Genomic DNA, 115,343 nt, shown 5'->3' on the forward strand with positions numbered 1-115,343 from the left:
CCGGGTCAGGGCGTGCGTGATGTTGCCCCACTCGATGCGGGAGCCGAAGGGGTGCGCGGTGAACTGGCCCCGTCTCGATCGAGACGGGGCGCCGGTCGTAGGAGAAGGGGTGCCGGTGTCAGCCGGTGACGTCGAAGGTGGCGGCCTTGGACACGAACGTCGTGTCGCCGTCCTTGGCGGTCGCGAGCGCCGAGACGTACCAGGTGCCCTTGGCCGCGTCGGCCGCCTCCTTCTTGGTGACCTTGAACGTGTAGGTGCAGCGCGAGGTGTCGTCCGAGGTGCTCCTGCACGTGGCGGACTCGACGGACCGCAGGTCGGCCGCGGTCGGGTTCAGCTTCGAACTCGCGGGCCACGCAACGACCTTGAGGCCGCGGATGCCCGAGTTGTCACTGACGTCCACGGTGTAGGTGAAGGAGCCGGCACCGCTCGCGGACGGGGCGGTGTAGTGGGCCGAGCCCTTCTCCAGGGCCGGCTTCTCGGGGGCCGAGGCGGCCGATGCGGCGAGACCGCCGGCGACGACTCCGCCGACCGCGGCGACGCCGGCGAGGGAGAAGAGGAGAGCGCGCTTGGACATGGACATGGGAGATCCCCCTGGGTTGTGTGGGTGGTGTCGGGAGCGGCGGTCGACCGCTTCCCTCGATGTGATCGAGCCTATGAGCGGGGCCGGGCGCAGTCCTCGGGCTGAAGGACGGTCGCCGCGTCGAACCAGAGATAGAGAGGGCAGGACCGGGATCCCCCTTCAGCCTGAGTCGGTCCGTTCACCTGCGCCCATAGCCTTTGGATGTCATGAAACGAACCGACGACCGGCTGCTCCCGGTCCTGCTGATCTGCGCCCAGGCCCTGGTGTGGCCGGTGGCTCCACTGCTGCGCGGCACCGTGCCGACCGCGGCCGACCTGCTCGTGGCCGCCCTCGTCGGCGGATCGGTGACGGCCGCGCTCGCCCTGCGCCGCACCCGCCCGGTGATCACGCTCCTCGTGGTCGTCGTGGCCTGCGCGATGGGCGCGGGACCGCTGCCCGTCGGGGCGGTCGCGGTACTGGGGACCGCGGCCGTCGCGCTGGCCCTGTTCACTGTGGCGACCGAACGCGACACCTTCACCACCCTGCTCTGCGTGATCACGCTCGCCCTCTGGCAGCTGCTGCCGAGCGTCACCCTGAACGGCCTCAGTGACACCAACGGCCTCGACATCGTCCTGACCGCGCTGCTGTACGCCACCGCGTGCGGCGCGGGTCTGTTCGTACGCCGGACCCGTCGCGCCCGCCGAACCGCCGAACTCCTCCTGAACCGGGCCGAGACCGAGCGCCACCGGCTCCCGGCGACCGAACGGCGCCGCATGGAAAGGGAGTTGCACGACGTCAGCGCCCACCACCTCACCGCCGTGGTCGTCACCGCCGGCGCCGCGCTCGGCCTGCGCGAACGCCGTCCCGAACTCGCCGCCGAGGCACTGGAGTTCGCGACCGAGACCGGCCGCGAGGTCACCCGCGCACTCGGCGCGGTCCGCGCACCGGCACCCTCACGCGAGGAACTCCCCTCCCCCGAGGAGCGGTTGCACGCCCTGATCGCCGGCTTCCGCCGCCTCGACCAACCGGTCGACTTCGAGATCGACCCCCTCCCCGACGGCGCCGTCGCCGACGCGGCCTACGGCATCGTCCGCGAGGCCCTGACCAACGTGGCCCGCCACGCGCCGGGCGCGCGCACGACGGTGACCTGCCGCTACGGCGACACCCGCACCGACGTCGTGATCACCAGCGCGGCACCCCCGTCCGGTACGACGGCACACGGCGCGGGCCTGGGCGGCGGCCGCGGCCAGGGCTTCCTCCGCTCCCGGGCCCGGGAAGCGGGCGGCACCCTGACCACCGGCCCGACAGGGAACGGCGGTTGGGAGGTACGCGCGGTCCTGCCCGGCCGTACCGCGGCCCCGGTGGAACGATCCGTCCCGCCGAGCTACCGCGTCGCCCAGGTGGTCGCCGCGATCGGCCTGCTCGTACAGCCCCTGCTCCCGACACTGATCATCCGAACAGAGTCCGCACCGACCGGTTCCCACGTATCGGCAGGCGTCCTCTTCACCCTGCTGGCAGCGACCCAGGCGGTGGCCTTGCTGTGGCTGCGCAAGGCACCTACAGCTGTCCAACTGGCTTTGATCGGGCTGGCGTTGCTGTGGCCGATGGCGATGGAGGTGGGCGACTACACAGGCCCGGCACTGCTGCCACCAACACTGAGCATGGTCGCAACTTGCGTGGCGCTATGGGCTTTTAAGGGGCGCGGGGCTGTATCGATTTGCGGCTCCGCCGCGGGGCGCGACCAGCCCCCACCGGCTCGCACCTACCGACTACCTCAAGTCCCCATCTCTCTCTTTGCGTTCACAGCAACAGCCGCACACACCACCGCCCTGACCATCGCCGTCCTGCACCGAGGCACAACCCTCCCCACCTGGACCGTCGTCCTGCTCGCAACAGCCGGGGTGTCACTAACAATCACCGCCGCCCACCAGCTGGGAGCTCTCCGCAGCCGGCGCGACCAGGCAACCCACGGCGCCCATACAGAACAACTCGCCACCTGGACCGAGGAAGCCGTAAGAGACGCCTGGGCCGAACGCCGCCGTATCGCAGCAGGGCTCGAAACCACCGTGCTGGCCCGAACCGCCGACATGATCGCGGAAGCACAGGCAGGCAAGCTGGACGCGACAGCGACCCGCGCCCGTGAGGCCCTCGCCGCGATGCGCGCCCTGCTGGACGCGGTCCGCGACGGCGACACCGCACCCGACCTGCGCCCCCAGCCCACTCTCCAGGCCCTCGATCTGCTCGCCCACCAGTGCCGGGCCACGGGCCGTGACGTGGAGATACGGCTCACCGACCGGGTCCCGGAACGGCTGCCCACCGAAGTCGACCTGGCCGCCTACCACGTCGTAGAAACCCTGCTCGCGACCGGCGGCAACGAACCCGCCGTACTCGAACTCGACGCGGCCGACGGCACGTTGACGATCACGGCCACCGGCGTGCCACTCGCCACTGACACCACCGGCACCGCCCTACGGGACCGGCTGACGGCGCGGATCGCGCCGCTCGGCGGCACCCTGACGACCGGCCGCCCGCCGGGCACGGTCCACCTCCGGCTGCCTCTCACGGCGGTGCCGGACGACGAGGAGAGAGAACGATGAGCCTCAGGGTGCTGGTCGTCGACGACCAGGGCATCGTACGGGCGGGCTTCGCCGCCGTGATCGACGCCGAGGACGACATGACGGTCGTGGGGGAGGCCGCCGACGGGGTGACCGCGGTGGTTCTCGCGGCCGAACTGGCGCCCGACGTCGTCGTGATGGACGTACGGATGCCCGAACTGGACGGTATCGCCGCCACCCGGATCATCACCGGCAGGGAGAACGCGCCCCGGGTCCTGGTGCTGACCACCTTCGACCTCGACGCGTACGTCTTCGACGCGCTGCGCGCGGGAGCCTCCGGCTTCCTCCTCAAGGACGTGCACGCCTCCGAACTCCTGCACGGCATCCGGGTGGTGGCGAACGGCGAGAGCGTGCTCGCCCCGTCCGCGACCCGGCGGCTGATCGGCCACTACGCGTCCGGCGCGGGTACCGGTTTCCGGTCCGGTGCCGCGAACGGCCCGCGCGAGCTGGAGAGCCTCACCGGCAGCCAGCGCAACGTCCTCGCCCTGCTCGCCTCCGGCCTCAACAACGCGGAGATCGCTGCGGAGTTGGACATCACCGTCGGCACCGTCAAGTCCCATGTGAACGCCCTGCTCCGCAAACTCGGCCTGCGCGACCGCGTCCAGGCCACGATCCTCGCCTACGACCTCGGCATCACCCGCCCGAACCCGCCCGGCGCCGACCACCTCTGACCGTCCCACCCGAAGGAGCATCTCCCGTGACCGGTACCGACGCCCCCGCAGACCGTTCCCCTCTCCACCGACTGGGCCGGAACCTCCGTAGCCCCTTCGCCCTCGGCTACCTCCTGATCTGCGCGGCCCTGCTCGTCTGGGCGCTCGTCGTGACCGTCATGGACGACTCGGGCGAGTCCATGGCGGGCGTCGTCCCGCTGCTGGCCACCGCCCCGACCAGCCTCTTCTTCCTCGCCCTGCCGGGCGGCGCCCCGACGCTCGTCGTCTCCATGGTCCTCGGGGCACTCGTCAACGCCGCCGTCATCGGCTGGTGCGTCCGCGCACTGAGCCGCGGCAACCACCCGGATCCGACCCCCTGAGCCGGCCTCCAGAGCTCTGGGGAGGACTACGCTGTCCGTGAGGCCCTGGTCCCCGGTATCGATGCTGTGTCCAGCTCCCGGGGAGGTCCCTGCACATGCGCCGACTGGCCCAGCCGACCGCATCCCCCGAAGAGCAGCCGCTGTTGACGGGCGCACCCGTGGCGGGCGAGGCGGCCCTGCTGGCCGAGATCGCCGAACTCCGTGCGGAGAACGGGCAGTTGGCACTGGCCCTGGAGACCCGTGCGGTGATCGACCAGGCCCGCGGCATGGTGATGGCCCTGGCGCCGTGTTCCAGCGACCGGGCCTGGGACCTGCTGGTGGGGGTGTCGCAGCACTGCAACATCAAGCTCCGGGTCGTGGCGGCGGCACTGGTCGCCACGACGGAGGACAGGGCCCTCCCGGACCGGATCCAGCGGGAGTTGCGCCGTGCGCTGCGGCACCTGCACGCGGCGGGCCGAGCGTGAGCGGCACCTGCCGGACGGCACCGGGAGCTGTGGTTCCAACTCTCCGGTGCCTTCGTCCAGGACGGCCGTCGGACGCGTCTGCTGGGTAGCCCGGCCCGCGGAACCTAAACTATTCGGGTCGTTGGGTCCGGTCGTTGTGGGCCAGACCGTCCGGGTGGTCCTCCGTACGCTCACCGAGCGGAAGGACCAGTACACGTACGGTCGTTGCACCGGGCTCGCGCTCGATCCGCCCCACCTCCTGCCAGCCCCAGCCCTTGAGCGCGGCGCCGGTCCACCGGGCGGACTGGTCCACCAACGTGACGCCCAGGGAGGCCTGGTGGTCGGTGAGCAGGCGCTCCTGCATCCGGCGGGCGAGTCCGCGGGCGTGCTGGTGGGGATGGACGAGGGTCTCCAGGATCGCGAACACGTGCCCGGACGCGGTCAGTTGCTCCAGGTTCTGCGGCAACGGCCCGTCGAACCCCTGCCACCACGACCCGTCGCGCGGCACGGAGAAACCGCGGACGCACCCGGCCAGGGCCTCCGCCTCGGCGACGAGCATGTCGAATCCCGGCAGTTTCACGTCCTCCGCCAGCCGGGCCAGGAACTTCTGCCGGTCGTGGAACTCCTCGCCGGGCTCGGCGGCGGCGGTGGACTCCACGTACAGGTCCGCCAGATCCTCCCGCAGGCCCTCGGCCTGCCAGCGGTTCAGCCGGCGCAGCCGCACCGCGTCCGTGGCGTCCACGGCGCCCATGCCGGACGGCTCCGGGCCTTCGGGTTCGTGCGATTGCCGCGCGGTGCTCATGAGGCGCCTCGGTTCGGAAGACCAGGGAGGGAAAGATGGTCGGTGCGGCGCCGGGGACTGGGACGTCTCCACAGCAGCATAGCCTCGGATCGCCGTCGTGCCGGGGCCTGTTGGAGTCGCGGACACTCGCGGGAGTGCGCCGGTTTGAAAGCGGAGCGTCCGGGCACTCGTCCGGTGTGCTTCGGACCGGAGGCACCCCCGTGGGAGCGGTGTTCGCTGCTCCCCAGTGTGCTGCGGTCTGCCGACCCCCACGGCGAGTGACGCCCCGACGAGGGAAACACATGCCCACGCAGGTCGAACGTACCCGGAAGCCCCGCCCCGCCCTCCGCTCCTACGACGACACCCCGGACACCGCCGAGTCGTTCCGCCGTATCGCCGCCCTGCCGCCCGGTCCGGAGCGGTCGGCGTTGTGCCAGGAGGTGGTGGTGGCCTGGATGCCGATGGCCGTACGGCTGGCCCGGCGCTTCCGGCATCGCGGTGAGACCGCCGACGACCTCACCCAGGTCGCCCAACTCGGCCTGGTCAAGGCGGTGTCCCGGTTCGACCCGGGTCTCGGCAACGCCTTCCCCAGCTTCGCCATACCGACGATCCTCGGCGAGGTGAAGCGGCACTTCCGTGACGAACTCTGGGTCGTCCATGTCCCGCGCCGGGTACAGGAATTGCGCGGCCAGGTCCGTTCCGCCGACCACGAACTGAGTGCCACACGGGGCGGGACGCTCTCCGCCGTCCACGAGATCGCCACGCACACCGGACTGACCGAGGCCGAAGTAAGGCTGGGCCAGGGGGCGTTGGAGGCCTACACCGCCTGGTCCCTGGACGCCGCACCCGGCCATCCCACGGACAGCCACCCACTCACCGACACCCTCGGCGGCATCGAGCCCGCCTTCGACCTGATCGTCGACCGCGAGGCCCTGCGCCCCCTGTTGCGGGCACTGCCCGAACGCGAACGCGAGATCCTCTACATGCGGTTCTACTGCGAGATGACACAGGCCCGCATCGGTCTGCGGCTCGGCGTCTCCCAGATGCACGTCTCCCGCCTGATCAGCCGCACCTGTGCCCGCCTGAACGCCCAGGTGATGGCCGAACCGCGGGTCGTGAAGCGAACGGCGTGAGGGCTGCTGTCGAGGCTCTGCTACGACGGCTGGTGGCTCACTTCTCGGGTGTCCCGGCCCGGGCTCGTGGCGGGAGCGGTCCGCGTCCGCCGTCGCCGCCGGGGTCGCGCGGGTCGCCGGTGCCGGTCGTTCCGGCCCTGCTGCGCGCCTTGTTCGTGTCCGAGGGCGCCGGCTCTCGGACGGCCGGGCGGGGGTGGTCGTAGGGGAAGACGTCGATGCGCTCGTCGCGCTGGTTGCGGAGTCGGCGGATCAGGAACACGCCCGCGCCGACCACCGCCAGCAGCACCACCACGGTCACGAAGCTGCCCATGCCGCTCAACTCCCCTGTGCCGGAACCGTAGCCGGAGCCGGAAGGCGGGCCGCCTCGGCCATCAGGGCGGTCGCGGTCGAGGTGCGCGAGGGGTCGCTCGCGGCGGTCATCAGCCAGGCCGCCGTGGCGGGGTCCGTCTCCGGCGGGACGATCAGCAGGTCCCAGCGGGACGTGCGGTACGAGAGGAGGAGCAGCTGGTGCGGGTCCTGCTCGGCCAGGAACCAGCCCACCTTCACCACATGCCCGGCGACGGGCACCTTGCGCGGGAAGTCGGCCGGCCAGTGCGTGGGGTTCACCGTGACCCGCGTGATCCGCCCCCACAGCGGGTCGAGCGCGGCGACCAACGACGGCAGTTCCGCGGCCAGATCGCGGGAGCGGGGCCACCAGGCGCCGTCCAGCAGAGCCGGTGCCGAACCGAGGGGAGCCAGCGACATACGAAGAGGCGGGGCGGTGGACCGGTCCTCGGGTGTCGGGGCGTACGAAACGGGCGCAGTCATGACGCGAACCCTGCTCTGGGCCGGTCGCAACCGGCCCGGCGTATTCAATCGCCGAAAACGACACGGGCGTGGAGGCCGATGCGCGAAATACCCTCGGTAACTCCAGGGTACTCCTCAGGGCGTCGCCGCCCGCCTCCCCGGCGACGAGGGCAGCTCCTTCAGCAGCTCCCAGAGCGGCCGTGCGCCGCCCGCCCACTCCCCCAGCGTTCCGCGGTCGACGAGGTGCAGTTTCTGGGACTCGGCGAGCGGCGCGCACCCCGCCGTGAAGCGCCCGTTCGTCACCAGGACCACCACGTCCCCACCGTGCAGTTGCCGGCCGGTGCCGTTGAGCACATGCAGATCCGGGGTACCCACCGGCGCCCCCGCGGCCCCGTCCTGCCGGTGCTTGCACTGGATCACCCAGCGCCTGCCGAGGGGGTCGGTCGCCGTCACGTCCGCGCCGTTGTCCCCGGCCCCGCCCACCTGTACGGCGTCCGCACAGCCGTCACGCCGCAGCAGATCCCGTACGGCGAACTCGAAGTCCTCGTGGTGCAGTCCGTCCAGCCGGGGCAACGTGTAGCGCAGCCCCCGCACATGCACCCGCTCCCAGCGGGCACCCACCACCCACTGCGCGAGCCAGACACCACCGGCTCCACCCGCGACGGCGGCGAGCACGGCGAACAGCCACCAGTTCCCCAGCAGCCACTGCCCCACGGCGACACAGAGCGCGACGCCCGCGGCAGCCGCGACGGCGAGCAGCAACGGGCGGGGACTTTCGGGCCTGGTGAGGGTACGTACGCGTTTCGCGGACTTGGGACGCCGGGGAAGCCGTGGGGACGACATGGGCGACTTCGACAGCTTCGACGACTTCGTCGACTTCGGTCGTTTCGATGGCTTCGATGGCTTCGGAGACTGGGGGAACTTGGGGAACGTACGAATCCGCCGCACCGCCCGCGGCCGGACCGGCGCCCGGCGGCTCACCACCGCCCCCGGACTCGCGCACCGTAGTTCCTCATGTACGGATCGGTCCAAGGCACCGTAGCCCCCTAGGCGCTGCCGTCCGCGGCCGGTCCGACCGCTCAACAGGCTTCAGCGCAGGCACCTTTGACACTAAGTCAGGTCATCGTGCCCCCTGCGGGAGCGAGCCCTTTCCGGCCAGGCCGGGCATGGGCCCACGGGGCGGTACGACGTCAACGCGGCCCGTGGACAGTGCTTGCACCCCCTTGTCCACCCCGCACCCTCGCGGAACGACCCGAAGTCGGCCGAGAACGACCCGGCTGACGGCTCGGGCACCGCCCCAGCCGGTCGAGTGGTCGTCCGGGTCCTCGGTCGCGTACAGGGTGGGCCCGAGGCGCTCGGCCGTTATGCAGCGAGAAATCGGGAGATGTCGCGGAGCTCCGCGTCGAGGGCCACCGCGTCGACGCCCGGATCGCCGTCGAACGGTTCCAGGGCTACGGCACGTGTCCGGTCCCGGCGCCAGACTCCGCGGACCAGTCCGTCCACCACGATGGTGGGGCTGATCTGCCCGCCGCCCGGCCAGACCGCGTGCTCGTGCTCGGGCTCGACGGACAGCCGGCGATCCGTGAAACCCACCAGGTAGTTGTCGTAGGCCGGCAGCAGTCGGACGTCACCCGTCGGTTCCGGGCAAGGCGACGCGACGGCCGTCAGCGCGTAGTCGTCCAGGTCCCCGACGCGGCACGGTTCGATCAGACCTGCCCCGAGCAGTTCCCTCCACACGGAGCGGACGGCAGGCAGCCCGAGCCCCGACCAGGTGGCGAAGTCGGCCACCGTCGCCGGCCCGTGCGCCGCGAGGTACCTGGTCAGCAGCTCTCCGACCGCATCCGCACCGGACGGTCCGTCGGAGGCGGGCAGCCAGTCGTCCGCGAGCACATAGGTGGCGGAGCCGTCCTCCCGGATCGGACCGAAACAGACGGTACCGAGCAGAGCGGATCGGCGGACGAGATGGAACGGGACCTGCCCGGAGGCCTTGAGGCCCGCTTCGGTCATCCGCACCGCGAGTTCGTCCCGGGTCAGAGGACCGCCGGCGAGAGCCTCGGTGATCACCTGCTCCCCCAGCGCCAGTTCGCCCGGCCCGAGCCCCAGCTCCCGGTATCGGCGCTCGCTGCGCCGCAGCAGTTGCGGAGCGAGCAGTTCGCGCAGCCAGCCCGCGTCACCGGCCGGGACCAGATGCAGCGTGCCGCGCATGAACCAGCCCCGGACCACACTGCGCTCGACCCCGAGCGCCAGATACACATCAGCCTCGGTCAGCCCCGAGCCGCGCGCCCTGACCCCGAGCGCAGCCGCCCTGAGATCCTGCGCCTGTACCGCCAGGCACCGCTCCAGCACGGCGGACACGGACGCCGCGCGCCGACCGCCACCCACACCCTGCGACCACGCGCGAAGCAGTCTGGCCTGAGACGGGCTGAACTCCCGCATGATCTTCGCCCCCTCACGATCCCCATCACCGCGACAGTGTCTCGGCCGAGGCCGGGAACATCGACGTCGAGTTCACATGGGCCGGTCGGGACCCCCTTCACCGACGTGCACGGGCCGACTCCGGGACGTCCGGGGTGCGAGGGGCGCCAGGTCTTCTCGGTCGGCGCCGCCGTGCGCACCATGATCAGGAACGTCTTGAGGGTCGGGCCTCGTCCCGCACGGTTCCGGCTCGCGGACGGGTGATCGCAGGTTCCTCCGGGCAGCGCTCCGCCCGCGGGAACCCATGCGATCACCGTCGCCGTCACCTTGAGCCGACAGGCTGTGCCGCCCGCTCATCGTCGACGCCTGTGTTCTGCCGGCTACCTCACAGCCCGGCGCGACACAGCGTTCAGTACTGCTCGGTCAGTACTGCTCGGTCTCCACGAATCCCGAGTCCGTGTCGTGGGCGGCGAAGGCGTCGACCGCGGTGGTCGGGTCGAATCCGGGCGGGCTGTCCTTCAGGCCCAGGCCCAGACCGGCCAGCTTCGCCTTGACCTCGTCGATGGACTTCGCACCGAAGTTACGGATGTCCATCAAGTCGGCCTCGGAACGCGCCAGAAGCTCACCCACGGAGTGGACGCCCTCGCGCTTGAGGCAGTTGTACGACCGAACGGTGAGCTCCAGCTCCTCGATCGGCAACGCCAGGTCGGCGGCAAGGGCGGCGTCCGTCGGGGACGGGCCCATGTCGATGCCCTCGGCGTCGATGTTCAGCTCGCGGGCGAGACCGAACAGCTCCACCAGGGTCTTACCGGCCGACGCCATCGCGTCACGGGGACGCATGGCCTGCTTCGTCTCGACATCGACGATCAGCTTGTCGAAGTCGGTCCGCTGCTCGACACGCGTCGCCTCGACCTTGTACGTGACCTTCAGCACCGGCGAGTAGATCGAGTCGACCGGGATACGACCGATCTCCTGGCCCACCTGCTTGTTCTGCACGGCGGAGACGTAACCGCGACCGCGCTCGACGGTCAGCTCCATCTCCAGCTTGCCCTTGCCGTTCAGCGTGGCCAGGACCAGATCGGGGTTGTGCACCTCGACACCGGCCGGAGGCGCGATGTCAGCGGCGGTGACCAGACCCGGACCCTGCTTGCGCAGGTACATCACGACGGGCTCATCGTGCTCGCTGCTGACGACGAGCTGCTTGATGTTGAGGATCAGGTCGGTGACGTCCTCCTTGACGCCCGGCACGGTGGTGAACTCGTGCAGAACGCCGTCGATCCGGATGCTGGTCACAGCCGCACCGGGGATCGAGGAGAGGAGCGTACGACGCAGGGAATTGCCGAGGGTGTAGCCGAAACCCGGCTCCAGCGGCTCGATCACGAACCGGGAACGGAATTCGTCGACGACCTCTTCGGTCAGGGACGGACGCTGAGCAATCAGCATGCGGTGTTGCCTCCAGTGTTTGGCGCCCAGTATGTGACGCCGCAGACACCCCGAAGAGTACGGGCGATACGAGCGATACGGCTTCCGGAAAGGCCGAACCGCCCGACTCGGCCCGACTCCGCTCGTCTGCCTGCGCCGGACTCGTGGCGCGCCGAGGGCCGCAAGCCGATCAGGTTCACGTGCTGCTCGTGCGGCGCGGTCGGATCAGCCGCCCAGGGTATCCCGTCGACCGGTGAGGGTCGGAACCGGCCCTGGCATCGATCGACGCCTCACCTTCGAAACGGTCAACACCCCTTACGCAGCAGGCATGTTAACTCCGTGAAACCCGATGGAGTGAACTCTTATACGTCAGTTGACGGTGATAGCATTCCGCCGTCTGCGACCTTGATCCACTTTTGTTCAGGCCATCGAGTCTGAACGCGGTCATCTCTCCGCGTAGATCAGTCATGCAGTCCCCTGGACGGGTTGCGGATCCCTGCAAGGCGTACTCGACGACGCCTGCATGCCACGCGCCGGGAAAGGTTTCCATGACTCAAGACGTGCTTCTTTGGTGCCTGGTTGCGATAGCGGTGATAGCCGTAGCCGCAGTCGTCGCACTCGTACTCCGCAGCAGAGCCCTGGGGCGGAGGAAGAAGGAATCCGAGGCCGCGCTGGAAGCGCGGCTGCGGTACGCCCAGGGTGAACTCGACCGCGTTCAGGCCTCCTTGGTGAAGATGCGGGACGAGCAGGACGATGTCATCCGTGAGGCCGGGCAGGCCGCCGAGGAGAACACCAAGGCGGTCCTCAAGGGTGCCGCCCGCTTCCTGCAGAGCCTCGCGGCCGAGCAGACCACGCTGCTGGACGGGGTCCAGCGCGAGTACGGCGGCCACGCGGTCCTCTCCGACCTGATGGACATCACCCACGCCAACGCCCAGATGGCCCGCAAGGCGCAGGGCATCGCCGTCATGTGCGGCGCGCCGCTGGGCCGCCGTAACCAGCCCGCCAGCGTCTACGACGTCGTCCGCAGCGCCCAGAGCCAGATCCGCAACTTCCAGCGGGTCGAGATCATGCAGCCCAGCGGCATCGCGCTGAAGGCCTCCGCGGTCGCGCCGGTCGCCCTGGCCGTCGCCGAACTCCTCGACAACGCGGCCAGCTTCTCCCAGGCGGACGCACCGATCGAGGTCACGTTCCGCCAGGCCCAGAAGAACCTGTGCATCGTGATCGACGACGCAGGCGTCGGCATGGGCGACGAGGACCGGCAGCGGGCGAGCACGCAGTTGTCCGGAGAGGGCCTCCCCCGGCTGTCCCAGCTGGGCACCCAGCCGAAGTTCGGTTTCCCCGTCATCGGTCTGATCGCCCGTCAGCACGGCTTCACGGTGGATGTCACCGGTGTCTCCCGGTACGGCGGCGTGCGGGCCGTCGTACTCCTGCCCGAGGAGCTGTGGACCATGGAGGAGACCCTGCCGCCGGCCACCGAGGCGCCCGTGAGCAGCATCCGGCCGATGGACACCGGGAGGTCGGCGCGTACGGCGGGCGGCCTGCCGAAGCGTGGAGCCCGTATGTCACCCACCGGTGTCACCAACGGTGCGGAGCAGACGCCCCGGCGAAGTGCCCGGCGCGGTGCCGGCAGTCTGGCGGCCCTGCAGCGGGGTACGCAGTCCGCGCGTGACACGGCCTCCTTCGACACCCAGACGCCCGGAGGGTCCGAAAACGCATGACTACAGGAGACCTGTCCTGGATGGTCCAGGACATCGTGGACAACGTGCCGAGAGCACGGCACGCAGTGGTGCTGTCCGCGGACGGCATACCGCGCGGGTCCACCGACGACCTGACCGGCCAGGACGTGCGGACCATCTCCGCCGCCATGGCGGGAATGCAGTCGCTCAGCCGGGCCACCGCCCACTTCGCCGGACTGGCCCGGGACCGGCAGTGGATCCAGACGGTCATCGAGTTCCAGCACGGCTGGGTGTTCCTGATCGGGGCCGGGCAGGGCGCCTACCTGGCCGCCGCCGCGGAGCCCGACGTCGACATGGAGCAGCTCTCGTTCCGTATGAACCGGCTGGTCTCCCGGCTGGGCAACAACCTCACGGCGCCGCCGCGGGTGACCGCCGGTGACGCGGACCGGACCGGGGACGCCTCCTCGGCACTGCGGGACGCGGAGGGCGGCGGGGTCTTCCTGCTCGCGGAGCTGGACAAGGCGGTCGCGTCGGTGCCGGGCGCCCTGCACGCGCTGCTGCTCGGCGCGGACGGTCTGCCGCGCGGGGCCAGCTCGGGGATCGGCAGGAACCTCGCGGACACGATCTCGGCGGCCATGACGGGCATCCACGCCTACAGCCGGGCGACCGCGCCGTTCGCGGGCGGGCAGCAGGACGACGAATGGCTGCAGACGGTCATCGAGTTCGAGCACGGCTGGGTGTTCCTGATCGCGGCCGGCGAGGGCGCCTTCCTCGCGGCAGCCGCCGAACACACCTGTGACATCGAGGAGTTCACCGTACGGCTGGGCGACACGATGCCGGCGCTGACCGCCGGGTCGGCCCCGCGGGGAGGAAGGACGGGCGATGAGTGACGAACTGGACGGCGAGCTGGAGCTGACGGCTCCATTAGTCCCACTCTTCGTCATCGCGCAGGGCCGCGCGCTGCCACGGGAGAGCGAGTACGAGCACACCACGATCATCACCGCCCAGGACGGTGCCGTAGCGGCTGCTCGGACGCTGGCCCCGGAGGCCCGCACGGTCATGGACCTGATCGCGGACGGATTCCTCTCGGTCGCCGAGGTCGCCGCCCACACCCGGCTGCCCCTGGGCATCGTCCGCATCCTGCTGGCGCAGATGGCCGAGGACGGTCTGATCCATGTGCGCAATCCGGTGCCCCATGCCGAACGCCACGACCCCGTCCTGCTGACCGCCGTGCTCGACGGCCTGATGCGAATTCGAACCGGAGCGTAGTCCCGTGTATCTGGATCCCGACGTCTCCCGCTCCGTGAAGATCCTGGTCGTGGGCCACTTCGCGGTCGGGAAGACCACGTACATCGGAAGTGTCTCCGAGATAGAACCGCTCCAGACCGAGGAGGAGATCACCGAAGCCAGCGAGGGTCTCGACGACCTCTCCGAGACCCCGGACAAGACGACCACGACCGTGGCGATGGACTTCGGGCGGCTCACCCTGGGCGAGGACCTGGTCCTCTACATCTTCGGAACTCCCGGGCAGGAACGCTTCAAACAGATGTGGGAGGGGCTGTCCCGGGGAGCGCTGGGGGCGCTGGTCCTGGCGGACCCCGAGCGGCTGGAGGAGTCGTTCCCCGTCCTCGACCTGGTCGAGGCGTTCGGCCTGCCCTACGTCATCGGCGTCAACACGTTCGAGGGGAAGCACCAGTTCCCGCTGTCCGAAGTGTGCGAGGCGCTCAACATCTCCGACGAGACCCCGGTCATCCACTGCGACGTCCGTGACCAGGACTCCTCGATGCAGGCACTCATCACGCTCGTGAAGCACCTCTTGTCCTCACTCGCCTAGGAGCCAGCATGCAACAGCCCTTCGACACGGCCGGGGCACCGGCCGGTTGCCCCGCGCACGGCAACGTCCCGCTGTACGGGTCCAACTTCGGCTCCGACCCCGAGAGCATGTACGCCCAGCTGCGCACGCTGGGGCCCAGCGCCCCGGTCGACATCGCACCGGACGTCGAGGTCGAGCTGGTGACCAGTTACGACGCCAGTCTGTACATCCTGCAGAACCCGACCCTGTTCGTGCGGGACTCGCGCCGCTGGAACGCCCTGAACCAAGGGACCGTACCCGCGGACAGCCCGGCCCTGCCCATGATGGGCTACCGGCCCAACGCCCTGTTCAGCGACGGCGCGGCACACGCCCGGCTGCGGCAGGCGGTCACGGACAGTCTCGCGACCGTCGACCAGAGCCGGATCGTGCGGCTGACGCAGCAGTCGGCCGACTACCTGATCAGCCAGTTCAGCTCCGAGGCCATGGGGCAGGCGGAGTTGATGTCCGCCTACGCCCAGCCGCTGCCGCTGCTGGTCTTCGGTGAGCTGTTCGGCTGCCCGCCCGAGCTCGGCGACCGCGTGATCGCCGGGATCACCGGGATCTTCCAGGGCACCCCGGGTGCCGACGAGACCCTGGGGGGCGCGCTCGCCGAACTGATCGCCCTCAAGCGCCGGCAGCCCGGCGAGGACCTCACCACCCGGCTGATGGTGCACTCCTCCCGGCTGACCGACGAGGAGGTGCTGCACCAGCTGGTGACCCTGCTCTCCGGCGGGACCGCGCCCCTGGCGGCCTCGATCGGCACCAGCGCCGCGCTGTACCTCAGCGACGACTGGCCGAGCGGCCTGCCGGTCGAGGACGCGGTCGTGAAGACCCTGTGGAACTACGCGCCGATCGCCAACTACGCGGCCCACTACCCCACGCAGGACGTCGAGTTGGGCGACCGGACGCTCCACACGGGCGACCCGGTCCTGATCTCTTTCGCGGCCGCCAACACCGACCCCAAGCTGACCGCACACCGCGAACAGCTCAGCTCCAAGGCCCACTTGGCCTTCGGCGCCGGCCCGCACGCGTGCCCCGCCAAGGACCCGGCGTTCATGATCGCGGCCACGGCCGTCGAGTCCCTCCTCAACCGGCTGCCCGACGTCGAGATGCGCGTCCCCTTCAAGGAACTCGCCTGGGTGCCGGCGCCGTGGAGCCGCCAGCTGGTGACCGTGCCCATCCGGTACACCCCCCGCACCGTGCCGTCCGCGACCAGGGCCCGGCCGGCGCGGCCGGCGTCCGGCCAGCTCGCGCCGTCGCCCGCCGCCATGCCGCAGCAGGCCATGGGCGGTCGGCCGTCGCACGCCGCTCCGCGGCCCAAGGGCGGGATGTTCAGCCGCTTCCGGGCCTGGGTGAATGGCGAGTGACGTAAGTAACCCTACGAAAGCACTGTGTTATTGGATGGTTCAAGCACCCCACGGGTACGGATGGCGGCTGGCAGAGAGGAGCCACCATCGTGGGAAGCGTCACGACTCCGTCCACGGACCGTCGGGCCACCATCTCCCTGTTCTCCCGTCTTCGGACGGCCGACGGACAGGCCGATCCCTTCCCCATCTACGCAGAACTCAGGGCGCGCGGCGCAGTCAGCCCCGCGCCCTGGGGCGGTCACCTCGTGACCAGCTACGGCACCTGCGATCAGGTACTGCGCAACGGCGTGTGGCTCGAACCGGACACCGACTGGCGGGCACGACAAGGCGCCCGCACCCGCTGGAGCGCCCCCTCCGCACGGGAGATCAGCCGGACCATGCCGGCGCTCAACCCTCCGGAGCACACCAGGGTGCGCCGGTCGGCCGGTTCCTTCGACCGCTCCACCATCGAACAGATCGGCCGCCGGGTGAGCCAGGTCGTCGACCGGCTGCTCGACACTCTGCACGAGCGCCTGCACGCGGGAGAGGCCGACTTCTCGGCCCTGGTGAGCGAGGAACTCCCGGTCGCCACCATCGGCGACTGGCTCGGGCTGCCCAGCGCGGACTGGCCCCGGCTGCGTGAACTGACCCACGACCAGGTCTTCACCCAGGAGCTGCTCCCGAACGCCAGCCAACTGGCCCGTTCCGACGCCGCCATGGTGGAACTGCGCGCCTACTTCCTGGAGTTGATCCGCGACCGGCGCGGACACCCCGGGGACGATCCCGTCTCCCGGTGGATCCGCACCTGGGACGAGCTCGAACCGGACCGGGACAAGGCCGACGAGGCCGTCTACTTCCTCGCCCTGTTCGTTCTGCTGGCCGCCCTGGAGACGACCTCGACACTGCTGTCGACGATGACTCTCCTGCTGGTCGAGGACCCCGACCGCTGGAGTCTGCTCGCCGAACACCCGGACCTGGTACCCGAGTTCGTCGAAGAGACTCTTCGCTACGACCCTCCCACCCATGTCATCAGCCGGGTCGCCTCCCAGGACTGCCTCCTGGAGGGCACCGAGGTCCGGGCCGGGGAGATGGCCCACCTCATGGTGGGCGCCGCCCACCGCGACCCCGCCCGGTTCACCGGCCCGGACTCCTTTTCCCCCCAGCGCAAGCCGACCCACCTGGCCTTCAGTGGAGGCATCCACTACTGCCTGGGCGCCCCTCTGGCCCGGCTGGAGGCGCAGACCCTGCTCAGCCGCATGATCGCCCGCCTGCCGAGACTCACCCTGGTCCGCCGCCCCGTGCAGGCACCTCGGGTGGCGTTCAGGCGACTCCTCAACCTGGACGTTTCACTGACATGAACCCGCCAATAACCCCCAGTGCTGCGGCGCCCACCCCCGTCTGGGAGGCAGTGGACCCTGCGGAGACCGCACCTCCCGCTGCCGCCGCCGTGGGCCTCACCCGGACCGGGTCCGTCCTCCACGTACAGCTCAATCCCTCAGCTCAGGACGACGACGTCCTGAACTCCGCCGTCCTGGACGCGCTCATCGCCGTCCTCGACGGCCTCCACGAACAGCCGGACATCCAGATCCTGGTGCTCTCCTCCCTGGGCAAGGACTTCTGTCTGGGAGCGGACCGCCGGGAGTACCAGGACGCTCTGGCCGGCGATCCGACCGGGACCGCGCTGCGGCGCATCGCGGACAAGGCCCACCGCCTGTGCCAGGCACTGGAGAACACCCACGCCGTCACCATCGCCCGGCTCCACGGCAAGGTCATCGGAGCCGGCCTCGCGCTCGCCGTCCACTGCGATCTGCGCGCGGGGGCGGACACCTGCCGCTTCCGCATGCCGGAGATCGGCCTCGGACTCGCCCCCGCCTGGGGCGGCGCCATGGGACGTCTGATCACGGAGGCCGGTGCCGCCCGGATCCGCGAACTCATGCTCACCTGCGACGAGTTCGACGCCCCTACGGCCCACCGCCTCGGGCTCCTCCACAAGTTCGCGCCCCTCGACCAGTTGGACGCCACCATCACCGCTTGGACCAGACCCCTCGCCCGGCGTTCCCCACAGGCACTGGTCCTGACCAAACACATGCTCGCCGGCTACACGAAAGCCGCCCGCACAACCGATGCCACCCTGCTCGACTCCCACCTCCTAGCCGCCCAACTCGCCCAACCCCGCTGACCGGCACGGCGGGGAGACTCAGAACGGCCTGATGGAGGGTGTCGGTGACGGTCATTCCAACGGAATACGACAGTCACCGGCCCCCGGCGGGAGAGCCGGCCGAGGAAGGCACGGGTGCCGTCGGCGGAGTCGGCGCGGATGTTCCGGAGGCGAGAGCCACTCCGCCTGCCGCCTCAGTACTGTGACTTCGCATGACCGACGTCGAGATCGAGATCACCGCAGACCTGGTCCGCGACCTGCTGGCGGAGCAACATCCAGACCTTGCAGGGCTGGGCATCCGCGAGGTGGCGGGCGGCTGGGGCAACCAAATGTGGCGCCTCGGGGACGAGTTGGCCGTACGCATGCAGCGCATGGACCCCACCCCGGAACTCCAGCTCAAGGAGCGACGGTGGCTACCCGTGCTGGCCCCGCGCCTGCCGCTGCCGGTGCCGACCCCGGTGCGGTTCGGCGAACCGTCCGAGCGCTTCCCCAAGCACTGGACCGTGATGACGTGGGTTCCCGGCGAACCGCTGGACCACGGCTCGATCAGCCGCGGCGCCCACGCGGCCGACACGCTGGCGGGTTTCCTCCGGGCGCTCCATGTGGAGGCGCCCACCGACGCGCCGATCGCTACGGATCGCGGTGCCCATCCCAGGAACTGCACGGACGGCTTCGAGCACTTCTTCCAGGCCGTTGCCCTCGACGACATCACTGCCGACGTCCGGGCCGTCTGGGACGACGCGGTTGCGGCCCCCGAGTGGGAGGGCCCGCCGGTGTGGGTGCACGGCGACCTCCATCCCGCGAACGTCGTCGTCTCGGACGGCACGCTCTCGGGCATCGTCGACTTCGGTGACATGTTCGCCGGCGATCCGGCGTGGGACCTCGCCGCCGCCTGGGTGCTGCTGCCCGCGGGCACGGCCTCACGGTTCTTCGACAAGTACGCGCATGCGGACGACGCGACGATCCGGCGCGCCCGCGGACTTGCCGCCATGAAGAGCCTCTTCCTGATGCTCATGGGGCAGAACGGAGACCGCGGCCTTCCCGGCGGCAAGCCGAACTGGGGACCTGTGGGCCGGGCGGCACTCGACCGTGTTCTGAAGGGCGTTTGACGCACGCTTCTTCGAACCCGTTCTCGATCTTGAGTGAGGTCCGTATCGAGGTCCACGGCTGCTATGGGCAGCTTCCTCATGGTCCATGCCCACCCGCAGGCGACAAAAGCAAAAGCCCCAGGTCACGGCGGTCGCCGGGAAGCTCGTCAGACATGCTCCCCGGCGATCGCCGCTGTCCGGAAGGTCAGGAGGAGAGATCCCGCTGTTCCCTGATCCTGCCGCCGGCGTTCCGCGAGAGGCACCTGTCCCGGCGGCCTCAGGATGAGCTTGCGCGTGGGACACCCTGAGTGGTCATCGGGAACGTGTGGCGCAAGGTGCTTGAGGGTCCGTTGGTCATGATCCTTGTCACGCCGGCGTGCGTTGACCATGGCTCTGCTACGCGCGTAACTTGGCGCGCGAGCGCCCCGCCGAGCACCCACAGGCAGCCCTAGACCAGGCTTCCGTGCCGGTGGGGTGGCCGGTCGGGTCGTGAAACTCACCGGTCAGGGAAGACCAGTTCCCCGCTCGATGACGCCGCAGTGATCCTGCCCTGGCGTCATGAAGCAGGGGGATTGAAATGCACAGACCAATACAGGCCGATATGGATGGCGGCGGTGGGCGAGATGCTCCCTGTCGCGTTCGCCCCGGGTGCCCCGCAGGCTTCCGCCGCGCAGACCAGCGCCGCGCAGACCTTCGCCGCACCGCCCGAGGGTTTCACCCGAGAGGGCTTCTCCGGCCCCGCCGCCACCTGTGTCCAGGGGCGTGAACGGCACCGCGGAGGGAAGGCGGAATGCCTACCTCCGCCATCGGGAACTCCCTCTGACTCCTTTCGTTTACCTCTATGTGAAAAAGCAACGGGGGATTCTATGACCACGAATCTGACCATCGGCGAGCAGATCGTGCTGCTCGCGCTGGACGAAAAGACCGGCGAGCTGCGCGAGGCGCCGCTGCGGGTGTCCCTGGCGACTTCGGCCGCCGCCCTGCTGGAGCTGGAGCTTCCCGGAACACCGGTGAGCCCTGCGGCTGCGGCCATGGACGAGCACAAGCGGAACCACCCCGAGGAGACGCCTCGGGAGTGGCTGCTGGCAGTGCGGGAGGCGGCGCTCGACGCGGCGTACCAGGGGCTCCTGGAGAAGGGGCTCGTACGGGAGGAGGGGCGGCGGGTGCTCGGCGTGTTCGGATCGGTGAAACACCCGGTCACAGACCCCTCGGAGCCGGCAGCGCTGCGCGGACGGCTGACCTCCGTCCTCGCCGAGGGCCAGGACCCCGACGAGCGCACGGCCGCGCTGCTCACCGTCCTCCACCACTCGGGCCTGAAGGCCGTCCTGCCGCAGGGTCCCGCTCTCGATGATCGACTGACCGCGATCACCGAAGGACAGGGCCAGGCCGCGGCACTGGGGGACACCATCCGCACCACAGTCGCCGCTCTCACCGCGGTCATCGCTGCGTCCGCTTTTTAGGACATTCACGGGGGGAAACAGTCTTGAGTGTCTCCGTGCACCAAACGCTTTTGCCAGAACATTCGGAACAACCGGAAACCGGCGAGGACATCGAAAGCGTCGGACGACTGCTGGACCAGCGGCTCAGGAAACTGCATGCGGAACAGCAGGAAATCCTGTCGTTCGGCTATTCGTTGATCCGCCAGTCCCTCCTGCGGCATCCCACCGGACAGCCCCGGGAAGACGACCGGAGCATGTGCGACTGGGCCGTGGACCTCACGTCCCAGGCCCGGCGCGAAGTCCTGACGATGCAGCCGGAACGGACCCTGACACCGGAGGGAATTCTCACCGCGCGCCGCGTAGGCCTGACCTGCCTGCGGCGCGGGGTGGCGATGAAGGTCCTGCTCCAGAGACGGGCCCTGGAGAACGAGGCGACGTCCGCGCTCTTCGCCGAGCTGATCCGGCACGGCGCACAGGTCCGCCTCCTCGACGGCGAGTTCCAACGGGTGCTGATCGCCGACCGGGAGACCGCCCTCATCCAGACGGAGCGGGACACCGCACCGGGTGGGGCGCTCGTGGAGCAGGGGGCGCGGGCCGAGGTCCTGCTGTCGTTCTTCGACCTCTGCTGGTCGAAGGCGCTGGACGCCTCGACGCTGCTCGATCCCGTCCTGCTGGACGGCACGCATCTGAAAGTGCTCCAAGCCATGTCGCGCGCCGACAAGGACGAGGTCGGCGCGCGTGAACTCGGCATCTCCGTCCGCACCTACCGGGGGCGGGTCGCGGAGCTGCTGAGACGCCTCCAGGCCACCACCCGCTTTCAAGCGGCCCTAAGGGCGAAGGAGTTGGGCCTGATCTGAACTCGCAGCTCGCCCGCCGGGCCCGTCCTCGGCCAGGTCCCTCACCAGCCGCAGCACACGCGGCTGGACCGAGGGCACCAACCGAGCGGCCCGGTGGGCGTGTTCGGTGCGGGAGCAGAGGAGGTTGCGGGCGAGGGCGTACCGGCCCCGGTCCGGGACCAGCACGAGTTCCTCGAAGAGCTTCACGTCGCCGGAGACCACGCGCCGGATCTCGTCGTCGAGGTCCCCGTCCCAGTCGAGGGGGCGGACCAGCGCGCCGGAGTCGTCCATCCGCCGGTACCAGTCCCTCATGTCCGCCGACACGGCCGCGCGGAACGACTCGTCGTGCCGGCCGGACCGGAGTTCACACAGCAGCCCGTGGGCGGTTCGCGCGTCGTCGAGCACGACCAGGGGCAGACGGTGGGGGCGCGGCATCCGGTTCCTACGGGTGCCGACGTCCATCAGGAGGGCCGCGGTCGGTTCGACGACGGTCCGGAACGTGTACCCCGCGTCGGCCACCCGCAGCCACAGGTCCCAGTCCTCCAGGCCCGCACCGCCGCGCCAGCCCCCGACCCGCTCCACGACAGCGCGCCGGTGTGCCGCCCTCGACGGCTCGAACATCGGCCCCAGCAACTGGAGTTGGGGGTGCCAGAAGGCAGACAGCGGGGCGAACTCGGCGGCTTCCGCGCCGTCCGCGTCGTGGTAGGTGCAGCCCGTCACCGCGAAGTCCGCGCCCGCCCGCAACATGCCGAGCAGGGCCTTGAGGTGGCCGGGGCGCCAGAGGTCGTCGTGGTCGAGGTAGGCGATGAACTCACCTCGGGCCAGGGCGAGTCCGGCGTTGCGGGGGCCGCTGGGGTGGCCGCTGCGCTCGACGCGGTGGAGTCGGACGCGGGGGTCCTGGTGCGCGGCACGCAGTACCCAGTCGTCGGTGTCGTCGTCGGAGCCGTCGGAGAGGACGAGCAGTTCCCAGCCCTGGAGGGTCTGGGCGCGGACGGAGTCGATGGTTTCGGTGATCTTCGCCGATCGGTTGTAGGTCGGGCAGATCACCGAAAACAGCGGCGCCACAACGTCGTTCACAGGAACGCCAGCCGGTCCGCAGCAGCGTCTCGCGCCAGCAGCACGCCCGCCGCCCCCGTCGCCAGGTCCGTCGTCAGGCGGACGTTCTCCAGGCCCAGGTACGCGGGAGCACCCTCGTGGGGAACCTCGTACAGGCGGGCCGTGGCGGCGTAGCGCTCGACGGCGGCGGCCTGCGCCGGTCCGGCCAGCCGGGTGGCCGTCAGGAGGACGCCCGCGAAGCCATGGAAGAGGCCCACAGTGTGAGGGACGCAGTCCAGGGCCGACCGCAGGACGGTCTCGCAGGCCGACTCGTACTGCGGCTCGGGGCGCCGGCCGAGGTACTCCCGTAGGACCGTGGCGGTGCCGCCGCTGCCCGCCGCGAACGTGGGCCGCGTGCCGGCGGAGCCCGCCGTCCAGCCGTCGTCCGTCCAGCCGAGGGCGCGCAGATCGGCGTCCAGGAGGTCGTGGGCGGCGTCGAGGAGGCCGGCGTCGGGGGTGTGGGCGTGCAGGCGCAGCAGGAGCAGCGCGGTGCCGGCCCTGCCGCGCAGCAGACCGGCCTCGCCTCGCCGGGGCGGACGGGTCGCCGCGCTCTCGACGAGATGTTCCGCGAGGAGGGTGGCCTGCTTGAAAGCGTTGTCGTCGCCGGTGGCGCGCGCGAAGTACAGGTGGGCGAGGGCGAGTCCGGCACGGCCGTCGAGGAGGGTGTCGTTCGCGGGTTCCGCCGCGGAAGCCTCCTTCAGGAGGGCCGCCGCGGTGTCGGTGCGGCCGAGGTGGTGGAGGACGCAGGCGACACCGGACGTGCCGGTGTAGAGGCCGGGGGACGGGTCGGTGGTCCGGCGCGCGGACTCCGCCAGCCAATCGACGTGCTCGGCGGGAATCTCCGTCCCCGTCTCGGCGAGGGTCCAGAGGACTCCGGCAGCTCCGTATGCGAGGCAGGTGCCGCCCTCCCGGAGGATGAACTGGGCGGTGTCGCCGGGGTAGAGGCGTTCCTGGCGGGTGGGGGTGGCGGTGGAGAGGATGCCGGCGCCGACGGCCATGGCGGGTGTGCCGGTGTCGACGGCTGACGCGAGCGTGCCGGTGCCGACGGCCGTGGCGAGTGTGCCGGTGGCGACCGGGGCCGTGGCGAGCGTGCCGGTGCCGCCCGCCGTGGCGGGTGTGCCGGTGCCGGCCGGGGCCGTGGCGAGGGCGTCGGTGTCGACTGCTGACGCGAGAGCGCCGGTGCCGACGGCCGTGGCGAGCCTGCCGGTGCCGGCCGGGGCCGTGGGCCTCTCGCCGGGTGCCGGGTCCTGCGCGCCGGCGCCGAGGTCGACGCGGGCCTTCGCGCCGCCCCCCTCGGACACCGCGCCCACCACACCCGTCCCCAGATCCCCGCCGCCCCTCGCGGTCTCCCCCTCGGACACCGCGCCCACCACACCCGCGCCCAGATCCGCGCGCACCTTCTCCCCGAAGTCCCCCGGCACCGGATACCGCGACTCGATCAGCTCGATCAGCTGGTCCAGCTTCTCGGGACCCCACGCCAACAGACTGGTCAGCGGTGTGAACAGGGCGATCCGGAGGCACCCCAGTGCGTACCGGTCGATCGCCGTGCCCCGGTACGTCGGGGGCGCGGCAAATCCCGGCGCCGCGTGGATCTGGCGGGCCGTGAAGTCCGTCGACGCCGTCTCCAGGTCGATGAACGCGACGGAGTCGTCAGGGCGGACCATGACGTTGCCGGGATGGAGGTCGCCGAAGACCACACCCCGTTCGTGCATGGCCCGCACGCCCTGGTCGATCTGGTCGAGGACGTCGACAGCCCACCGCGTGTACGCCGCCGTCCGCTCCACATCGACCTCCGGAGACGCCGGGTTGTCCCGAGTCGTCCGCACCGCGAGCGTCTCCCCCTCCACGAACTCCCGGACGAGGAAGTGGTGTTCGTGCCCCACACGAGCCTCGATCAGGCGAGGTACCCAGGGAAGTCCGGCGAGCCGCTCCAGGCAGTCCCGCTCGCGCCGGAGCCGGGCGACGGCGTCCTCGCCCTGCGTGTCGATGCCGGCGAGCGGTCGCGCCTCCCGCAGCAGGACGGGCGCACCGGTACGCGTGTCGGTCCCCCGGTACACGCCCCCACCGTTGGAGAAGTGCAGGGCACGCTCGGCGCGGTAGGGGAAGTCGTGCAGCGTCCCCGCGTTGCGCGCCTCCAGCGCCTCCGTCAGGCAGTCGGGAATCGTCACCCACTCCGGGGGCCTGAAGGAAGGCCCGCGCACGTCCGGTACCGGCCGACCCTCCGGGTCCTCGATACAGGGAACGCTCTCCCCGTTCGCCGTCTTCATCATGCGCGCGACGAACCCGCCGTACCGCACGTAGAGCGGACCGGAACGCCACCGCAGGTCGCTGAGGATGTAGGGCCCGCGCTCGCCGTCGAGGATCCCGCCCAGTTCATCCAGAACGAGAGCCAGGCGCGTCTCGTCCTCGGGATAGACGGTGATGAACTTACCGCTGGCCCCCCGGTCCCCGTACTTGCCGTTGCGGCGCAACAGCACCTGCCTGCTGCGGATGAACTTGAACGCCATGCGCTGCTCGACCAGCCACTCCCAGGACCGGGCGAGGACGCTCCGCGCGTTCTCCGACGTCGCCGACACGTGGACTTTCCAGCCCTGCGCGGGCAGTTGACAGCCGTGCGGGGTGAGCATCGTCCAGTCGGTGCCGGTGTTGCAGGACCAGTCGGCGGGCGCCGCGGAAGCGAGGAAGTCGTCGTCCGGGTCGGAGGTGTCGGCCTCGGTCCGGTCGAAGAAGGGGGTGCCGGGCGCCAGGAACATCACACGCCGATACGCATCCATGACAGGTCAACCGCTTTCGGGAGTACGGGAGTTAAGGGGTCGGCGTCAGCGCCAGAACGGCGCCACGTACTTCAGGTACAGCCAGTCGCCGAGGCTCCGCTCACCCGCGTCCACCACAGCCTGGCCAGTTGTCCCCGGCGCGAGCCGCCCACCGTCGAGGACGACCCCGGCGACCGGCACCTTCAGCGAGTCGAGCCCGGTCACGGGGACGAACGCGGAGAACGGCACCGACAGGTCCACGAAGTCGCCGGACGCGACCTCGGCCGTGCCGAGCTGCTTCTGGAGAACAACCCCGCCGCTCAGCAACTTCACCTCGGCGCCGGGCTCAATGGCGTCCCGGTCGGTCGTCCCGGTCGCCACCAGGACCGTCCGCCCCCGCTCCTCCACGAACCCGCCGGTCACGGTGTACGGCACGGAGATCCCCAGCAGCGCCGCCGCAACCAGCCCGACCGCCGCTACGGAGACGGTCACCCGTCGCCACCCGACCGCCCCCGCCGTCCGCGCCTCCGCAAGCAGCCTGCGGGCGCCGACGTACACGCGCAGCGACAGATACCCGAGCGCGACGGAGACGAGGACCGCACCCACCATCCCCGCGCTCTCCAGAACCGACCCCCACAGCGTGAAGGCCATGCTGACGACATACAGCGGGAACAGCATGCAGGCCAGCCCGAACAAGGGCGCCCACTCGACGCCGGGCAGCTCCCGCTCGTACCGCCCGCCGAACAGCAGCCGGGCGACGAGGCGGCGGGCGTCCGTGATGGACCGGTCCCGCAGGTGGGAGATGTCGAGGTGGCTCATCAGCGCCAGGTAGCCGTCGAGCTTGACGAACGGGATGGTGTTGAAGAGGCCGGAGACGTAGTTGGTGACCGTGAGGAGCAGCAGGAAATCACGCACAGCGGGGTTTCCCCCCGCCACCGCCACGACCACCGAACCGACGCCCGCGAGACCGGCGATGACCGTCTGGGTGGCGATCCCGGCGAGCGCGACCCGTACGCGCTGCCGGTTCCTCGGCAGCCGCCAGCCGTCGGAGACGTCGCAGAAGAACGCGGGTGTCAGGTAGAAGAGCATGAAGCCCATACGGCTGGGCCGGCCGCCGTAGTGGCTCAGGACCAGGCCGTGCGACAGCTCGTGGAGCATGGTGCCGCAGTAGGTGACGACGAGCAGCGCGAGCAGCGCCGGCAGGGAGATCGGCTCGGACAGGGCGGCGATCGTCGTCTGCGCCTGGGCGACGAGCGACAGCAGCCCCGCCCCGGCGAGGGTCGCGGCCACGATCGCCCAACCCCGGTGTGCGAGGCGGGCGGTGAGCGGGCGGAACACGTTCAGCATGCGTTCCGGGCGGACCACGGTGAACTGGACGGTGAGCGGCGGGACGAACGTGATCCGGCGCTCCCGGCGCGGTTTGTCGGCCGCGTCTTCGAGAAGCCCCGTGCGCTGAGCGCGCAGCAGCCCCTCGCCGACCAGCTCGACCGACCAGCCCAGCTCCTTCGCCATGTCCTCGGCGTCACGGGTGCCGTCGGCCAGCCGCAGGAGGCTCGCCATCCCGGCGGCCACCCGCAGGTAGCGCTGCGCGCCGGACTGGACGAGCCAGGGGGCGCCGTCCTCGATCGGCTCGTGGACCCGGGCGTCCGGCGCCAGGCGGGGACGCTCGGGCAGCGGTGCCGGGGGCTTCTCCTCCTGGCGCCGCTTCAGGGCCGTTCTCACGGAAGGTCCCGGCGCAGGAACAGGGTCCGGGCGGCGGCCGTGCCCGCGCCGATCCACACCGCGAGCACCAGCAGGGCCCACGGGATCGGCAGCAGGTTCTCGTTGCCGCCCCGGTACACGGACGCCATGGCTTCGTCGATGGTGAGCCTGCCGATCGCCGGGGCGAGCCGCAGCAGGCCCTCGCCGACCAGCCAGGTGCTGACCAGCAGGACGAGGATCGAGGCGACCTGCTGCCGGATCAACAGCCCGAGCAGCGCCCCCCACACGGCGCCGACCACGATGGTCAGCATCACCCCGAGCAGCGTCCACGTCGTGGTCGCCGTCCACTCCGGCTGCCGGTCGTGCCCGGTGAGGAACAGCCACGGGCTGACGGCGGCCAGCACCCCGGCCGCGAGGGCGAACACCGCGCCGCTGCCGACGACGGCGAGCAGCTTGGCCGTGAGCAGCCGCGCCCGCCCGCCGCTCAGCAGCACCGACCGGCTGATGGCGCCGTTCCCGAACTCCCGGGTCACCGCGAGCAACGCGACGACGGCGGCGGCGAGTTCGATCATGAACCAGCCCTGCACCAGCGTGGAGGTGATCTCCGCGGTGCTGCCGCCGCCGGGGTTCTTGTCCGCATCCTGCTGGACGAACCCGGCGTCGGCCATCACACACATCAGGACGGCGGCCGCGGCGACCGCCCACCAGGCGCGCCCGGTCCAGATCTTGCGCCACTCGGCTCCGATCAGGTCACGCACGAACGTCCTCCTTCACGGTGGGGTCGGCCAGGTCGAAGAAGCGGCTCTCCAGGCTGAGTTCGCCGTTCCTCGTGAGTTCGGCGGCGGTGCCGCTGTAGCGCAGGGTCTTCTGGAGGATGACGATGTCGTCGGCCATCTGCTCGACCTCCGCCAGGATGTGGCTGGAGACCAGCACGGTGCGGCCCTCGTCCGCGAGGGAGCGCAGGAGTTCGCGGAGCCAGCGGATGCCGTCGGGGTCGAGGCCGTTGGCGGGTTCGTCGAGGATGAGCAGTTCGGGGTCCGCGAGCAGCGCGGTGGCCAGGGCGTGCCGCTGCCGCATGCCCTGTGAGTAGTCGCGGAGTCTGCGGTGGGCGTCGGAGGCGAGTCCCACCTGTTCGAGGACGTCGTCCACCCGTGTGCGGGGCAGGCCGCAGGTCTGGGCCCAGATCCGCAGGTCGGCGCGGCCGGAGGCGGCGGCGGAGGGGCCGATGCCGTCGATGCTGACGCCCACCCGGTGCGCCGCTCCGGGCAGTTGTGCGTACGGATGGCCGAAGATCGTGGCGCTGCCCGCCGTCGGGCACGCGAGCCCCAGCAGCATCCGCAGAGTCGTCGTCTTTCCGGCCCCGTTGCGCCCGAGGAGGCCCACCACCCGGCCCGAACGGACGGTGAACGACACGTCCTCGACGGCGGTCAGCTCGCCGTAGCGTTTCGTGAGTCCTGTGATGTCGATGGCGTCGGTCACGCCACGTCCTCCCCTGCGGCTTCGGGCCGCACGTATATTCGTCGGTGCGGCCCTGTTCCGGACGCCAATGGCCGGCGTCCGGAACAGGGCACTGTCCGTCAGGCACCGCACCGTCAGGTCGCGATGACCGAGGTGACGGCGATGGTGCTGTAGGCGGCGCTGACGCCGGCCGAGATGGCGGCGCTGGCGAGGAAGCTGTCCCACCAGTCAGGCGCCTCCATGCCCTCCAGCTCCTCCATGGACAGCTCCTGCATGGCCAGTTCCAGAGCGGGGTTCGTGTTCTCCTTCATTTCTTTCACCTCCTTCCCGATGTCCTGGCTCTCTCCGATCCGGGGATCAGGTGGCGAGCGTGACGATGGAGACGTACGAGATGACGCCTCCCGCGCTCAGGCCGCCGATGGCGCTGAGAGCGGCGCTCCAGCTGAAGTCGGGGGCGTCGAGCGCCTCCAGCTCCCGCATGTCCAGCTGCTGGTCCAGCTCCTGGAGAGCCAGCTCCAGGGGCGCGGACGTGGTGCTGTTCACGGTCTGCATGTTGTTTTCCCCCTCCCGTGGTGTTTCGGGCCGTCCGCCGGCGATGGCCGGCGGAAGTCTGTGGTGGGCGGCTGACGGACGGCCTGGTCCATCACCCGCCGGATGTCGGCGAGCGTGAGCGCGCCCAGGGTGGGCAGTCCGTCACCCCACGCGCGCAGCGTGGACCGGGCGATCAGCTCCGTCCGCTCCGCGCTCGCGTCGATGCCGCGTTCGATCAGCCAGGTGTCCAGCAGGGACTCGATCCCCTCGACCGGGTCGGCCGGGAGGGCCGGCAGGTGGACCGAGGTGACGGCCTGCCAGAGCCGGCGCAGCCGGGGTGCGGACCCCCAGCGGACGTCGCCCTCCGCGATGCGCCGCCACAGGGGTGGCAGCACGGCGGCGGCGGCCGTCATCTTGCGCAGGCCGAGGCCGGTGGACAGCTCGTTGGCGAGGTACCAGCCCTTGCAGGCGCAGGGGTCGCGGCCCTGGTTGAACCACGGGCCGTGGCTCACGCCGCTGAGCTTGGCGATCTCCAGGCGCAGCGCGTCGCCGGGGGTTTCGCCGGCCCGCCGGACGGACGCCAGCTCGGCGCCGAGCATGGTCAGCCGCTCGATCAGCGTCAGGGTGAAGGCGTCCTCCGAGGGGAGGTCCCGCGGGTCCCCCACGTACATCCCGGCGACCCGGAAGAACACCTCGAAGACGCCCTCGGCGAGGAGTTCCACGGGCAGGGTCCGGGTGGCGACCGGGTCGAGCACCGCCACGTCCGGCTGGAGCCCGTTGCCGAGCACCAGGCGTTTGCCGCTCGGTCCCGCGAGGCAGGCGCCGCCGCTCAGCTCGCTGCCGGTGCCGACGGTCGTCGGGACGGTGACGACGGGCACCGCGGGCTCCGCCTCGGCCGGGAGCAGCACAAGACCGCTCCGGCCGCGCATCGCCAGCCGGTCCCGGACCACGGGAGCCGAGCCCATCAGGACGGCCAGCTTGGTCTGGTCGAGCAGGGTCCCGCCGCCGACGGCCACGACGAGTTCGCTGTCGCGCAGCCGCTCGGCCAGCGCCGTCACGCTCTCCAGCGTGCCGGGGCCGTCCGGTACGAGCCGCTGCACCGGCCGTCCCGCCCACGCCGCGCAGGCGAGTATCCGGTCCACCGTCTCCGACTCGGCGACGGCCGGGTCCGCGAGCAGGGTCAGCGTCCGCCCCTTCTGGTGGGGCAGCCACTTGGCCAGTCCGCCGATGCCGTGCACCACCTGGGTGGGGCGTCGACCGCTCAGGTTCCACACCGTGTCCACTCAGACCGCCTCGGCCTGCCGGGCGTGCGCGGCCACCCCGGCCCGCACGCAGTCGAGGAGTTCGGTGACCTCGTCGTCGGTGTAGACCAGTGCGGGAAGGATCTGCACGCCGTTGACGCTGGGGTGGACGATCGCGCCGGCCTCGCGGATCGCGGCGACGACCTCCGGGACCTCCCGCTGCGGCAGCGGCTCTCCGCCGGGCGTGCTGAGCCGGATGGACCGGAAGCAGCCAATGCCCGTGGTGCCCGAGACCAGCGGTTCGGTGGCGACCAGGTCCGCCAGCCGTACGTCCAGCACGGCCGACAGGCGCCGCGCGGAGGCGACCGCGTCGAGTCGACGCATCTCCTCCACGGTGGCGAGGATCGCCGCGCAGGTGACGGGAGTTCCGGCCTGGGTCTCGCCGTGGACGAACATGTCGCCGGCCGCGTCGAAGGGTTCGGCGAGCGCCCTGGGCAGCAGGACGGCCGCCGCGGCGTGGGTGCCGTTGGTCAGGCCCTTCGACGTGATCAGCAGATCCGGCGGGGCCGGCCAGCGCTGGGAGGCGAAGAAGTCGCCGGTGCGGCCGAAGCCCGTGGCGACCTCGTCGGCGACGAGGAGGAAGCCGTGCCGGTCCCGGAGTTCGAGCAGCGCCCGAACGTACTCCGGGGTGAGGGGAACCGCCCCGCTGCCGAGCACCGGCTCCACCACGACCGCCGCGATCCGGCTGCCCTGCTGGGCCGCCAACTGGGCGATCTCCTCAACGGAGTTGGGGGACACATGGCGGACGAGACGCTGGTCGACGCCGTAGACGGACTGGCCGAGGTTCTCGCCGGTGAGCGCGAACCCGCCGAACGTCAGCCCGTGATAACTGTCCCGCAGGCCCACGACGAGCTTGCGCGCACCGTCCCCGCGCAGGGCGTGGTAGTGCCGGGTCAGCTTCATCACGAGGTCGTTGGCGGCACCTCCGGAGGTCGAGAAGACGACCCGGCCGTAGTGGTCCGCGCCCGCCGCCTCGACCAGCGCCCGCGCCGCACGCCTCGCGTAGACGTTCTCGTAGCGGAACACCGACAGGTAGGAGGCATCGCGCAGGGCGGCGGCGCAGGCTTCCGCGATGGCCTCGTTGCCGAAGCCGAGGTTCGCGTTCCACAGGCCGCTGGTGCCGCAGAGCAGTTCACGGCCGTCCAGGAAGCGGATGCGGACGCCGTCCGCCGAGACGGCGCACAGGTCGTCCGCTCCGTGCAGACGGGGTTCGAGCAGGGAGGGCCAGAGTTCGGTGGACATCAGGCGGCCTCCGCTTCCAGCAGCACAGCGGTGTGGCGGGGGGAGGCGGCGGGCAGGGTGTGCCGCGCGACGACGCGCAGTCCCGCCGACGCCAGCTCCCGGGTGAGGTCGTCGGGGGGCAGGACCCGGATGGCCGTGGTGAACGCGGGTACCGGTCCGTCCTGCGGTGTCTCCCGCTCGGGAGGCAGGATGGTGACCTTGCGCACCTCCTGGCCGGACCGCCAGTGCTCGATCATCCGGTAACGCCGGCCACTGGCACCCGCGGCCTCCAGGTCGAGGTCGTCCCCGTCGGCGCCGTCCACGTCGACCGTGGAGAGCAGGAACCTGCCGCCGGGCCGGAGGTGGGCGCGGACGGCCGCGTAGAGCCCGGCCCTGCCGTCGGCGCCGAGCAGCGAGATGGACGTCGTACCGAGGACGACGACGGCGAAGGTGGCGCCGAGCGCGAACGCCGACATGTCTCCCTGGACCACGGTGCAGCGCCCCCCGATCCCCGCCGGGGCCTCGGCGAGCCGCTCCTTGAGGAGGGCGACCATGCTCTCCTTCAGCTCCAGGGCCGTGACCTCACGGCCCAGCGCGAGCAGGGGGAGTGTCAACCGGCCGGAACCGGCGGCGAGTTCGAGGACCGGGCCGGGGACGGCACGGACGGCCCGGGTCAGTTCCCTGATCTCGGTGGTGTCGGCGGCGGCGAGGTCGTGGTAGACGGAGGCGCCTGCCTCGTCGTACAGGTCGTGCACGCGGACTCGGTCGCCGTACCTGGCGAGGACCTCGCCGGCGAGGCCCGGGACCGCCGCGGTTCGGGTCGTCGTCATGCGGTCGCCTCCAGCACACGTGCCAGGGGAACTCCCTTGTCGGCAAAGAACGCGAGGACCCGCTCGACCTCGGCCCGGTCCGCGTGCCGCGTCGCGGCTTCGTCGGCGCCGAGGACCAGCAGCAGTTCCGTGATCTCCGCCGCCCGGCGGCCGAGTTGGAAGGTCCGGTCGAGGCCCGGGACCCTGACGTACGCCCGCTCCGGCGTCCAGCACAGGATCGGCGCCTCGGCGTCGTCGGCGTTCGAAGCCCTCTCGGTGTACAAGGCACCTTCGGCCTCGGCGAGTTCGGGGACGAGCCGGTGGCCGAACCCTGAAACCCTGGGCTCCGTGATCCCCCGCGTCTGGAGGTCGCGCAGCACGTCCAGCGTCGTCAAGTAGCGTGCGAGCCAAGGGCGTTGGTGTACAGCCGGGCCGCGCACCTCCTCCGGGACGGCCGCGCCGAGCGGCACCGTGCCGGGCACCTCGCTCGCCGCGTTCAGCCGCTCCCACTCCGCGCGCAGGACGGCCGCCGAGTCCCCGGCGGTCCCCAGCCGCAGCCCCTGCGGCGAGACCGAGACGCCGCCGTCCCGGCCCACGTAGAGCCTGGTACCCGGACCGTCACCGGGGACCCGGGCGCCGAGCGCGGAGAGGTCCGCGAGCTGCACGGCCGGGCTGACCGCGAACGCGGCGAACCGGCCCTCCGTCCGCGCGGCGTCGGCGTCCGCGAGGAACAGGTCGAAGTCCGTGTCGCCGGACATCCGCACGAGCGTCGTGCCGAGCAGCGACATGTACGGGCTGACGCCGTAGTCCTGGATCTGGAGGAAGAGGACGTCGTCGACCGACGCGTCGCCTTCCGAGCCGCTCAGCGAGCCCTCGTAGCCGACGACGGTGGCACCGGACCGGTCGTCGCGACCCTGCTGCACCGCCGGAGCCTCCGGGACGAGGACGAGCGTCCCCGGTCCCACGGCGTCGGAGCCGAGCACAGCGTCCAGACCGGCCGCGTCCTCCAGGACGACGGTGGCGGCGGTACCCGGTGCCTCAGCGGTCAGCGGGCGCCCGGTGACCCAGGAACGCAGGTGGTGGCCCACACGGGCGATCAGTTCCTCATTCACCGGAGTCCCTCCTGTTCCGCGCCCACGGCGGCCAGAATCTGCTTCAAGTCGTCCATTGCAGCGCTCGCTCCGTAGAGTCGGCACACGCCCGTGAGGTTCAGCACGATTTCATCGACCCCGGCATCCCGATACTCGTCGAGCTGCTTCACGATCTGGTCGAGATTCCCGAAGACGAACGCCCCGGATTCCGCCATGAGCCGCGCGGCCGATTTCGAATCGCTCTCGGTGAAATCGATGCCCGCCTTTCCGAGCATGTCGATATAGTGCGGCGCCTGCATATGCGCCGCATTGCTCGCCAGCACGAAATCGGAGACGTCCCGGTCGGGGCGTTCCAGCGCCACCGGCACCATCGCCGTGATCCTCGGCACGGCCCGGCCCGCCGCGCTCGCCCCCTCCCGCAGCGCGGGGCGGACGACGCCGTCGACGTAGGCCGCCGGCGTGAGCCAGGTGATCGCCACGTCCGCGACCTCGCCCGCGAGGCGGGCCATGCCGGGGCGCAGCACCCCGAGCCCGAGGTGCACGGGCGGCGACATCGCCGGGCCCATCCCCGCGTGGCAGGTGTAGTACTCGCCGTCGAAGTCGACCGGGTCACCGCTGAGCAGCCCTCGGACCACCGTCATGTACTCACGGACCGCCGTGAGCTGGCTGCGGTAAGGAGCGCCGAGCAGGCTCTGCTGGAACGTCTTCGCACCCGGCCCGAAGCCGGCCACGACCTCTTCACCGGTCGCCATCGCCAAGGTCTTGACCTTGTGCGCGGCCTCGAACGGATGCCGCAGCGGCATCAGGGTGACTCCGAGGCCGGTCGGCACCCGGAATCCGGAGCCGGCCAGAGCGGAGAACGTCTGGAAAGGCTCCATCAGCAGGCTCTGCCCCTGCCAGAGCCTGGCGGCTCCCGTCCATTCCACCAGCGCCGCGAAAGGAAGAACCTGTTCCGTCCGGCGCGGCAGAAATGGCACCAATACCGAGTAGTCCATTCATCCCCCCGGATCGCAACTTCTGGCGTCGACTTCCGACGTCGTGAATATTTCCAGAGGGATCAGTGAGCGCGCAATGACTTTCGCTGCAACTTGATGCAGGGGGAGCTTGCAGAAAAATGCACCCGGTAATTCCTGGCCGGGGACCTGCCGGACCCCAGATCAGCCAGACCCGCCGCTACGTCAAGGGACGCTCGCACCTCTCGAAGGACGCCATGCTCCGCATGGGAGACACGTTCCTGCCCGCCCCGAAAGTTGCTCCCGCACCCGCAACTGAGACTGGAACCGAGACTGGGGACCGCCGCGCGGCACGCGCTCAGCGCCGCCGCCGTATCCGGTAAAAGCAAAAGCCCCAGGTCACGGCGAGTGAGTCCTGAGGCTTCCACAGAGCCGCCTTCGGGATTCGAACCCGAGACCTACGCATTACGAGACCACGAGGGATCGTGTTGTGCGGTGCTTGGTCGTGCTGCCCAGTGACGTTCTGCCTGATCAGAGGATGCGCCGCGGGTTGGCCTGTACCACCTCGTGATGCACCGTCCAAAGGCGTCCGGCCACCGGGCGGCCACCACGAGCGCTATGGCCACGAGCATCGCCGCCTGCACCTGCCTTCCACACCTGTTGTGGCAGACCTACAAGTCACGGAGGATGCGCGCTCCGGCGGGTGGCCTACGAAACCGGCAAAGAGCGGCATCGGCGGGAGTTCACCGGACGTCGACGTAGTCGGTGACCTGGGCGCTTCTGAGGTAGTGGTCTCCGGTCTGGCGGCTGAGGGCGATGGCCCAGGTGCCGTCCTGTTTGGCGGTCTCCATGCCGATGAGGTGGCCGTGCCTGTCGGTGCCCAGTTCGGTGACGTAGCGGTATGTGGTGGAGCCACGGGGCTTGAAGTAGAGGGTGGGGGAACCGCCGTAGAGCGGCTTCCAGGTGGTGCCGTTCTTGTACTGGAGGGTGCCGGCGAAACTGAACGCCTGGTTCTTGCGGACCGGGTTCGCTGAGGCGTGGAAGCCGGTGATGCGGGTGGCGTAGCGGTAGAGGTGGACGGGTTTGGTGGTGTTGGTCGCCAGGTCGGGATTGCCGTCGAAGCGGGCGCGCCAGTAGGCGTTGGTGTTCGTCGTGGTGAGGGTGCGGGCGAAGTCCTCCTCGAACAGGGGCTTGTTGTAGCGGATCTTGATGGGGATCGTGGTCGCGTTCTTCCAGCCGCTCTTGCCGTCCTTGGAGTACTGCAGGGTGACGGTGGGCTTGGCGGGCCAGTGGGCGCGTGCGTCTTCGTAGTAGACGTAGCCGGAGACCTTGAGGGACGAGGTGTCGGTGAGGTCCGCGCTCATGTCGAGGTGGGTGGCGTAGGCGACATGGAGGCTGAAGGGTTCGGTGGCAAGTTGCTGGAAGGGCATGTAGTCGGTGCCCGCTATGAGTTCGGCTGCCGGGGCGGCGTTGTAGGAGGAGACGTGCAGCGTGTAGACGCCGTGGCTGTCGGTGGTGGTCTCGCCGACCTCGAAGGAGGGACGGTTGCTTGCGTCAAGCCCGGCGAGGGAGATCGTGGTGTTCGGCAGTGGCTGCCAGCCGGCGGTGGTCTGGATCTCGGCGCGGCCGGTGACGGTGCCGGTGGCGCCCTGCTTCAGGTTCAGGGCGTGCGTGCTCGCGGTGAAGCGGACGGGTGCCTGGGTGGTGTGCAGGGACTTCTTGGGGCTCAACAGGTCGATCGCGCCCGGGTAGTTGACGGAGGCCCCGGGAGCGGCCGTCAGGTCGATGGACGTCTGGACGGGGACGAAGGCGGCGGTGAAGCGGCCGTCGGCCGTGGTGGTCGCGTTCATCCGCCCCCGCCCGGTCTCGATGTCGACGGGTACGCCGGCGGCGGGAGTTGGGGTGTCCGGGTGGCGGGGGTCCGTGGCGACGGCGGTGCCGCTGACGGTGACCTGCTGGTGGAGGTAGTCCGGCACGGCGGGGGTGGCGGTCAGCTCGGGGATCCTGACCAGGGTCTGATACCGCAGCGTGTGCGGGGAGAGGGCGCCGGTGACGGTGGCGCCGGAGGCGTCCTCAAGGTCGACGGTGACCCGGTAGTCGCCGAGGTCGGCCAGATGGACCGGCGCCCGCCAGACCCCTGACGTCGCGTCCTGTCCGGTGTACTGGGTGAAGTCCTCGGTCGATCCGGCTTCCGGTCCGCCCGCCGGTGCGTCCAGCGGATAGAAGTGGGCCGTGATGTGCGTGAGAGGCCGGTCCGAGTGCGCGGTCACGAAGACCAGCCCCGGTTCGTACCAGCCGTCCGCGTCGGACAGGACGGGGCCGCCGGTGGTGTTGTCCGCGTGGGCCGGGGCGAGGCCCGCGAAGAGGGTGGCGGACAGGGCGGTTGCCGTGGCTGCCGCCAGGAAGGTGCTGCGTCTCAAGATGGTTCCCCCCAGAGAATCGGACGACTTCGAGCATGAGCATGAGGATCGAGAATTTTAGTGACGTGCTCTGACGGGGCGGTGCTTGGGGGCGCCGTCAGGGGCGGCTGCGCAAACTGACGGGCCCATCAGCGCGAGGCGCTCGCCCAGGAACTGCTTGGGCGAGCGCCTGAACGCCCTTAGTGGATCAGCCGAGTTGGCTGACAACAGCGTTGTCGCCCTTCGCTGCGGCGTCGGCGGGCGGCAGGGCCGTGTCGTAGATGTGGATGTCACTGACCTTGCCGTTGGCGTACTCGCCGTAGGTGCCCTGGTAGAGGCGGCGGCCGATCTGGACGGGACCGGCGGCGTTCCAGGAAGTGCCGCTGTAGGTCTTGGCGCCGGACTGGCGGCCGTTGACGTAGAGGGTGAGTTGGTTGGTGGAGGCGTCGTAGACGCCGACCAGGTGGGTCCATTGGCCGATGGTTGGGGAGCCGCCGTAGACGGCCGTGAAGGACGTACTGGTGGTGTCGTCGTTGTGGCGGCTGAAGGCCCAGGCCTGTTTGGCGGAGGAGTAGTACAGCTGGAGTCCGTTGGCGTTGCCCGCGCTGTCGGACTGCGAGAGGAAGGTCGAATTGGCGGTGAGGGACGCGGGGTTGACCCACGCCGAGACGGTGAAGCTCTTGGACGTGTCGACGGCCGGTCCGCTCGTGGCGGCGTATCCGGTGGTGCCCGTGAGGTTGAGGACCTTGCCGCGGGTGGTGTCGGTGGTCCAGGAAGAGGCGCCGCTCAGGGTGGCGCCGAGGGTGCCGACGCTGTCCTTTGCGGTGGTGCCGGTGCCGTCGTCGAGAGTCCATCCGTGGGTGGCGGTGTTGGTGACCGTGCCCAGGGAGACGGGGTCGCCGAAGATGTACTGGGGCGGGGAGACGAGGACCTTGCTCCGGATGTACGGATATTCCGTGAGCCCGCCGTGGGTGTCCACGGCGTACAGGTCGGGGTTGCCGTCGGGTCCGCCGGTCGGGCTGTTGAGGTCGCCCGGTGAGGCGACGACGGGGTAGGTGCTCGGTGACAGGGTCAGCGGCAGGTTGGCGTGTGTGGAGGCGTGCAGGAGTGCGGGCAGCCCGTTGGCGTCGACAGTGAGCGGGTAGCTGTAGAGCGCCCCGGTGGAGTTGTCCCGCGCCCACAGGGTGGGCGTGCCCTGGAACTTGCCGGGCGCGATCAGCGTGAGGCCTGACCAGTCGCCGTCACCGAGAAGGATCGGGTCGGCGAGGTGCTTGCCGTTGTCGGTCTGGTAGATCCACAGCTTGCCGTTCTGCACCGTGATGACGGCCGGGTGGCCCTGCTGGTTTCCGTAGACGTCGCCGGGTGCGATGAGTTGGGTGATGTTCCAGGGCGTGGCCGGGTCGTATCCGGCACCCGCGCAACGGCTGTCGGGAACGGTCGGCTGGCAGGGGTCCTTGGTCACGGGGTCGCCGGGACGCTTGCCGATGTAGCCGGGGAAACTGGACCACGGGTCGAGCTGGGCGGCACTGTCGTCCACCGGATCGAGGTCGTTTGGGACGACGTACAACTGGGACGTCTTGCGGTTGTAGGCAAAGAGGTCGTCGACGTCCGCGCCGTGCAGATTGCCCCGGTGGGCGACGAGGTAGTTGTTCCAGCTGGTTCCGTCGGGCGAGTCGGCCGGGGTGGAGACGAGTACCGGGCCGCTGATCGCGGGAGCAGTGCTGACCTGCCCGGTCTGGGCAGGGGTGGCGGTCTGGGCGGGATCGGTGTCGCCGGGGATCAGTTCGAGGTCGCCGCTCTTGGTGGTGGCGAGCAGGTCGGGAATGCCGTCGCCGCTGATGTCACCCGGTGTGATTTCTGTGTCGGGGTTCCACGGCACGGTGAAGGTGTAGCCGGCTGGGGCCTGGGAGATGTTGCCGGCCCCGTCGACGGCCGCAACGTACAAGGTGTGCACGCCCCATGTGGGCAAGGCATTGATGGGGATCTTGCCGGTTGCGGTGCCCTGGCTGTCGGTGCTGATGAGCGGCGCTGGTGTGCCGGTGGTGGCGGTGGGTTGGCTGTCCATCTGCCACAGGAAGTGGTCGACGCCACTCGACAGGCATGCGTTGGGCGTGCAGCTGCTGTCGGAGGGAGCGCCGTCCGCCGCGGTGACGGTGAAGCTGGTAGGGCTGCCGGTGTAGATGCCGTGGGCTGTGGAGCCTGTACCGACGGCCGGGACGTCGGAGTTGTCCGCGATATTCGGAGTGTCCGGCGGGGTGAAGTCGGTCTTGAACCAGCAGTGGTCGCTGATGTCGGAGGTCAGGCTCAGGGTGGAGTTGTTGTCCTGGGCGTAGACGTCCCAGCCGTATTCGTGGCCGTCCTTGAGCGTGAACCCGATCGGCATGGTGGCGTCCGAGCCGGATGAAAGGTAACCGCTGTCGGGGGTTGAGTCGCTGTAGGCGTTGCCGCTGGAGTCGAGGACGGTGCGGTCCCAGACGTGATAGTGCGCCTTCACGAGTTCGCCGGAGACGTTCGCTGTGACCTTGGAGTGCAGTTGGACGTTGCTTCCGGCGTCGGAGGAGGTGACTGCGCCGATCCAGCCATCGCCGCTCGTGACGCAGGAGCCGTCGGCTCCGTCGGCGGGTGGGGTGGTGGTGAGGCCGGTCGGGATGCCCGGGGGGATGTCGAACTTGACGGTCATAGTGAGTTTGCTGGACATCCGCAGGTAGTCGTCATTGCTGGACGAGATGCTCTCGTTGCCGTAAAGGGCGACGGTCCAGTAGTCGCCGCTGGAGCTGTGATAAGTCGCTATCCGCTGGGCCTGGTCGTGCACCTGGAACGACGCGGTGTGGTCGCTGCAACTGCTGCCGGAGTTGGACGCGCTGGGAATCGTGGTCTTGACGGGGTCGTAGCTGTCGTCGACAGGGAGGGGCTTGTTGTTCCAGTCGGTGCCGGAGTCGATCGATCCGGTGGTGTGCAAGGTGATCGGCTGGTTCTGTGAGCAGTCCCAGCTGGCCCCGTACGTGGAGCTCACCGTGATGAGCGCGTCGTAGACCTGCATGGAGGGATCGAGGCCGCTGGTGGGGATGGCGTAGTACGAGCGTTCCAGACCCGTGCCGCAGATGCCGCCCCAGCGCTGATAACCCACGCCCTCACCGACAGGCTGCGGCTTGTCGTACTGCGGGCTGTCCGAGCAGGTGGAGCTGGAGTAGACCTCGTCGTAGTGACCGGAGGTCTTGCTCACGGGGTTGCTGAACGGGTCGATGTACACCGGGTAGGTCGTGTCCGGGTCGTTGAGCACAGCCGTGTCCGGTGCCAGCGTGAGACCGCTGGAGGTGGTGCGCATCGGCACTGTGTCCACGTTGGCCCCCTCTCCGGGCCCGTCGACGGAAGACGTTGCGGGGGCGTCACCGGTCGCGGTGGAGGCTGCCGCGGATGCGGTCTTCGTCAGCGCGTTCGACGGGGTGCTGGAGTCCCACATCAGCGGGCGGGGGCTGACGTAGGCGACGGAGCCATCGGTGGCGGTGGCGTCCATGCCGCCCGAATCCGTGGCGGAAAGGGTCAGGCCCTGGGTGGAGGCGGCCTCAGTGAGCTGCTTGATGTGCGGGTCGGCGGCGGCCGTTGCGTCGTGGACGATCAGAACATCGCTGAACCCGCCCTGATCGGTGACCGACACGGACAGATCGACGCCGGGCAGCACCGACTTGTACACGGCCGTGCCGTCGCTGACGGTGGGCGTGGGCAGGGTGAAGGGCATGGTCAGAGCCATGCTGTGCCCGTCCTGGTTGGTGAGGGTGACCAAGGGACCGTTGCCACCGCTGGAGAGGGTGACGTCGTTCGGTGTGGCCTTGGGCGACAGTGTGCCGTCGGGATTTGTGGCGAGGGTGGCGTCGACGGGCGTCCAGACGCCGTCCTTTCGGACCCGTACCGGCATGACGTTGGTGGTGGAGGTGAACATGCCGTCGGGGTTGGCGGTGACGATGGAGGTTTCCGTGGTCAGCGACTCGACGGGCACGTCCTGGCCGCTGGCGACGGCGTCGGTCTGGGCGGCCAGCAGCGGATCGGTCGGCGCCGGATCGTCGGCGCTTGCCGAGGTGGCGGGAACGGTGAGCAACAGGCCTGCCAGCGCGGGTATCAGAACCAGACGGCGTATCAGTTCTCTTCGTCTACGTGACTTTCGGGCGTAACCGGCCAACACGAAACAGCTCCCCCTCCATTTGCCAACACTTTGCATTAGTGATCTTCGTCACGTTTACGGGCGTCGAGGATGCGACAGGCAATGCACGTGGTGTCTGGTTTGTCGCTAGGTGATGATGTTCGCCCCTTCATGGAAAGGGCACACCAGGCACTCAGTTGGCATACGTGATCGCCACATGGTCGGCACAGGGTATTGAGTTGTCCCCTTCCCATCAATAGCCTCCCGTCGATCACGCTTCCCGTGTGATCGGGGTGGGACGGTCTGTCAAGGCCGCTGGTCATGGGGGAATTGAGTGAGCGGCAAGCGGCGTTGGTTTGCGAGCGTCCAGTACCGGATCTGGGGCAGAGCACTGACTCTTGCCACGGCGACCGTCGCGCTGACGGCGCTGTTGGTGCCCATAGCTGTGGCCCAGGGCGCGGTAGTGGGGCCCTACCGTTTCAAGGGCGCGGTGTGGAACCCGAAGGCCCTGCCGAAGACTCCGGCGGTCGGCAGCCATGCCTTGCACCAGCCAACTACCGCTCACCCCAAGGGCTACAAGGCCGTCAGCAAGTATCGGGCCGTCAAGCCGGTGTGGCCGACGGCCGGCACGAAGACGGTGCCCCTGACGCACACCACCCAGTCCGCCGACGCCGCGTCCACCACCGCTGCGTCGCCGGGTTCGTCATCCAGCCCCGCCGACGCTTCCGGCGCGGCCACCAAGTCGGTATCCACTCCTTCGCCGAGCACTCGTGTCGTCCCGGTGACGAAGCCCGTCAAGGCAGGCGCCCTGCCGGTATGGGTGGCTCCCGTGCCGACATCCGGCCAGAAGTCCGGCTCCGGCACGGCAGTTGGCCCGGCTTCGGTACAGGTGAAGGTCGCATCCCACACCCAGGCGCTGAAAGCGGGCGCCGACGGAATGCTGCTCGCCTTCACCCGCGCCGACGCCAAGTCCGGCAATGGCCGGGTGCGGGTGGTCATCGACTACGCGTCGCTGGCCAAGGCGTATGGCGGCGGCTTCGGTTCACGGCTGCGGCTGTATCAAGTCCCGGCCTGCGCGATGACCACGCCTCAGCTGAAGCAGTGCGGGACGCGGACCCCCATCACCTTCACCAACCGGGCGACCGCGGACCAGTTGACCGCCACGCTCACACTCGGCTCCTCCACCGTGTCGGCATCACGTGCAGCAAGCGGCACGGCCGGTGCGACGGCGATGTCCGCGGCCACCACGGCGGTGGAGGTCACCTCGGGCAGCTCCGGCTCGCAGGGCAGCTATGCCGCGACCTCGCTGAATCCGTCGGGCAGTTGGCAGGCTTCCGGGACCGGCGCCTTCACCTACTCCTACCCGATCGACGTCCCGTCCACGATCGGCGGCAACGCCCCGTCGGTGGCCTTCGCCTACGACTCGCAGTCCGAGGACGGGGAGACCTCGGCCCGCAACTCCCAGGCGTCCTCGATCGGCGACGGCTGGAGCTACCAGCCGGGCTTCGTCGAGCGGACGTATCGTTCCTGCGGCGGCCTCCTGAACAGCAGCGGGGACAAGATCCTCAAGGGGTCGGGGGACGAGTGCTGGGCCGGTGACAACGCCACGATCTCCTTCGGCTCGCACTCCGGACAACTGGTGCCCGACGGCACCGACTCCGCTGTGCCGGGCGAGATCAAGCAGTGGCGGCTGACGGGCGACGACGGGACGCTGGTCCAGGAGCTGTCCGGCGCCGCCAACGGCCTGCAGGACGGCGTCTATTTCCGGGTCCTGACCACGGACGGCACCGCCGCGTACTTCGGTGCCGACCACTCCCCGACCGGCGCCGGCCCGTCCGGCGCGATGCAGTCCGGCACACCCGGCGACTCCTCGACCGATGCCGCCTGGGGCGTGCCCGTACTGCATCCGGAGTCGGGTGACCCGTGCTACGACTCGGCCAAGGGCAAGGCGTCGCAGTGCGACAAGCACGAGGGCTGGCGCTGGAACCTGGACTTCGTCGTCGCGCCGAGCGGGTTCGTGCAGCGCTACGACTACACGACCGAGAGCAACTACTACGACCTGGGCGGCGGACAGGCCGCGACCGGTGACTCGGGCACCCTGACCTCGTACGTCCGTGGCGGCAAGCTCGACAGCGTCTCCTACGGCTACAAGCTCGCCGACGAGCAGACGGGGCGCACCCCCGCCGGTCAGGTCGCCTTCACGTCCAAGCAGCGCTGCCAGACCACGGCCACCTTCACCGACTGCTCGGCCGGAAACCTCGACGACAACACGGCCCCGCACTGGCCCGATGTGCCGTGGGACCTGCACTGCGACTCCACCGACAGCACCACCCTGCCGTCCGGGTCGACCTCGGTACCGACCAACGTCTGTATCACCGGGGGACCGACGTTCTGGTCCACCACCCGCCTGGACAGCGTCACCACGAAAATCCACGTCAAGGACTCGTCGACGGACGCTCTGGTCGACGTCGACAGCTATCAGCTCGGGCAGGTGTACTCGGACTCCGGCGGCACAGTCGACCCGGTCACGGGCACGACCGTCGACCCGAAGGACGCGGGTTCCCTGCAAGCCGTGATGTGGCTGCAGTCGATCCAGCACACCGGCAAGGACACGTACGGCAACGGCAACAGCGACATCAAGCTGAACCAGGTCTCCTTCACCGGTACGGAGATCGACAACCGGGTCAACGACACCTCCCCCTCCGCGCCACCGCTGTACCGGCCGAGGATCTCCTCGATCCAGACCGAGACCGGCGAGTCGATCGCCGTCGACTACAACGCCAACGCGTGCGCGAACAAGACGCTGTCGATCTCGGCCGCGGACGCGAACACCAACTCCTGCTATCCGGTCTACTGGACGGTGCCGGGGGCTTCGAAGCCGATCGCGGACTGGTTCAACAAGACCACCGTGCACACGGTCACCGCGTCCGACCTGACGATCGCGTCCCAGTACAAGCCGAACTCCCAGAACATACCGGCGGGTTCGGAGATACAGGTCTCCACCTACAGCTACGCCGGCCCTGCCTGGCACCGGGACGACTCGGCACAGACGGACGACCAGTACCGCACCTGGGACCAGTTCCGCGGCTTCCACACGGTCACGGTGCAGACCGGGCAGGCCCCCGAGCCGGTCACCCAGCAGACCACCACCTATCTGCAGGGCATGGACGGCGACTACAAGTCCGACGGCACCCGCCGCTCGGTCAGTGTGGACGCCAAGGTCGGCGGCTCCACGGTCCAGAGCGTCACCGACGCCGACCAACTCGCCGGCACAGCTCTTCAGAGCGACACCTACACGGCGGCCGGCGGGACCATCGACGCCGTAACCGTCAACGGCCCCTTCGCCTACACCACCACCGCGCACACCAACCAGACCCCATGGACGGACTGGACCCAGGACGACAACCCCGGCGACACGAAGCCAACCCTGTCGACACTGCCCGACCTGACCGCCTACCGCATCAAGACCGCCCAGTCGCACGGCTACGCGCTGCTCACGAACGGGACATGGCGCCACACCCGGACCGACACCGCCTACGACAGCCAGGGCCGGGTCTCCACCGTCGACGCACACGGCGACGTCAGCGTGGCCGCACAGGAGAAGTGCGCCACCACCACCTACGCGACACCGTCGTCCAGCAACACCATGACCCTGTCCTACCCGGACCAGGTCACCTCCGTCAGCGGACCCTGCGGCACCGCGGCCTCCGCAAGCACACTGCTGGCCGACAAGAAGATCTACTACGACGGCGACGGCACCCTCACCAACCTGGGCACCTTCGGACAGCTCGACCAGACCTCCAGCACCGCCGTCGGCCAGGCCAGCGCCGTACGCACCGCCACCGGCTACACCGGCACCACCGAGAACTGGCAGACCAGCTCGGCCATGACGTACGACGGCGCCGGCCGCATCACCGACGCCCTCGACGCCACGGGCCAGAACACCCACACCGCGTTCACCCCCACCTGGTCCCTTCTGGGCGGAAACACCAACCCGACCACCATCACGACCACCAACTCCCAGAGCTGGAAGGTCACTTCCACCCTCGACGCGCTGCGCGGCCTGCCCACCGAGAACGTCGACGCCAACAACCGCAAGACGGACATCACCTACGACGCGCTCGGGCGGCGCACGGCGGTCTGGCTCCCGGGCCGCGACAAGTCCTCTGGCCAGAGCGCGGACGAGACCTTCGCCTACTCCATCAACCCCGGCGCGGTCGCCGCCCCCGGCGGCACCGTCACCACACCCGGCGCCCCCTCCGCCGTGACGACGAAGTCGCTGCGCGAGGACGGCACGTACGCCTCGTCGATCACCATCTACGACGGAATGCTGCAGCCGCGCCAGACACAGGCCACGGCCGACGGCGACACCAACTCCGGCCGGATCATCTCGGACACCTTCTACGACTCGCACGGCTGGCAGACCGCTTCGTTCGCGCCGTACTCGGAGCCGGACAACAACCCGTCCACCACGCTGTACGCGGCGAACGAGAACCAGATCCCGTCGGAGACCACGACCGCTTACGACGGCCAAGGCCGTCCGGCCACCAGCACGCTGTGGCACCAGGCGGTCCAGCAGTGGCACACCACCACCAGCTATCCCGGCGCCGACGAGACCGACAGCACCGCTCCGGCCGGGGGCCGTTCCACCGCGACCTACACCAACGCGCAGGGGCAAGCCACCAAGAGCGTGGTCAAGAACACCGGCAGCACGGTCAAACTCACCCAGGGCCAGGTCATCCCGTCGGGCACATCACTGACCTCGGACAGCGTGCGGCTGGCCATGCAGGCCGACGGCAACCTGGTGCTCTCCTCCCTCGCGACCGGCAAGACCCTTTGGTCGTCCAGCACTTCGGGCAACCCGGGAGCCTTCGCCACCTTGCGGAGCGACGGCAACTTCGTCGTCTACAACGCCGGTGCCACCACAGCCCTCTGGTCGACCGGAACCACCACCGGCACGACGTTGCAGATCCAGAACGACGCCAACACGGTGCTCTACGACAGCACCGGCGCCACCATCTGGAAGACCGACACCCTGAACCAGGCCGGCGAAGCCGACGCCACCACCGCGTACACCTACACCCCGGCCGGCCAGGTCGACACCATCAAGGACAGCGCCGGCAACTCCTGGTCCTACCACTACAACCTGCTGGGCCAGAAGACCTCCCAGACCGACCCGAACACCGGCACCACCAGCTACGACAAGTACGACACCGTCGGCAACCTGCTGCAGACCACCGACGCGCGCGGCCAGGTCCTCTCCTACGCCTACGACTGGGACAACCGCCCCACCGCCGAGTACAACAACGCGTGGTCGGCCACACCCGACCCCTCCAAAGAGCTCTCCTCCTGGTCGTACGACACCCTGGCCAAGGGCTACCCGACCTCGTCCACCCGTTACGTCGGCGGGACAACCGGTTCGGCGTACACCCAGGCGGTCACCGGCTACAACACGGCCTACCAGCCGACCGGCACCACCCTGACCGTCCCGGCCACCGACGGCTTCGCCGCAGCCGGACAGTCCACCGCACCCACCAGCGGCACTGTCACCTACACCGCGTCCGCCTTCTACACCCCGACGGTCGGACTGCTGTCCACCCTCCGCTACCAGGCAGACGGCAACCTGCCCGCCGAGGACATCGACTACGGCTACACCCAGCAGGGCAACCTCGACGGCATCGGCGGCTTCATCACTGCGGCCAACACCCCCGACTATCTGGACACCGCCGTCCACGACCCCTTCGGCCGAGTCCTGCAGACCAACTACGGGACCACCGGCAAGGAACTGGCCACCTTCGCCCAGTACGACGCCACCACCGGCCGGGTCACCCAGACGTCCAGCATGCTGCAGACGTCCACCACCGCCCTGGACGTGGCCAACTACCGCTACAACCAGGCCGGCGAGATCACCGCGATCGATGACCTGCAGAACAACACCACCCACGACACGCAGTGCTACACCTACGACTCCTTCCAGCGCCTGACCGCCGCCTGGACGGACACCGCAGGCATCACCAACTCCTCCAGCGCCCCGGTCGGGAGCGTCGGCGGCTGCAACACGGGCTCCGTGCAGACCACCACCATGGCCCCGGTCGCGACCAGCACAGTCGGCGGCCCGGCGCCGTACTGGCAGACGTACACCTACGACCTGCTCGGCGACCGCACCGGCATGGTCAACCACGACACCACCGGGACCGCAGCCAACAACACCACGCAGACCACCGCCTACACCGGCACCGACGGCACCGCCACCGCGACCCTGCCCGACCAGTCAGGCACCACGACCAACAGCAACCCGACCACCGGCACCGCCACTTGGACACCGACCTACACCGACCCGGCGTACAGCAACAAGAACGCCGGTGACACCATCACCCGCAAGGTGTCCACCACCGGCCCCGTCAACACCGGCTTCACCCTCTCCGGCGGCGGCAAACTCTGCATCGACGACGCAGGCGCCTCCACCACGCCCGGCGCCGTGGTCCGCACCTACACCTGCAACGCCTCCGCCGCCCAGAACTGGACGATCGGCACCGACGGCACGATCAAGGTCCTCGGCACCATGTGCCTGGACACCACCGGCAACGCCACCACCGCCGGCACCCTCCTGGTACTCGACACCTGTAACAGCGACGCCACCCAGAAGTGGAAGACCACCAGCACCGGCACCCTGGTCAGCAACGCCAACAGCGCGATGTGCGTGACCGACCCCGGCGCCAGCGCCACCATCCGCACCCAGCTCACTCTCGCCACCTGCGGCAGCGCCGGCCAGACCTGGACCACCGCCGGCACCGGGGCCCTCCCGTCCGGCCAGACCCAGACCCTCACCTACGACGCCGAGGGCCGCACCGCCACCGTCGCCACCGGCTCGGGCACACACACCAACACCAGCAAGTACCTCTACGACGCCGACGGCAACCTGCTGGAACAGACCAGCGCCGTCGACGGCACCGACAAGACCCGCATCCTGTATCTCTTCGGCGGCACGGAACAGATCACCCTGAACGTCTCCGCCAAAACCTGGACCGGCCTGCGCAACATCACCGGCCCCGACGGCACCACCATCACCCGCTCCAGCAGCGGCACCGTCACCTACCAGGTCGCCAACGCCCAAGGCACAGCCACCACCGCCATCGACGCCGGCACCCTGGCCGTCACCCGCCGCTACTACGACCCCTACGGCAACTCCCGCGGCACCAAACCCACTTCATGGGTATCAGCCGACGAAAACCACGGCTACCTCGGCCAGCCAACCGACGCCACCACCGGCCTCGACCTCCTGGGCGCCCGCAACTATGACCCGGCCCAGGGCCGATTCCTCACCCCTGACCCGCTCTTCGAGGCGGGCGACCCCAACCAGATGGGCGGCTACACGTACGCGGGAGACGACCCGGCTTCGGGAAGCGACCCGACAGGGATGATCCTGGACAACCCTGACGGCACGCAGTGCAGCGGCGGTTGGAAGAAATGCGGGGGCCAGGGCGGGGGTGAAAGCTCGGGCGGCGGAGGCTCGGGCAACACAGGCAACTCCAATGGCAACACGACGGCCGCGCCGTCCGCCACCCCCGCGCCTCCCATGGGCGACACGCCCGCCGCGACGCAGACCCCCACCCCGACTCTCGGTGAAGTCCCCTGCCAGCCAGCTGACTTCGGCACGAACCGGTGCGGAAGCTGGGGCGGCCTCAAGGCTCTGGAAGTCGAGGCGGGCGCCATCGTGGCAGTGCCTTTGCTTTTCGGGTGCATAGAGAGCGGCGTCGTGGACTGCGTTTCTGGTCTGATCCTAGGAGTCGGGGACGCCGAGGCGGGCGGGAGTCTGCTTCTCGGTAGCCGCATCATCGTGGGCCTGGGCGGTGCTGCGGCCGAGGCAACCGAAGAGTACGCCGACGAGTTGGCGGCTGAGAGCGGAGCAGCCAAGCAAGCCAACGAAGATGCCTCAGCCGCCAAGGCTGCCGCAGCCAAGAAGGCCGACCCACAGGCCGAAGCCGGACACGCCAACGCCGCTGCGGCCAAACCGGACAAGCCGTCATCCGGTACTTCCAACGGCGGAACAAAGTCTCCGAGTCGCTGCAGCTTCTCCCCCGACACCCCCATCCTGCTGAGCGGCGGCAAGACCAAACCGATCGGCAAGATCAAGACCGGCGACAAGGTCGAAGCCGCCAACCCCAAGACCGGCAAGCACCAAGGCGCCCGCACCGTCCAACACGTGTGGATCAACCACGACCACGACCTGCTCGACCTCACCATCCGCACTGAGGACGGCCACGCCGCCACCCTCCACACCACCGCCAACCACCCCTTCTGGGACGACACCTCCCACACCTGGGTCCCCGCCGGCAAACTCCACGACGGCGTCGCTCTCAACACCGCCACCAACGGCCACGCCTACGTCGTCTCCACCCAGCCCACACCCGGTGCGGCAAACCGGTGGAATCTCACCGTCCGTCAACTCCACACGTACTATGTGCTGGCCGGATCCATGCCGATCTTGGTCCATAACACGAAGGGCTGCGAAACAGATCCGACGTGGGGCGGGAGCGTACAATTTGCGGGGACGGACACCTTGGGGCGCCCTCAGGGTATGTCCGCTGCTGTTAGTCGCCGAATGATCGGGGAAGGTACGCCAGCAGACTCTGACATTCGTCCGCCGGGATTCACAGGAGGGCGTCCGATTGGAGATCAGGCGCGTGGCCACTTGCTTGGAAGGCAGCTGGGTGGCTCTGGCGATATTCCAGAGAATTTGGTAACGCTTCTCCAAAATCCCGTGAATACTCCCATCATGAGCGGCTTTGAAAGGCAAGTTCGACTAGCCGTAGAAGGTGGCCAATTTGTCCAATACTCGGTTACTCCTGTATACGAGGGAAGTAATCTAGTGCCGCGTGCCGTAACTCTTTCGGCGTACGGCAACGGAGACTTCAGCCTAAATGTCTCAATTTTGAATAGGAGGTAGTGTGAGCATCGATGAACTAGTGTCTGTCGTGCCACCTCCCCCGGTTGTCCAGCCTGGTGAAGTCGACTGGCAGTCCGTCGAGCACCTGATCGGCTGTGCCTTGCCCGCCGACTACAAGGAGATGGTCCAGCTATACGGTCCGGGCTGCTTCGCGCAGTTCATTCACATCTATCAGCCGTCGAGCGAACTGCGGGCTATTGATCTTCCTACTCAAGTTGGCGAGTCGTTGTGGGCGCTCAGGTATCTGAGAGACGCCGGTGAGCCAATTCCGTATCGGATCGACGATCCAACGGAAGTGCTCGCTTTCGGCCGAACAGACAACGGAGACGTCCTCTTTTGGAGGCGTGCGGACATCGATGCTCCCGATGCATGGACCGTCCTCGCGAAGGAGCCTCGGGGTGAAGAGTGGTTCGAGTTCCCTGGTGGCATGTCGGGATTCTTGGCCAAGGTCCTGGATCGCACAATTACTGTGCCTATTTTTCCACGACGATTCCCGTCAATGGAACCAATCTTTGAGTCTTACTAAAACCTGTTCCAGAAGTCGCCGGGCGGGCATTTCTCTTATATAGGTGGGGTGTTGAGGGCAGGGCCCCGGCGTGTGCCCGGCTCACCCCTGCTTGGAGTGGTTGATCGCGGCAGCGGGCCCCGGAAACAGGTGAACACGGCACCTGGGGATCATGGAGTCCGACCTTTCTTGATGTGGTTCTGAGCTGGTCATTCGTAAGTAGCTGTTGCTCTGTCGATCTTGGTGGGCATTGGTTCGAGCGGTGAGCCCCGATCGGGTGGTGTGGGTCGGGGCGTGCATGGAGGCAGGGTCTTGGTGCAGCTCGGATTGTCGAGTCCGTTGAGCGTGCTGGGAGATCCAGGTGTCGCAGTTCTATGCCCTGGCCTTGCTGGGTCCAATTCGTGAACGCCACGACCGGCCGGGCGACAGGGTCCGCGAGGCGGCTTACCGCGATCGGGAGCCGACGGCAGAGGTCATCAACGCTCAGTCAGTGAAGGGGGCCGCGACCGTGCGGGCCGCCAGTCGTGACTTCGATGGCGAGTCGATGGCCAACGGGCGCAGGCGGCACATCGTGGTGGACACCCTGGGGCTGCTGCTGGCCGTGATGGTCACCGCGGCGCCGGTTCTGCACTGTAGCGCCGCCGTCGAACCCCGAGCCGAGGCGGTTAAACGCAAACTGCCGAAGACGCAGGAGCCGAGCTACGAGCAGGTTGTCGATCGCGCCTGAGGCGGAGCGCATTGACCGTGGGACTGTCCGGATGGGACAACCTTGCGGCCACGAGCACGCCTGTGACCGCACGGCGGATCGGGACCCGTTTGCGCGATCGCTGCACACTTGGCCACCATACGGCCACCACGCCGAACCCGGCAGACCCGAACCGACCGGCAAGACGGAACAAAAGACCAGGTCAAAGCCCTGTGGATCGAAACGACCATCGACAGTCGATCTCAGACCTGCGCATTGCGATGCGTAGCTCGCAGGTGCCCGATTGGCCCGGATTCCAAGGTCAACCAAAACAAGAAACCCCAGGTCACGGCGAGTGAGTCCTGGGGTCCCTCAGAGCCGCCTTCGGGATTCGAACCCGAGACCTACGCATTACGAGTGCGTTGCTCTGGCCATCTGAGCTAAGGCGGCGCGCTGTCCACACCATGGTGCGATCAGCAACGTCGGAAAGTCTACACAGTTTCCGGGGGTGCTCCGTACACCCCCCGGAAGCACCCCCGACCGCAGCCGCGCCGACGCTACGAGCAGCGCTTCCCCTCCCTCGGCGGGGTCCCGCGGAGCAGATACGTGTCGATCGCGGAGTCGATGCACGTGCTGCCGCGGCCATAGGCGGTGTGGCCGTCGCCGACGTAGGTGAGGAGGCGGGCCGAGGAGAGTTGGCGGGCGAGGGACTGGGCCCAGGGGTACGGGGTCGCCGGGTCGCGGGTCGTGCCAACGACCACGATGGGGGCGGCGCCCTTCGCCTCGATGCGGTGCGGTTCGCCCGTCGCCTTCACCGGCCAGTACGCGCAGTTCAGGGAGGCCCAGGCCAGGCCGTCGCCGAAAACGGGGGACGCCTTCTCGAAGGCGGGGAGGGCTTGCTCGACCTGGTCGGTGGTCGAGAACGCGGGCGGGAGGTCGAGGCAGTTGACGGCGGCGTTGGCGAACATCAGGTTCGAGTAACGGCCGTCGGCGTCACGCTCGTAGTAGCTGTCGGAGAGGAGGAGCAGGCCCGCGCCGTCGTTCTCCTTCATCGCCGACGTGAGCGCCTCGCGCAGCTGCGGCCAGGCCGCCTCGTCGTACATCGCCGCGATCACGCCGGTGGTGGCGAGCGCCTCGCCGAGCTTGCGGCCGTCCGCGTCGCCGGTGGGGACGGGGTGCGCGTCGAGCTTGCGGAAGAAGGCCTTGAGGTTAGTCCCGACCTTGGCCGGCGTCGTGCCCTTGCCACCGAGCGGGCAGTCCGTCTGCCGTACGCAGTCCTTCGCGAAGGACTGGAACGCCGTCTCGAAGCCCGCCGTCTGGCCGAGGTTCATCTGCTTCGCGGGCAGCGACGGATCCATCGCGCCGTCCAGGACCACGCGACCGACCCGGTCCGGGAACAGCCCCGCGTACGTCGCCCCGAGGAACGTCCCGTACGACGCCCCCACGTACGTCAGCTTCCGGTCCCCCAGCACCGCCCGCAGGATGTCCATGTCCCGCGCCGCCTCGACCGTGGAGACATGGCGCAGGACGTCGGGCGAGTGCGCGCCGCAGCCTTCCGCGAACTTCTTGTACTCGTCTACGAGTTCGGTGGTCTCCCGCCGGTCGTCGGGGGTGGTGTCGGTCTGCGTGAACTTGTCCATGGCCGGCCCGCCGAGGCACTCGACGGGCTCGCTGCGGGCGACGCCCCGGGGGTCCATCGCGACCATGTCGTAGCGGGCGCGGACCGCGGCCGGATAGCCGATCCCGGCGTACTGCTGCAGATAGCCGACCGCCGAACCGCCCGGCCCGCCCGGGTTCACCATCAGCGAACCGAGCGGCTTGCCCTTGCCGGTGGCCTTCTTGCGGGCGACCGCGAGCCGGACGTCACCCGCGGTGGGCTTGGTGTAGTCGAGCGGCGCCTTCATCGTGGCGCACTGGAAGCCGGGAACACCGCAGGTGCGCCAGCTGAGCTTCTGCCCGTAGTACCGCGCGAGGGTGGACGGCGTCGACCGCGGCAGCGCGGCCAGCGCCACGTCCGCGGCCGGACTCGCCGCGGTCGTCGAACTCCCCGGGGAACACGCGGACACGAGCAGCGCGGCGACGGCGAGCAGCGTGCCGCCGATCCGACGGTTTCGACCGGCCCGGCGGGGCCGGCCGGCCTGGCTGGGCCTGCGGAGGGGGCGCCTGATGTGCATCAAGCGAGCGTAACCTTGTGCAACCGACTGAATGCCGTGCGTGCGTGATCCACCCCGTACGAGTTACGCAGTCAACCTCCGGCCGACCAACCAGCCGGCCCACCGCCGCCCGAACGGACCGTCCAGCCCGTTCAGCCCGCTCTGAGGGCCAACGTCATCGCCTCCACCGCCAACAGCGGCGCCACATTGCGGTCGAGCGCCACTCTGCACGCGCCGATCGCGTCGATACGGCGCAGCGTGGACTCCGGGGAACCGGCTCGGGCCAGCCGCTCCAGGGCGTCCTCGGCGTCCACGTTGGCAATCGCCACCCGGGAGCCGAGCTGGAGGGCAAGGACGTCGCGGTAGAACGCGGTGAGGTCGGTCAGCGCGAGGTCGAGGCTGTCGCGCTGCGTACGCGTTCTCCGGCGCTTCTGCTTGTCCTCCAGGTCCTTCATCACGCCCGCCGTGCCCCGCGGCATCCGGCTGCCCTGGCCACCGCCCATCGCCGCCTTCATCTCCTCGGTCTCCTTGCCGTCGACCTCCTCGGCCAGTTGCCTGGCGTCCTCCGCGGCGGCGTCGACCAGCTCCTGGGCGGCCTTGAGGCAGCCGCCGACGTCGTCGACACGCAACGGCAGCTTCAGCACGGTGGCCCGGCGCTCGCGCGCGGCCGGGTCCGTGGCGAGGCGGCGGGCCCGGTCCACATGGCCCTGCGTGGCGCGCGCGGCGGCCGCGGCCACGCCCGGCTCGATGCCCTCGCGCCGTACGAGCATGTCGGCGACGGCGTCCACCGAGGGCGTCGTCAGGTTCAGGTGGCGGCAGCGGGAGCGGATCGTGGGGAGGACGTCCTCGATCGAGGGGGCGCAGAGGAGCCAGACCGTGCGGGGGGCGGGTTCTTCTACGGCCTTGAGGACGGCGTTGGCCGACTTCTCGTTCAGCCGCTCGGCGTCCTCGACGAGGATGATCTGCCAGCGGCCGGTCGCCGGCGAGGTGAAGGACTTGCGGACCGTGTCCCGCATGTCGTCGGCGAGGATCTGCGTGCCCACCGCGGCCACCGTGGTGACGTCGGCGTGGGTGCCGATCAGCGCCGTATGGCAGCCGTCGCAGAAGCCGCAGCCGGGGCTGCCGCCGAGGGCGCGGTCGGGGCTCACGCACTGCAGGGCGGCGGCGAAGGCCCGCGCCGCCTGATTGCGTCCCGCGCCGGGCGGCCCCGTGAACAGCCAGGCGTGCGTCATCTTCGACGCCTCCGGCGGGGGCGTGCCGGTGGTCGCCGCGGTGACGAAGGCGTCGGCATCCCGGGCGGCGGCGTCGAGCTGCTCGCTCACCTTCTCCTGGCCCACCAGGTCATCCCACACGCTCACGGGTCACCGGCCCTTTCGTCACGCTTCGGGTTACGGATTCCATTGTGCGGGCCACCACTGACAACGGGCGCCGCCCCCGTCAGCCCCTGCGCCCCCGGCCACGACCGCGCCCCGGCCCACGACCCGTGTCGTCGTCGTGGTCGCCGTCCTCGCGCGGGCCGAGCAGTTCGTCGGCCAGTGAGGGCAGGTCGTCCAGCGGGGTCTCCTCGGCCCAGTCGGACCGCGGTCGTCGCCGGGGCGCGCCCTGCTCGTCGACCTGTGGCAGCTCGCGCGTACGGTCCTCGCCGTCGGCCCGACCGGCCGGGCGCTCGTCCCGGAAGAAGCTCGCGGGGACCCGGTCCGACGGGCCCTGTCCGCGCACCGGCGGCAGCACCGCGGTCTCGTCCGCCGCACCGGGGACGACCGGCGGCAGCACGGCCGTCTCGTCGGCGGGACCGGACCGGACGGGCGGCAGTACGGCCGTCTCCTCGGCGGCGGACACCGGCGGCAGTACGGCCGTCTCGTCCGCGGCCCCCGCGGGAGCGGGCGGCTGCGGCAGTTCGGCCGTGACCTCGGAGTCGTGTACCTCGGAATCGTGCGTCTCGGAGTCTCCGGACACCGACCGCAGCACCGTCGTCTCGTCCCCGGCGTCGAAGGCGACCGGCCGCAGTACAGCCGTGTCCTCCGCCGACCGCCCACCCCGACTCGGCGGCTTCACCACAGGTGTCTGCACAGTCGACGCCTCAGGCGTGAACGACGTGACCGGCATGACCGCAGGGGGAGCCGTCGGCTGTCGAGCCGCCACCTCGGCCGCGGCAGCCGCCTCCGCCGCCAACCGGCGTGCCTCCTCGGCCGCGAGCAGTGCCGCCTCGGCCTTGCGCTGCTTCTCCCGGCGCCGCTCCTCGGCCTCGGCGCGCAGCCGGGCCTCCTCCTCGGCCTGCTTGCGGAGGCGGTCGGCCTCGGCCCTGCGGCGGGTCTCCTCGGCGGCGCGGGCCTCTTCCTCGGCGAGGAGGCGGGCCTTCTCCTCCTCGGCACGCCTGCGTGCGTCCTCGGCGCGCTGCCGGGCCTCCTCGGCCTGGCGTTCGGCCTCGCGACGCTGGGCCTCCTCCAGCTCGCGCCGCTTGCGCTCCTCCTCCTCGGCGCGCAGCTGGGCGAGCCGCTCCTGGCGCTCGCGCTCCAGGCGCTCCTCCTCGGCCTTGCGGGCGGCCTCTTCCTCGGCCTTGCGGCGGGCCTCTTCCTCGGCGGCCTTGCGCGCTTCCTCCTGGGCCTTGATCTCGGCCTCGGAGAGCGGCAGTACGGTGTCGAGCCGGTGCCGGATCACGGTCGTGACGGACTCGGGCTCCTGGCCGGCGTCGACCACCAGGTAGCGGCCCGGGTCGGCGGCGGCCAGCGTGAGGAAACCGGACCGCACGCGCGCGTGGAACTCGGCGGGCTCCGACTCCAGTCGGTCCGGCGCCTCGGTGAACCGCTCGCGGGCGGTCTCCGGGTCCACGTCCAGCAGGACGGTCATGTGCGGGACGAGTCCGTCGGTCGCCCACCGGTTGATCCGGGCGATCTCGGTCGGGGAGAGATCACGGCCGGCGCCCTGGTAGGCGACGGACGAGTCGATGTAGCGGTCGGAGACGACGATCGCGCCGCGCTCCAGGGCGGGTCGTACGACGGTGTCGACGTGCTCCGCGCGGTCCGCCGCGTACAGCAGGGCCTCCGCGCGGTGGGAGAGTCCCGCCGACGACACGTCGAGCAGGATCGACCGCAGCCGCTTGCCGACCGGTGTCGCCCCGGGCTCGCGGGTCAGCACGACCTCGTGTCCCTTGCCCCTTATCCACTCGGCGAGGGCCTCGGCCTGGGTGGACTTCCCGGCGCCGTCGCCGCCCTCCAGGGCGATGAAGAAGCCGGTGCTCGCGGGCACGGTGTCGGGGTCGTCGCCGCCGAGCAGCGCGTCCCGCAGATCGTGCCGCAGCGGCACTCCGGAGCGGTCGTCGACCTTGGCGAGGACCAGCGCGGCGACCGGCAGCAGCAGGGCGCCGACCAGCATCAGCGTGAACGCGGCACCGCCGTGCGCGAACACGAACTTGCCGTTCTCCAGGCGGTGCGGGCCGATCAGCGCCGCCACCAGGGGGGCGATCAGCGCGCCGAGCGCCACCGCGACCTTGACGACCGCGTGCAGGTGCTCGGTCGTACGGGCCCGCCGGTAGTCCTCGGCCTCCTGGTCGAGCAGCGTGTGCCCGGTGTTGGCGGCCACGCCCGCGCCGATGCCGGCCAGCGCGACGATGAGCAGCACGGTGGTGACGTCCGGGACCAGGCCCGCGGCGAGCAGCGCGATGCCGGTGAAGGCGATGGCGAGGGTCAGCAGGCGGCGCCGCGACAGCGTCGGCAGCAGGGCGGGCGCCGTACGGATGCCGACCACGACCCCGCCGGTCAGCCCGAGCACCAGCAGCCCGAAGGTCACCGGACCGCCGTGCAGGTCCTTGGCCTGCAGCACGGACACGGCGACGGCGGCGGAGATCGCCCCGGCGACGGCCGCGCAGGCGACCACGAGCAGCGCGATGGCGCCCGTACGGCCCTTGTCGATGCCGGTGCCCGTCCTGGGGCGGCGCAGCCCTTCGAGCGGCGACCGCGCGCGCGGGGTGCGGGTTCCGGGCAGTTCCAGGGCGGTCAGGACGGAGAGGGACGCGGCGAACAGCCCGGCGGCGACGTACGAACCGAGTGCCGCCTGGTGCTGGGCGAACCAGGCGACGCCCGTGCCCAGCAGGTTGTTGAGCAGTGCCGCTACGACGAGGGCCGCGGCGGCGAGGGGGATCGCCACGAAGCTCGTGCGCAGCGACAGCCGGCGCAGGGCGTCCATGTGGTCGGGCAGCGGCCGGACGGTGGCGCCCTCCAGCGGCGGGGCCGGCAGCAGGGCGGGCGCCGCGCTCTCGCGGCACACCGTCCAGAAGCGCTCGGCGACTCCGGTCACGAAGGCGGTCACCAGGAGCACGGCCAGCGCGTTGTCCGGAGTCCAGTCGATCCACAGCGGGGCGACGATCAGCAGGGCGGCCCGCAGACCGTCCGCGCCGACCATGGTCCAGCGCCGGTCGAGGGGGCCGTCCTGGGAAGTGAGCGAACTGAGCGGGCCGAGCAGCACCGCCCCGAAGAGCAGCGTCGCCAGGATGCGCGCCCCGAAGACGGTCGCCACCGCGAACGCCACACCCCGATAACCACCGCCGAACGAGCCCTGGGCGATGGCCGCCTGGAAGGCGAGCACGACCAGGACCAGCAGGGCGAGAGTGTCACCGACACTCGTCACGAACTGTGCGCTCCACAACCGCTTGAGCTGCGGTTGGCGCAGCAGGGCGCGGACGGCACGCTCGCGGGAGTCCGCGACAAGGGCGTCGTCGGGGGCCGGCTGGTGGGCCGTTGGCTGCTCGGCTGGCGTCATGCTTTCAGCCTATCGGCAGCCACCGACAACAAGCCGCGCCCTCCCGGACCTGCGCACACCCCGACACCAAAGTGATGCCGGGGCGTGCGTTTCGCGACCCTGTGGTGCAGGAAGCGTGCGGCTCAGTCCTCGGACGTCACCTTGGAGGCGGCCGTCTTCTTGGCCGCCGCGGCAGCCGACGTCTTCTTCGCCACGGTCTTCTTCGCCGTCGTCGTCTTCTTGGCGGGCGCCTTCTTGGCCGCCGCCTTCTTCGCCGGGGCCTTCTTCGCCGTCTTCTTGGCGGGCGACTTGGCCCGCTTCTCGGCGAGCAGCTCGTAGCCGCGCTCGGGGGTGATCTCCTCGACGCTGTCGCCGGAGCGCAGGGTCGCGTTGGTCTCGCCGTCGGTGACGTACGGCCCGAAGCGGCCGTCCTTGACGACGACGGGCTTCTCGCTGACCGGGTCGGTACCCAGTTCCTTCAGCGGCGGCTTGCCGGCGGCCCGGCCGCGCTGCTTGGGCTGGGAGTAGATCTCCAGCGCCTCTTCGAGGGTGATCGTGAAGAGCTGGTCCTCGGCCGTCAGCGAGCGGGAGTCCGTGCCCTTCTTCAGGTACGGACCGTAGCGCCCGTTCTGCGCGGTGATCTCCACGCCCTCGGCGTCCTTGCCGACGACGCGCGGCAGCGACATCAGCTTGAGGGCGTCGGCGAGCGTCACCGTGTCGAGGGTCATCGACTTGAACAGCGAGGCCGTACGCGGCTTGACGGCGTTCTTGCCGGTCTTCGGGGTGCCCTCGGGGAGCACCTCGGTGACGTACGGGCCGTAGCGGCCGTCGCGGGCGATGACCTGGTGGCCGGACTCGGGGTCGGCGCCCAGCTCGAAGTCGCCGCTCGGCTTGGCGAGCAGTTCCTCCGCGTGCTCGACGCTGAGCTCGTCCGGCGCCAGGTCCTCGGGGACGTCGGCGCGCTGGTGGTTCTCGGAGTCCTTCTCGCCGCGCTCCACGTAGGGGCCGTAGCGGCCGACGCGCAGCATGATGTCGTTGCCGACCGGGAAGGACGACACCTCGCGGGCGTCGATGGCGCCCAGGTCGGTGACGAGTTCCTTGAGGCCGCCCAGGTGGTCGCCGTCGCCGTTGCCGGCCTCGGCGGCGCCCGTCGCCTCGCCCTCGCCGAAGTAGAAGCGCCGCAGCCACGGCACGGCCTGGGCCTCGCCGCTGGCGATGCGGTCGAGGTCGTCCTCCATCTTGGCGGTGAAGCTGTAGTCGACGAGCCGCCCGAAGTGCTTCTCCAGGAGGTTGACCACGGCGAAGGAGAGGAAGGACGGCACCAGGGCCGTGCCCTTCTTGAAGACGTAGCCGCGGTCGAGGATGGTGCCGATGATCGACGCGTACGTCGACGGGCGGCCGATCTCGCGCTCTTCGAGCTCCTTGACGAGGCTGGCCTCGGTGTAGCGGGCCGGGGGCTTGGTGGCGTGCCCGTCGACCGTGATCTCCTCGGCGCTGAGCGCGTCGCCCTCGGCGACCTGGGGCAGCCGGCGCTCGCGGTCGTCCAGCTCGGCGTTCGGGTCGTCGGCGCCCTCGACGTAGGCCTTCAGGAAGCCGTGGAAGGTGATCGTCTTGCCGGACGCGCTGAACTCGGCGTCCCGGCCGTCGGACGACGTGCCCGCGATCTTCACGGTGACGGAGTTGCCGACCGCGTCCTTCATCTGGGAGGCGACGGTCCGCTTCCAGATCAGCTCGTAGAGCCTGAACTGGTCGCCGGTCAGGCCGGTTTCGGCGGGGGTGCGGAAACGATCACCCGAGGGGCGGATCGCCTCGTGCGCCTCCTGCGCGTTCTTGACCTTCCCGGCGTACACGCGCGGCTGGGCCGGCAGGTAGTCGGCGCCGTACAGCTGCGTCACCTGGGCGCGGGCGGCCTTGACCGCCGTGTCGCTCAGGGTCGTGGAGTCCGTACGCATGTAGGTGATGTAGCCGTTCTCGTACAGCTTCTGCGCGACCTGCATCGTGGCCTTCGCGCCGAAGCCGAGCTTGCGGCTGGCCTCCTGCTGCAGCGTCGTCGTACGGAACGGGGCGTACGGCGAGCGGCGGTACGGCTTCGACTCGACGGACCGGACGGCGAAGTCGGTGTTCTCCAGGGCGGCGGCGAGGGCGCGGGCGTTGTCCTCGTCGAGGTGGAGAGTGTTCGCGCTCTTGATCTGTCCCAGGGAGTCGAAGTCGCGGCCCTGGGCGACGCGCTTGCCGTCGACGGCCTGGAGGCGGGCGACGAGGGTCGACGGGTCGCTCGCGTCCCCGGCCCGGCCGGTCCCGAAGGTGCCGGTCAGGTCCCAGTACTCGGCGGAACGGAACGCGATGCGCTCGCGCTCCCGCTCGACGACGAGCCGGGTGGCGACGGACTGGACCCGGCCGGCCGACAGGCGCGGCATGACCTTCTTCCACAGGACCGGCGAGACCTCGTAGCCGTAGAGGCGGTCGAGGATCCGGCGGGTCTCCTGGGCGTCGACCAGGGGCTGGTTGAGGTCGCGCGGGTTGGCGACGGCGGCGCGGATCGCGTCCTTGGTGATCTCGTGGAACACCATGCGCTTGACCGGGACCTTGGGCTTCAGGACCTCAAGGAGGTGCCACGCGATGGCCTCGCCCTCGCGGTCCTCATCGGTGGCCAGGAAGAGTTCGTCGGAGTCCTTGAGGAGGTCCTTGAGCTTCTTGACCTGGGCCCGCTTGTCGGCGTTGACCACATAGATCGGAGCGAAGTCGTGGTCGACGTCCACACCGAGGCGGCGCACCTCACCGGTGTACTTCTCGGGCACCTCCGCGGCGCCGTTGGGAAGGTCGCGGATGTGCCCGACGCTCGCCTCGACGACATATCCGGGGCCCAGGTAGCCCTTGATTGTCTTCGCCTTGGCAGGCGACTCGACGATGACGAGTCGGCGGCCGCCGTGTGCGGTCTCGCTGGTCGGGGACAACTTCGCTCTTCTCTCCGGTCGACGCTGGGGCCTCCCCCGGGGCAAGCCGCTCCGGGGAGGAACAGGTGCGTCTCCGCGTCGTTCGGTACGTGCTCTCGGGGTGCCGGCGGGAGGTCCTCGTAGCGGAGCTACCAGGGCCTTCGACCGGTGCGGCGAGAATGCGTGCCGGGCGGCGTGGGGACGTGCCTGCATCTCCCCGGGGTCGCTTGGTCCCGGGGTCGGGTCATGGTGACGCTGCGGAGTGTGACGGTACATCCCGCCCCCGTGTCAAACGGGAAAAGCCCGCAACGGCCACTCGAACGGTAACCCGACTACCGCCATTCCTGCCGCCCGGAGTGCCCACCGGCATTTTCGGCCCTGTCCGGAGGGTGGCCTCCCTCTTGCCCGCGGTCCAGGCGGCGCGCGGTGCTCAGACGTGCAGGAAGCACCAGGTTCCGAGGAACAGGGCGGTGACCGCGACGACGCTCGCGAGGGTCGCCGATGCGACCGGGTTCACACCCTGGGCGACAGGTTCGCGGTGCCGCACCCTGACCACGGTCCACAGCAGCAGCGCGCCTCCGAACAGGGCGAACACCAACCCCGCGAAGATCGCCGGCCCGCTCTCCATGTGTGTCCCCTCCCGACCCGGATACCCCGGTCCGGGAGGCTGGCACCCGTGGGCGACGGGCAGGCCAACCCCCGGTGAATTCGCGGCGGACAGCCCTCAGGCAGCCGAGCCGGAGGACGATATCGCCCCGGTCGTCCGGGAGCGGTCGGCCTGCCCCACCGTGCACACGACCGACGTGAAACCGGCCTTCCAGTTGTTCTCGTCGGACAGATACCCGAAGACGGAGCGGTCGGCTCCGGGTGCCCAAGTCGACTCGAACTTGTTGCTGCACAGCTTGTTCCCCTGCTGCAGCGCCTCCGCGAACGCCATCGTCTTCGGGGCCGTCACGAAACCGATCACCTGGTCGGTGTGCTGATCGGCACAGTCGGTCAGGGTCGCGGTGAAGTAGGTCTTGTGGGCGACGTACAGCCAGCAGTCGCCGATGCTCATCTCGGTGGTCCACACGTTCGACTCGGCGCTCCGGAAGCGCCCTATCTCGCCGCCGATCGGAACATGACGGCCGAGTACGAGACATGCCGTACCGCCCCCGGCCGCACCGAACCCCGCCTCCGTCGGCGTGAGGGCGTAGACAGCCGCGTCGGCCAGGGAGTCGGCCGTCCGCTTCGCCTTGCCGGCGCACCGCTCGGCCCCGTGGTCGCGTGCGTCGGCGAAGTCGCTCGCCGTGTCGACCGCCATCACCTGGCCGTCCGGATCGTCGTGTGCACAGCTCACGACCCCCAGGTTGGGCCGCGACCCGAACGCCGTCCCGGTCCACACCGCGTGCACGCAGTCGCCGGTCTGCAGCGCCTTCTTGAGCCCGACCTCCTCGCCGTACGGATACGCGGACCCGGTCGGCGACGGTGACGCGGACGGGGATGCCTTCTTCGTCGCCGCCGTGTCCTTTCCGCCGGTCAGCGAGGTCACCGCCCACACCCCACCGACGGCCACCAGCGCGACGGCCACCACAAGGGCGATGACGGCCCCGACCGGCATCCGCCGCCGGCCCCCACCCGGCGGACGGCCGCCGACGGCCCCCGGGCCACCGGGATACGTCGGCCCCTGACCGCCCGCGTACGGCGGCGTGGTCGCGCCGCCCCGATACGGCTCCAGCTCCGATCCCTGATAGGCCCCCTGGTAGGACATCGTGGGGCTGTTCGCATACGGATCCCACGCGGCGCCGTACGGGGTGTCGGGCGTGTCGGGGGTCGGCGGGGCACCGGGAACCTGCGGGATCCCGGGGGTGTGCGGCGCCCCCGGAGTCTGCGGGGCGCCCGGAGTGGGCCGGCCACCGGGCGTGGAGCCCCCGAGAGCGGCCCCGGGCTGGTCACCGTACGGCGCCGGGCCCTGCGGGGTGCCCCCGGGCCCTCCCGGGGTCTGCGGGGCGTAGGGGCCGCCCGCATAGGGGCCGCCCATGGCGTATCCGGGCGGCCCGCCCGCGACGTGGCCCCGAGGCCGGCGCGCGACCTGCTCAGGCGGACCACTCCCGACAGGCCCAGGCGGACCACTCCCGACATTGCCGGGCGCGCCCTCGGCGACAGGTCCCCACGACTGGTCGACCGCGGGCCGGCCGCCGCCCGGCGCCGGTCCGAAACCAACCGGTGCCGGTCCGAAACCCTCCGGCGGCGGGCCGAAACCGCTCGGCATCCGGCCGGAGCCATCCGCCCCCTGGCCGAACCCGTCCGGCGTCGACAGGTTCCCCGGCGCCGCACCGGCCGACCGCGCCACCCGCTCCAGCCCGTGTGCCGCCGTCTCCGGTGCCGACCTGAGCATCGGGTCCTTGACCAGTAACCCCTGGAGTACGGGCGCCAGTTCGCCCGCGCGGACGGTGGGCGTGGCCTCCTCGCCGAGCAGGGCCGTGAGGGTCGCGTAGTCGCCGTGGCGGTCGAAGGGGCCGCGGCCCTCGACGGCGGCGTACAGCGTGGCGCCCAGGGAGAACAGGTCGGCGGCCGGGGTGGGCGGCTCGCCTCGGGCCCGTTCCGGAGCGAGGTAGCCGGGTGTGCCGAGGATGCCGGCGGTGGCGGTGAGCCGGGGCTCGCGCGACTCGGGCTGGAGGGCGATGCCGTAGTCGGTGAGCAGCACGCGCGCGTACGGATCGCCCGAAGCGTTCGGTGCCAGAAGGATGTTGGCCGGTTTCACATCCCGGTGCAGGATGCCGATGCGGTGCCCGGCGGTGAGCGCGTCGAGGACGGCGAGCCCGATGCGGGCCACCCGGTCAGGGGGCAGCGGCCCCGAACGCCGCAGCACCGCCTGGAGGTCGACGCCGTCGGGGACGTACTCCATGACGATCCAGGGCAGGCCCTCGTGGATCACCACGTCGTGCACGGTCGCCACATGCGGATGGCCGCGCAGCCGGGCCGCGTGCCGGGCCTCGCTGCGGGCCCGCGCGATCCGCTGCCCGCGCTCGCCGGCCTCCCCGGAGACGTCCGGCAGCGAGATCTCCTTGACGGCGACCTCGCAGGCCAACTCCTCGTCGTACGCGAGCCATACGCGGCCCATGCCGCCCGCGCCGAGCGTGCGCAGCAGCCGGTAGCGCCCGTTGACGACCCTGCCTTGGCCCTGCTCCGGCGTATCCCCGGCCATCACGCCTCCCCCGAGACGGCGCGCCTCCCCCGAGGACGCGTGGAACCTGTCTCTGAAAGTAGCCTCGCACCCGCCACTGACAAGAGGGCTTTTCCGTACCGATCAGAACAATCTCGCCGGATGCGGACACACGCGGCTCAGCGGTGCGGGCACGCCTCAGGCGTGACAGGCGCGAGGACGCGGGGAGGGGCTGGGGCGCCGTACGACAGGGCCGTCGGCGGATACGGCGAGCAGCCGGCCGACAGAAGCAGGCGCCGACCGTGACCAACTCCCGCCCGGGAGCGGGCAGTCGGCCGCCGGACACCGGTCACCCCGTCGGCTCCAGGAACCCCTGCTCCACCAGCAGCCGGATCTGGGCCGGTGTCCGGTCGCGCAGCAGGACCGGGTCCTCGCCCACGAGTTGGGCGATGGCGTCGAGGATGCGGCCCGCGCTCAGGGTGCCGTCGCAGACGCCGGCGAAGCCCGCGCCGACCGTGTCCACCTTCGTCGCCCGGCGCATACCGCGGTGCTGGCGCAGCACGACGTGCTCGGGGTCCTCGGCGCCGGGCAGCCCGACCTGTTCCTGGATGATCTCGGGGGCGAGCCTGAAGTGGGCGGCGAGCAGGGCCGCGTCGTCGTGGGCACGCAGGTAGTCGACGCGGTCGAAGTGCACGCGCACGGTGTCGCCCAGCGGCTGCTCGACCGGGTGCGGCCACTCCTCGACGGTGATCGAGGGTGCGTCGGAGTCCGTCCTGCGCAGGGTGATCCAGCCGAAGCCCACGGCCTTGACCTTGCGCGCCTCGAACTCGTCGAGCCACGCGTCGTAGAGCGCCTCGTACGCGGCCGTGTCACCCCGGTGGTCGCCGGCGTCCCTGAGCCACAACTCGGCGTACTGCGTGACGTCCTGGACCTCTCGCTGCACGATCCAGGCGTCGCACCCGCGCGGCACCCACGACCGCAGCCTGTCCTGCCAGTCCTCCCCCTCCACGTGCTGCCAGTTGGCGAGGAACTGCGCGAATCCGCCCTCGCGCAGCCGCTCTCCCGCCTGCTGAACGAGCGACCGGCACAGATCGTCCCCGCCCATCCCGCCGTCGCGGTAGGTCAGCCGGGCACCCGGCGAGATCACGAAGGGCGGGTTCGACACGATCAGGTCGTACGTCTCGTCGTCCCGGACCGGCTCGAACAGCGAGCCCTCGCGGAGGTCGGCGGCCGGTGCGCCGGACAGCGCGAGGGTGAGCGCGGTGATGTGCAGGGCGCGCGGGTTGACGTCGGTGGCCGTCACGCGCGTGGCGTGCCGGGCCGCGTGCAGCGCCTGGATGCCGGAACCGGTGCCGAGGTCGAGCGCGGCGGAGACCGGCGTCCGTACGGTGATGCCCGCGAGCGTGGTGGACGCGCCGCCCACCCCGAGGACGACGCCTTCCTCCCGGCTGCCGATGCCACCCGCCCCGCCGACCGCACACCCCAGGTCGGACACGATGAACCAGTCCTCGCCCTCGGGACCGCCGTACGGCCGTACGTCCACGGTCGCGGCGACCTCGTCGGCGCCCACGGACACCAGCCACCCGCTCTCCACGCACGCGGTGACGGGCAGCACGTCCGCCACGCGTGCGTGCGGCACGGGCTGCTGGAGCAGGAACAGCCGGACCAGCGTCTCCAGCGGGGTGTCGCCTCTCGTCGCCCGGAGTGCCGGCACGGTCTCGCTGCGGGCCAGCGCCGCGTACGCGGGGGCACCGAGCAGTTCGAGCAGTCCGTCGGCGGTGAAGGAGGCGCCGAGCAGGGCGTCCCGGAGCCGGGCGGCGACCTCCGGGCGGTCGGATGCGGGCAGGGTGGGCAGGCTGGAGTTACTCACACCCCCATTGTGGCCGCTCGGACCGACAACGCGCCCGCACATGCGAAGGCCCCGGCACGCACGCGTACCGGGGCATCTTTCAGTCACTGAAACAATCAGGACGCCGACGACGAGGCCGACGCGGACGCCGACTTGCACGCCTCCTGCTTGGTCATCGCCTTGCCGACATCGCCCTCTTCGAGGGTCTTCAGGGCGTCGTTCCCGCTCGTGCTGAGCTTGTCCAGCGAGGTAGCGATGCCCTTGAGGCCGTCCGCGAACTTCGCCTGGTCCTTGGTGTTCAGCCCGTCCACCTGCTTCTTCAGGGCGGCGTACGACGTGGAGATGTCGTTGAGCTCCTTGACGGCGTCCTGCTGCTTCTTCGCGCCGTTGTCGACGTCCGGTGCCCCGGCGCTGTTCACGGCGGCCCCGATCGCCTTGTAGGCGTCGGACATGTCCTGGAAGGCCTGCGAGTCGGTCTTCTGGACCTCTTCCGGGGTGCTGTTGTCCGAGGTCTCCTTCTGGATCGCCGTGTTGGCGGCGGCGATCTTCTTCGCCTGCGGCTGCACGGCGACGCAGACCTGCTTGGCCCAGGAGTCCAGCTTGGCGTCGCTGTTGTCGCCGCCGCTGCTGCATCCCGACAGCGCCAGTACCAGTACCGCACCGCCGGACAGTGCGGCCGCGAGCTTCTTGTTCACCGGATTGGTCCCTTCCATGGCTCTCGGCCCCGGAACATACACGCCGAACGGGCGACGCCCCCGGGCCTAAGGTCCGATAGGAGACCTTTTGAAGCCATTTGCACCAAGCGAGAGAAGGCTCACGGCAAGGGCGTGAACACGCGCAGAACGGGCGGGCGGCGCCCCAACGCGCGCCGCCCGCCCGCCCTTTGAGCTGGACCTCGCAAGGCCCTCTGAACCGGGCCTCGTAAGACCGCCTACGAAACCACCGCGGGATCCGCCGACTTGGTCATGCGTTCGGCGTCGCCCTCGTCCCCCACGACGATCCCGCGCCGCTTGGAGATGTACACCGCGACGACGATCACGAGGAACGCGAGCACCGAGATCGTGATGCGCACCCCGATGTTCTTGTCGTCGCCGTAGCTGAACTTGATGACCGCGGGCGCGATGAGCAGTGCGACGAGGTTCATCACCTTCAGCAGCGGGTTGATCGCCGGTCCCGCGGTGTCCTTGAACGGGTCGCCGACCGTGTCGCCGATCACCGTGGCGGCATGGGCCTCACTGCCCTTGCCGCCGTGGTTGCCGTCCTCGACGAGTTTCTTCGCGTTGTCCCAGGCACCGCCCGAGTTCGCGAGGAAGACCGCCATCAGCGTGCCGGTGCCGATCGCGCCCGCGAGGAACGAGCCGAGCGCGCCGACGCCGAGCGTGAACCCGACCGCGATCGGCGTGAGCACCGCGAGCAGACCGGGCGTGGCCAGCTCCCGCAGCGCGTCCTTGGTGCAGATGTCGACGACGCGGCCGTACTCCGGTGTCTCGGTGTAGTCCATGATCCCGGGGTGCTCGCGGAACTGCCGCCGCACCTCGTAGACCACGGCCCCGGCGGACCGGGACACCGCGTTGATCGCCAGCCCCGAGAAGAGGAAGACGACCGCGGCACCGACGATGAGGCCCACCAGGTTGTTGGGCTGGGAGATGTCCATCATCAGATTGAGTGGCGCGCCCGGTCCCGAGACCTTCTCGCCGACGTCGTTGGCGGCGGTGAGGATCGCGTCCCGGTACGACCCGAAGAGCGCCGACGCCGCCAGGACGGCGGTGGCGATGGCGATGCCCTTCGTGATGGCCTTGGTGGTGTTGCCCACCGCGTCCAGGTTGGTGAGCACCTGCGCGCCCGCGCCCTCGACGTCGCCGGACATCTCGGCGATGCCCTGCGCGTTGTCGGAGACCGGCCCGAAGGTGTCCATGGCGACGATCACACCGACCGTGGTGAGCAGACCGGTACCGGCCAGCGCCACGGCGAACAGCGCCAGCATGATCGACGCACCGCCGAGCAGGAACGCCCCGTAGACGGCCAGACCGATCAACAGGGCGGTGTAGACGGCCGATTCGAGGCCGAGGGAGATGCCCGCGAGGATGACGGTGGCCGGGCCGGTGAGCGAGGTCTTGCCGATGTCCATCACGGGACGGCGGTTCGTCTCCGTGAAGTAGCCGGTCAGCTGCTGGATGAGTGCGGCGAGCACGATGCCGATGGCCACGGCGACGAGCGCGAGGATCCGCGGGTCGCCGTCCTTGACCTTGATCGCCGCGTCGGTGACGCCGTCGAGGTCGGCGTACGACGACGGCAGATAGACGAAGACCGCGATCGCCACCAGCACGAGCGAGATCGCCGCGGAGATGAAGAAACCCCGGTTGATCGCGGACATGCCGCTGCGGTCGGACCGGCGCGGCGCCACCGCGAAGATCCCGATCATGGCGGTGATCACACCGATCGCCGGCACGAGCAGCGGGAAGGCGAGCCCGGAGTCGCCGAACGCCGCCTTGCCGAGGATCAGCGCGGCGACCAGCGTCACGGCGTACGACTCGAAGAGGTCGGCCGCCATGCCCGCGCAGTCGCCGACGTTGTCGCCCACGTTGTCGGCGATGGTCGCGGCGTTGCGCGGGTCGTCCTCCGGGATGCCCTTCTCGACCTTGCCGACCAGGTCGGCGCCGACGTCGGCGGCCTTGGTGAAGATGCCGCCGCCGACCCGCATGAACATGGCGATGAGGGCGGCACCGAGGCCGAATCCCTCCAGCACCTTCGGCGCGTCGGCCGCGTACACCAGCACCACGCAGGAGGCGCCGAGCAGACCGAGCCCCACCGTGAACATGCCGACGACGCCGCCCGTGCGGAAAGCGATCTTCATGGCTTTGTGCGAGACGGCGGTGAGATCCTTTTCGGGCTCACCCTCCGCCGGGGTCGCTTCCCGGGCCGCCGCGGCGACACGGACATTACTGCGTACGGCGAGCCACATGCCGATATAGCCGGTGGTCGCCGAGAACACCGCGCCGATCAGGAAGAAGATCGATCGTCCGGCGCGCTGATTCCAGTCGTCCGCGGGCAGCAGCAGAAGCAGGAAGAAAACGATCACGGCGAATACGCCGACCGTGCGCAACTGCCGTCCCAGATAGGCGTTTGCGCCTTCCTGGACCGCTGCCGCGATCTTCTTCATGCTGTCCGTGCCCTCGCCTGCCGCGAGCACCTGGCGGACCAGGATGCCTGCGACCACTAGCGCTGCCAGGGCCACGACGCCGATCACCATCACGAGGATGCGGTTGTCGTGGGTCAGGACTGCGGCTGCGATGGTTGTGGGGTGGCCAAACTGCTGAGGGGTAGAAAGCCCCGCCATTCGTCCTCCTTGACGCCTGTGCTGAGCTCAAGATGTGGACGGATTGTAGGTACCGGAACCTGATCAAAACAGTGCGCGGCAAACGGAATTGGCCTTCGCATAGTAATGCCTTAAAAGCATTGGCGCTTGATCAAATTATCGGGGCATCGATCAGACATTGATCGTGAATTGATTCACGAATTCTTTCGCGCCGCCGGTACGTCGCCGGTACGCGATCACGGAACTCTTCCGGAAATGCCGAAGGGCCCTGCTCAGCAGGGCCCTTCGGCTGTGGTGTGCGGCGGTTTTCAGGAGAGCATCGCGGCCGACGGCGTGGTCGGCCAGGTCATACGGATCGATCCGCCGTGCTCCCCGGCGGTGACCTCGACATCGTCGACGAGCCCGCTGATGACCGCGAGGCCCATCTCGTCCTCCTCGGTGTCGACGTCCGGATCGTCGCCCAGGGACCCGGGCGCCTTGTCGCCGGGAGCCGAGCGCGGTGCCTCGTCGCCGACCTCGATGGAGAACTGCTTCTCCTCCTCGATCAGCAGCACCTTCACCGGGGCGGTGATCCCGCTGCTCTGGTGCAGCCCGACGGCGCGGGTACAGGCCTCACCCACGGCGAGTCTCACCTCGTCGAGTACGGCCTCGTCCACTCCGGCCCTGCGCGCCACCGCTGCCGCCACCAGTCGGGCGGTCCTGACGTGCTCGGGCAGCGCGCTGAAGCGGAGTTCAACGGTGGCCATGCATCCCCCTCGGGACTACGGGCGTGCTGTCGGAGGGCCGGGCTGCCGAAAGCCCGGTCCACCGGTCGTCTATACGGCCGATCGGGGAGCGGTCACACGCCGCTCCCGGAACGGTCGGTCAGTCGGTGGCCGCCACCGCTTCCTCGACCGAGGTGTGAATCGGGAACACCTTGGTGAGGCCGGTGATACGGAAGATCTTCAGAATGCGCTCCTGGTTGCAGACCAGGCGCAGCGAGCCCTCGTGGGCACGCACCCGCTTCAGGCCGCCGACCAGCACGCCGAGCCCGGTGGAGTCGAGGAAGTCGACCCCCTCCATGTCCACGACGAGGTGGAAACTCCCGTCGTTCACCAACTCGACCAGCTGTTCGCGCAACTTGGGCGCGGTATATACGTCGATTTCTCCACCGACCTCGACGACCGTACGATCGCCGACGGTACGGGTCGACAGGGACAGGTCCACGGATCCTCCAGCACCTTGCTATCGAGCGGTCATCCCATGGGACACCTCGGCAGAGCCCCCAGGACGGTTCGCCAGCCGCGATGGCATTCAATCACTTACCGCAGGGCGTGCACGACGCCTTGGCTCCATTGTCCGTCACGCCAGTGACACACTCGGTGCCGATGGCCAAGAATCAGCGAACCGATCGACCCTCGGTGGACCCGGTGTCCGGGCTCTCGCCGAGCACGGTTCTGGACCGGCTCGCGTCGGGACCGAGCCGGGCTTCGCGCATCACTCATACGGAGCACTTGCCCCCACGTGAGGGCCGCCATGCCGTCTGGCCTGACCGGATTCGCGCCGAGGTGATCGCCACCGTCCAGGAAGCCGGTATCGAACACCCCTGGGCCCACCAGGCACAGGCCGCCGAGCACGCTCTCGACGGCGAGTCAGTGATCGTTGCCACAGGCACCGCCTCGGGCAAGTCGCTGGCTTATCTGGTACCGGTCCTCTCGACCCTCCTCGATGGCTCCGAGGCGCCCAACGGCCGCGGCACCACCGCCCTCTACCTGGCCCCCACAAAAGCCCTGGCGGCCGACCAGCTCCGCTCTGTGAAGGAACTTTCACAACCGCTGGGCAATGCCGTTCGCCCGGCCGTGTACGACGGCGATACTCCGTTCGAAGAGCGCGAATGGGTACGCCAGTACGCCAACTACGTCCTGACCAACCCCGACATGCTCCACCGCGGCATATTGCCCTCGCACCCGCGCTGGTCCTCCTTCCTGAAGTCCCTGAAGTACGTCGTCATCGACGAATGCCACACCTACCGGGGCGTGTTCGGCTCCCACGTCGCCCAGGTACTGCGCCGCCTGCGCCGCCTCTGCGCCCGCTACGGCTCCTCCCCCGTCTTCCTGCTCGCCTCCGCGACCGCCGCCGAGCCCTCGGTCGCCGCCCGCCGCCTCACCGGCCTCCCGGTGGTCGAGGTCGCCGACGACGCCTCACCCCGCGGCGAACTTGTGTTCGCCCTCTGGGAACCCCCGCTCACCGAACTGCACGGCGAGAAGGGCGCACCGGTCCGCCGTACGGCCACCGCCGAGACGGCCGACCTGCTGACCGACCTCGCCGTCCAGGGCGTGCGCTCGGTGGCCTTCGTACGCTCCCGGCGCGGCGCCGAGCTGATCGCGCTGATCGCCCAGGAACGCCTCGCCGAGGTCGACCGCTCGCTGGCCCGCCGAGTCGCCGCCTACCGCGGCGGCTACCTCCCCGAGGAGCGCCGCGCCCTCGAACGCGCCCTCCACTCCGGCGAGTTGCTCGGCCTGGCCGCCACCACCGCCCTCGAACTCGGCATCGACGTCTCCGGCTTGGACGCCGTACTGATCGCCGGCTACCCCGGCACCCGCGCCTCCCTGTGGCAACAGGCGGGCCGCGCCGGACGCTCCGGCCAGGGCGCTCTGGCCGTCCTGGTGGCCCGCGACGACCCCCTGGACACCTTCCTCGTCCACCACCCGGAGGCCCTGTTCGACCAGCCGGTGGAGTCCACGGTCCTGGACCCGGACAACCCGTACGTCCTGGCCCCCCACCTGTGCGCGGCAGCGGCGGAACTCCCGCTCACCGACGAGGACTTGGACCTGTTCGGCCCGGCGACGGCGGACCTTCTCCCACAGCTGGAGTCCGCGAAACTGCTCCGCCGCCGCGCGAAGGCCTGGCACTGGACCCGCCGCGAACGGGCCGCCGACCTCACCGACATCCGCGGCGGGGGCGGAAAGCCGGTCCAGATCGTCGAGAACGGCACCGGCCGCCTGCTGGGCACGGTCGACGAGGCCGCCTCCCACGCGACCGTCCACGAGGGCGCGGTCCACCTCCACCAGGGCCGCACGTACCTGGTACGCGCCCTGGACCTGGAGGACTCGGTGGCCCTGGTCGAGGAGGCGAGCCCGCCCTATTCGACGGTCGCCCGCGACACCACGGCGATCTCCGTCCTGGAGACGGACGTCGAAATCCCCTGGGGCCAGGGCCGGTTGTGCTACGGCTCGGTCGAAGTCACCAACCAGGTCGTCTCCTTCCTCCGCAGACGTGTCATCACCGGTGAAGTCCTCGGCGAGTCGAAACTCGACCTCCCTCCCCGTACGCTCCGCACCCGCGCCGTGTGGTGGACGGTCACGGAGGACCAACTCGACGCCGCCCGTATCAACCCGGAGATCCTCGGCGGCGCCCTCCACGCCGCCGAACACGCCTCGATCGGCATGCTCCCCCTCTTCGCCACCTGCGACCGCTGGGACATCGGCGGAGTATCGGTACCGCTGCATCCGGACACGCTGCTGCCGACGGTCTTCGTCTACGACGGCCACCCCGGCGGCGCGGGCTTCGCCGAGCGCGCGTTCCACACCGCCCGCGCCTGGCTCACCGCCACCCTCCAGGCCATCGCCTCCTGCGAGTGCGACGCCGGCTGCCCGTCCTGCATCCAGTCCCCCAAGTGCGGCAACGGCAACGAGCCGTTGCACAAGCGGGGGGCGGTGCGGTTGCTGACGGAGCTCCTGCGGGAGGCGCCGGAGGATGTGCGAGAGGTGCCGGTGGAGAAGGTGGGCGGGGCTTAGAGGGCCGGTGGAGCAGGGACCGGTGGAGGGGCAGGCGCCGACGGTGGAGGCGCCGGTGACGGTACCGGCCCCGCAGGCCCCGCCCGTGCCCTGACCTCCGCCGCGAACGGTCCCCGGCCCGCCCCCGCCGTCACGTCCGACGTCTCACCCACGATCACGCACCGCACAAGACGCGTCCCCTGCGCCCGCGCCACCCGCTCCGCCCGGGCACAGGCCCCCGCGCCGCCCTCCGTCCAGTGGTCGGCCGCCGCGAGCGCCGCGAGATCCGCACCGCCCGCCGCGCGGTGCCGGGCCACGACGGCCTGCCCCAGGGCGAGCACGATCCCGAACACGACACACATCACGGCCATCGCCCCGAGGCTCCACACGGTGGCGGACCCACGGTCCGAGTGACGGGACCTCATATGCCGCCCCAGAGCGGGAATCACGCGCCCCAGGGCCGGAATCACATCCCGTAGCGCGCCGATACGACACCTCACGGCCCCGCCCTCCCCTGGCCCACCGTCTCCTCCGCCAACGCCACGGCCTCCTCCCGCACTTCGAAGGGCAGCCCGCTCAGCACCGGCGGTTTCGCGACGACGACCACATGGACCTGATCGCCCTCCCGCGCAACCGTGACCTTCGCGCCGCGCGGTGCCGTGTCCCGGACCACCTGGACGACCGCGTCGGCCGGGTCCTGCCGAGCCGCGGCCCGGGCGCCCGAGCGTGCCGCGTCCACGCACTGGATCTGCGCGGCCACCACGAGCAACCCCCACACGAGCGCCATAGCGAACATCACCAGCACGGGCAGGACCACGGCCGCCTCCGCCGTCACGAACCCCTCGTCCCCGCCCCGGCGTTCACACCTTCGCATCGAGGGCCCGCTTCACGATGCTCTGCAGCTCCGCGCTGACCGCTCCGCTGGTCACGACCTTGTAGAGCACCACCGCGAACGCCACCGCCGCGACCAGCCCCATCGCGTACTCGGCGGTGGCCATCCCCGCATCGCCACGCGCCAAGGCGCCCCGTCGCACCCGTACCCGTACCGCTCGCACCACTCGTACCGCTGCTGCCTGCACTGTCTGCACTGCCTTGTTCATCTCAACCCCCGTGAGGTTCTTGGTTCTTGTCGGTTCAGCTACTCGATCAGCCGTTGTTCGTCATACGTCCGTCACCGCCCGCTCCTCCCGTCAGCCGCCGCCCCCTCCCGTCGCCCCGCCCGCGAGGCCGATCACCACGGGCAGCACGCCGACCGCGATGAAGGCGGGCAGGAAGCACAGCCCCACCGGTGCCGTGATCAGGACGGCCGCCCGCCGGGCCCGTGCCGTCGTGGTGCGGGTCCAGTCGGCGCGGGCCTCCGCCGCGAGCCGTGCGGCCGGTCCGGCGGCGGGGAGTCCCGACTCGTCGGCCCGTTCGAGCAATCGGGCCAGCGGGCCGGCGCACGGGAGTACGGCCAACCTCCGCCAGGCGTCGGCCGGTTCGCCGCCGAGCCGTACCTCCGCCGCCGCACGCGCCAGCCGTTCCCCCACGGGCCCTGCGAGGGCCTCACCGACGGCCTGGGCGGCGATCACCGGCGAGGCCCCGGCGGCGATGCAGGCGGCCAGCAGGTCGGCCGCGAGCGGGAGTTGGCGGGCGGCGGTCGCGGCATCGCGTTCGGCGCCGGTGTCGTCGGCCACCTGTCGGCGCCGCCACCGCCACAGCCCGAGGGCGACTGCCGCACCCACCACGACTCCGGCGACCCCGCCGACCAACACCCACCCGGCGCCCACCACACCCACCGCGGGCAACCAGCGCCGCGCAACGTCCCGAGCCTCGAACCGCCGGACGGCAAGCGGCACTTCCCGACCCTGCCGAGCTTCCCGAAGCAGCAGCCCGGCCAGCCTCCGCCGCGCCCTCCGCTCACATCGCACCCCGTCCAGCCATCGCACCACCCACCCCACGACCAACACCGCCCCCAAGACCACCCCCAGCCTGTGGACAACTTCCGTACTCACGCCGCCTCCTCTCTCCGACTCCAGCCAACTTCCGCTGCCGCTTCCACGCCCACACCGGGCTCTCGCCGAGCGCCGGATCCCCTCAAACCCCGCGACGACCAAGCGATCCCCGGCACCCCGCCCACCCTTATGCCCTCAGGGGCGCGGGGAACTGCGCGACCAGCCCCCACACCCACCCCCAGCCCGGCCCGACCCCGACACCCCAGCTCACGCCGCCTCCACCCCCCGCACAATCCGCAGCGCCCACCACAGCCCCACGCCCTCCAGCAACCCCCCGACCACCAGGCACCCCAACCCCGCCCCGCTGTGCAGCAGCACCCGCAGCGGATCGGCGCCCATCGCCGCACCGAGCAGCAGCCCGAGCACCGGCAACCCGGCGAGCATCACCGCGGTGGCCCGCGCCCCCGCCAACTGGGCGCGGAGGTCGGCCCGTTGGTCCCGGTCCGCGCGCAACGCCCCCTCCAGCCGGTCGAGTCCGGCAGCGAGCCCCGCTCCCTGGTCCACGGCCACCCGCCAGCACGCCGCCAGCCCCGACAGACCGTCCGCGCCCGGCTGCCGTGCCGCCGAGGTGAGCGCACCCGGCACGTCCCCGCCGAACCGCGCCGCCGCCAACACCGCGGCCTGCGCCGCACCGAGCCCGCCGGAGTCATGCGCCGCCCGCAACAACGCCTCCCCCGGCTGCCGCCCCGCGCGCACCTCCCCGGCGAGCGCCGAGCACAGCGCGATCACCGCGTCCCCGCTCAGCTCCCGTGCCCGTCGCGCCTCCCCGGCCAGCCGCGCCCGCCGTAGCAACGGCACCCCGACCGCCCCCGCGACGACCGGAATCACCGAGGCACCCAGTACCGCCACCACCAGCCCGACGGCCAGTGACCACCACTCGGCCCGCAACCGGCTCCGGATCCGCCGCAGTTCGTCGACGGCCCGCTCCCAGGAGGATGGCCCGATGCCCACCACCTCACCGCCCGCGAACAGCAACTGCGCCCGCCGCGCCCCGGACTGCTGCCCGCCCATCAGCCAGACCAGGGCCCCGGCACACACCGCCGCCACCCCGACCGACAGCTCACCCGTTCCCACGCCCATCACCACTCCCACTCGCCGTAGTCCGTCCCGTGCACACGCGCCTCACGACTCCCACTCGCCCGCCGCCCGTCCTGCACGCCGGAGTTCGTCACCGACACGCCTCTGGCCCCCTTCGCCACCACCGTGAATCAACTCCCGCAACCGCTCCCACCCCCGCTCGTACGCGAACGCCTCCGCTCCCCACCGCAGCGCCGGCACGGTCCGTACCAGCCCCGACGGGTCCCGCTCCAGGACATGCACCTCGGCGATCCGCCGGCGCCCGGTCCGGTCCCGTACGAGGTGCAGGACCACCGACAGCGCAGCCGCCAACTGGCTGTGCAGCGCGGCCCGGTCGAGGCCGGCGGCCGTGCCCAGGGCCTCCAGGCGAGCGGGTACGTCGGCCGCCGCGTTCGCGTGCACAGTTCCGCAGCCGCCCTCGTGCCCCGTGTTGAGCGCGGCGAGCAGATGGACGACCTCCGGGCCGCGCACCTCCCCGACGACCAGCCGGTCCGGCCGCATCCTCAGTGCCTGGCGGACAAGGTCCTGGAGCGTGACGAGCCCGGCGCCCTCCTGGTTGGCGGGTCTGCTCTCCAGCCGTACGACGTGCGGATGGTCCGGCTTCAGCTCCGCCGAGTCCTCGGCCAGCACGATCCGCTCACCCGGCCCGACCAGCCCGAGCAACGCGCTCAGCAGTGTCGTCTTGCCGCTGCCGGTACCGCCGCTGATGAGGAAGGACATCCGTGCCTCGATCAGGGCCCGCAGGATCCGGTCGCCGCCGGGCGGCACCGTGCCCGCCGTGACCAACTCGTCGAGCGTGAACGCCCGCGGTCGTACGACCCGTAGCGACAGGCAGGTGCAGCCGACGGCGACCGGGGGCAGTACGGCGTGCAGCCGTGTCCCGTCGGGCAGCCGGGCGTCGGCCCAGGGCCGTGCGTCGTCCAGTCGGCGTCCGGCCACCGCGGCCAGCCGCTGCGCGAGGCGTCGTACGGCTGCCGCGTCCGGGAAGTTGATGCCGGTGAGTTCCAGTCCGCCGCCCCGGTCGACCCACACCCGGTCCGGGGCCGAGACGAGGACGTCGGTCACCGAGGGGTCGGCGAGCAGGGGCTCCAGTGGGCCACTGCCCACCAGTTCGGACCGCAACTGCTCGGCCGCGCCGAGGACTTCGGCGTCCCCCAGCACCCGCCCCTGCTCGCGCAGCGCCTGCGCCACCCGCGCGGGAGTCGGCTCGCCCCCGCTCTCGGCCAGCCACCGCCGCACGCCGTCGAGCAGCCCCGTGGGCAGCTCCGGCCCACCGCGCACCCCGACGCCGGCCGAAGTCCAGTGCCCCGAAGCACCCGCCGGGTCCCGCACCCGATCGAGCCCGACCGCCCCACTCACCGGGGCTGCCGGCGAAGCACCGGCTCCAAAAGACGCGCCCTTCATGGCCTTCGCCGAAGCGTCCTCGGAAAGCCCGCCGCCCCTTCCCGTCAACGCCCTCATACGCCACCCGCCTCGACCAACGCCCGCTCCCAGAACTCCCGGCAGAACCGCGCCAGCGGCCCCCGACCGGCCGCCCCCGGCGGCGCCTTGCCCTCGTGCGGCCTCAACAGCCCCGACTCGACGGGCACTTCGCCGGCCAGTGGCAGTCCGAGCAGCCGGGACACCTCGCGGTCGTCGAGGCCGGGGGTGTACGGCCCGCGTACGGCCACCCGCAGATCGCGCAGGACCATGCCGACGGCGGAGGCGACCCGTCCGGCCGCCGCCACGGCGCGCAGTTCGGCGGGGACCACCAGGAGGCCCACGTCCAGTTGGGCGAGGGTCTCGGCGACCCCGTCGTCGATGCGGCGCGGCAGGTCGACGACGACCGTGCCGCCGCGCCTCCTGGCCGCGGCGAGCACCGCCCGGACGGCCTGGGGCGGGATGGCGACGCAGTCGCCGCGGTCCCAGCTGAGCACCCGGAGGGAGTGCAGTTCGGGGAGGGACTCCTCCAGGGCGCCGCCGCCGACCCGGCCGCGTGAGGCGGCGAACGCGGGCCAGCGCAGGCCTTCCGCCGTCTCACCGCCGAGGAGTACGTCGAGCCCGCCGCCCAGTGGATCCGCGTCCACCAGGAGCGTGCGCAGCCCCTCACGCGCGGAGGTGACGGCGAGAGCGCACGCGAGCGTGGACGCTCCGGCCCCGCCTCGGCCGCCGATGACGCCCACGGTGAGCGCGGGGCGGCCGACGCCCTCGGCCACGTCGGCGATGCGGTCGACCAGCCACTGCTCGCCGTCGGGCAGCATCAGGACGTGGTCGGCGCCGATCTCGACGGCTCGCCGCCAGACCCCGGAGTCGTCCTGGTCCCGCCCGACCAGCACCACCCCGCGTCGGCGGGCGGCCCCGCGCACCCGTCGTGCCGCGTCATCGCCGACCAGGACGAGCGGCGCAGCCTCCCAGCCGCCCCGTCGCTCCGGCATCCCGTGATGGACCTCGGGCGTCGCGCCGGCCGCCGCGCACAGGCGCAGCAGGTCGTCGAGGAGTTCGGCGTCCTCGGTGACGATCAACGGTCCGCTCTGTCGCCCTCCGGCGGCGGGCGGCTGATCGTGTGTGACAGTTCCGGCCATGTTTTCCATCCCCCATCGCTGTGTCTCTCGCGTCACCCCTGCGGCCCCGCGATTTCCAAAGGTGTGGAGAACCGGTGACCGGCCCTCCATATGCACGGCCGACAGAAACCGGCCAAACGCGTCCGACAAACGGAACGGACCATGAACTCGCCGCGAGCGAGGACGCGTTGGAATCACGGTGCGGGCATCGCGGAAATCATGTGGATCTTGGTCGAAAACTGTGGACAACTCCGGGCCTGTGAATATCGCCTTCACCCATACCGGTGACCCCTGTACTGACCTCTGTGCGAGTTCCGCAGCGCAGTCCGCCAACTACACACGGTGACGAGTTCTGGGCATGGGAAAGAGGCGGCACCAGCCGCCTCGGGATGGCCTCACGACCACGTACAGGGAGGGAAAAAGCGTCCGGACATGCGACGACCCCCACCGGGGGGGAGAGTGGGGGTCGCCTTCACGGCCGACTCGGGGGGGGAGGAGCCGGACCGCGTTAGCACGGTCGCGAACGATCCGTGACTTCCATGGTGTACCCGAGAGCCCTCTCAGGCAAACCCACGCGCCACACCTTACGCCGAATGGGCTGCCCCTATGCTCGGGGTTGTGGAAAACCACTCCTTGCCCCGCACAGCAGCCTTCTTTGACCTGGACAAGACGGTCATTGCGAAGTCGAGCACGCTCACCTTCGGCAAGTCCTTCTACCAAGGCGGACTGATCAACCGCAGGGCCGCCCTGCGGACCGCCTATGCGCAGTTCGTCTTCCTCACCGGCGGCGCCGACCACGACCAGATGGAGCGGATGCGCAAGTACCTGTCCGCACTCTGCCGCGGCTGGAACGTCCAGCAGGTCAAGGAGATCGTCGCGGAGACGCTGCACGACCTGATCGACCCGATCATCTACGACGAGGCGGCCTCCCTCATCGAGGAGCACCACTCGGCCGGCCGCGATGTGGTGATCGTGTCCACGTCGGGCGCCGAGGTGGTCGAGCCGATCGGTGAACTCCTGGGCGCGGACCGGGTGGTGGCGACCCGCATGGTCGTGGGCGACGACGGCTGTTTCACCGGCGAGGTGGAGTACTACGCGTACGGCCCGACGAAGGCCGAGGCGATCAAGGAGCTGGCCCAGTCCGAGGGGTACGACCTCGACCGCTGCTACGCCTACAGCGACTCGGCGACCGATGTGCCGATGCTCCAGTCCGTGGGCCACCCCTACGCCGTGAACCCGGACCGCACGCTGCGCCGCGAGGCACTCGCGCGCGGGTGGCCGATTCTGGACTTCAACCGTCCGGTCCGGCTCAAGCAGCGACTGCCCACGCTCTCCGTACCGCCCCGCCCGGCGCTCGTCATGGCCGCGGCCGTGGGCGCCGCTGCGGCCACCGCGGGGCTGGTCTGGTACGCGAGCCGACGCAGGGCGGCGACCGTTTACGCCGGTTAGTGACCCTTTGAACGTAAAAGTAAAGAACCGCGGCCAGGGGTTCCGCTTCCTCCAGGGCTGGAGTACAAAGGATTCAACGGCCCGCGAGACCAAGGACATCCGAAAGGATCACCTTAATAACGCATTTGGCCCCACGGACCGCGCATGAACACCGAGCACCCACGCGACGTCGACCCGTCGATTACGGGCCAGCCGCACCAGGTGACGGGCAATGTTCCCGGCCTGATGGGCAATATTTCGAGGACGCTTGGTAACCCGGTGGAACATGCCAGCGGCGGTACGAATCCTCGTACCGCCGCATCCCTGTGACGGCCCCCTATAGGGGGCCTTTTTCATATCAACTCAACGGTCGTCGCTACGCGGCGCCGCGCTGCAGGGCCTCGCACACCGCGGTCGACTCCCGCGCCCCCAGCTCGACCGCCCGGCCGCAGTGCGCGATCCAGGCGGCCACGCCCTCCGGGGTGCCGGAGACATAGCCGTCCAGCGCCGCCAGATAGGCCGCGCGCCCCAGTTCGGCGTGACCGACCTCCGCCGGGCACACGGACTTCGGGTCGAGGCCGCTGCCGATGAGGACGATCCGCTCGGCCGTGCGCGCGATCAGGCCGTTGCGGGAGGTGAAGGGACGTAGCGCGAGCAGCTCGCCGTGCACGACGGCGGCCGTCACCAGCGCCGGCGCCGAACCGCCCACGATGATCAGTTCCGAGAGACCCTCAAGTCGGCCGGACACCTCGGCCGCGCCCGGGAGGGGCAGTTCGACGAGCGGCTCGTCGACGGACTCCCCCTCCTGTCGCGGCCGTCCGACCTCGCCCTCCTTGCTCGCGGCCGCCACCAGGTGCAGCCGGGCGAGCACCCTCAGGGGCGACTGCCGCCAGATGGACAGCAGTTGGCCCGCCTCGGCGGCCAGCCGAAGGGCCGCGCCCACGGTGCGGGCCTCCTCGTCGCCACTGAAGTCGGTGCGCCGACGCACCTCTTCCAGTGCCCAGTCGGCCCCGGACAGCGCCGCGGAACCACGCGCGCCGCGCAGCGCCGCCTCGGCGGTGATCTCGTTGCTGCGGCGCCGCATGACCCGGTGCCCGTAGACCCGGTCCACGGCCTTGCGCACGGACTCGACGGACTCGGCCACTCCGGGCAGCGTGCTCAGGGCCGCCAGCGGATCGGCGGTCGCTCCTGTCGTACTCATGAGTACGACATTACGGGCCCCGGCCTCGCACCCCACGAAGGAGTGGTCTTCTTCACGCACGCCTGCCACGTACAGCTATGACCCGACTACGCTTCGTGAACATGAAAATTGCTTTCGTCGGGAAGGGCGGCAGCGGCAAGACCACGCTGTCCTCCCTGTTCATCCGCCACCTTGCGGCCACCGCCCAACCGGTCGTCGCCGTCGACGCGGACATCAACCAGCACCTGGGCCCCGCACTCGGCCTGGACGAGGCGGAGGCCGCCGCGCTGCCCGCACTGGGCGAGCATCTCCCGCTGGTCAAGGACTACTTGCGCGGCACCAACCCACGCATCGCCTCCGCCGACACGATGATCAAGACCACCCCGCCCGGCGCGGGCTCCCGGCTGCTGCGGGTACGCGAGAACAATCCGGTTTACGACGCCTGCGCGCGACCGGTGGAACTCGACGGCGGCGCCGTCCGTTTGATGGTCACGGGCCCCTTCACGGACGCCGACCTGGGGGTCTCCTGCTACCACTCCAAGACGGGAGCGGTGGAGTTGTGCCTGAACCACCTGGTGGACGGGCGCGACGAGTTCGTCGTGGTGGACATGACGGCGGGCTCGGACTCCTTCGCCTCCGGCATGTTCACCCGCTTCGACATCACGTTCCTGGTGGCCGAGCCGACCCGGAAGGGGGTCTCCGTCTACCGCCAGTACAAGGAGTACGCCCGCGACTTCGGAGTCGTCCTGAAGGTCGTCGGCAACAAGGTGCGGGACCAGGACGACCTCGACTTCCTCCGCGCCGAGGTCGGGGACGACCTGCTCGTGACGGTGAGGCACTCGGACTGGGTGCGCGCCATGGAGAAGGGCCGGCCGCCCCGGTTCGAGCTCCTGGAGGACGTCAACCGCCGCGCCCTGCGCATGCTGGAGATCGCCGCCGACGCGACGTACGGGCTGCGTGACTGGGAGCGCTACACGCAGCAGATGGTGCACTTCCACCTGAAGAACGCGCGGAGTTGGGGCAACGAGCGCACCGGGGCCGACCTGGCGGCGCAGGTCGACCCCGGTTTCGTACTCGACGAGAGCGTCACCGCTTCGGCGTGAGGCGCGCCCCCTCTGGACCCTCTACTGCTTGACCGCCGGCGCCCCGGGGACGCCCTTCGGGGCCGGGGCGGGGCGGCCGGTCAGGAAGGACGTCCAGCCCGGCTTCGGTGCCTCGCCGACGTTCAGGGTGCGCAGCTTCGCCAGGGTCCCCGGGTCCTGGGCGTCCAGCCAGTCGGACAGCTGCCGGAAGGAGACGCAGCGCACCTCGGACTTGTTGCAGACCTTCTCGATGACCTCGTCGAGGGCACGCATGTAGGTGCCGCCGTTCCAGGACTCGAAGTGGTTGCCGATGACCAGGGGCGCGCGGTTGCCGTCGTAGGCCCGGTCGAAGCCCTTGAGCAGGCCGTCACGCATCTCGTCGCCCCACTGCTCGTACTTGTCGGGGTCGCCCTGGGTCAGCGTGCCGGACTGGTTGACCATGAAGTTGTAGTCCATGGTCAGCTGCTCGTAGGAGTGGCCGGGGAAGGGGACGAGCTGCATGGACAGGTCCCACAGCCCCTCCTTCTTCTTGGGCCAGATCTGGTCGTTGACCCCGCTGGTGTCGTAGCGGAAGCCCAACTGGCTCGCCGCCTTCATGAAGTTGGCCTGACCCTCCAGGCAGGGCGTGCGGGCGCCGACGAGTTCCTTGTCGTAGTCGAAGGGCAGCGGGGATGCCTTCTTCATGCCGGAGTTGGTCTTCCAGCTCTTCACGAACTGCTTCGCCTGGGCGATCTCGCTCTTCCACTCGGCGACCGACCACTCGCCGACGCCGCCGTTCTTGCCGCAGAAGTGACCGTTGAAGTGGGTGCCGATCTCGTTGCCCTCCAGCCACGCCAGGCGCAGCTGCTTCACGGTGTCGGCGATGCCCTGCTCGTCGTTGAAGCCGATGTCCGAGCTGCCCGGCGAGTGCTCCGGGGGCTTGTAGAGGTCACGCTTGTCCTCCGGCAGCATGTACACGCCGCTGAGGAAGTACGTCATGTTCGCGTGGTTGGCCTTGGAGACCTTGCGGAAGTGGGAGAACAGCTTCTGGCTGTCCTCACCGGCACCGTCGAAGGAGAAGACCACGAACTGCGGGGGCTTCTGACCGGGCTTGAGCCGCTCGGGTCTGGGCAGATGCGGCTGCGCCCCGGTGTACGACGTGGAGCCGTCCCCGATCAGGCGGACTCCGCTCTTGGGTGCCGGGGCGGGCGCCGCCTTGTGCGGACCGTTTGCTCCGTGCGGGGATCCGTTGCCGATCGCGCAACCGGCGAGCGACGCGGCACAGGCCGCGGCGATCACGGCGCCCGCGGTGATCCTCTGGGTGGCGGCCATGTCCGCCCACCTTCTTCCTTCGTTCGGACCGACGCCGATCAGGGCGTTTTCTGGCGATGTGCCGGGATTCCCGGCAGCGGCGCCAAGGTCGCACGGGGCCAGAGGTGGGATTAGTACGACAAGCCGATGAAATTCTCACTTCACTCTTCACAGTGATTTATTGACCCATTTGCCCGTAAATTCCATGCCTGACCTTTACTCTGCATTACGATCCATTTACCGAGCGTTGAGATATCCCGCCGCTGCACGCCGTGACCCACGGCCGCGACCGACCCCCGCCATCGACGGGGACCACCAGTTCCGCGACCGCGCTGCCCCGGAGGAGACGGGAAGACATGTCAGCCTGCGTACCCACCCACGCCACCGACTCGAATGCGAACGCGAATCGGACGAAGCACGTCCACCCACCCCACAGCCCGCCGCCCCCGCACCGCCGCTTCCGCATCGCGGGCGCCGATGTGTCGGCCTCCATCGCGGTCTTCCTGATCGCCCTGCCCCTGTCCCTCGGCATCGCCCTCGCCACCGGCGCGCCCCTCCAGGCCGGTCTGGTCGCCGCCGCCGCGGGCGGACTCGTCGCCGGTCTGCTCGGCGGCTGCCCGCTCCAGGTCAGCGGCCCGGCCGCCGGACTCACCGTGGTCACCGCCGACCTGATCCACCGTTACGGATGGCGTACGACCTGCGCGGTCACCGTCCTCGCAGGACTCGCCCAACTCGCCCTGGGCTGCGTGCGCGTGGCCCGCACCGCGCTCGCCGTCAGCCCCGCGATCGTGCACGGCATGCTGGCCGGCATCGGTGTCACCATCGCCGTCGCCCAAGTGCACATCGTGCTCGGCGGCACCCCGCAGAGCTCGGTCCTCGCCAACCTCCGCGCGTTGCCCGCCCAGTTGGCCGACCTGCATCCGGCCGACGTGGCGATGAGCGTGCTGACGCTGGCCCTTCTGCTGCTGTGGCCGCGCGTCCCCGGCCGGCTCGGGCACCTGATGCGCAAGATCCCGGCCGCGCTCGTCGCCGTGGCCGGGGCCACTCTCACCGCCTCCCTCACCGGGCTGAGCCTGGCCAAGGTCGACCTGCCGTCCTGGTCCAGCCACGCGCTGGCCGGACTGCCCGAGGGCCCGGTGCTCGGGATCGCCGCCGCCGTCCTCACCACCACGCTGGTGTGCAGCGTGCAGTCGCTGCTCGGCGCCGTCGCCGTGGACAAGCTGGTCGCCGGGCAGCCCGGGCTCTCCGCCCGCGTCGGCCGCTCCGACCTGAACCGCGAACTGCTGGGCCAGGGCGCCGCCAACATCGTCTCCGGCGTGCTCGGCGGACTGCCGGTCGCGGGCGTGGCCGTGCGGAGTTCGGCGAATGTGCAAGCCGGTGCCGTGAGCCGGAACTCCACGATGCTGCACGGCGTTCTCGTAGTGGTAGCCGCGCTGCTGATGGTCCCGGTGCTGGAGCTGATTCCCCTCGCCTCGCTCGCCGCACTCGTGATGGTTGTCGGCATCCAGATGGTGTCCCTGCACCACATCCGCACGGTGACCCGCCACCGCGAAGTGCTGGTCTACGCCGTCACCACCCTCGGCGTGGTGTTCCTCGGTGTCCTGGAGGGCGTGCTCCTCGGGGTCACCGTGGCCGTCGCCGTCGCCCTCAACCGCCTCGCCCACACCCGCATCACGCACGACGAGAAGGAAGGAGTCCATCACGTACACGTCCGAGGGCAGTTGACGTTCCTCGCGGTGCCGCGGCTCAGCCGCACCCTGCATCTCGTACCCCAAGGCGCCCACGTCGTCGTGGAGTTGGACGGTTCGTTCATGGACCACGCGGCGTACGAGTCACTGCAGGACTGGCAGAACGCGCACACCGCGCGCGGGGGTTCCGCCGAACTGACCGGGCGGCGTACGGGAGTTCGTGTCGCCGAGCCGGGACACACCGGGGGCGAAGCGACACCGGCCGGCACTCCGACCGCATCCACCGGCTGCCGCTGCCACCCCTGGACGCCCTGGCGCAACCACCAGTGCGACCACCCGCAGTCCACCCCGCCGAGCGGACACCCCGGCGAGCCGACAGACCGTTCCGCGCCCGGCACCGCCGCACCGAGCGGCACCGGCACGGACAGCCGTCCCGGCCCCGGCGGACACCAACTCGCCCGTGGCATCAGCGCGTTCCAGCGCAACACCGCGCCGCTCGTGCGGGGCGAGCTGGCCCGGCTGGCCAGGGAGGGGCAGCGGCCGTCGCAGCTCTTCCTGACCTGCGCCGACTCGCGGCTGGTGACGTCGATGATCACCTCCAGTGGTCCCGGCGACCTGTTCGTCGTGCGGAACGTGGGCAACCTCGTGCCGCCGCCCGGCGAGGAGAACGGGGACGACTCGGTGGCCGCGGCGATCGAGTACGCGGTGGACGTGCTGCGCGTGAGATCGATCACGGTGTGCGGGCACTCCGGGTGCGGGGCCATGCAGGCGCTGCTCAACTCCGAGCCCGGGGGCGCCCGGACACCGCTGAAGCGGTGGCTGGCGCACGGGCTGCCGAGCCTGGAGCGGATGGCCGACGACGGCCGACCCTGGGCGCGGCTCGCCGGAAGGGCACCCGCCGACGCCGTGGAGCAGCTGTGTCTGACCAATGTGGTGCAGCAGTTGGAGCATCTGCGGGCGCACGAGTCGGTGGCGCGGGCGTTGCGGAAAGGGGCGCTGGAACTGCACGGGATGTACTTCCATGTGGGGGAGGCACAGGCGTACTTGCTGACCGGGGAAGGTGGGGACGAGTTGTTCGACGGGGTGGGGGTGGCGGACCTGTCGGCCTGAACCTCGTTCACCCCGTGTCCGTGGGTACGAAAGACCCCCGTCACGCGCATCGCCCCGCGGGTCCGATGACAGGTCTAAACCAATATTTCGACGACCCTTGTCATCGGACCCCCGGGTCTGATGAGCTGGCCCGGGACACAACGGACACCCTGGGAAAGGCAGATGCCGTGAGCAACGAAAGCCTGGCCAACCTGTTGCGCGAGGAGCGCAGGTTCGCACCCCCCGCCGACCTGGCGGCGCACGCCAATGTCACGGCGGAGGCGTATGAGCAGGCCAAGGCTGACCGGCTCGGCTTCTGGGCCGCGCAGGCCCGCCGCCTGAGCTGGGCCAAGGAACCGAGCGAGACGCTGGACTGGTCGAACCCGCCGTTCGCCAAGTGGTTCAAGGACGGCTCGCTCAACGTGGCGTACAACTGCGTGGACCGCCACGTCGAGGCGGGCAACGGCGATCGCGTCGCCATCCACTTCGAGGGCGAGCCCGGCGACAGCCGTGCGATCACCTACGCCGAGCTGAAGGACGAGGTCTCCAAGGCCGCCAACGCCCTGCTGGAGCTGGGAGTTGAGAAGGGCGACCGGGTCGCCGTCTACATGCCGATGATCCCGGAGACCGCGGTCGCGATGCTGGCCTGCGCGCGCATCGGTGCCGCGCACTCGGTGGTGTTCGGCGGTTTCTCGGCGGACGCGCTCGCGACCCGTATCCAGGACGCGGACGCCAAGGTCGTCATCACCACGGACGGCGGCTGGCGGCGCGGCAAGCCGTCCGCGCTCAAGCCGGCCGTGGACGACGCGGTCGACCGCCCGGACAGCGGCGTCGAGCACGTGCTCGTGGTCCGCCGTACGGGCCAGGACGTCGCGTGGAACGACGAGCGGGACGTGTGGTGGCACGAGATCGTCGACCGGCAGTCGGCGGAGCACACGCCCGAGGCGTTCGAGGCGGAGCAGCCGCTCTTCATCCTCTACACCTCCGGTACTACGGGTAAGCCCAAGGGCATCCTGCACACCTCCGGCGGCTACCTCACCCAGGCCGCGTACACGCATCACGCGGTCTTCGACCTCAAGCCGGAGACCGACGTCTACTGGTGCACGGCCGACGTCGGCTGGGTCACCGGGCACTCGTACATCGTCTACGGCCCCCTCGCCAACGGCGCGACCCAGGTCATGTACGAGGGCACCCCCGACACCCCGCACCAGGGCCGCTTCTGGGAGATCGTCCAGAAGTACGGGGTGACCATCCTCTACACGGCGCCGACCGCGATCCGTACGTTCATGAAGTGGGGCGACGACATCCCCGCGAAGTTCGACCTCAGCAGCCTGCGCATCCTGGGGTCCGTCGGTGAGCCGATCAACCCCGAGGCGTGGATCTGGTACCGCAAGCACATCGGGGCCGACAAGACCCCCATCGTCGACACCTGGTGGCAGACCGAGACCGGCGCGATGATGATCTCGCCGCTGCCCGGCGTGACCGCGACCAAGCCCGGTTCCGCGCAGACGCCGCTGCCCGGCATCTCCGCGACGGTCGTCGACGACGAGGCCAACGAGGTCCCGAACGGCGGCGGCGGTTACCTGGTCCTGACCGAGCCGTGGCCGTCGATGCTGCGCACGATCTGGGGCGACGACCAGCGGTTCCTCGACACGTACTGGTCGCGTTTCCCGGGCAAGTACTTCGCCGGTGACGGTGCGAAGAAGGACGACGACGGCGACATCTGGCTGCTCGGCCGGGTGGACGACGTGATGCTCGTGTCCGGGCACAACATCTCCACCACCGAGGTCGAGTCCGCGCTCGTCTCCCACCCGTCCGTCGCCGAGGCGGCCGTAGTGGGCGCGGCGGACGAGACGACGGGTCAGGCGATCGTCGCGTTCGTCATCCTGCGCGGCACGGCGAACGCCGAGGACGAGAACCTCGTCGCCGACCTGCGCAACCACGTCGGCAGCGTCCTCGGCCCGATCGCCAAGCCCAAGCGGGTCCTCCCGGTGGCCGAGCTGCCGAAGACCCGCTCCGGCAAGATCATGCGCCGTCTGCTGCGTGACGTGGCGGAGAACCGGCAGCTGGGAGACGTCACCACCCTGACCGACTCCACGGTGATGACGTTGATCCAGGAGAAGCTCCCGGCGGCGCCGAGCGAGGACTGACCAGCCCATACGTCCGTGAGGGGCGCCCGGCAGCGAACGCGCCGGGCGCCCCTTTCGCGCATAACGTGAGATCCGTAGGACTCATCCCGCCGCATCTTAGGTAAACTAAGCAAAGCGTCAAAGACGCGACAAGGTGTGCCGGGAAGTCTGGTCGGCGAGTGCTCTGTGCTGCCCACCCACCGGAGGTCTCCGTGACCGCGCCCCGCCCCACCGACTCCCGCAAAGTGCTGGGACGGCTCTCCCTGCCCGAGCGGAACTTCGTCGCGGACGCGCTGCGCACCGAGACCGTCGGCGGTGTCCTCCTCCTGATCGCCGCGGTCACCGCGCTGATCTGGGCGAACGTCCCCGCCCTGCACGACAGCTACGAGAGCGTCAGCCACTACCACCTCGGCCCCAGCGCCCTCGGCCTGCACCTCTCGATCGCCCACTGGGCCGCCGACGGCCTCCTCGCCGTCTTCTTCTTCGTCGCCGGCATCGAGCTGAAGCGCGAACTCGTCGCCGGCGACCTGCGCGACCCCAAGGCCGCCGCCCTGCCCGTCGTGGCGGCCCTGTGCGGGATGGCCGTACCGGCACTCGTGTACACGCTCACCAGCCTCACCGGCGGCGGCTCCCTCCAGGGCTGGGCGGTGCCGACGGCCACCGACATCGCCTTCGCGCTCGCCGTCCTCGCGGTCATCGGCACCTCCCTGCCGAGCGCCCTGCGCGCCTTCCTGCTCACCCTCGCCGTCGTCGACGACCTGTTCGCGATCCTGATCATCGCGGTCTTCTTCACCGCCCGGATCGACTTCGTGGCGCTCGCCGGGGCGGCCATCGGCCTGGCCGTCTTCTGGCTGCTGCTGCGCCGGGGCGTGCGCGGCTGGTACGTCTACGTCCCGCTCGCGCTCGTCATCTGGGCGCTGATGTACAACAGCGGCGTCCACGCCACGATCGCCGGTGTCGCCATGGGCCTGATGCTGCGCTGCACCACCCGCGAGGACGAGAAGCACTCCCCCGGCGAGCACGTCGAACATCTCGTACGGCCCCTGTCGGCGGGCCTCGCCGTCCCCCTGTTCGCCCTGTTCAGCGCGGGGGTCGCGATCTCCGGCGGCGCGCTGGGCGACGTATTCACGAAGCCCGAGACGCTCGGCGTGGTCCTCGGGCTGGTCATAGGAAAGGCGGTCGGGATCTTCGGCGGGACCTGGCTGACGGCACGTTTCACCCGGGCCTCGCTCAGCGACGACCTCGCCTGGCCGGACGTGTTCGCGGTCGCCTCGCTGGCCGGCATCGGCTTCACCGTGTCGCTGCTCATCGGGGAACTCGCGTTCGACGGCGACCAGGTACTCACCGACGAGGTCAAGGCGGCCGTCCTGGTCGGCTCCCTCATCGCCGCACTCTGCGCGACCGTGTTGCTGAAGGTCCGCAACGCCAAGTACCGCAAAATGTGCGAGGACGAGGAGCGCGACGAGGACCTCGACGGCATCCCCGACATCTACGAGCAGGACGAGCCGTCGTACCACCTGCGCATGGCGGAGATCCACGACCGCAAGGCCGCCGAACACCGCAGGCTGGCCGAGGTGAAGGCCGCCGAGCGGCACGGGCTTGCCGAAGTGGCGGGCGGGGCAGGCGAGGACAACGACGGTCCGGCATGATCTGACCAGACGGTACAAACACATGCAGACAAGGGAGTACGCGATGAGCGCACCCGACGGCAGCCCGGTCGGCGCCGAACGCAGCATCGGCCAGCTGTTCGCCTCGGCGACGACCGAGATGTCCGCGTTGGTGCACGACGAGATCGCGCTGGCCAAGGCGCAGCTCAAGCAGGACGTCAAGCGCGGGGCGGTGGGCGGCGGCGCGATCACGGTCGCCGTGGTGGTCCTGCTGTTCTCCCTGCCGATGCTCAACTTCGCGCTGGCGTACGGCTTTCGGGCCTGGACCGGCCTGGGCCTCGCGTGGTGCTTCCTGATCTCCTTCGGGGTGAACGCGCTCCTCGCGGTCGTCCTCGTGCTGATCGGCCTGCTCTTCTTCAAGAAGGCCGCCAAGAGCAAGGGCCCACAGAAGGTGGCCGCTTCCGTCAAGGAGACCGCCGGCGTCCTGGGCAACGCGAAGCCGCATCCGCGCGCGGCGATCGAGGACCGTGTCCCCGAAGCCATCGAGGCTGTGGCACGCTCGTCCTCATGACGGACCCCGCCAATCCTTGGGCGCAACCTGCTTCGGTCGTACGGCTCGACATTCCCGGCGGGCGCGAGGTGACCCACCGGGATGTCGCGGCCAACGGCGCGCGCTTCCACATCGCAGAGGTGGGCGACGGGCCGCTGGTGCTGCTGCTGCACGGCTTCCCCCAGTTCTGGTGGACCTGGCGGCACCAGCTGGGCGCGCTGGCCGACGCCGGGTTCCGGGCCGTCGCCATGGACCTGCGGGGCGTCGGCGGCAGCGACCGCACCCCGCGCGGCTACGACCCGGCCAACCTCGCCCTCGACATCACCGGCGTGATCCGCTCCCTCGGCGAGCCGGACGCCGCGCTGGTCGGCCATGACCTGGGCGGCTATCTCGCGTGGACGGCCGCCGCGATGCGCCCCAAGCTGGTGCGCCGGCTCGCCGTCTCCTCGATGCCGCATCCCCGGCGCTGGCGCTCGGCGATGCTCTCCGACGTCAGGCAGTCGACGGCGAGTTCCTACATCTGGGGGTTCCAGCGCCCCTGGCTCCCCGAGCGGCAACTCCTCGCCGACGACGCCGAGTTGGTGGGCGAGCTGATCCGGGACTGGTCCGGCCCGAGCCTGCCGGACGACGAGGCGGTCGAGGCGTACCGGCGGGCCATGATGATCCCGTCGACCGCGCACTGCTCGATCGAGCCGTACCGCTGGATGGTGCGGTCGATGGCCCGCCCGGACGGCATCCAGTTCAACCGGCGCATGAAGCGCCCGGTGCGGGTGCCGACGCTGCATCTGCACGGCTCGCTCGACCCGGTGCTGCGCACCCGCAGCGCGGCGGGTTCCGGGGAGTACGTCGAAGCGCCGTACCGCTGGCGGCTGTTCGACGGTCTCGGGCACTTCCCGCACGAGGAGGACCCGGTCGTCTTCTCGACCGAACTGGTCAACTGGCTGCAGGATCCCGAACCCGACCGGTGACCCATCGATGACCCGTCGATGACCGGTCAGTGACCGTCCCACTGCGCCCGGTATCCGGACCTGAACACCTGTACTACGAACGGCCACTTGCCTCGCGCATACGCCAATTGGGGCCCCAAGGGGTGGTTATCGACCTTGGGGCAGGGGCAGACGGAGGGGTATGGGCTGGACGCACGACTACAGTGACGCAGCACGAAATCGCCGCTCGGACCACGGTCTGAGCTCTCACCAACGGGGCGCCCCGCAACTCCAGGGCACAGACCTCAGGGTGGGGATCCCGCGCATTCTGCGCCGCCGGGCCCGCTGGGTCTCGGTACGGCTGCGTCACCCACGAGGCTGACGCACCCCCCTTTTTTCAAGCCGGGCTCACAGCGCGCAACTGTCGCTGTCCACCTGCTCGTTCGCGGTACGCCCCTTGACGATGTCCGCCTGGATCTCGTCCGCGGTGAGCGCGTACCCGGTGTCGGGGTCGTCGAGGGACTTCGCGAAGACCACGCCGTACACCTTGCCCTCGGGCGTGAGCAGCGGGCCGCCGGAGTTGCCCTGGCGGACGGTCGCGTAGAGCGAGTACACATCGCGGCGGACCGTGCCGCGATGGTAGATGTCCGGGCCGTTGGCCGTGATGCGGCCACGCACGCGTGCGGCACGGACGTCGTAGGACCCGTTCTCCGGGAAGCCGGCGACGATCGCGCTGTTGCCGCTCACCGCGTCCTTGGTCGCGAACTGAAGGGAGCGCGCCTTCAGATCCGGTACGTCGAGTACGGCGATGTCGCGGTGCCAGTCGTAGAGGACGACCTTGGCGTCGTACTTGCGGCCCTGGCCGCCTATCTGGACGGTGGGTTCGTCGACGCCGCCGACGACGTGCGCGTTGGTCATGACGCGGCGGTCGCCGAAGACGAAGCCGGAGCCCTCCAGGACCTTGCCGCAGCTCTGGGCGGTGCCCATGACCTTGACGATGGACTGCTGGGCGCGGGTGGCGACCGCGCTGGAGGCGAGGGCGGGGTCGGGCGGCTGGACGTCGTTGATGGGCTCGTTCGCGAACGGGCTGAAGACCTGCGGGAAGCCGTTCTGCGCGAGGACCGAGGAGAAGTCCGCGAACCAGGTGTCGGCCTGCGCGGGCAGCGCCCGGGACACCCCCAGCAGCACCTTGGAGCTGCGGACCTCCTTGCCGAGCGTCGGCAGGGTGGTGCCGGCCAGCGCGGAGCCGATCAGCCAGGCGACCAGGAGCATCGCGAGGACGTTGACGAGGGCGCCGCCGGTCGCGTCCAGGGCGCGGGCCGGGGACCAGGTGATGTACCGGCGCAGCTTGTTGCCGAGGTGGGTGGTCAGGGCCTGGCCGACGGAGGCGCAGACGATGACGATGATGACCGCGACGACGGCCGCGGTGGTGCTGACCTCCGACTTGTCGGTCAGCGCGTCCCAGATCACGGGCAGCGTGTACACGGCGACGAGACCGCCGCCCAGGAAGCCGATCACCGACAGGATGCCGACGACGAACCCCTGGCGATAGCCCACGATCGCGAACCACACGGCGGCGACCAGCAACAGGATGTCCAGCACATTCACGAGCGACACCCTGTCATGACCGCCAGTCGAGGGGGACCTGCTTCTCACGGTCCCAGGGCCTCTCCCAACCGGAGTAGTGCAGCAGGCGGTCGATGACTCCGGCCGTGAAACCCCACACCAGGGCCGATTCGACCAGAAATGCCGGACCCAGGAAGCCGCTGGGGTGCGTGACCGTGACCCTGTTGGCCGGGTCCGTGAGATCCGCCACGGGGACGGTGAACACGCGCGCCGTCTCGTTCGGATCGACCACGCCCACCGGCGTCGGCTCCCGCCACCAGCCCAGCACCGGTGTCACCACGAAGCCGCTCACCGGGATGTACAGCTTGGGCAGCACGCCGAAGAGCTGCACTCCGGCCGGGTCGAGCCCGGTCTCCTCCTCGGCCTCGCGGAGAGCGGCCCGCAAGGGCCCGTCGCCCGTCGGATCACCGTCCTCGGGGTCGAGTGCACCGCCGGGAAACGACGGCTGACCGGCGTGCGACCTGAGCGAGGTCGACCGCTCCATGAGCAGCAGCTCGGGCCCGCGCTCCCCGTCCCCCTCGCCGAACAGGATCAGGACCGCCGACTGCCGCCCCGCGCCGTCCTCCGGCGGCAGGAACCGGCTCAGCTGCAGCGGCTCGACCGTCTCCACGGCGTGCACCACCGGGTCCAGCCAGCCCGGCAGCCCCTCCTTGCTGAGCACCACACCCTGGGTATTGCTCGCCCGTGTCATCCCCCACCCCCGTTCCCACTGATCAACGCCCGATACCTCCGAGATCGTTCCGTCTTCCGGCCCCCGATGTCATGCCGAATCCCGTCACGCCGATCCCAGGGGCTGCGCCGGTTTGCCGCCCGCGTCCAGATAGGCCTGCGGCGGGTTCAGCCGCTGGCCCGGATAGCCGCCCTTCTCGTACTTGAGCAGCTTCTTCGCCTTCTCGGGGTCGGTCTCGCCCTCGCCGTACGCCGGGCAGAGCGGGGCGATGGGGCAGGCGCCGCAGGCGGGCTTGCGGGCGTGGCAGATCCGGCGGCCGTGGAAGATCACGTGGTGGGACAGCATCGTCCAGTCGCTCTTCGGGAAGAGCGCTCCCACGGCGGCCTCGATCTTGTCGGGCTCGGTCGCCTCGGTCCACTTCCAGCGTCGTACGAGCCGCTGGAAGTGTGTGTCCACGGTGATGCCGGGCCGCCCGAAGGGGGTCGTCACATTAGCACCATGGTTCCCCGTACCCGCCCGGCACTCGTCACAGGCGCACGCGTTGCCGGTCACGACGAACGAAGTCTTACGGCCTACACCAGGGAGTTTCACCAGTTCAGCCGTGGTCTTGGGCACCATGCCGTCGTAGTCGGCCATGATCGCAGCAGCAAGCCCGACGATGCTCCGGGTCTTGGCTCGGAAGAACCCCGTGGGACGGATCAGCGCCTCTACGTCCTCAGTCTCAGCCCCGGCGAGATCAGCGGGGCGGGGGTACTTGGCGAACAGTCCGGGCGTTACCTGGTTCACCCGTAGGTCCGTCGTCTGCGCGCTGAGCACCGTTGCCACCAACAGTTGCCACGCGTTCTCAAAGTCCAGTTCGCAATGCGCGTACGGGTAGGTCTCGGCAAGTACACGGTTGATCTTCCGTGCCCGCCGGACAAGCGCCGTTCGGGTCTCTTCGGCCATGAGGGCCAGCGTAAGGGCACAAGTAGCCCCGTCCGGCTGTCACGGGGGAACGGCAGCCGGACGGGGCAACCGACACGCTGAGCCTTTGCTTGGGCCATCGCTCAGCGGGTCGGGTCTATGCGGGACTCAGCTGCGAGAGCGGGATTACCCACTCACAGCCCCCACCGTTTGGCCGGACGAACGCAGCAGTCATCTTGCGTCGCTCGCCCGGCGTACCGGCCGGGTCTTCCCAATCCTTCATGATCTCTTGCAGTACGCCGGTCCGTACCCCGTCGCTGACTACCTTGCCGATGTGATCTCGGGAGACCGTCACCCCGCCTCCTCTCGACGCTCACAGCGGGCGCAGGGAAAGGGGCAGGGAGGCAGGGAGTTGGGCGGGAACGCAATCACGCCGGACACCGGATCAAGGGTGCCGCCGTACTCAGTCCACCAGTCTCCCTCAGTGGGCCGTTCGGAGCCTTCAACGAGGCTGACTAGCTCCGGGGCCGGTAAGGCGCTCTCACGACCGTGCAGCCGCCTTGCGGGGGCAGTCATCCGACCGTCGCCCCCTCACCCAACATGGTGCGTACGCGAGACAACTTCGGCTCTTCGTGAGGGTGGTTGTTGATCTCAATCAACACGTCCCGATCACCGTCAGCGAACCACTCATCAGCCAGCGCCGCACAAACGTCACAGCCCGGAGCGGGAGTTGCCCGGATCTCCGGATACCGGCCCGAGACGATCTCACCGTGTCGCGCGTCGGTGTCCGCCGTGGTCTGACTCGCCATGGTCGCTGTCCCCTCACGTGGTCCGATGACAACCACGCTAGGAACACTGGAACCCCAACTCACAGCCGATTGCACGAGATTGCACGCCAATCACCCAAGTGAGTCCATGGCCGCTCTGATCAGCGCCTGTGCCTTCACGCCGTACACCGAGTTATCGGCCAGTGCGGTGAACGTGTCTGCGTACATGGTCACTTCTCGGGGCTGCGTGAGTGTGAGGTATCCCGAGACCAACTCAACGTTCACCTGTGCTGTGTCGAATATCCAGAAACCCTCAACCGGCATTCGTGAGCGGCCGAGTTTCATACGCACCACACCCAAACTGACATTGGGCAACGCAGCGACCGTGAGCAAGTGCTCAAGTTGCTCAACCTGCGTATCCGACTCACCGAGTGCGTTCCTTAGAACTGACTCCTCCACCAGGAACGCGAAACGACGCTGACCCTCATACAGCACGCGCTGACGTTCCATTCGTGCGGCGACGGCATCGGCCACATCGTCAACCTCAACCCGGCGACGCTGTACGGCGCGCAATACGTCTTCGGTGTAGCCGTGGGTCTGGATCAACCCAGGCACAAGCCCCGGCGAGTAGCAGCGGAACCAACGCGTTCGTTCATACAGCGGCAAACGCGCTTCCTGGGCCTGTCGCAGCCCCGCACGCTCCATCCGGCGCCATTCCACCCACATGCCCTCTACGGCACGCAGGGAGGCAATCAGGTCTTCGGTCTGGTCTTCTGCGTCGCAAGCACTGCACCACGCGCGGATGTCGTCAGCAGAGGGTGCGGTCTTCGCGGTAGAGATCCGAGACACCTTGGCCGGATGCCACCCGCACGCCTCAGCGAGTCGCTTACCGTCCAACCCGGCGTCCTTGCAAATCTCCCGAAGGCGATCGGCAAGGACTTTCCGGGCGGCCTGGACACTTGATGATCCTGATGCGGGCATGGTGCGGGCCGGTCAGACCGGCTTGTACTCCTCGTGAGATGTGGCCCGTTCCCAGACCGTTTCGAATGCCGTACTCACCAGCGTCACGACCGCTGGCTCAGTGCACCACTCGCGATCAACTACCTCACCGATTCCGGAGAAGTACGTGAACAGCACTGAGGAGTTGTCGAACATCCAAAGGTCTGTTCCGGGTAGGGGGATGTCGGCTGCCTTTCGCCGGGGCAACCAGCGGACCAGCTCACCCGCCGCAACGTTCGGAAACGTCACGTCGTATTCGTACCTGATGTAGTCCGTCACAGGTTCCGAGACGATCCGAGCACGCCGCATTACGACTCCGCGCGCTGTCGTCTCGGTTACCACATCGAGAAACGGACGCCACCATGTCGACCGGTCAGCGGCCGGGTCAAGACGCTGCCCGCCCTGCCACGCGATGAACTCGGGGTCGCTCGGCTGGTACGCGTCGCGCATTTCCAGGTGAACGGCTGAGTGACGCGCCTTCGCCAGACCCTCAAGTACAGGGTTCGTCATCGTTGCTACTCACTGTCGGGGCGGGGGATGTACTGGAGCATGACCTTGGGAAGCCTGACGATCGTCTCGTGATCCGGCACGTCAGTGGAGTGACCCGGAATTGAGCCGATCTCCTGGCACGCCTTCACTTCCTCCTCCGTGGCCTTGTACGACTGGATCAACAGGTCCCCGGTCTCTTCGTCCAGCCAGATGGTTGGGGAGTCCGTGTCAGGCGTGTTCGGGATGATCCCCAGGAACCGTAGCGGCATGTCGTGTCCCTCCGTCGATGCGATTGCGTCCGATTGCACGACCATCACCCGCCTGACGGATCACGTCAAGAGGGCGTGCGCCCAGGGCACTTGGAGTCAGCCGACACACTTATCTGACGCATCGTCAGATACCAGAAACGTGAGAAGCCCCGCACCGGCCACCAGGAAAGGCAGCGGATACGGGGCTGTGGTCATGCGTCCTGTCTGCATCCGTAGGAAAATGTTCCCTATGAACAGCACAGGACTACCCGCAGACGTAAATGAATTCATGGACGATATTGCCATGAACGTCAAACAGTCCGGTTGTCTCGCGTGGGAAGAAAAGGCCAAGATCAAGGAAGCTATGATGGATTATCGCGACCGCTGGTCACGGTCCCGAGTTACACCAGAAGCGCTACGCGAAAAGTGTCTTCAAATTGGCATGAGGGACGACGAGACACGCCTCACCATGGATTGGCTGAATAAGACCCAGAATGGTCGGCAATTGAATCCGTCGAGACGCATCGGGCTTAGATGGCCTGAGTGACCAGGGCATCAAATGGGGTTGGATATCTCCGCGCAAACGCCCCCAGTTGCGGCGCTAGCTTTTCCCCTCCCTGCCGCGCTCCTGTCAGGCCCGGAGGGGGTCACCCCCCAGGGTGGGGACTCAGAAGGGTGGTTCTTCGGCCTCAGCGTCGCGCTTCTCTGTCCAGTGCTGCCATTCACGCTGAGCCTGTGACTGTCTCCGCCTCTCAGCGACTACACCACCAGCCTGGTTACGGCCGGTCTCGCGGTTATGGCAGCGCACACAAAGGGCTCTTAGGTGCTCATGCGCGTTCGGATCAGTGACGCCACGCTTAACCAGCTCCTTGCGGCTCAGAGGAAAGTGATCAGCAACCTTGGAAGGCTGACGACACAACACGCACCATGCATTCACGTACAGGAATGACTCACGCTTGCGCGGCCAATCCTTGCCGTATGCGCTGGTCCCCTTCTCGGCGCGTCGGGCAGTCAGCATGTGCACATGATCAGGGCAGGTCCGTTCCTTACCGCTGACGGAGTTGGGGCAGTTGGGTACGGCAGGGCAGGGGCGCCGGGGGCGGTATGGCATAGGGGGTCACCTACGGATTTCCGGATGTGGGGGCATCGGTAATGGCGCTGAATAGCTCCACATCACTGAGCCCGTGGATTGCTGCCACGGCGTCTATCTCCTGTTGTACGTCGTCCAGCGGGTCTATCTCATCTTCCGCAGAACACAGCATGTTCCGAATGGCTTGCACTAGGTACGCTGCCCGTTCCGGATTGGCGTTGCCGTGAGCGAGTATGACGCTCAACTCTTCGGCGTAAGTGAGCGCATATCTCAGCGATTGAGTCAGCGACTCAGCGTGTGAGGGCGCGCAGCCATCAGCCAACATGGGCAGTCTCCTTACGTCAGCAAACACGCCAGCGAAGAGGTTGTCAGGAAAGAGCGCAGGTCACGAAACCTGGGGGTTTTTGCCGGCTCGGGGTGCCTGGTTGCGGCAGCACACTCCGGGGAGGGACCCCCTTGCCGACACAGAGGAGCGCGACAGGGAGGGGAAGACCTGCCATGGCTAATTGAACAGTTTGCGCGGAGCGCATTCGCCCTTGACCCGCTGTCCTGTCCAGCCTGAACATGCCCTCATGGACGCAGGAACAGCAGCCGTACTAGGCGCACTTGCCGGATCAGTGGCAACAATCGGCGCAGCGTTAGCAACAGGTTGGGCTCAGCGAGAAGGGGCGCGAATCACTGCCCGGTCAGAACATCGGAGCCAAAGAAGGGAGCCCCGACAGGCTATCTATCGAGAGTTCATTGCAGTTGGATCATTGATGCGAAATCACACGTCACCCTACAGCCTGGGCGAGGAATACATTCCCAACGAATTAGATGAAGATCACCGCAATCGCATATTTGAAGCCGCGCAGGTTCTGAAAAATAAAGCGTTCGATGTTGCGCTATCCGGGCCGGAACAAGTGACAAAAGTAGCTATAAGGATCGAACACCTGAGTTGGGAGTTGGCCGCCATCTTGGGCGCTCTTGAACAGCTCAATATTCCTGGCAATGAGCAACAGCGGCAACGAATACGCGCACATGTGGCACGGACTGCTGGGGATCTCGGAAAAGAGCTTGATTCCTTCGTGCTAGCGGCTCAAAAGGCGCTCGATGATGACGGAACTCGCAGATAGGTGCCCTGCCCGGTTGGATACAGGACACCTATCATCAACGGCGCTTCCACACGCGGTAGCAAGCCAGACACATTGACTTTCGGTAGCCCGGATAATCAGGCCGGACGCCACGGGCGACTAGCTGAGCGCGCGTCAGCGGATAGAAGACGGACACGGCAGCCGGGCTTTCAGTGCTGTTCTCTGTCCGGGGGCACAGCTCACAGAATGGGCTGTCAGCCATAGTTGTCCGCCCACATCTGCCGCAGCACGTCTAGCGGAATGGTCGGGGGGATCAGTGGGTTGCCCTCAGCGTCATAGTGCGCCAGATCTACCACCGTGTTCCGCATTTGGACGATTCCCCGGATTACCGGCGCTGCACCAGGCTGAGGAAAGACCACGTCCGCCGGACTGTGTGTGTCAGCGAAGCACGGGGCTCCGTTCGCATCCCGGGGCCACACCAGGTAGGCAGGCTGGCCGTTGTAGTCCGGCCCCGGGTCGAGTAGGTCATGGACCATTACTCAACCTCACCCTTGATGGCCCGGTTTCGCTTCGCCTCAAAGGCTTCCGAGAACTCGGCAGCCCGACGGTTAGCCTCTCCCTCAACGATCCTGGTCAGCTCAGCGGCAACGTCTACCGAATAGAAACGGTCCCCCACAGGAACCGTGCGATGCGAAACCGGAATCTCTAGGGCTGACTCGGCGTTCTGAGCCGCCTGCACCACGATACGGCGCTTTTCACGAGCCGCCGCGAAACGAATCAGGCCCTCAAGAAATCCCATCGAATTGGGATCGTATTTGAAAGTCGCGTCCCCCTCAGAGTCACGCGCGTCAGCGGCAATCTCAGTCCATCGAGAAAGAAGGTCCCGGTCGTACTCACGGGCACGCTCAGCGCGCTCAGTGGCAACCTGAGCCTGTCGGGCAGCCTCAACGGCCTCAGCCTCAGCCAACTTCACGGCAGCCGCTTCAGCAGCCTTACGCGCCTTCTCAACAGCGTTCTCAGTCATGTGTGTTGTCCCTCCGGAAGTCAGTTAGCGTCTAGCTGAGTGGCAGCCTTGCGGGCATTCGCGGAATACCCCATGGACATTCGCAGCTCAGGGGAAATGATCACGCCCTGAACCTCAGTGCTCCGAAGATGAGCGGCCACGGCGTCAGCCTCTTCGCTGGCCCCGGCTGCAATCGACTCAACGTGCTGCCGATTTCGCTCCGGGCTTCCCTTCTCCGTTGAAGTCGTGTCGGTGGTGCTCATGTACCACGGGGTTTCAGTCATCGGTCATTTCCTCTTTCACGGTTTGGCCATCTCTGAAATTTCGGAGGTGGCTAGGTGCGGTAGTAGACCCGGTCATGAAACGCCGGATTTTTGGGACGAAGCCCTATGTAGCGTTTGCCATAACGCCGGTCAGTGCGCTTATAGCCTGTGGCTCGTAGCAGACGGTCAAAGGTGCCCAGCGGAATGAAGCTGGGGCCGCTGATTTCCTTGCACGCATCGAAAAGGAGCCCTGTGCTTGCATCCGCATTCGGGCACCCTTCGAGAGCTTCACCAACAATGCGCGCGAACATGTCGACGTACGCCCGGTCAGCGTCAGTCAGATTCGGCATGGTTACCGCCTAGCGCGAGGATGCGAACCACGGCCAGCGCTGCGAAAAGCTTAGTGCGCGCGTGTTCATCCTTCGGCACTATTGCGTGTTCTTCGAGAATGTCTACGGCCTGTGAAGCCCCGATTGCATCCATTGGAATCACTCCGAATTTCATGAGGAAGGGGGTCAGCCGGCTCGGATATCATGGTTTTTCCGAGCGCGGGTTATCGGTGTCCACCTGCAATGGCGGCAGACTCTTCAGGGGTGAGGTAGCCAAGCCCCGTTTCCCGTACGCGCCACCAGTCAAGGGTCATTGCCTTGACGGCTTGCCTGTGCTCTTCGTCGTAGCGCTGCCGTCCGGCTTCCGTAAGCGCGTCAACAACAGCGGAAAGAACCGCCTTGCCGTGTTGTCGGAAAGCCCGGTCATAGGCCCGGTGGTCACGCTTGCAGAGCGGCATGTAATACGCCGTGCTCTCAGACCATAGGTAGCCGTCCCGGTAAATCTCAGCCGGGTCCTGGTGCGTATAGCTCCACTCAGCGGCGAAGGTCCCACAGAACTGACAGGGCTTGTGGCTAGCCGGTCCCTTGGCCTCAACAACGCGCTTGTGCGCTGCTTTGTACTCAGACTCTGCCGTAGGCATGGTGGAAGTCCTTTGGTGTGGTAGCCCGCGAATCAGCGCGCGGAAACGAGAAAAGCCCCCAGACACGGGGAGTGAAAGAAGGGGCTACCACGCGCCTTCGATCTCTCAACCCATGCCCGGGGGCCGGTTCAGTGGCTATGGATACTCCCCCATAGCTGGGGCTGTTCTACGGGCCTGGTGTGGTAGCCGCCCGCGCGGAGGGGTTAACTCGTCCTCCGAAATGTATCTAGCGAGTGGAGTGCCTACCAGCGACCGACGAATAACGCTCTGACCTGCACCAATACGGAAATACTCGAATTTAAATATGACAGACGTCACACAAGATTGTGAAATGCGGCGATTCTAGGTGTGTAGATAGTGCTGTTCGGAGTGGAGGTCGCCGTATTGCTTAGGAGCCCCTAGAGCTAAATTGAGATGACTGCATAAACTACACTTCCTACATTTATGCAGGTCGGATAGGGTTTCCTGACGGAGTGTCAGAAAGCTTTCTACATCCGGACAGTTTTCGCTCCGTTTCCCGCTGACCCCCTCAAGGCTTTGAGCGCCCATGTGAGCCTCCGTCCGCCCGTCGCCGGTAGCCGGGCAGTCCGAATCCCTGAAAGCCCCTCAGTAAGGCTCACAGGGCAGCAAGAAGCCCCGCCGGGCATTGCTGCCTGACGGGGCCTGGTGGTGCTACGCGGCAAGAGCCTCCGGGAAGCCCTGTAGTGCCGCCTGCAAGGCTTCCAGCCGCCGTATGCGCTGCCTGGCGTACTCAGTGACCTCCTCGGCCCTCACAGCGCCGTACAGGGCTTCGAGTTGGCGCGTGATGTGCCGCCACTCCAACTCGCGCAAGTACGCTGCCTCTTCCGCCTCGCACTGCGCTTCGAACTCCGCGCGTGTCATATCCTGGTGCCTTCCCCTGAGAGGGATACCAGCCCGGTCTATCCGCCAAGATCCGGCCGGGCTGGTGCCAATTGTTTACGCGGCTTCCGCGCCCTCTTCGTCTCGCTTCAACTGCACGAATTCCAGTTCAATCCGCTTCGTCACGTCGTAGCCACCTCGCACGCGGCCCCCGTGGGCATTTACCGTGGGCCTGACCGTGATCTTGCGCACGAACAGTTCAACGAACTTCCGCTTCTCGGCAAGATCCGCCGTGGCCCACCATGAACCTTCGCCTAGCGGGTCGCCATTTTCGGATTCCAGCCATCCGGCTAGCGGAAGTTCCACGCTTTCCGGATCGGCCAACGCTGATAGGCCTTTCTCTGCCGCGTTGATCCTGGCCTCAATGCGCGCCTTCTTCGCGATGAACCGTTCGCGGCCAATACGACCGGAGTAGAGACCCGCGTCTAGATCGTCGTACAGGTCCGTGAGCGCGTTTTGGGCGTCAGCCCTTTCCGTCACTATTTCGGTTCGCTCTGCGGTTGTCTCAGGGCGTTCTTGTGCCATCGAGAAAACCCGTGCCGCCTCAGTCACGATTTCCAGAGTTTCCGCGCTTACGTCGCTTCGCGTTGCATCCTGAATGACGGCAAATATGCGGCGGGCAACGTAGTCGTCCAAGTGGCTTTGCATCACACTGTTCTTGGCTTCGTGTTCACCGCGCTTCGTCGGAACATTCGTGCCCCTGGTACAGAGATATACCGGCTTCTCTCCGCTGTTCTGTGCCTTGCCCGGTCGTTCGCACTCGCACGTGAGAATAGCTTTACGTTCAGCGTTGCGAAGACCACTGAGAAGCGATGTGCCATGGGCCACGCCTTCACCTTGACCACGGCCCATCAGCCAATCCCGCAGCACGAACCATTGTCCCGGGGGGATGATCGGTTCACAGATCATCTTCGGTCGCCCGTCTTCGTCCCGACGAATCCGGTAGCCAATCAGTGTGCTGGTCCTGGTGCCGTTCTCCCGAACCTTGTAGATCGGCTCTGCGTCCATACCCGCAATCACCGGGTTGAGGAGAATCCACTTCAGCGTCTTTACCGCCCATGCAGAGTTCTTCCGCTCCTTACCCTTCCGCTGGCCACGCGTGGGGACCTTTTGGACTGTCATATCGTCGCAGAGCGCAGACAGCGTTCCCGGATTGCGCTGTCCCGGCTTTCTCGTGACTGGGTCGTGCATGTGCTTGAAGATCAGTGCGACGATGCGCCGAAGGTTTGCCGACTCGGGTCTGTTGTGGACCAGCCGCATAAGCGTCAGCTTGCCGTCTACGTACGACTCAGCGTCGAAACCGTAAGGCGTCTGCCCTCCGAGCCAAGAACCCTTAGCGCGCTGTGCTGCCTTTACGTCGCGAACCTTCCTAGACTTGACCGCCGATTCCTTGTTCACGGCATCAAGGCGCATGATCAGATAAATCAGCGCCATTGTGTCGCGCGGGGCGAATACCCCCTCGGTGACGCTGACGATTGTGATCCCGAGCCTGTGAAGCTCCAGAACAATGGGGGCAGCATCCTCGATCTCCCGACGAGAAAAGCGGCTGACGTCATAGACAATCAGAATGTTGAAGGCGCCAGCGCGGGCAGCCTTGAGCATTTCCTCAAAGCCTGGCCGTTCCGCGTCCGGGTCCCAGCCCGAAATGCCAATGTCTTCGTAGTGCCGGACGAACCGGGCGTTCAGCTCAGCGGCCCGTCCTTCGATCGCCGCCCGCTGGGTGAGGGGGGATGCCTCAGTCTTGTTCGTCTTGGCAGATGACTGCCGTACGTAGCCGACTGCAACGGCTTCGATAGCCGGGGGTGCTGCCAGGAAGGTTCCCGGCACATCGGGGGTCGCGGTGACCACACCTACTCCTAGGGATCGTAGGGACCCCTACGGGTCCGCTTCCTAGGAAGGGGTGAGTGGGTCGAACGCTGACCGTGGTACCTAAGCGACGAACCCGAAGGCGTTGCCGAGCACCACGAAGGCGGTCTTGCGGCCCACGCCGGGCAGCTTGACGAGGTCTTCGAGCCGGCCGGGCACTTCGCCGCCGAAGTCGGCCACCAGGGCCTTGGAGAGGCCTATCACCGACTTGGTCTTGGCCCGGAAGAACCCGGTAGGGCGGAGGATCTCCTCGACCTGCTCCGGGTCGGCGGCGGCCAGGTCCTCGGGGGTCGGGTACTTGGCGAACAGGGCCGGAGTCGTCTGGTTGACCCTCAGGTCGGTCGTCTGGGCCGACAGGACCGTGGCGACGACGAGCTGGAAGGGGTTCTCGAAGTCGAGCTCCGGGTGGGCGTACGGATAGATCTCGGCCAGTTCGCGATTGATCCGGCGGGCACGGCGGACGAGGGCGGTGTGCGACTCGGTCTTCGCACCCGCCGTGACCGTCGCCTTCTTCGCCGATACTTTTGTCACCTTTGCCGCTTTCTTACCGCCGTCAGGGCCCTGTTCGCCCACAGCGGAATCACGAGGTACAACCATCCGCCCAGCCCCCTTGGCCTGTGCTCTCACCGGCGATTTGGACACCCGGCCAGCCTAGAGCCCACCACTGACATCCGCCCCGGACCCCGAAGATCAGCCCCCAATTGGACCCCTGCCGCTTACCTCGGGACACCTGTGCGGCATCCTTGTGACAGATCACACTGTTTGGACGGTCCAGCAAAATGGGGAGCACGGTCCCCTGGTACCAAGGGGGAGCACCATCCCCTGAGCAGGTCGACAAGGAGAGAACTCGTGGACGACGTTCTGCGGCGCGCCCCGCTCTTCGCGGCGCTCGATGACGATCAGGCCGCGGAGCTGCGCGCCTCCATGAGTGAGGTGACCCTCGCGCGCGGGGACTCCCTCTTTCACGAGGGCGACCCCGGCGACCGGCTCTACGTGGTCACCGAGGGCAAGGTGAAGCTTCACCGCACCTCCCCGGACGGCCGCGAGAACATGCTGGCCGTCCTCGGCCCCGGCGAGCTGATCGGCGAGCTGTCGCTGTTCGACCCGGGCCCGCGTACGGCGACAGCCAGCGCGCTGACCGAGGTCAAGCTGCTCGGCCTCGGCCACGGCGACCTCCAGCCCTGGCTGAGCGCCCGCCCCGAGGTGGCCTCCGCGCTGCTGCGCGCGGTCGCCCGCCGACTGCGCAAGACCAACGACGCGATGTCCGACCTGGTCTTCTCGGACGTCCCCGGCCGCGTGGCACGCGCTCTGCTGGACCTCTCGCGCCGCTTCGGCGTGCAGTCCGAGGAGGGCATCCACGTCGTGCACGACCTGACGCAGGAGGAACTGGCCCAGCTGGTCGGCGCCTCCCGCGAGACGGTCAACAAGGCGCTGGCCGACTTCGCGGGCCGCGGCTGGCTGCGCCTGGAAGCACGCGCGGTGATCCTGCTGGACGTGGAGCGGCTGGCGAAGCGCTCGCGCTAGTTTTCGTAGTTCGTACTTTTCGTACGTGTGGAAGGGCCTCGCTCGGCGGCGGGGCCCTTCGCGTATCACCAGGGGTGGGGATGTACGAGGACAAGGCGTCGGATTCGGCCTGGAAACACTCCTGGTGGCGAAGATCGGCGCGCCGACTGTGGAGAACGCCCGACGCGACGGGCGACCTCGGCGGAAAGCCACTGGGCCTGTGGCTGACGGACGACACCGTCGTCGTCGCCCGCGTCGACGGCGTACAGGCGTTCCGGGCCACCACGGGCCAACCGCTGTGGACCTGGCGGCCACCCGGCGACCAGGTCGTCGGCCTGGTGTCCGCCGACGCCGTGGACGGCGTGGGGGTGGTGATGCACTACGACGACGGACGCCGGGACGCGAAACGCGTCGGCCTCACCTCGCTGGCGATCGGCACGGGCGAGGTCGTACGCCGCCGGAAACAGGACGCGGCCCCCCTCGGGCACCTCCCGGCCAAGGTCGCCATCGGCGGGGGACTCATCGCGACGACCGGCGAGTCCTGGAAGGACTGGGAGACGCGGCCGGTGATGCGCGCCCTCGACGTGGACACGGGCGAGATCCGGTGGAAGTACGACGTCACGGACGCGCGCGTGGAGTGCGTGTCCGTCCTCAGCGCGGACCCGTTCGTGGCGGTCCTGAAGACACGCGGCGCGCGCGGCGGGCACCGGCTCCTCTTCCTGGGCGACGGCGGTACGGAGGGCGTGACGCTGGCGCTGCCGGACGGCTACGAGCGGTTCGGCGAGCGGGTCGCCGTGACCGGTGACGTCCTGGTGGTGGGCCTGGTCCCCCGGGACAGGGCAGAGCTCGACCGGGGCAACCGGCTCGGGGCGTACTCCCTCTCCTCGGGCGAGCTCCTGTGGGAGTGGCACGGCAAGGAGACCTACCAGGACGCCGTCTTCGCCCACCGCGGCCGGCTGCTGGTCGTGCACGAGTACGGCGGTCGCCTCAGCGTGCTCGACTCCGCCGACGGCCGGGTGGTGACCGGCCGCAGGCTGCGCGGCACCGCCTTCGACCCGCTCGTCGCCGCGTCCGGCGACCTGGTCGCGGTGGGCTGTGAGGCCGGCGACTACAGCCACGGGTTACGGATGTTCCGCTGGAGATGACCCCGTTGGGCGATCGCAAAAGCGCTCCCCGGGGACCCGTCTCCCGGCACAGTGACCCCATGCCCGAAACGGTCCACCACAGAGGACTCGACGCCCAGGGATGCATCGAGCGCGAGGGCGCCCTGGGACGGATCCCGCACGCCTTCCGGCCGGTCGTCACCGCCGCGCGGGACCGGCTGATCGACCTCTACGGGGGACGCCTCGACAGCACGTACCTCTACGGGTCGATCCCGCGCGGCACCGCGCGCGTGGGGCGCAGCGATCTGGACCTGCTCGTGGTGACCCGGCAGGAGCCGACCGAGGAGGACCGCTCCGCGGCACGGAGCCTCGGCGAGGCGCTCGACAAGGAGTTCCCGGAGATCGACGGGGTCGGCACACTGCTGTACGGCCGGACACGGCTGCTGAGCGAGCCGGAGACGTACGACCTGGGGTGGTTCCTCGCGTGCCTGTGCACACCGCTGCTCGGGGAGGACCTCGCCGAGTACCTGCCCCGCTACCGCCCCGACTCCCTGCTCGCCCGGGAGACGAACGGTGACCTGGCGCTGCTGCTCCCCCGCTGGCGCGAGCGCATCGCCACGGTCCAGGACACGGACGAGGCCCGGCGCCCCCTGGTGCGCTTCATGTCCCGGCACCTGGTCCGCACCGGCTTCACGCTGGTGATGCCCCGCTGGAACGGTTGGACCAGCGACCTCGGGGAGATGGCCGGGGCGTTCGGCGCGTACTACCCCGAGCGGGCCGAGGAGATGCGCGCGGCGGCCGTCCTGGGACACGAGCCGACGGGCGACGCGGGCGTCCTGCGGTCGTACGTCGACGATCTGGGCCCGTGGCTGGCCGAGGAGTACGCGCGCGTGCACGGCGTGAAGGCCCCGCGCCCTGACGACATCGCCTAGATCAGGCCGTGTTCCTTCAGGTAGTCCAACTGGGCCCGCACGGACAGTTCCGCCGCCGGCCACAGTGAGCGGTCGACGTCCGCGTACACGTGGGCGACGACCTCGGCCGGGCTCCGGTGGCCGTTCTCGACGGCCGTCTCGATCTGGGCGAGCCGGTGGGCGCGGTGGGCGAGATAGAACTCGACCGCACCCTGGGCGTCCTCCAGGACGGGCCCGTGGCCCGGCAGGACGGTGTGGACGCCGTCGTCGACCGTGAGGGACCGCAGCCGCCGCAGCGAGTCCAGGTAGTCGCCCAGGCGGCCGTCAGGATGCGCCACGACGGTCGTACCGCGCCCCAGGACGGTGTCTCCCGTCAGGACGGCCTGATCGGCCGGGAGATGGAAGCACAGGGAGTCTCCGGTGTGCCCGGGCGTCGACACGACGACCAACTCCAGGCCGCCGACACGGATCACGTTCCCGGCGGCGAGACCCTCGTCCCCGAGACGCAGCGCCGGGTCCAGCGCGCGGACCTTGGTGTCCGTCAGCTCGGCGAAGCGGGCGGCGCCTTCGGCGTGGTCGGGGTGCCCGTGCGTCAGCAGGGTCAGGGCGATCCGCTTGCCCGCCTTCTCGGCCGTGTCGACGACGTTGCGCAGATGCCCCTCGTCCAACGGCCCCGGGTCGATGACCACGGCCAACTCGGAGTCGGGCTCCGCGACGATCCAGGTGTTCGTCCCGTCCAGGGTCATCGCGGACGCGTTGGGCGCGAGAACGTTGACGGCGCGCACGGTGGCGGGACCGGTGAGTACCCCGCCACGTGGCTGGCCGGGGAGGGCGGCTGCGTCGGTCATGCGGAGGCTCCACCGGTCGAGAGGTCGGTCGGGATGTGCTTCGTGAACTCCTCGTGGCCCGGCCAGGACAGGACGATCTCGCCCTCCTCCAGGCGGGCCCTGGCAAGGACGGGTGTCAGATCGCGCTCCGGGGCCGACGACAGCGCCTCGGCCGCGGTGCCGCACGGCACCAGCTGACGCAGGGTCGCGATGGTCGGCGGCATCATCGTCAGCTCGCCCTTGTCGTACGCGGTCGCCGCCTCGCCGGGGGCGATCCACACCGTGTGGTCGGCCTCCGTGGAGGCGTTGCGGGTGCGCTGGCCCTCCGGGAGAACGGCCACGAAGAACCAGGTGTCATAGCGGCGGGTCTCAAACTCCGGGGTGATCCAACGGGCCCATGCGCCCAGCAGGTCGGAGCGCAGGACCAGGCCCCGGCGGTCGAGGAACTCGGCGAAGGACAGGTCACGGGCGACCAGGGCGGCGCGGTCCGCCTCCCACTCGGCGCCCGTGGTGTCGCCGACCACCGAGTCGGGGGTCGGTCCGGCGAGCAGGACGCCCGCCTCCTCGTACGTCTCCCGGACCGCCGCGCACACGATCGCCTGGGCCGCCGTCTCGTCCACGCCCAGCCGGTTCGCCCACCACGCGCGCGTGGGGCCCGCCCAGCGGACGTGGAGGTCGTCGTCGCGCGGGTCGACACCGCCGCCCGGATACGCGTACGCGCCCCCGGCGAAGGCCATGGAGGCGCGTCTGCGCAGCATGTGGACGGCGGGACCGGTGCCGGTGTCCTTCAGGAGCATCACGGTGGCCGCCCGCCTGGGCACGATCGGCGTGAGCGCGCCCTCCGCGAGCGCCCGGATCCGCTCGGGCCACTCCGCCGGGTACCACTGACCGTTCGCCATGGGCGGAGGCTATCCCGTAGTGCGCGGATGTTCGAGAGGCAACAACACGCACCCCAGGACGGCGATTACGGCCGGTCGCGCACTCCGGGACAGCGATTACGCCTGGGTCAGCTCCACCTGGATCTCGACCTCGACCGGGGAGTCCAGCGGCAGCACCGCCACGCCGACCGCGCTGCGCGCGTGCACGCCCTTGTCGCCGAGGACCTCGCCGAGCAGTTCGCTGGCGCCGTTGATGACACCGGGCTGGCCGGTGAAGTCGGAGGCCGAGGCGACGAAGCCGACGACCTTCACCACGCGTGCGATGCGGTCCAGGTCACCGATGACGGACTTGACGGCCGCGAGGGCGTTCAGCGCGCAGGTGCGGGCCAGTTCCTTGGCCTCCTCCGCAGTGACCTCACCACCCACCTTGCCGGTGACCGGAAGCTTGCCGTCCACCATGGGCAGCTGACCGGAGGTGTACACGTACACCCCGGACTGCACGGCGGGCTGGTACGCGGCGAGCGGCGGGACGACCGCCGGCAGGGTCAGACCGAGCTCGGCCAGCCGGGCGTCGACGGCGCTCATGCCTTCTCCCGCTTGAGGTAGGCCACCAGTTGCTCGGGGTTGTTCGGCCCGGGCACGACCTGGACGAGCTCCCAGCCGTCCTCGCCCCAGGTGTCCAGAATCTGCTTCGTGGCATGGACGAGCAGCGGCACAGTCGAGTATTCCCACTTGGTCATGCGGCCGACTTTAGCCGCTGCGAACCGACCGTCCGTGGTCGCGTTGTCCACAGCCTCTGGCTTGGTTCGGGCGCGGACTGGTTAGGCTCGAAGGCGTGAGCAGGCTCCAGGTCGTCAGTGGCAAGGGCGGTACCGGCAAGACCACGGTGGCCGCGGCCCTCGCGCTGGCCCTGGCCACCGAGGGGAAGCGGACGCTTCTCGTCGAGGTCGAGGGTCGCCAGGGCATCGCGCAGCTCTTCGAGACGGAGACGCTGCCCTATGAGGAGCGGAAGATCGCCGTCGCTCCCGGGGGCGGGGAGGTGTACGCCCTGGCCATCGACCCCGAACTGGCCCTTCTGGACTACCTCCAGATGTTCTACAAACTCGGCAGCGCGGGCCGCGCCCTGAAGAAACTCGGCGCGATCGACTTCGCGACGACGGTCGCGCCCGGCCTCCGGGACGTCCTCCTGACCGGCAAGGCCTGCGAGGCCGTACGCCGCAAGGAGAAGAGCGGACGGTTCGCCTACGACTACGTCGTGATGGACGCGCCGCCCACCGGCCGCATCACCCGTTTCCTCAACGTCAACGACGAGGTCGCCGGGCTCGCCAAGATCGGGCCGATACACAATCAGGCGCAGGCGGTGATGCGGGTGCTGAAGTCGCCGGAGACGGCCGTGCACCTGGTGACGCTCCTTGAGGAGATGCCCGTCCAGGAGACCGCGGACGGCATCGCCGAACTGCGGGCGGCACGGCTGCCGGTGGGCCGGATCATCGTGAACATGGTGCGGCCCGAGGTACTGGACGCGACCGACCTCGATCTCGTACGGGCCGTACCCCGCACCGCCGTCGCACAGTCGCTGTCCGCCGCCGGGCTCGGCGGGGCGCGGCGCGGCGGCAACGCCGAGAAGCTGGTGGATCCGCTCCTCGCGCAGGCCGAGGAGTACGCCGAGCGGTACGCCCTGGAGCACGACCAGCGGGCCGTGCTCGGCGCCCTGGACCTGCCGCTGCACGAACTGCCGTTGCTCGCCGAGAGCATGGACCTGGCGGGCCTGTACGAACTCGCCACCGAGCTGCGGAAGCAGGGGATGTCATGAGTCCGGACCCGGCCCGCCCGGAGGACACCGCCCGCCCCCACCACATCTCCCACGCGCGCGTGCTCGACGTGGACCCGCTGCTCGACGACCCGGAGACCCGGATCGTGGTGTGCTGCGGCTCGGGCGGGGTCGGCAAGACGACCACCGCGGCGGCGCTCGGACTGCGGGCCGCCGAGCGGGGCCGCAGGGTCGTCGTCCTCACCATCGACCCGGCTCGGCGGCTCGCCCAGTCCATGGGCATCGACTCGCTGGACAACACCCCGCGACGCGTGAAGGGCGTCGACGGGGACGGCGAACTGCACGCCATGATGCTCGACATGAAGCGCACCTTCGACGAGATCGTCGAGGCGCACGCGGACCGCGAGCGGGCGGCGGCGATCCTGAACAACCCCTTCTACCAGTCGCTCTCGGCGGGCTTCGCGGGCACGCAGGAGTACATGGCGATGGAGAAGCTGGGCCAGCTGCGCGCCCAGCACGACTGGGACCTGATCGTCGTCGACACGCCGCCGTCCCGCTCGGCGCTCGACTTCCTGGACGCGCCGAAACGTCTCGGCTCGTTCCTGGACGGCCGGCTGATCCGGCTGCTGACCGCCCCGGCGAAGCTGGGCGGACGGGCCGGGATGAAGTTCCTGAACGTCGGCATGTCGATGATGACCGGCACCCTGGGCAAGCTGCTCGGCGGTCAACTCCTCAAGGACGTCCAGACGTTCGTGGCCGCGATGGACACCACCTTCGGCGGCTTCCGCACGCGCGCGGACGCGACGTACAAGCTGCTCCAGGCACCCGGGACGGCGTTCCTGGTGGTCGCGGCCCCGGAGCGGGACGCGCTGCGTGAGGCCGCGTACTTCGTGGAGCGGCTGGCGGCCGAGGACATGCCGCTGGCCGGTCTGGTGCTCAACCGGGTCCACGGCAGCGGAGCCGCCCGGTTGTCGGCCGAGCGGGCGCTCGCCGCCGCGGAAAATCTTGAGGAGCCCCGCATTGTCGATCAGGTGGGCGGGAAAGCTGGACTTCGTAACTCTCCCGACACGTACGGCAGTTCAGAATCCCCCGGTTCCCAGGCAGCAGCTCGTGACGAAGGCTCCCCCGCCGCCACGGACGACGAGCGACCCGCCGACGAGCTATCCGTCGACCAACTCACCGCAGGGCTGCTGAGACTGCACGCCGACCGGATGCGGCTGCTCTCCCGCGAGCAGCGCACACGTGACCGCTTCACCGCGCGCCACCCCGAGGTGGCCGTCGCCGAAGTGGCCGCGCTGCCCGGCGATGTGCACGATCTCGCAGGGCTGCGGGACATCGGGAACCGACTCGCGGCCGGTCGGCCGGAGCTGCCCGAGACGAAGGTCTGACGCGGACCTCCGGGCGCGTACCCCCGGGGATCGCCCGGGGTCGGCCCCGAAGGGACCGGTGGGCCTCAGCCCACCGCCGCGTAGTTCTCGTAGATCTCGTCGTCGTCGAGGGGGATGATGCCGACCCCTCGTTCGTACTCGATGCGCGCGGTCTCCAGTAGCCGGCGCCATGAAGTGACAGTGGGCCGCCTGCGCAGCAGTGCGCGGCGCTCCCGCTCCGTCATTCCTCCCCACACGCCGAATTCGACGCGGTTGTCGAGCGCATCGGCGAGGCACTCCGTGCGTACCGGACATCCGGTGCACACTGCCTTCGCCCTGTTCTGCGCTGCTCCTTGAACGAACAGTTCATCCGGATCGGTAGTGCGGCAGGCCGCCTGCGCACTCCAGTCGGTAACCCAGCCCATACCGGCGCCGTCCTCTCCCGAATCGAGGCTCCCCCACGGCGGCAGCGGCATATTCACCGCCGCCAGTTGAGGACGTTACGGAAGGTGGGCACAGCGCAACACCCCCTTCGGGCCCAATCTTGAATGGCCCGAACGGACTATGCGTAAGCGGCAGATCACCCGGGGGAGTGAGGTGACGACATGCGTGACTTTCCCGGGCGAACCAGGACAGTTGACATGCGCCACAACGGGCACCAGGTGACACAGGAGGCGGATTCGGACACGCCCCCGACAAAAAAACAGGGAACGACCGGAACGATTCGGGGTCGCCGGACGTATTGATACGTGACCGCTCTGCTGTGACAGTTGAGAGCAGCTTAGGCCAAGGCCTATACACGTGTCCGGCGAATGAGAACGTAGGCTGCCCCCATGCCAAAAAAGCGCTCGGGTGGTGGTCTGTCCCCTATGCAGCAGGCCGCCAAGTTCCTCGGTGTCAGTGTGCTCGCCGGTGCCGTCATGGCCGGAATCGCGATGCCCGCGGCCGGCGCGCTGGGGCTCGCGGCCAAGGGGTCGGTCCAGGGATTCGACGACATCCCGGACAGTCTGAAGAGCCCTCAGCTGAGCCAGCGCACCACGATCCTGGACAGCAAGGGCAACCAGATCGCCTCGGTCTACTCCCGTGACCGCACGGTGGTGGAGCTCAAGGACATCTCGCCGTACATGCAGAAGGCGATCGTCGCGATCGAGGACTCGCGCTTCTACCAGCACGGCGCGATCGACCTGAAGGGCGTCCTGCGCGCCCTCAACAAGAACGCGCAGAGCGGCGGAGTCTCCCAGGGAGCCTCCACGCTCACCCAGCAGCTGGTGAAGAACTACTTCGTCGAGGAGGCCGGTGACGACCCGACGAAGGTCGCGCAGGCCACCCAGCAGACGCTCGGCCGCAAGGTCAAGGAGCTGAAGTACGCGATCCAGATCGAAGAGAAGCTCGGCAAGAAGAAGATCCTTGAGAACTACCTCAACATCACCTTCTTCGGTGAGCAGGCCTACGGCGTCGAGGCCGCGTCCGAGCGCTACTTCTCCAAGCACGCCAAGGACCTGAACCTCCAGCAGTCGGCGCTCCTCGCGGGTATCGTCCAGTCGCCCACGCGCTACGACCCGATCAACGACGAGGCCGAGGCCAAGAAGCGCCGCAACACCGTGCTGGCCCGCATGGCCGAGGTCGGCGACATCTCCAAGGCGGAGGCCCTGGCGGCCGAGAAGACCGACCTCGGCCTGAACGTCAGCCAGCCGAAGAACGGCTGCATCACCGCGGTCAAGGGCGCCAGCTTCTTCTGCAAGTACGTCGAGAAGGTGTTCCTGAGCGACCCGGTCTTCGGCAAGACCAAGGAAGCCCGCGCGCAGATCTGGAACCAGGGCGGCCTGACGATCCGTACGACGCTGGACCCGCAGGCGCAGGACTCGGTGCAGGCCTCGCTCAAGGACCACATCTACAAGTCGGACTCGGTCGCCGCGGCGGCCACCCTCGTCGAGCCCGGGACCGGCAAGATCCTCGGGATGGGCCAGTCGAAGCCGTACGGCTACGGCAAGAACGAGACCGAGTACAACTACTCGGTCAACGCCGACATGGGCGGCTCCAACTTCGGCTTCCCGACCGGTTCGACGTTCAAGCCGTTCGTGGCGGCGGCGGCGCTGGAGCAGGGCCTGCCGGCCACCCAGCAGTACCCGGCGCCGTACTCGATGGACTACCCGAGCCCCGTCTCGACCTGCAGCGGCAAGAACTGGGTCAACACGGACGGCGCGACCGTGGAGAACGAGAGCGAGTCGGAGAAGGGTCCGTACGCGCTGAAGGAGGCGATGGCCAAGTCGGTCAACACCTACTTCGTGCAGATGATCTCCGACATCGGTCTGTGCCCCGTGGTGAGCATGACCAACAAGCTCGGGGTCGTGCAGGGCAACGGCGACAAGATCCCCGAGGTCCCGGCCATCGCGCTCGGTTCCAAGGGCCTCTCGCCGCTGACGATGGCCACCGCGTACGCGGCCTTCGCCAACGAGGGCACCTACTGCACCCCGATCGCCATCGAGTC

92 protein-coding genes, 1 tRNA gene and 3 pseudogenes (1 of these 96 running past the window's edge) are annotated in these 115,343 nt (G+C 69.3%); 37 read left to right on the forward strand and 59 right to left on the reverse strand.

Annotated elements, in window-relative coordinates; genetic code table 11:
* Window positions 1-118: 118 nt before the first annotated feature.
* Complete coding sequence (locus AB0I69_RS05105; protein ID WP_363094181.1) at window positions 119-580, reverse strand: DUF5707 domain-containing protein; 462 nt, start codon at window positions 578-580, stop codon at window positions 119-121.
* 206 nt (window positions 581-786) lie between these two features.
* Here AB0I69_RS05105 and AB0I69_RS05110 point away from each other — a divergent pair, with 206 nt between their 5' ends.
* The 4 genes from AB0I69_RS05110 to AB0I69_RS05125 all read left to right on the forward strand — a co-directional run bounded on the left by AB0I69_RS05110 (window position 787) and on the right by AB0I69_RS05125 (window position 4,668).
* Complete coding sequence (locus AB0I69_RS05110; RefSeq protein ID WP_363094182.1) at window positions 787-3,156, forward strand: histidine kinase; 2,370 nt, start codon at window positions 787-789, stop codon at window positions 3,154-3,156.
* Window positions 3,153-3,845: a response regulator transcription factor gene (locus AB0I69_RS05115; RefSeq protein ID WP_363094183.1), complete on the forward strand. Its 693-nt coding sequence runs from the start codon at window positions 3,153-3,155 to the stop codon at window positions 3,843-3,845. Before AB0I69_RS05110 ends, AB0I69_RS05115 begins: the two co-directional genes overlap by 4 nt.
* A 26-nt stretch (window positions 3,846-3,871) precedes the next feature.
* Complete coding sequence (locus AB0I69_RS05120; RefSeq protein WP_363094184.1) at window positions 3,872-4,204, forward strand: hypothetical protein; 333 nt, start codon at window positions 3,872-3,874, stop codon at window positions 4,202-4,204.
* Between the two features lie 95 nt (window positions 4,205-4,299).
* Window positions 4,300-4,668, forward strand: a complete 369-nt coding sequence (locus tag AB0I69_RS05125; RefSeq protein ID WP_363094185.1) for an ANTAR domain-containing protein — start codon at window positions 4,300-4,302, stop codon at window positions 4,666-4,668.
* A gap of 109 nt (window positions 4,669-4,777) precedes the next feature.
* Here the strand turns inward: AB0I69_RS05125 and AB0I69_RS05130 are convergent, their stop codons facing one another.
* Complete coding sequence (locus AB0I69_RS05130) at window positions 4,778-5,449, reverse strand: hypothetical protein (protein ID WP_363094186.1); 672 nt, start codon at window positions 5,447-5,449, stop codon at window positions 4,778-4,780.
* Between the two features lie 281 nt (window positions 5,450-5,730).
* Between AB0I69_RS05130 and AB0I69_RS05135 the strand changes: the two genes are divergently transcribed.
* Window positions 5,731-6,561: a SigB/SigF/SigG family RNA polymerase sigma factor gene (locus AB0I69_RS05135; protein ID WP_363094187.1), complete on the forward strand. Its 831-nt coding sequence runs from the start codon at window positions 5,731-5,733 to the stop codon at window positions 6,559-6,561.
* Between the two features lie 37 nt (window positions 6,562-6,598).
* Here the strand turns inward: AB0I69_RS05135 and AB0I69_RS05140 are convergent, their stop codons facing one another.
* The 5 genes from AB0I69_RS05140 to AB0I69_RS05160 form a co-directional block, all read right to left on the reverse strand.
* Window positions 6,599-6,871, reverse strand: a complete 273-nt coding sequence (locus AB0I69_RS05140) for a hypothetical protein (protein ID WP_363094189.1) — start codon at window positions 6,869-6,871, stop codon at window positions 6,599-6,601.
* Window positions 6,872-6,876: 5 nt separating this feature from the next.
* A complete protein-coding gene (locus tag AB0I69_RS05145) occupies window positions 6,877-7,368 on the reverse strand; it encodes a DUF5994 family protein (protein ID WP_363094190.1) in 492 nt (163 codons plus the stop codon).
* Window positions 7,369-7,482: 114 nt separating this feature from the next.
* Window positions 7,483-8,109 carry a restriction endonuclease gene (locus AB0I69_RS05150; RefSeq protein ID WP_363094191.1) on the reverse strand — a complete coding sequence of 209 codons (627 nt, stop codon included), beginning with the start codon at window positions 8,107-8,109 and terminating at the stop codon, window positions 7,483-7,485.
* A gap of 600 nt (window positions 8,110-8,709) precedes the next feature.
* On the reverse strand, window positions 8,710-9,783 hold the full coding sequence (locus AB0I69_RS05155; RefSeq protein ID WP_363094192.1) for a winged helix DNA-binding domain-containing protein: 1,074 nt from the start codon (window positions 9,781-9,783) through the stop codon (window positions 8,710-8,712).
* 402 nt (window positions 9,784-10,185) lie between these two features.
* A complete protein-coding gene (locus tag AB0I69_RS05160) occupies window positions 10,186-11,205 on the reverse strand; it encodes a DNA-directed RNA polymerase subunit alpha (RefSeq protein ID WP_363094193.1) in 1,020 nt (339 codons plus the stop codon).
* Window positions 11,206-11,732: 527 nt separating this feature from the next.
* On the opposite strand from AB0I69_RS05160, the gene AB0I69_RS05165 reads away from it, so the two are divergent.
* From AB0I69_RS05165 to AB0I69_RS05210, 10 genes are all read left to right on the forward strand, one after another.
* Window positions 11,733-12,902, forward strand: coding sequence for an ATP-binding protein (locus AB0I69_RS05165; protein ID WP_363094194.1), 1,170 nt, complete (start codon window positions 11,733-11,735; stop codon window positions 12,900-12,902).
* Between the two features lie 20 nt (window positions 12,903-12,922).
* The gene (locus tag AB0I69_RS05170) at window positions 12,923-13,750 is read left to right on the forward strand and encodes a roadblock/LC7 domain-containing protein (RefSeq protein ID WP_363094994.1); all 828 of its coding nucleotides are present in this window, start codon (window positions 12,923-12,925) and stop codon (window positions 13,748-13,750) included.
* On the forward strand, window positions 13,743-14,129 hold the full coding sequence (locus AB0I69_RS05175; protein ID WP_019055714.1) for a DUF742 domain-containing protein: 387 nt from the start codon (window positions 13,743-13,745) through the stop codon (window positions 14,127-14,129). The genes AB0I69_RS05170 and AB0I69_RS05175 overlap by 8 nt, the downstream gene beginning before the upstream one ends.
* A 4-nt stretch (window positions 14,130-14,133) precedes the next feature.
* Window positions 14,134-14,694: an ATP/GTP-binding protein gene (locus AB0I69_RS05180; protein ID WP_363094195.1), complete on the forward strand. Its 561-nt coding sequence runs from the start codon at window positions 14,134-14,136 to the stop codon at window positions 14,692-14,694.
* 8 nt (window positions 14,695-14,702) lie between these two features.
* Window positions 14,703-16,079 carry a cytochrome P450 gene (locus AB0I69_RS05185; protein WP_363094196.1) on the forward strand — a complete coding sequence of 459 codons (1,377 nt, stop codon included), beginning with the start codon at window positions 14,703-14,705 and terminating at the stop codon, window positions 16,077-16,079.
* An 89-nt stretch (window positions 16,080-16,168) separates the two neighbouring features.
* Complete coding sequence (locus AB0I69_RS05190) at window positions 16,169-17,416, forward strand: cytochrome P450 (protein ID WP_363094197.1); 1,248 nt, start codon at window positions 16,169-16,171, stop codon at window positions 17,414-17,416.
* Window positions 17,413-18,237, forward strand: coding sequence for an enoyl-CoA hydratase/isomerase family protein (locus AB0I69_RS05195; protein WP_363094198.1), 825 nt, complete (start codon window positions 17,413-17,415; stop codon window positions 18,235-18,237). Before AB0I69_RS05190 ends, AB0I69_RS05195 begins: the two co-directional genes overlap by 4 nt.
* Window positions 18,238-18,428: 191 nt before the next feature.
* Window positions 18,429-19,325, forward strand: a complete 897-nt coding sequence (locus AB0I69_RS05200; RefSeq protein WP_363094199.1) for an aminoglycoside phosphotransferase family protein — start codon at window positions 18,429-18,431, stop codon at window positions 19,323-19,325.
* An 845-nt stretch (window positions 19,326-20,170) separates the two neighbouring features.
* Complete coding sequence (locus AB0I69_RS05205) at window positions 20,171-20,764, forward strand: GPP34 family phosphoprotein (RefSeq protein ID WP_363094200.1); 594 nt, start codon at window positions 20,171-20,173, stop codon at window positions 20,762-20,764.
* Between the two features lie 50 nt (window positions 20,765-20,814).
* A complete protein-coding gene (locus AB0I69_RS05210) occupies window positions 20,815-21,600 on the forward strand; it encodes a hypothetical protein (protein WP_363094201.1) in 786 nt (261 codons plus the stop codon).
* Here AB0I69_RS05210 and AB0I69_RS05215 read toward each other — a convergent pair.
* From AB0I69_RS05215 to AB0I69_RS05270, 12 genes are all read right to left on the reverse strand, one after another.
* Window positions 21,571-22,656: a glycosyltransferase gene (locus AB0I69_RS05215; RefSeq protein WP_363094202.1), complete on the reverse strand. Its 1,086-nt coding sequence runs from the start codon at window positions 22,654-22,656 to the stop codon at window positions 21,571-21,573. The two genes, AB0I69_RS05210 and AB0I69_RS05215, sit on opposite strands and share 30 nt — an antisense overlap.
* The gene (gene lanKC, locus AB0I69_RS05220) at window positions 22,653-25,448 is read right to left on the reverse strand and encodes a class III lanthionine synthetase LanKC (protein WP_363094204.1); all 2,796 of its coding nucleotides are present in this window, start codon (window positions 25,446-25,448) and stop codon (window positions 22,653-22,655) included. Before lanKC ends, AB0I69_RS05215 begins: the two co-directional genes overlap by 4 nt.
* A 45-nt stretch (window positions 25,449-25,493) precedes the next feature.
* Entirely contained in the window at window positions 25,494-27,149 is a 1,656-nt protein-coding gene (gene mpaP, locus AB0I69_RS05225) for a daptide biosynthesis intramembrane metalloprotease (RefSeq protein ID WP_363094205.1), read from the reverse strand.
* Window positions 27,146-27,886, reverse strand: a complete 741-nt coding sequence (locus AB0I69_RS05230) for an ABC transporter permease (protein WP_363094206.1) — start codon at window positions 27,884-27,886, stop codon at window positions 27,146-27,148. The genes mpaP and AB0I69_RS05230 overlap by 4 nt, the downstream gene beginning before the upstream one ends.
* Complete coding sequence (locus AB0I69_RS05235) at window positions 27,879-28,607, reverse strand: ATP-binding cassette domain-containing protein (RefSeq protein ID WP_363094207.1); 729 nt, start codon at window positions 28,605-28,607, stop codon at window positions 27,879-27,881. Before AB0I69_RS05235 ends, AB0I69_RS05230 begins: the two co-directional genes overlap by 8 nt.
* A gap of 113 nt (window positions 28,608-28,720) precedes the next feature.
* On the reverse strand, window positions 28,721-28,897 hold the full coding sequence (locus AB0I69_RS05240) for a daptide-type RiPP (protein WP_158002849.1): 177 nt from the start codon (window positions 28,895-28,897) through the stop codon (window positions 28,721-28,723).
* Between the two features lie 46 nt (window positions 28,898-28,943).
* The gene (locus tag AB0I69_RS05245; protein ID WP_200712699.1) at window positions 28,944-29,129 is read right to left on the reverse strand and encodes a daptide-type RiPP; all 186 of its coding nucleotides are present in this window, start codon (window positions 29,127-29,129) and stop codon (window positions 28,944-28,946) included.
* Entirely contained in the window at window positions 29,126-30,400 is a 1,275-nt protein-coding gene (gene mpaC / locus AB0I69_RS05250; RefSeq protein ID WP_363094208.1) for a daptide-type RiPP biosynthesis dehydogenase, read from the reverse strand. The genes AB0I69_RS05245 and mpaC overlap by 4 nt, the downstream gene beginning before the upstream one ends.
* Window positions 30,401-31,660, reverse strand: coding sequence for a daptide-type RiPP biosynthesis aminotransferase (mpaD, locus tag AB0I69_RS05255; protein WP_363094209.1), 1,260 nt, complete (start codon window positions 31,658-31,660; stop codon window positions 30,401-30,403).
* Window positions 31,660-32,469 carry a daptide-type RiPP biosynthesis methyltransferase gene (mpaM, locus tag AB0I69_RS05260; protein ID WP_363094210.1) on the reverse strand — a complete coding sequence of 270 codons (810 nt, stop codon included), beginning with the start codon at window positions 32,467-32,469 and terminating at the stop codon, window positions 31,660-31,662. The genes mpaD and mpaM overlap by 1 nt, the downstream gene beginning before the upstream one ends.
* Window positions 32,466-33,560: a daptide biosynthesis RiPP recognition protein gene (gene mpaB, locus AB0I69_RS05265; protein WP_363094211.1), complete on the reverse strand. Its 1,095-nt coding sequence runs from the start codon at window positions 33,558-33,560 to the stop codon at window positions 32,466-32,468. The genes mpaM and mpaB overlap by 4 nt, the downstream gene beginning before the upstream one ends.
* Window positions 33,557-34,534 (reverse strand): LLM class flavin-dependent oxidoreductase, encoded by a 978-nt coding sequence (locus tag AB0I69_RS05270; protein WP_363094212.1) that lies wholly within the window; start codon window positions 34,532-34,534, stop codon window positions 33,557-33,559. The genes mpaB and AB0I69_RS05270 overlap by 4 nt, the downstream gene beginning before the upstream one ends.
* 158 nt (window positions 34,535-34,692) lie before the next feature.
* Here AB0I69_RS05270 and AB0I69_RS05275 point away from each other — a divergent pair.
* Window positions 34,693-34,875 (forward strand): annotated as a pseudogene (locus tag AB0I69_RS05275) (integrase); the annotation flags it as partial.
* 360 nt (window positions 34,876-35,235) lie between these two features.
* Here AB0I69_RS05275 and AB0I69_RS05280 read toward each other — a convergent pair.
* Together AB0I69_RS05280 and AB0I69_RS05285 are read right to left on the reverse strand one after the other, a co-directional pair.
* Window positions 35,236-36,912 (reverse strand): hypothetical protein, encoded by a 1,677-nt coding sequence (locus tag AB0I69_RS05280; RefSeq protein WP_363094213.1) that lies wholly within the window; start codon window positions 36,910-36,912, stop codon window positions 35,236-35,238.
* 187 nt (window positions 36,913-37,099) lie between these two features.
* Entirely contained in the window at window positions 37,100-40,984 is a 3,885-nt protein-coding gene (locus AB0I69_RS05285) for a LamG domain-containing protein (protein ID WP_363094214.1), read from the reverse strand.
* A 376-nt stretch (window positions 40,985-41,360) separates the two neighbouring features.
* Between AB0I69_RS05285 and AB0I69_RS05290 the strand changes: the two genes are divergently transcribed.
* The 3 genes and pseudogenes from AB0I69_RS05290 to AB0I69_RS05300 form a co-directional block, all read left to right on the forward strand.
* Entirely contained in the window at window positions 41,361-49,973 is an 8,613-nt protein-coding gene (locus tag AB0I69_RS05290) for a ricin-type beta-trefoil lectin domain protein (protein ID WP_363094215.1), read from the forward strand.
* A 1-nt stretch (window position 49,974) separates the two neighbouring features.
* Complete coding sequence (locus AB0I69_RS05295; RefSeq protein ID WP_363094216.1) at window positions 49,975-50,499, forward strand: hypothetical protein; 525 nt, start codon at window positions 49,975-49,977, stop codon at window positions 50,497-50,499.
* A gap of 427 nt (window positions 50,500-50,926) precedes the next feature.
* Window positions 50,927-51,088 (forward strand): annotated as a pseudogene (locus AB0I69_RS05300) (IS5/IS1182 family transposase); the annotation flags it as partial.
* Window positions 51,089-51,539: 451 nt separating this feature from the next.
* Here the strand turns inward: AB0I69_RS05300 and AB0I69_RS05305 are convergent.
* From AB0I69_RS05305 to bldG, 12 genes are all read right to left on the reverse strand, one after another.
* A tRNA-Thr gene (locus AB0I69_RS05305) sits at window positions 51,540-51,613 on the reverse strand.
* A gap of 107 nt (window positions 51,614-51,720) precedes the next feature.
* A complete protein-coding gene (locus AB0I69_RS05310; protein WP_363094217.1) occupies window positions 51,721-53,337 on the reverse strand; it encodes an alpha/beta hydrolase in 1,617 nt (538 codons plus the stop codon).
* A gap of 131 nt (window positions 53,338-53,468) precedes the next feature.
* Complete coding sequence (locus AB0I69_RS05315) at window positions 53,469-54,674, reverse strand: DNA polymerase III subunit delta' (RefSeq protein ID WP_363094218.1); 1,206 nt, start codon at window positions 54,672-54,674, stop codon at window positions 53,469-53,471.
* Window positions 54,675-54,753: 79 nt separating this feature from the next.
* Window positions 54,754-58,071 carry a dTMP kinase gene (gene tmk, locus AB0I69_RS05320; RefSeq protein WP_363094219.1) on the reverse strand — a complete coding sequence of 1,106 codons (3,318 nt, stop codon included), beginning with the start codon at window positions 58,069-58,071 and terminating at the stop codon, window positions 54,754-54,756.
* Window positions 58,072-58,193: 122 nt separating this feature from the next.
* Complete coding sequence (topA, locus tag AB0I69_RS05325; protein WP_363094220.1) at window positions 58,194-61,004, reverse strand: type I DNA topoisomerase; 2,811 nt, start codon at window positions 61,002-61,004, stop codon at window positions 58,194-58,196.
* Window positions 61,005-61,413: 409 nt separating this feature from the next.
* Complete coding sequence (locus AB0I69_RS05330) at window positions 61,414-61,611, reverse strand: hypothetical protein (RefSeq protein WP_363094222.1); 198 nt, start codon at window positions 61,609-61,611, stop codon at window positions 61,414-61,416.
* A 96-nt stretch (window positions 61,612-61,707) separates the two neighbouring features.
* Window positions 61,708-64,170: a protein kinase gene (locus tag AB0I69_RS05335; protein WP_363094223.1), complete on the reverse strand. Its 2,463-nt coding sequence runs from the start codon at window positions 64,168-64,170 to the stop codon at window positions 61,708-61,710.
* Window positions 64,171-64,477: 307 nt separating this feature from the next.
* Window positions 64,478-65,998, reverse strand: a complete 1,521-nt coding sequence (locus AB0I69_RS05340) for a class I SAM-dependent methyltransferase (protein ID WP_363094224.1) — start codon at window positions 65,996-65,998, stop codon at window positions 64,478-64,480.
* 95 nt (window positions 65,999-66,093) lie between these two features.
* Entirely contained in the window at window positions 66,094-66,690 is a 597-nt protein-coding gene (locus AB0I69_RS05345; protein WP_363094225.1) for a small secreted protein, read from the reverse strand.
* A 218-nt stretch (window positions 66,691-66,908) separates the two neighbouring features.
* Window positions 66,909-69,314 (reverse strand): sodium-translocating pyrophosphatase, encoded by a 2,406-nt coding sequence (locus tag AB0I69_RS05350; protein ID WP_363094227.1) that lies wholly within the window; start codon window positions 69,312-69,314, stop codon window positions 66,909-66,911.
* 287 nt (window positions 69,315-69,601) lie between these two features.
* Window positions 69,602-70,039 (reverse strand): ATP-binding protein, encoded by a 438-nt coding sequence (locus tag AB0I69_RS05355; RefSeq protein ID WP_363094228.1) that lies wholly within the window; start codon window positions 70,037-70,039, stop codon window positions 69,602-69,604.
* Between the two features lie 118 nt (window positions 70,040-70,157).
* Complete coding sequence (gene bldG, locus AB0I69_RS05360; protein ID WP_003975386.1) at window positions 70,158-70,499, reverse strand: anti-sigma factor antagonist BldG; 342 nt, start codon at window positions 70,497-70,499, stop codon at window positions 70,158-70,160.
* Window positions 70,500-70,579: 80 nt separating this feature from the next.
* On the opposite strand from bldG, the gene AB0I69_RS05365 reads away from it, so the two are divergent.
* Window positions 70,580-73,069, forward strand: coding sequence for a DEAD/DEAH box helicase (locus tag AB0I69_RS05365; protein ID WP_363094229.1), 2,490 nt, complete (start codon window positions 70,580-70,582; stop codon window positions 73,067-73,069).
* Here AB0I69_RS05365 and AB0I69_RS05370 read toward each other — a convergent pair.
* The 7 genes from AB0I69_RS05370 to ssd form a co-directional block, all read right to left on the reverse strand.
* Window positions 73,066-73,473, reverse strand: coding sequence for an Rv3654c family TadE-like protein (locus tag AB0I69_RS05370; RefSeq protein WP_363094230.1), 408 nt, complete (start codon window positions 73,471-73,473; stop codon window positions 73,066-73,068). The genes AB0I69_RS05365 and AB0I69_RS05370 overlap by 4 nt on opposite strands.
* A gap of 71 nt (window positions 73,474-73,544) precedes the next feature.
* Window positions 73,545-73,922 (reverse strand): TadE family type IV pilus minor pilin, encoded by a 378-nt coding sequence (locus AB0I69_RS05375; RefSeq protein WP_363094231.1) that lies wholly within the window; start codon window positions 73,920-73,922, stop codon window positions 73,545-73,547.
* Window positions 73,909-74,148 (reverse strand): DUF4244 domain-containing protein, encoded by a 240-nt coding sequence (locus tag AB0I69_RS05380; RefSeq protein WP_363094232.1) that lies wholly within the window; start codon window positions 74,146-74,148, stop codon window positions 73,909-73,911. The genes AB0I69_RS05375 and AB0I69_RS05380 overlap by 14 nt, the downstream gene beginning before the upstream one ends.
* A 90-nt stretch (window positions 74,149-74,238) precedes the next feature.
* Entirely contained in the window at window positions 74,239-75,042 is an 804-nt protein-coding gene (locus AB0I69_RS05385) for a type II secretion system F family protein (protein ID WP_363094233.1), read from the reverse strand.
* Window positions 75,043-75,249: 207 nt separating this feature from the next.
* On the reverse strand, window positions 75,250-76,122 hold the full coding sequence (locus AB0I69_RS05390; RefSeq protein WP_363094234.1) for a type II secretion system F family protein: 873 nt from the start codon (window positions 76,120-76,122) through the stop codon (window positions 75,250-75,252).
* 42 nt (window positions 76,123-76,164) lie between these two features.
* Complete coding sequence (locus tag AB0I69_RS05395; protein ID WP_363094995.1) at window positions 76,165-77,523, reverse strand: TadA family conjugal transfer-associated ATPase; 1,359 nt, start codon at window positions 77,521-77,523, stop codon at window positions 76,165-76,167.
* 53 nt (window positions 77,524-77,576) lie between these two features.
* A complete protein-coding gene (ssd, locus tag AB0I69_RS05400; protein ID WP_363094235.1) occupies window positions 77,577-78,680 on the reverse strand; it encodes a septum site-determining protein Ssd in 1,104 nt (367 codons plus the stop codon).
* 585 nt (window positions 78,681-79,265) lie between these two features.
* Between ssd and AB0I69_RS05405 the strand changes: the two genes are divergently transcribed.
* Entirely contained in the window at window positions 79,266-80,108 is an 843-nt protein-coding gene (locus AB0I69_RS05405) for an HAD-IB family hydrolase (RefSeq protein ID WP_363094236.1), read from the forward strand.
* Window positions 80,109-80,252: 144 nt separating this feature from the next.
* Window positions 80,253-80,417, forward strand: a complete 165-nt coding sequence (locus AB0I69_RS05410; protein WP_363094237.1) for a hypothetical protein — start codon at window positions 80,253-80,255, stop codon at window positions 80,415-80,417.
* 46 nt (window positions 80,418-80,463) lie between these two features.
* Here AB0I69_RS05410 and AB0I69_RS05415 read toward each other — a convergent pair whose 3' ends face one another.
* Entirely contained in the window at window positions 80,464-81,288 is an 825-nt protein-coding gene (locus tag AB0I69_RS05415) for an oxidoreductase (protein ID WP_363094238.1), read from the reverse strand.
* 101 nt (window positions 81,289-81,389) lie between these two features.
* On the opposite strand from AB0I69_RS05415, the gene AB0I69_RS05420 reads away from it, so the two are divergent.
* The gene (locus AB0I69_RS05420; protein WP_363094239.1) at window positions 81,390-82,370 is read left to right on the forward strand and encodes an ATP-binding protein; all 981 of its coding nucleotides are present in this window, start codon (window positions 81,390-81,392) and stop codon (window positions 82,368-82,370) included.
* 21 nt (window positions 82,371-82,391) lie between these two features.
* Here AB0I69_RS05420 and AB0I69_RS05425 read toward each other — a convergent pair whose 3' ends face one another.
* On the reverse strand, window positions 82,392-83,660 hold the full coding sequence (locus tag AB0I69_RS05425) for a hypothetical protein (protein ID WP_363094240.1): 1,269 nt from the start codon (window positions 83,658-83,660) through the stop codon (window positions 82,392-82,394).
* Between the two features lie 335 nt (window positions 83,661-83,995).
* Between AB0I69_RS05425 and AB0I69_RS05430 the strand changes: the two genes are divergently transcribed.
* The 6 genes from AB0I69_RS05430 to AB0I69_RS05455 all read left to right on the forward strand — a co-directional run bounded on the left by AB0I69_RS05430 (window position 83,996) and on the right by AB0I69_RS05455 (window position 92,010).
* Entirely contained in the window at window positions 83,996-86,437 is a 2,442-nt protein-coding gene (locus AB0I69_RS05430; protein ID WP_363094241.1) for a SulP family inorganic anion transporter, read from the forward strand.
* 125 nt (window positions 86,438-86,562) lie between these two features.
* Entirely contained in the window at window positions 86,563-88,566 is a 2,004-nt protein-coding gene (acs, locus tag AB0I69_RS05435; RefSeq protein ID WP_363094996.1) for an acetate--CoA ligase, read from the forward strand.
* A gap of 191 nt (window positions 88,567-88,757) precedes the next feature.
* A complete protein-coding gene (nhaA, locus tag AB0I69_RS05440) occupies window positions 88,758-90,194 on the forward strand; it encodes a Na+/H+ antiporter NhaA (RefSeq protein WP_363094242.1) in 1,437 nt (478 codons plus the stop codon).
* A 43-nt stretch (window positions 90,195-90,237) separates the two neighbouring features.
* On the forward strand, window positions 90,238-90,723 hold the full coding sequence (locus tag AB0I69_RS05445; protein WP_363094243.1) for a phage holin family protein: 486 nt from the start codon (window positions 90,238-90,240) through the stop codon (window positions 90,721-90,723).
* A complete protein-coding gene (locus tag AB0I69_RS05450) occupies window positions 90,720-91,670 on the forward strand; it encodes an alpha/beta hydrolase (RefSeq protein ID WP_363094244.1) in 951 nt (316 codons plus the stop codon). The genes AB0I69_RS05445 and AB0I69_RS05450 overlap by 4 nt, the downstream gene beginning before the upstream one ends.
* Window positions 91,671-91,830: 160 nt before the next feature.
* Window positions 91,831-92,010 (forward strand): hypothetical protein, encoded by a 180-nt coding sequence (locus tag AB0I69_RS05455; RefSeq protein WP_078623198.1) that lies wholly within the window; start codon window positions 91,831-91,833, stop codon window positions 92,008-92,010.
* Window positions 92,011-92,036: 26 nt separating this feature from the next.
* Here the strand turns inward: AB0I69_RS05455 and AB0I69_RS05460 are convergent, their stop codons facing one another.
* From AB0I69_RS05460 to AB0I69_RS05485, 6 genes are all read right to left on the reverse strand, one after another.
* The gene (locus AB0I69_RS05460) at window positions 92,037-93,236 is read right to left on the reverse strand and encodes a MarP family serine protease (protein WP_363094245.1); all 1,200 of its coding nucleotides are present in this window, start codon (window positions 93,234-93,236) and stop codon (window positions 92,037-92,039) included.
* Between the two features lie 13 nt (window positions 93,237-93,249).
* A complete protein-coding gene (locus AB0I69_RS05465; RefSeq protein WP_363094246.1) occupies window positions 93,250-93,945 on the reverse strand; it encodes a CoA pyrophosphatase in 696 nt (231 codons plus the stop codon).
* Window positions 93,946-94,029: 84 nt separating this feature from the next.
* Entirely contained in the window at window positions 94,030-94,869 is an 840-nt protein-coding gene (gene nth, locus AB0I69_RS05470) for an endonuclease III (RefSeq protein WP_363094247.1), read from the reverse strand.
* An 857-nt stretch (window positions 94,870-95,726) separates the two neighbouring features.
* Entirely contained in the window at window positions 95,727-96,575 is an 849-nt protein-coding gene (locus tag AB0I69_RS05475; RefSeq protein ID WP_363094248.1) for a helix-turn-helix transcriptional regulator, read from the reverse strand.
* A gap of 12 nt (window positions 96,576-96,587) precedes the next feature.
* On the reverse strand, window positions 96,588-97,103 hold the full coding sequence (locus AB0I69_RS05480) for a DUF6879 family protein (RefSeq protein ID WP_363094250.1): 516 nt from the start codon (window positions 97,101-97,103) through the stop codon (window positions 96,588-96,590).
* Window positions 97,104-97,108: 5 nt separating this feature from the next.
* Window positions 97,109-97,351, reverse strand: coding sequence for a hypothetical protein (locus tag AB0I69_RS05485; RefSeq protein WP_363094251.1), 243 nt, complete (start codon window positions 97,349-97,351; stop codon window positions 97,109-97,111).
* A gap of 229 nt (window positions 97,352-97,580) precedes the next feature.
* Between AB0I69_RS05485 and AB0I69_RS05490 the strand changes: the two genes are divergently transcribed.
* The gene (locus AB0I69_RS05490) at window positions 97,581-97,877 is read left to right on the forward strand and encodes a hypothetical protein (protein ID WP_363094252.1); all 297 of its coding nucleotides are present in this window, start codon (window positions 97,581-97,583) and stop codon (window positions 97,875-97,877) included.
* 574 nt (window positions 97,878-98,451) lie between these two features.
* On the opposite strand, the gene AB0I69_RS05495 is transcribed toward AB0I69_RS05490, so the two are convergent.
* Entirely contained in the window at window positions 98,452-98,745 is a 294-nt protein-coding gene (locus AB0I69_RS05495) for a hypothetical protein (protein WP_363094253.1), read from the reverse strand.
* A 247-nt stretch (window positions 98,746-98,992) separates the two neighbouring features.
* Between AB0I69_RS05495 and AB0I69_RS05500 the strand changes: the two genes are divergently transcribed.
* Window positions 98,993-99,535 (forward strand): hypothetical protein, encoded by a 543-nt coding sequence (locus AB0I69_RS05500; protein ID WP_363094254.1) that lies wholly within the window; start codon window positions 98,993-98,995, stop codon window positions 99,533-99,535.
* Between the two features lie 493 nt (window positions 99,536-100,028).
* Here AB0I69_RS05500 and AB0I69_RS05505 read toward each other — a convergent pair whose 3' ends face one another.
* The 5 genes and pseudogenes from AB0I69_RS05505 to nth (AB0I69_RS05525) all read right to left on the reverse strand — a co-directional run.
* Window positions 100,029-100,517 carry a hypothetical protein gene (locus AB0I69_RS05505; RefSeq protein ID WP_363094256.1) on the reverse strand — a complete coding sequence of 163 codons (489 nt, stop codon included), beginning with the start codon at window positions 100,515-100,517 and terminating at the stop codon, window positions 100,029-100,031.
* 313 nt (window positions 100,518-100,830) lie between these two features.
* Window positions 100,831-101,109: a hypothetical protein gene (locus AB0I69_RS05510; RefSeq protein ID WP_363094257.1), complete on the reverse strand. Its 279-nt coding sequence runs from the start codon at window positions 101,107-101,109 to the stop codon at window positions 100,831-100,833.
* A 203-nt stretch (window positions 101,110-101,312) separates the two neighbouring features.
* Window positions 101,313-101,729: a hypothetical protein gene (locus AB0I69_RS05515; RefSeq protein ID WP_363094258.1), complete on the reverse strand. Its 417-nt coding sequence runs from the start codon at window positions 101,727-101,729 to the stop codon at window positions 101,313-101,315.
* A gap of 957 nt (window positions 101,730-102,686) precedes the next feature.
* Window positions 102,687-104,477, reverse strand: coding sequence for a recombinase family protein (locus tag AB0I69_RS05520; RefSeq protein ID WP_363094259.1), 1,791 nt, complete (start codon window positions 104,475-104,477; stop codon window positions 102,687-102,689).
* A gap of 93 nt (window positions 104,478-104,570) precedes the next feature.
* A pseudogene (gene nth / locus AB0I69_RS05525) lies at window positions 104,571-105,137 on the reverse strand (endonuclease III); the annotation flags it as partial.
* A gap of 207 nt (window positions 105,138-105,344) precedes the next feature.
* On the opposite strand from nth (AB0I69_RS05525), the gene AB0I69_RS05530 reads away from it, so the two are divergent.
* The 3 genes from AB0I69_RS05530 (at window position 105,345) to AB0I69_RS05540 (ending at window position 108,033) form a co-directional block, all read left to right on the forward strand.
* Window positions 105,345-106,019, forward strand: a complete 675-nt coding sequence (locus tag AB0I69_RS05530) for a Crp/Fnr family transcriptional regulator (protein ID WP_019063754.1) — start codon at window positions 105,345-105,347, stop codon at window positions 106,017-106,019.
* An 80-nt stretch (window positions 106,020-106,099) separates the two neighbouring features.
* Window positions 106,100-107,143, forward strand: a complete 1,044-nt coding sequence (locus tag AB0I69_RS05535; protein WP_363094260.1) for a PQQ-binding-like beta-propeller repeat protein — start codon at window positions 106,100-106,102, stop codon at window positions 107,141-107,143.
* A gap of 59 nt (window positions 107,144-107,202) precedes the next feature.
* The gene (locus tag AB0I69_RS05540; RefSeq protein ID WP_363094261.1) at window positions 107,203-108,033 is read left to right on the forward strand and encodes a nucleotidyltransferase domain-containing protein; all 831 of its coding nucleotides are present in this window, start codon (window positions 107,203-107,205) and stop codon (window positions 108,031-108,033) included.
* On the opposite strand, the gene AB0I69_RS05545 is transcribed toward AB0I69_RS05540, so the two are convergent.
* From AB0I69_RS05545 to AB0I69_RS05560, 4 genes are all read right to left on the reverse strand, one after another.
* Window positions 108,030-108,860 (reverse strand): MBL fold metallo-hydrolase, encoded by an 831-nt coding sequence (locus tag AB0I69_RS05545; RefSeq protein ID WP_363094262.1) that lies wholly within the window; start codon window positions 108,858-108,860, stop codon window positions 108,030-108,032. The genes AB0I69_RS05540 and AB0I69_RS05545 overlap by 4 nt on opposite strands.
* Window positions 108,857-109,738: an NUDIX hydrolase gene (locus AB0I69_RS05550; RefSeq protein WP_363094263.1), complete on the reverse strand. Its 882-nt coding sequence runs from the start codon at window positions 109,736-109,738 to the stop codon at window positions 108,857-108,859. Before AB0I69_RS05550 ends, AB0I69_RS05545 begins: the two co-directional genes overlap by 4 nt.
* Before the next feature lie 96 nt (window positions 109,739-109,834).
* On the reverse strand, window positions 109,835-110,302 hold the full coding sequence (locus AB0I69_RS05555) for a RidA family protein (protein WP_363094264.1): 468 nt from the start codon (window positions 110,300-110,302) through the stop codon (window positions 109,835-109,837).
* Window positions 110,299-110,457, reverse strand: coding sequence for a DUF4177 domain-containing protein (locus AB0I69_RS05560; RefSeq protein WP_019063748.1), 159 nt, complete (start codon window positions 110,455-110,457; stop codon window positions 110,299-110,301). The genes AB0I69_RS05555 and AB0I69_RS05560 overlap by 4 nt, the downstream gene beginning before the upstream one ends.
* Window positions 110,458-110,552: 95 nt before the next feature.
* On the opposite strand from AB0I69_RS05560, the gene AB0I69_RS05565 reads away from it, so the two are divergent.
* Complete coding sequence (locus AB0I69_RS05565; protein ID WP_363094265.1) at window positions 110,553-111,530, forward strand: ArsA-related P-loop ATPase; 978 nt, start codon at window positions 110,553-110,555, stop codon at window positions 111,528-111,530.
* Complete coding sequence (locus tag AB0I69_RS05570; protein ID WP_363094266.1) at window positions 111,527-112,876, forward strand: ArsA family ATPase; 1,350 nt, start codon at window positions 111,527-111,529, stop codon at window positions 112,874-112,876. Before AB0I69_RS05565 ends, AB0I69_RS05570 begins: the two co-directional genes overlap by 4 nt.
* Before the next feature lie 65 nt (window positions 112,877-112,941).
* Here the strand turns inward: AB0I69_RS05570 and wblA are convergent, their stop codons facing one another.
* Window positions 112,942-113,280, reverse strand: a complete 339-nt coding sequence (gene wblA / locus AB0I69_RS05575; protein WP_019063745.1) for a transcriptional regulator WblA — start codon at window positions 113,278-113,280, stop codon at window positions 112,942-112,944.
* Between the two features lie 408 nt (window positions 113,281-113,688).
* Here wblA and AB0I69_RS05580 point away from each other — a divergent pair, with 408 nt between their 5' ends.
* Window positions 113,689-115,343, forward strand: the 5' portion of a protein-coding gene (locus AB0I69_RS05580) for a transglycosylase domain-containing protein (RefSeq protein ID WP_363094267.1). It continues 610 nt past the right edge of the window; only the first 1,655 of its 2,265 coding nucleotides appear in the window; its start codon is at window positions 113,689-113,691; the stop codon falls past the right edge of the window.

Source organism: Streptomyces sp. NPDC050508 (genome assembly GCF_040655155.1).
In the GTDB taxonomy this organism is placed as follows: domain Bacteria; phylum Actinomycetota; class Actinomycetes; order Streptomycetales; family Streptomycetaceae; genus Streptomyces.

What these genes read in the sequence shown, in the direction of transcription:
- AB0I69_RS05105 (WP_363094181.1), bottom strand. Translation starts at nt 580, where the DNA reads ATGTCCATGTCCAAGCGCGCTCTCCTCTTCTCCCTCGCCGGCGTCGCC.
- AB0I69_RS05110 (WP_363094182.1), top strand. Translation starts at nt 787, where the DNA reads ATGAAACGAACCGACGACCGGCTGCTCCCGGTCCTGCTGATCTGCGCC.
- AB0I69_RS05115 (WP_363094183.1), top strand. Translation starts at nt 3,153, where the DNA reads ATGAGCCTCAGGGTGCTGGTCGTCGACGACCAGGGCATCGTACGGGCG.
- AB0I69_RS05125 (WP_363094185.1), top strand. Translation starts at nt 4,300, where the DNA reads ATGCGCCGACTGGCCCAGCCGACCGCATCCCCCGAAGAGCAGCCGCTG.
- AB0I69_RS05130 (WP_363094186.1), bottom strand. Translation starts at nt 5,449, where the DNA reads ATGAGCACCGCGCGGCAATCGCACGAACCCGAAGGCCCGGAGCCGTCC.
- AB0I69_RS05135 (WP_363094187.1), top strand. Translation starts at nt 5,731, where the DNA reads ATGCCCACGCAGGTCGAACGTACCCGGAAGCCCCGCCCCGCCCTCCGC.
- AB0I69_RS05140 (WP_363094189.1), bottom strand. Translation starts at nt 6,871, where the DNA reads ATGGGCAGCTTCGTGACCGTGGTGGTGCTGCTGGCGGTGGTCGGCGCG.
- AB0I69_RS05145 (WP_363094190.1), bottom strand. Translation starts at nt 7,368, where the DNA reads ATGACTGCGCCCGTTTCGTACGCCCCGACACCCGAGGACCGGTCCACC.
- AB0I69_RS05155 (WP_363094192.1), bottom strand. Translation starts at nt 9,783, where the DNA reads ATGCGGGAGTTCAGCCCGTCTCAGGCCAGACTGCTTCGCGCGTGGTCG.
- AB0I69_RS05160 (WP_363094193.1), bottom strand. Translation starts at nt 11,205, where the DNA reads ATGCTGATTGCTCAGCGTCCGTCCCTGACCGAAGAGGTCGTCGACGAA.
- AB0I69_RS05165 (WP_363094194.1), top strand. Translation starts at nt 11,733, where the DNA reads ATGACTCAAGACGTGCTTCTTTGGTGCCTGGTTGCGATAGCGGTGATA.
- AB0I69_RS05170 (WP_363094994.1), top strand. Translation starts at nt 12,923, where the DNA reads ATGGTCCAGGACATCGTGGACAACGTGCCGAGAGCACGGCACGCAGTG.
- AB0I69_RS05175 (WP_019055714.1), top strand. Translation starts at nt 13,743, where the DNA reads ATGAGTGACGAACTGGACGGCGAGCTGGAGCTGACGGCTCCATTAGTC.
- AB0I69_RS05185 (WP_363094196.1), top strand. Translation starts at nt 14,703, where the DNA reads ATGCAACAGCCCTTCGACACGGCCGGGGCACCGGCCGGTTGCCCCGCG.
- AB0I69_RS05195 (WP_363094198.1), top strand. Translation starts at nt 17,413, where the DNA reads ATGAACCCGCCAATAACCCCCAGTGCTGCGGCGCCCACCCCCGTCTGG.
- AB0I69_RS05200 (WP_363094199.1), top strand. Translation starts at nt 18,429, where the DNA reads ATGACCGACGTCGAGATCGAGATCACCGCAGACCTGGTCCGCGACCTG.
- AB0I69_RS05205 (WP_363094200.1), top strand. Translation starts at nt 20,171, where the DNA reads ATGACCACGAATCTGACCATCGGCGAGCAGATCGTGCTGCTCGCGCTG.
- lanKC (WP_363094204.1), bottom strand. Translation starts at nt 25,448, where the DNA reads ATGGATGCGTATCGGCGTGTGATGTTCCTGGCGCCCGGCACCCCCTTC.
- AB0I69_RS05240 (WP_158002849.1), bottom strand. Translation starts at nt 28,897, where the DNA reads ATGAAGGAGAACACGAACCCCGCTCTGGAACTGGCCATGCAGGAGCTG.
- mpaD (WP_363094209.1), bottom strand. Translation starts at nt 31,660, where the DNA reads ATGTCCACCGAACTCTGGCCCTCCCTGCTCGAACCCCGTCTGCACGGA.
- mpaM (WP_363094210.1), bottom strand. Translation starts at nt 32,469, where the DNA reads ATGACGACGACCCGAACCGCGGCGGTCCCGGGCCTCGCCGGCGAGGTC.
- AB0I69_RS05270 (WP_363094212.1), bottom strand. Translation starts at nt 34,534, where the DNA reads ATGGACTACTCGGTATTGGTGCCATTTCTGCCGCGCCGGACGGAACAG.
- AB0I69_RS05310 (WP_363094217.1), bottom strand. Translation starts at nt 53,337, where the DNA reads ATGCACATCAGGCGCCCCCTCCGCAGGCCCAGCCAGGCCGGCCGGCCC.
- tmk (WP_363094219.1), bottom strand. Translation starts at nt 58,071, where the DNA reads ATGACGCCAGCCGAGCAGCCAACGGCCCACCAGCCGGCCCCCGACGAC.
- AB0I69_RS05330 (WP_363094222.1), bottom strand. Translation starts at nt 61,611, where the DNA reads ATGGAGAGCGGGCCGGCGATCTTCGCGGGGTTGGTGTTCGCCCTGTTC.
- AB0I69_RS05335 (WP_363094223.1), bottom strand. Translation starts at nt 64,170, where the DNA reads ATGGCCGGGGATACGCCGGAGCAGGGCCAAGGCAGGGTCGTCAACGGG.
- AB0I69_RS05345 (WP_363094225.1), bottom strand. Translation starts at nt 66,690, where the DNA reads ATGGAAGGGACCAATCCGGTGAACAAGAAGCTCGCGGCCGCACTGTCC.
- AB0I69_RS05350 (WP_363094227.1), bottom strand. Translation starts at nt 69,314, where the DNA reads ATGGCGGGGCTTTCTACCCCTCAGCAGTTTGGCCACCCCACAACCATC.
- AB0I69_RS05355 (WP_363094228.1), bottom strand. Translation starts at nt 70,039, where the DNA reads ATGGCCACCGTTGAACTCCGCTTCAGCGCGCTGCCCGAGCACGTCAGG.
- AB0I69_RS05365 (WP_363094229.1), top strand. Translation starts at nt 70,580, where the DNA reads ATGGCATTCAATCACTTACCGCAGGGCGTGCACGACGCCTTGGCTCCA.
- AB0I69_RS05370 (WP_363094230.1), bottom strand. Translation starts at nt 73,473, where the DNA reads ATGAGGTCCCGTCACTCGGACCGTGGGTCCGCCACCGTGTGGAGCCTC.
- AB0I69_RS05375 (WP_363094231.1), bottom strand. Translation starts at nt 73,922, where the DNA reads ATGCGAAGGTGTGAACGCCGGGGCGGGGACGAGGGGTTCGTGACGGCG.
- AB0I69_RS05380 (WP_363094232.1), bottom strand. Translation starts at nt 74,148, where the DNA reads ATGAACAAGGCAGTGCAGACAGTGCAGGCAGCAGCGGTACGAGTGGTG.
- AB0I69_RS05390 (WP_363094234.1), bottom strand. Translation starts at nt 76,122, where the DNA reads ATGGGCGTGGGAACGGGTGAGCTGTCGGTCGGGGTGGCGGCGGTGTGT.
- AB0I69_RS05395 (WP_363094995.1), bottom strand. Translation starts at nt 77,523, where the DNA reads ATGAAGGGCGCGTCTTTTGGAGCCGGTGCTTCGCCGGCAGCCCCGGTG.
- ssd (WP_363094235.1), bottom strand. Translation starts at nt 78,680, where the DNA reads ATGGCCGGAACTGTCACACACGATCAGCCGCCCGCCGCCGGAGGGCGA.
- AB0I69_RS05405 (WP_363094236.1), top strand. Translation starts at nt 79,266, where the DNA reads ATGCTCGGGGTTGTGGAAAACCACTCCTTGCCCCGCACAGCAGCCTTC.
- AB0I69_RS05410 (WP_363094237.1), top strand. Translation starts at nt 80,253, where the DNA reads ATGAACACCGAGCACCCACGCGACGTCGACCCGTCGATTACGGGCCAG.
- AB0I69_RS05415 (WP_363094238.1), bottom strand. Translation starts at nt 81,288, where the DNA reads ATGAGTACGACAGGAGCGACCGCCGATCCGCTGGCGGCCCTGAGCACG.
- AB0I69_RS05420 (WP_363094239.1), top strand. Translation starts at nt 81,390, where the DNA reads ATGAAAATTGCTTTCGTCGGGAAGGGCGGCAGCGGCAAGACCACGCTG.
- AB0I69_RS05425 (WP_363094240.1), bottom strand. Translation starts at nt 83,660, where the DNA reads ATGGCCGCCACCCAGAGGATCACCGCGGGCGCCGTGATCGCCGCGGCC.
- AB0I69_RS05430 (WP_363094241.1), top strand. Translation starts at nt 83,996, where the DNA reads ATGTCAGCCTGCGTACCCACCCACGCCACCGACTCGAATGCGAACGCG.
- AB0I69_RS05445 (WP_363094243.1), top strand. Translation starts at nt 90,238, where the DNA reads ATGAGCGCACCCGACGGCAGCCCGGTCGGCGCCGAACGCAGCATCGGC.
- AB0I69_RS05450 (WP_363094244.1), top strand. Translation starts at nt 90,720, where the DNA reads ATGACGGACCCCGCCAATCCTTGGGCGCAACCTGCTTCGGTCGTACGG.
- AB0I69_RS05455 (WP_078623198.1), top strand. Translation starts at nt 91,831, where the DNA reads ATGGGCTGGACGCACGACTACAGTGACGCAGCACGAAATCGCCGCTCG.
- AB0I69_RS05465 (WP_363094246.1), bottom strand. Translation starts at nt 93,945, where the DNA reads ATGACACGGGCGAGCAATACCCAGGGTGTGGTGCTCAGCAAGGAGGGG.
- nth (WP_363094247.1), bottom strand. Translation starts at nt 94,869, where the DNA reads ATGGCCGAAGAGACCCGAACGGCGCTTGTCCGGCGGGCACGGAAGATC.
- AB0I69_RS05475 (WP_363094248.1), bottom strand. Translation starts at nt 96,575, where the DNA reads ATGCCCGCATCAGGATCATCAAGTGTCCAGGCCGCCCGGAAAGTCCTT.
- AB0I69_RS05480 (WP_363094250.1), bottom strand. Translation starts at nt 97,103, where the DNA reads ATGACGAACCCTGTACTTGAGGGTCTGGCGAAGGCGCGTCACTCAGCC.
- AB0I69_RS05485 (WP_363094251.1), bottom strand. Translation starts at nt 97,351, where the DNA reads ATGCCGCTACGGTTCCTGGGGATCATCCCGAACACGCCTGACACGGAC.
- AB0I69_RS05490 (WP_363094252.1), top strand. Translation starts at nt 97,581, where the DNA reads ATGAACAGCACAGGACTACCCGCAGACGTAAATGAATTCATGGACGAT.
- AB0I69_RS05495 (WP_363094253.1), bottom strand. Translation starts at nt 98,745, where the DNA reads ATGTTGGCTGATGGCTGCGCGCCCTCACACGCTGAGTCGCTGACTCAA.
- AB0I69_RS05500 (WP_363094254.1), top strand. Translation starts at nt 98,993, where the DNA reads ATGGACGCAGGAACAGCAGCCGTACTAGGCGCACTTGCCGGATCAGTG.
- AB0I69_RS05505 (WP_363094256.1), bottom strand. Translation starts at nt 100,517, where the DNA reads ATGACTGAGAACGCTGTTGAGAAGGCGCGTAAGGCTGCTGAAGCGGCT.
- AB0I69_RS05510 (WP_363094257.1), bottom strand. Translation starts at nt 101,109, where the DNA reads ATGCCGAATCTGACTGACGCTGACCGGGCGTACGTCGACATGTTCGCG.
- AB0I69_RS05515 (WP_363094258.1), bottom strand. Translation starts at nt 101,729, where the DNA reads ATGCCTACGGCAGAGTCTGAGTACAAAGCAGCGCACAAGCGCGTTGTT.
- AB0I69_RS05535 (WP_363094260.1), top strand. Translation starts at nt 106,100, where the DNA reads ATGTACGAGGACAAGGCGTCGGATTCGGCCTGGAAACACTCCTGGTGG.
- AB0I69_RS05540 (WP_363094261.1), top strand. Translation starts at nt 107,203, where the DNA reads ATGCCCGAAACGGTCCACCACAGAGGACTCGACGCCCAGGGATGCATC.
- AB0I69_RS05545 (WP_363094262.1), bottom strand. Translation starts at nt 108,860, where the DNA reads ATGACCGACGCAGCCGCCCTCCCCGGCCAGCCACGTGGCGGGGTACTC.
- AB0I69_RS05550 (WP_363094263.1), bottom strand. Translation starts at nt 109,738, where the DNA reads ATGGCGAACGGTCAGTGGTACCCGGCGGAGTGGCCCGAGCGGATCCGG.
- AB0I69_RS05555 (WP_363094264.1), bottom strand. Translation starts at nt 110,302, where the DNA reads ATGAGCGCCGTCGACGCCCGGCTGGCCGAGCTCGGTCTGACCCTGCCG.
- AB0I69_RS05560 (WP_019063748.1), bottom strand. Translation starts at nt 110,457, where the DNA reads ATGACCAAGTGGGAATACTCGACTGTGCCGCTGCTCGTCCATGCCACG.
- AB0I69_RS05570 (WP_363094266.1), top strand. Translation starts at nt 111,527, where the DNA reads ATGAGTCCGGACCCGGCCCGCCCGGAGGACACCGCCCGCCCCCACCAC.
- wblA (WP_019063745.1), bottom strand. Translation starts at nt 113,280, where the DNA reads ATGGGCTGGGTTACCGACTGGAGTGCGCAGGCGGCCTGCCGCACTACC.